The 115,343-nt window shown below is 39.5% G+C and carries 103 protein-coding genes (1 of these 103 running past the window's edge); 53 read left to right on the plus strand and 50 right to left on the minus strand.

Translation table 11 applies throughout. From position 1 onward, the window contains the following. Positions 1–232 precede the first annotated feature (232 nt). The gene (locus QOL76_RS00005) at positions 233–1,540 is read right to left on the minus strand and encodes a serine hydrolase domain-containing protein (protein WP_283410960.1); all 1,308 of its coding nucleotides are present in this window, start codon (positions 1,538–1,540) and stop codon (positions 233–235) included. Positions 1,541–1,858: 318 nt separating this feature from the next. Continuing rightward, positions 1,859–2,296, minus strand: a complete 438-nt coding sequence (locus QOL76_RS00010) for a transposase (RefSeq protein ID WP_283410961.1) — start codon at positions 2,294–2,296, stop codon at positions 1,859–1,861. 1,310 nt (positions 2,297–3,606) lie between these two features. Between QOL76_RS00010 and QOL76_RS00015 the strand changes: the two genes are divergently transcribed. Beyond that, positions 3,607–3,801 carry a hypothetical protein gene (locus QOL76_RS00015; protein WP_283410962.1) on the plus strand — a complete coding sequence of 65 codons (195 nt, stop codon included), beginning with the start codon at positions 3,607–3,609 and terminating at the stop codon, positions 3,799–3,801. Positions 3,802–3,878: 77 nt separating this feature from the next. Here the strand turns inward: QOL76_RS00015 and QOL76_RS00020 are convergent, their stop codons facing one another. From QOL76_RS00020 to sbnA, 3 genes are all read right to left on the minus strand, one after another. Further along, a complete protein-coding gene (locus QOL76_RS00020; RefSeq protein WP_283410963.1) occupies positions 3,879–5,306 on the minus strand; it encodes a type III PLP-dependent enzyme domain-containing protein in 1,428 nt (475 codons plus the stop codon). After that, a complete protein-coding gene (locus tag QOL76_RS00025) occupies positions 5,306–7,114 on the minus strand; it encodes an FAD/NAD(P)-binding protein (RefSeq protein WP_283410964.1) in 1,809 nt (602 codons plus the stop codon). Before QOL76_RS00025 ends, QOL76_RS00020 begins: the two co-directional genes overlap by 1 nt. Before the next feature lie 169 nt (positions 7,115–7,283). Further along, the gene (gene sbnA, locus QOL76_RS00030) at positions 7,284–8,267 is read right to left on the minus strand and encodes a 2,3-diaminopropionate biosynthesis protein SbnA (RefSeq protein WP_283410965.1); all 984 of its coding nucleotides are present in this window, start codon (positions 8,265–8,267) and stop codon (positions 7,284–7,286) included. 618 nt (positions 8,268–8,885) lie between these two features. On the opposite strand from sbnA, the gene QOL76_RS00035 reads away from it, so the two are divergent. Beyond that, the gene (locus tag QOL76_RS00035; protein WP_283410966.1) at positions 8,886–10,070 is read left to right on the plus strand and encodes an AI-2E family transporter; all 1,185 of its coding nucleotides are present in this window, start codon (positions 8,886–8,888) and stop codon (positions 10,068–10,070) included. Between the two features lie 193 nt (positions 10,071–10,263). Here QOL76_RS00035 and QOL76_RS00040 read toward each other — a convergent pair whose 3' ends face one another. Continuing rightward, complete coding sequence (locus QOL76_RS00040; RefSeq protein WP_283410967.1) at positions 10,264–10,728, minus strand: heme-binding domain-containing protein; 465 nt, start codon at positions 10,726–10,728, stop codon at positions 10,264–10,266. Beyond that, on the minus strand, positions 10,729–11,124 hold the full coding sequence (locus tag QOL76_RS00045; protein WP_283410968.1) for a heme-binding domain-containing protein: 396 nt from the start codon (positions 11,122–11,124) through the stop codon (positions 10,729–10,731). It abuts the gene before it with no gap. A 383-nt stretch (positions 11,125–11,507) separates the two neighbouring features. Here QOL76_RS00045 and QOL76_RS00050 point away from each other — a divergent pair, with 383 nt between their 5' ends. Then, positions 11,508–12,011, plus strand: a complete 504-nt coding sequence (locus tag QOL76_RS00050) for a DinB family protein (protein WP_283410969.1) — start codon at positions 11,508–11,510, stop codon at positions 12,009–12,011. A gap of 122 nt (positions 12,012–12,133) precedes the next feature. Here QOL76_RS00050 and QOL76_RS00055 read toward each other — a convergent pair whose 3' ends face one another. Then, positions 12,134–12,412: a hypothetical protein gene (locus tag QOL76_RS00055; protein WP_283410970.1), complete on the minus strand. Its 279-nt coding sequence runs from the start codon at positions 12,410–12,412 to the stop codon at positions 12,134–12,136. A 181-nt stretch (positions 12,413–12,593) separates the two neighbouring features. Further along, positions 12,594–12,791: a hypothetical protein gene (locus QOL76_RS00060; RefSeq protein WP_283410971.1), complete on the minus strand. Its 198-nt coding sequence runs from the start codon at positions 12,789–12,791 to the stop codon at positions 12,594–12,596. 345 nt (positions 12,792–13,136) lie between these two features. Between QOL76_RS00060 and QOL76_RS00065 the strand changes: the two genes are divergently transcribed. Together QOL76_RS00065 and QOL76_RS00070 are read left to right on the plus strand one after the other, a co-directional pair. Beyond that, positions 13,137–15,830: a DUF7133 domain-containing protein gene (locus QOL76_RS00065; protein ID WP_283410972.1), complete on the plus strand. Its 2,694-nt coding sequence runs from the start codon at positions 13,137–13,139 to the stop codon at positions 15,828–15,830. A 334-nt stretch (positions 15,831–16,164) separates the two neighbouring features. After that, a complete protein-coding gene (locus tag QOL76_RS00070) occupies positions 16,165–16,779 on the plus strand; it encodes a DUF4230 domain-containing protein (RefSeq protein WP_283410973.1) in 615 nt (204 codons plus the stop codon). 9 nt (positions 16,780–16,788) lie between these two features. On the opposite strand, the gene QOL76_RS00075 is transcribed toward QOL76_RS00070, so the two are convergent. From QOL76_RS00075 to QOL76_RS00090, 4 genes are all read right to left on the minus strand, one after another. Further along, positions 16,789–17,190: a hypothetical protein gene (locus QOL76_RS00075; RefSeq protein WP_283410974.1), complete on the minus strand. Its 402-nt coding sequence runs from the start codon at positions 17,188–17,190 to the stop codon at positions 16,789–16,791. 4 nt (positions 17,191–17,194) lie between these two features. Beyond that, the gene (locus QOL76_RS00080) at positions 17,195–18,055 is read right to left on the minus strand and encodes a hypothetical protein (RefSeq protein WP_283410975.1); all 861 of its coding nucleotides are present in this window, start codon (positions 18,053–18,055) and stop codon (positions 17,195–17,197) included. Positions 18,056–18,435: 380 nt separating this feature from the next. Then, positions 18,436–19,455 carry an aldo/keto reductase gene (locus QOL76_RS00085; RefSeq protein WP_283410976.1) on the minus strand — a complete coding sequence of 340 codons (1,020 nt, stop codon included), beginning with the start codon at positions 19,453–19,455 and terminating at the stop codon, positions 18,436–18,438. 124 nt (positions 19,456–19,579) lie between these two features. Beyond that, positions 19,580–20,158, minus strand: a complete 579-nt coding sequence (locus QOL76_RS00090; RefSeq protein WP_283410977.1) for a methyltransferase domain-containing protein — start codon at positions 20,156–20,158, stop codon at positions 19,580–19,582. A gap of 205 nt (positions 20,159–20,363) precedes the next feature. Here QOL76_RS00090 and QOL76_RS00095 point away from each other — a divergent pair, with 205 nt between their 5' ends. Both QOL76_RS00095 and QOL76_RS00100 read left to right on the plus strand, forming a co-directional pair. Next, a complete protein-coding gene (locus QOL76_RS00095; RefSeq protein ID WP_283410978.1) occupies positions 20,364–21,662 on the plus strand; it encodes a DUF3472 domain-containing protein in 1,299 nt (432 codons plus the stop codon). A 61-nt stretch (positions 21,663–21,723) separates the two neighbouring features. Further along, positions 21,724–22,602: an aldose 1-epimerase family protein gene (locus QOL76_RS00100; RefSeq protein ID WP_283410979.1), complete on the plus strand. Its 879-nt coding sequence runs from the start codon at positions 21,724–21,726 to the stop codon at positions 22,600–22,602. 76 nt (positions 22,603–22,678) lie between these two features. On the opposite strand, the gene QOL76_RS00105 is transcribed toward QOL76_RS00100, so the two are convergent. The 3 genes from QOL76_RS00105 to QOL76_RS00115 all read right to left on the minus strand — a co-directional run bounded on the left by QOL76_RS00105 (position 22,679) and on the right by QOL76_RS00115 (position 26,114). Then, positions 22,679–23,758: a DUF6807 domain-containing protein gene (locus tag QOL76_RS00105; RefSeq protein ID WP_283410980.1), complete on the minus strand. Its 1,080-nt coding sequence runs from the start codon at positions 23,756–23,758 to the stop codon at positions 22,679–22,681. Between the two features lie 66 nt (positions 23,759–23,824). Further along, positions 23,825–24,676 carry a sugar phosphate isomerase/epimerase family protein gene (locus QOL76_RS00110; RefSeq protein ID WP_346771391.1) on the minus strand — a complete coding sequence of 284 codons (852 nt, stop codon included), beginning with the start codon at positions 24,674–24,676 and terminating at the stop codon, positions 23,825–23,827. Positions 24,677–24,743: 67 nt separating this feature from the next. Continuing rightward, complete coding sequence (locus QOL76_RS00115; RefSeq protein ID WP_283410982.1) at positions 24,744–26,114, minus strand: Gfo/Idh/MocA family protein; 1,371 nt, start codon at positions 26,112–26,114, stop codon at positions 24,744–24,746. 288 nt (positions 26,115–26,402) lie between these two features. Here QOL76_RS00115 and QOL76_RS00120 point away from each other — a divergent pair, with 288 nt between their 5' ends. The 9 genes from QOL76_RS00120 (at position 26,403) to QOL76_RS00160 (ending at position 34,664) form a co-directional block, all read left to right on the plus strand. Next, on the plus strand, positions 26,403–27,044 hold the full coding sequence (locus tag QOL76_RS00120; protein WP_283410983.1) for a hypothetical protein: 642 nt from the start codon (positions 26,403–26,405) through the stop codon (positions 27,042–27,044). Beyond that, on the plus strand, positions 27,044–27,754 hold the full coding sequence (locus QOL76_RS00125) for a DUF3307 domain-containing protein (RefSeq protein ID WP_283410984.1): 711 nt from the start codon (positions 27,044–27,046) through the stop codon (positions 27,752–27,754). The genes QOL76_RS00120 and QOL76_RS00125 overlap by 1 nt, the downstream gene beginning before the upstream one ends. Beyond that, positions 27,755–28,657, plus strand: coding sequence for a bile acid:sodium symporter family protein (locus tag QOL76_RS00130; protein WP_283410985.1), 903 nt, complete (start codon positions 27,755–27,757; stop codon positions 28,655–28,657). It abuts the gene before it with no gap. Between the two features lie 29 nt (positions 28,658–28,686). Beyond that, a complete protein-coding gene (locus QOL76_RS00135; RefSeq protein WP_283410986.1) occupies positions 28,687–29,688 on the plus strand; it encodes a 1-acyl-sn-glycerol-3-phosphate acyltransferase in 1,002 nt (333 codons plus the stop codon). 75 nt (positions 29,689–29,763) lie between these two features. Next, positions 29,764–30,858 (plus strand): 4-hydroxyphenylpyruvate dioxygenase, encoded by a 1,095-nt coding sequence (gene hppD / locus QOL76_RS00140; RefSeq protein WP_283410987.1) that lies wholly within the window; start codon positions 29,764–29,766, stop codon positions 30,856–30,858. A 96-nt stretch (positions 30,859–30,954) separates the two neighbouring features. Further along, positions 30,955–31,536, plus strand: coding sequence for a DUF502 domain-containing protein (locus QOL76_RS00145; protein WP_283410988.1), 582 nt, complete (start codon positions 30,955–30,957; stop codon positions 31,534–31,536). Between the two features lie 62 nt (positions 31,537–31,598). Further along, complete coding sequence (locus QOL76_RS00150; RefSeq protein WP_283410989.1) at positions 31,599–32,621, plus strand: DNA topoisomerase IB; 1,023 nt, start codon at positions 31,599–31,601, stop codon at positions 32,619–32,621. 61 nt (positions 32,622–32,682) lie between these two features. After that, the gene (locus QOL76_RS00155; RefSeq protein ID WP_283410990.1) at positions 32,683–33,642 is read left to right on the plus strand and encodes a mechanosensitive ion channel family protein; all 960 of its coding nucleotides are present in this window, start codon (positions 32,683–32,685) and stop codon (positions 33,640–33,642) included. Next, positions 33,642–34,664 (plus strand): YihY/virulence factor BrkB family protein, encoded by a 1,023-nt coding sequence (locus tag QOL76_RS00160; protein WP_283410991.1) that lies wholly within the window; start codon positions 33,642–33,644, stop codon positions 34,662–34,664. The genes QOL76_RS00155 and QOL76_RS00160 overlap by 1 nt, the downstream gene beginning before the upstream one ends. A 119-nt stretch (positions 34,665–34,783) precedes the next feature. On the opposite strand, the gene QOL76_RS00165 is transcribed toward QOL76_RS00160, so the two are convergent. Further along, on the minus strand, positions 34,784–36,028 hold the full coding sequence (locus tag QOL76_RS00165) for a hypothetical protein (protein ID WP_283410992.1): 1,245 nt from the start codon (positions 36,026–36,028) through the stop codon (positions 34,784–34,786). A 185-nt stretch (positions 36,029–36,213) separates the two neighbouring features. Between QOL76_RS00165 and QOL76_RS00170 the strand changes: the two genes are divergently transcribed. Continuing rightward, complete coding sequence (locus tag QOL76_RS00170; protein WP_283410993.1) at positions 36,214–37,944, plus strand: phospho-sugar mutase; 1,731 nt, start codon at positions 36,214–36,216, stop codon at positions 37,942–37,944. A 142-nt stretch (positions 37,945–38,086) separates the two neighbouring features. Beyond that, positions 38,087–39,157 carry a DUF4934 domain-containing protein gene (locus QOL76_RS00175; RefSeq protein WP_283410994.1) on the plus strand — a complete coding sequence of 357 codons (1,071 nt, stop codon included), beginning with the start codon at positions 38,087–38,089 and terminating at the stop codon, positions 39,155–39,157. Between the two features lie 35 nt (positions 39,158–39,192). Here the strand turns inward: QOL76_RS00175 and QOL76_RS00180 are convergent, their stop codons facing one another. The 3 genes from QOL76_RS00180 to QOL76_RS00190 are packed head-to-tail and all read right to left on the minus strand — an operon-like array spanning position 39,193 to position 42,294. Beyond that, positions 39,193–40,158 carry an L-histidine N(alpha)-methyltransferase gene (locus tag QOL76_RS00180; RefSeq protein WP_283410995.1) on the minus strand — a complete coding sequence of 322 codons (966 nt, stop codon included), beginning with the start codon at positions 40,156–40,158 and terminating at the stop codon, positions 39,193–39,195. A gap of 3 nt (positions 40,159–40,161) precedes the next feature. Beyond that, a complete protein-coding gene (gene egtB / locus QOL76_RS00185; protein ID WP_283410996.1) occupies positions 40,162–41,307 on the minus strand; it encodes an ergothioneine biosynthesis protein EgtB in 1,146 nt (381 codons plus the stop codon). Between the two features lie 42 nt (positions 41,308–41,349). Continuing rightward, positions 41,350–42,294, minus strand: a complete 945-nt coding sequence (locus QOL76_RS00190; protein ID WP_283410997.1) for a succinylglutamate desuccinylase/aspartoacylase family protein — start codon at positions 42,292–42,294, stop codon at positions 41,350–41,352. A 146-nt stretch (positions 42,295–42,440) separates the two neighbouring features. Between QOL76_RS00190 and murB the strand changes: the two genes are divergently transcribed. Next, positions 42,441–43,454: a UDP-N-acetylmuramate dehydrogenase gene (gene murB / locus QOL76_RS00195; RefSeq protein WP_283410998.1), complete on the plus strand. Its 1,014-nt coding sequence runs from the start codon at positions 42,441–42,443 to the stop codon at positions 43,452–43,454. Here the strand turns inward: murB and QOL76_RS00200 are convergent. Continuing rightward, positions 43,451–43,933 (minus strand): deoxycytidylate deaminase, encoded by a 483-nt coding sequence (locus QOL76_RS00200; protein ID WP_283410999.1) that lies wholly within the window; start codon positions 43,931–43,933, stop codon positions 43,451–43,453. The two genes, murB and QOL76_RS00200, sit on opposite strands and share 4 nt — an antisense overlap. Before the next feature lie 295 nt (positions 43,934–44,228). Between QOL76_RS00200 and QOL76_RS00205 the strand changes: the two genes are divergently transcribed. The 5 genes from QOL76_RS00205 (at position 44,229) to QOL76_RS00225 (ending at position 46,543) form a co-directional block, all read left to right on the plus strand. Further along, entirely contained in the window at positions 44,229–44,819 is a 591-nt protein-coding gene (locus QOL76_RS00205) for a DUF4136 domain-containing protein (protein ID WP_283411000.1), read from the plus strand. A 217-nt stretch (positions 44,820–45,036) separates the two neighbouring features. Then, on the plus strand, positions 45,037–45,393 hold the full coding sequence (locus QOL76_RS00210; protein ID WP_283411001.1) for a response regulator: 357 nt from the start codon (positions 45,037–45,039) through the stop codon (positions 45,391–45,393). A 263-nt stretch (positions 45,394–45,656) separates the two neighbouring features. Further along, positions 45,657–45,836: a hypothetical protein gene (locus QOL76_RS00215; protein WP_283411002.1), complete on the plus strand. Its 180-nt coding sequence runs from the start codon at positions 45,657–45,659 to the stop codon at positions 45,834–45,836. Between the two features lie 61 nt (positions 45,837–45,897). After that, the gene (locus tag QOL76_RS00220; RefSeq protein ID WP_283411818.1) at positions 45,898–46,047 is read left to right on the plus strand and encodes a hypothetical protein; all 150 of its coding nucleotides are present in this window, start codon (positions 45,898–45,900) and stop codon (positions 46,045–46,047) included. A 55-nt stretch (positions 46,048–46,102) separates the two neighbouring features. Continuing rightward, positions 46,103–46,543 carry a DUF6526 family protein gene (locus tag QOL76_RS00225; protein WP_283411003.1) on the plus strand — a complete coding sequence of 147 codons (441 nt, stop codon included), beginning with the start codon at positions 46,103–46,105 and terminating at the stop codon, positions 46,541–46,543. 10 nt (positions 46,544–46,553) lie between these two features. On the opposite strand, the gene QOL76_RS00230 is transcribed toward QOL76_RS00225, so the two are convergent. The 3 genes from QOL76_RS00230 to QOL76_RS00240 form a co-directional block, all read right to left on the minus strand. Beyond that, the gene (locus QOL76_RS00230) at positions 46,554–47,657 is read right to left on the minus strand and encodes a glycerate kinase (protein WP_283411004.1); all 1,104 of its coding nucleotides are present in this window, start codon (positions 47,655–47,657) and stop codon (positions 46,554–46,556) included. A gap of 3 nt (positions 47,658–47,660) precedes the next feature. Next, positions 47,661–49,010: an alanine/glycine:cation symporter family protein gene (locus tag QOL76_RS00235; protein ID WP_283411005.1), complete on the minus strand. Its 1,350-nt coding sequence runs from the start codon at positions 49,008–49,010 to the stop codon at positions 47,661–47,663. A gap of 150 nt (positions 49,011–49,160) precedes the next feature. Beyond that, on the minus strand, positions 49,161–50,759 hold the full coding sequence (locus tag QOL76_RS00240; protein ID WP_283411006.1) for a beta-N-acetylhexosaminidase: 1,599 nt from the start codon (positions 50,757–50,759) through the stop codon (positions 49,161–49,163). A 255-nt stretch (positions 50,760–51,014) separates the two neighbouring features. Between QOL76_RS00240 and QOL76_RS00245 the strand changes: the two genes are divergently transcribed. After that, positions 51,015–52,472: a Gfo/Idh/MocA family protein gene (locus QOL76_RS00245; protein ID WP_283411007.1), complete on the plus strand. Its 1,458-nt coding sequence runs from the start codon at positions 51,015–51,017 to the stop codon at positions 52,470–52,472. A gap of 121 nt (positions 52,473–52,593) precedes the next feature. Here the strand turns inward: QOL76_RS00245 and QOL76_RS00250 are convergent, their stop codons facing one another. The 6 genes from QOL76_RS00250 to QOL76_RS00275 all read right to left on the minus strand — a co-directional run bounded on the left by QOL76_RS00250 (position 52,594) and on the right by QOL76_RS00275 (position 58,228). Continuing rightward, positions 52,594–54,219 carry an OmpA family protein gene (locus QOL76_RS00250; RefSeq protein WP_283411008.1) on the minus strand — a complete coding sequence of 542 codons (1,626 nt, stop codon included), beginning with the start codon at positions 54,217–54,219 and terminating at the stop codon, positions 52,594–52,596. Between the two features lie 3 nt (positions 54,220–54,222). Then, positions 54,223–55,194, minus strand: coding sequence for a deoxyhypusine synthase family protein (locus QOL76_RS00255; protein WP_283411009.1), 972 nt, complete (start codon positions 55,192–55,194; stop codon positions 54,223–54,225). A gap of 99 nt (positions 55,195–55,293) precedes the next feature. Beyond that, the gene (locus QOL76_RS00260) at positions 55,294–55,893 is read right to left on the minus strand and encodes an OmpH/Skp family outer membrane protein (RefSeq protein WP_283411010.1); all 600 of its coding nucleotides are present in this window, start codon (positions 55,891–55,893) and stop codon (positions 55,294–55,296) included. Positions 55,894–55,991: 98 nt separating this feature from the next. Beyond that, positions 55,992–56,894, minus strand: coding sequence for a histone deacetylase family protein (locus QOL76_RS00265; RefSeq protein ID WP_283411011.1), 903 nt, complete (start codon positions 56,892–56,894; stop codon positions 55,992–55,994). A 53-nt stretch (positions 56,895–56,947) separates the two neighbouring features. Beyond that, positions 56,948–57,511, minus strand: a complete 564-nt coding sequence (locus tag QOL76_RS00270) for a hypothetical protein (RefSeq protein WP_283411012.1) — start codon at positions 57,509–57,511, stop codon at positions 56,948–56,950. A 351-nt stretch (positions 57,512–57,862) separates the two neighbouring features. Further along, positions 57,863–58,228: a phage holin family protein gene (locus QOL76_RS00275; protein WP_283411013.1), complete on the minus strand. Its 366-nt coding sequence runs from the start codon at positions 58,226–58,228 to the stop codon at positions 57,863–57,865. 142 nt (positions 58,229–58,370) lie between these two features. On the opposite strand from QOL76_RS00275, the gene QOL76_RS00280 reads away from it, so the two are divergent. Both QOL76_RS00280 and QOL76_RS00285 read left to right on the plus strand, forming a co-directional pair. After that, on the plus strand, positions 58,371–59,120 hold the full coding sequence (locus tag QOL76_RS00280; RefSeq protein ID WP_283411014.1) for an acyl-CoA desaturase: 750 nt from the start codon (positions 58,371–58,373) through the stop codon (positions 59,118–59,120). A gap of 162 nt (positions 59,121–59,282) precedes the next feature. Beyond that, entirely contained in the window at positions 59,283–59,612 is a 330-nt protein-coding gene (locus QOL76_RS00285; RefSeq protein ID WP_111610246.1) for a BlaI/MecI/CopY family transcriptional regulator, read from the plus strand. Between the two features lie 64 nt (positions 59,613–59,676). Here QOL76_RS00285 and QOL76_RS00290 read toward each other — a convergent pair whose 3' ends face one another. Next, a complete protein-coding gene (locus tag QOL76_RS00290; protein ID WP_283411015.1) occupies positions 59,677–62,910 on the minus strand; it encodes a S41 family peptidase in 3,234 nt (1,077 codons plus the stop codon). A 173-nt stretch (positions 62,911–63,083) separates the two neighbouring features. Here QOL76_RS00290 and tyrS point away from each other — a divergent pair, with 173 nt between their 5' ends. From tyrS to QOL76_RS00305, 3 genes are all read left to right on the plus strand, one after another. Beyond that, the gene (gene tyrS / locus QOL76_RS00295; protein WP_283411016.1) at positions 63,084–64,376 is read left to right on the plus strand and encodes a tyrosine--tRNA ligase; all 1,293 of its coding nucleotides are present in this window, start codon (positions 63,084–63,086) and stop codon (positions 64,374–64,376) included. Between the two features lie 147 nt (positions 64,377–64,523). Beyond that, positions 64,524–65,219 carry a TetR/AcrR family transcriptional regulator gene (locus QOL76_RS00300; RefSeq protein ID WP_283411017.1) on the plus strand — a complete coding sequence of 232 codons (696 nt, stop codon included), beginning with the start codon at positions 64,524–64,526 and terminating at the stop codon, positions 65,217–65,219. A 2-nt stretch (positions 65,220–65,221) separates the two neighbouring features. Beyond that, entirely contained in the window at positions 65,222–66,643 is a 1,422-nt protein-coding gene (locus QOL76_RS00305; protein WP_283411018.1) for an amidohydrolase family protein, read from the plus strand. A 99-nt stretch (positions 66,644–66,742) separates the two neighbouring features. Here the strand turns inward: QOL76_RS00305 and QOL76_RS00310 are convergent, their stop codons facing one another. After that, a complete protein-coding gene (locus QOL76_RS00310) occupies positions 66,743–68,281 on the minus strand; it encodes a peptide MFS transporter (RefSeq protein WP_283411019.1) in 1,539 nt (512 codons plus the stop codon). A 283-nt stretch (positions 68,282–68,564) separates the two neighbouring features. Here QOL76_RS00310 and pckA point away from each other — a divergent pair, with 283 nt between their 5' ends. The 4 genes from pckA to QOL76_RS00330 all read left to right on the plus strand — a co-directional run bounded on the left by pckA (position 68,565) and on the right by QOL76_RS00330 (position 72,124). After that, positions 68,565–70,166: a phosphoenolpyruvate carboxykinase (ATP) gene (pckA, locus tag QOL76_RS00315; protein WP_283411020.1), complete on the plus strand. Its 1,602-nt coding sequence runs from the start codon at positions 68,565–68,567 to the stop codon at positions 70,164–70,166. A gap of 135 nt (positions 70,167–70,301) precedes the next feature. After that, positions 70,302–70,835 (plus strand): outer membrane beta-barrel protein, encoded by a 534-nt coding sequence (locus QOL76_RS00320; RefSeq protein ID WP_283411021.1) that lies wholly within the window; start codon positions 70,302–70,304, stop codon positions 70,833–70,835. A 113-nt stretch (positions 70,836–70,948) separates the two neighbouring features. Next, complete coding sequence (locus QOL76_RS00325; protein WP_283411022.1) at positions 70,949–71,386, plus strand: peptidylprolyl isomerase; 438 nt, start codon at positions 70,949–70,951, stop codon at positions 71,384–71,386. Between the two features lie 132 nt (positions 71,387–71,518). Then, positions 71,519–72,124, plus strand: a complete 606-nt coding sequence (locus QOL76_RS00330; protein WP_283411023.1) for a hypothetical protein — start codon at positions 71,519–71,521, stop codon at positions 72,122–72,124. On the opposite strand, the gene QOL76_RS00335 is transcribed toward QOL76_RS00330, so the two are convergent. The 4 genes from QOL76_RS00335 to QOL76_RS00350 all read right to left on the minus strand — a co-directional run bounded on the left by QOL76_RS00335 (position 72,121) and on the right by QOL76_RS00350 (position 77,970). Next, positions 72,121–72,825: a TrmH family RNA methyltransferase gene (locus tag QOL76_RS00335; protein ID WP_283411024.1), complete on the minus strand. Its 705-nt coding sequence runs from the start codon at positions 72,823–72,825 to the stop codon at positions 72,121–72,123. The two genes, QOL76_RS00330 and QOL76_RS00335, sit on opposite strands and share 4 nt — an antisense overlap. 13 nt (positions 72,826–72,838) lie before the next feature. Next, positions 72,839–75,463 carry a DNA gyrase/topoisomerase IV subunit A gene (locus QOL76_RS00340; protein ID WP_283411025.1) on the minus strand — a complete coding sequence of 875 codons (2,625 nt, stop codon included), beginning with the start codon at positions 75,461–75,463 and terminating at the stop codon, positions 72,839–72,841. An 87-nt stretch (positions 75,464–75,550) separates the two neighbouring features. After that, positions 75,551–77,452, minus strand: a complete 1,902-nt coding sequence (locus QOL76_RS00345; RefSeq protein WP_283411026.1) for a DNA topoisomerase IV subunit B — start codon at positions 77,450–77,452, stop codon at positions 75,551–75,553. A gap of 23 nt (positions 77,453–77,475) precedes the next feature. Beyond that, positions 77,476–77,970 carry a DNA topoisomerase IV gene (locus tag QOL76_RS00350; RefSeq protein WP_283411027.1) on the minus strand — a complete coding sequence of 165 codons (495 nt, stop codon included), beginning with the start codon at positions 77,968–77,970 and terminating at the stop codon, positions 77,476–77,478. Positions 77,971–78,085: 115 nt separating this feature from the next. On the opposite strand from QOL76_RS00350, the gene QOL76_RS00355 reads away from it, so the two are divergent. Together QOL76_RS00355 and QOL76_RS00360 are read left to right on the plus strand one after the other, a co-directional pair. Continuing rightward, entirely contained in the window at positions 78,086–79,318 is a 1,233-nt protein-coding gene (locus QOL76_RS00355) for a sterol desaturase family protein (RefSeq protein WP_283411028.1), read from the plus strand. Between the two features lie 2 nt (positions 79,319–79,320). After that, on the plus strand, positions 79,321–79,707 hold the full coding sequence (locus QOL76_RS00360; RefSeq protein ID WP_283411029.1) for a hypothetical protein: 387 nt from the start codon (positions 79,321–79,323) through the stop codon (positions 79,705–79,707). Here QOL76_RS00360 and QOL76_RS00365 read toward each other — a convergent pair. Both QOL76_RS00365 and QOL76_RS00370 read right to left on the minus strand, forming a co-directional pair. Continuing rightward, positions 79,688–80,620 (minus strand): ROK family protein, encoded by a 933-nt coding sequence (locus QOL76_RS00365; RefSeq protein WP_283411030.1) that lies wholly within the window; start codon positions 80,618–80,620, stop codon positions 79,688–79,690. The two genes, QOL76_RS00360 and QOL76_RS00365, sit on opposite strands and share 20 nt — an antisense overlap. Positions 80,621–80,666: 46 nt before the next feature. Beyond that, on the minus strand, positions 80,667–81,161 hold the full coding sequence (locus QOL76_RS00370) for a YkgJ family cysteine cluster protein (RefSeq protein ID WP_377918791.1): 495 nt from the start codon (positions 81,159–81,161) through the stop codon (positions 80,667–80,669). A gap of 104 nt (positions 81,162–81,265) precedes the next feature. Here QOL76_RS00370 and QOL76_RS00375 point away from each other — a divergent pair, with 104 nt between their 5' ends. Continuing rightward, positions 81,266–81,640, plus strand: a complete 375-nt coding sequence (locus tag QOL76_RS00375) for an arsenate reductase family protein (protein WP_283411031.1) — start codon at positions 81,266–81,268, stop codon at positions 81,638–81,640. Here the strand turns inward: QOL76_RS00375 and QOL76_RS00380 are convergent. Then, positions 81,618–82,454, minus strand: a complete 837-nt coding sequence (locus tag QOL76_RS00380; RefSeq protein WP_283411032.1) for a CvfB family protein — start codon at positions 82,452–82,454, stop codon at positions 81,618–81,620. The genes QOL76_RS00375 and QOL76_RS00380 overlap by 23 nt on opposite strands. 177 nt (positions 82,455–82,631) lie before the next feature. Between QOL76_RS00380 and QOL76_RS00385 the strand changes: the two genes are divergently transcribed. Together QOL76_RS00385 and QOL76_RS00390 are read left to right on the plus strand one after the other, a co-directional pair. Then, positions 82,632–83,522: a 3-hydroxybutyryl-CoA dehydrogenase gene (locus QOL76_RS00385; protein WP_283411033.1), complete on the plus strand. Its 891-nt coding sequence runs from the start codon at positions 82,632–82,634 to the stop codon at positions 83,520–83,522. A 6-nt stretch (positions 83,523–83,528) separates the two neighbouring features. Continuing rightward, positions 83,529–84,146 (plus strand): deoxynucleoside kinase, encoded by a 618-nt coding sequence (locus tag QOL76_RS00390; RefSeq protein ID WP_283411034.1) that lies wholly within the window; start codon positions 83,529–83,531, stop codon positions 84,144–84,146. Between the two features lie 54 nt (positions 84,147–84,200). Here the strand turns inward: QOL76_RS00390 and QOL76_RS00395 are convergent, their stop codons facing one another. Then, entirely contained in the window at positions 84,201–84,848 is a 648-nt protein-coding gene (locus QOL76_RS00395; RefSeq protein ID WP_283411035.1) for a DUF7255 family protein, read from the minus strand. Between the two features lie 353 nt (positions 84,849–85,201). On the opposite strand from QOL76_RS00395, the gene QOL76_RS00400 reads away from it, so the two are divergent. The 3 genes from QOL76_RS00400 (at position 85,202) to QOL76_RS00410 (ending at position 89,418) form a co-directional block, all read left to right on the plus strand. Beyond that, the gene (locus QOL76_RS00400) at positions 85,202–85,591 is read left to right on the plus strand and encodes an Hpt domain-containing protein (RefSeq protein WP_283411036.1); all 390 of its coding nucleotides are present in this window, start codon (positions 85,202–85,204) and stop codon (positions 85,589–85,591) included. A 20-nt stretch (positions 85,592–85,611) separates the two neighbouring features. After that, positions 85,612–87,987 carry a S9 family peptidase gene (locus QOL76_RS00405; RefSeq protein WP_283411037.1) on the plus strand — a complete coding sequence of 792 codons (2,376 nt, stop codon included), beginning with the start codon at positions 85,612–85,614 and terminating at the stop codon, positions 87,985–87,987. A 189-nt stretch (positions 87,988–88,176) separates the two neighbouring features. Next, positions 88,177–89,418: a hypothetical protein gene (locus QOL76_RS00410; protein ID WP_283411038.1), complete on the plus strand. Its 1,242-nt coding sequence runs from the start codon at positions 88,177–88,179 to the stop codon at positions 89,416–89,418. Between the two features lie 113 nt (positions 89,419–89,531). Here QOL76_RS00410 and QOL76_RS00415 read toward each other — a convergent pair whose 3' ends face one another. From QOL76_RS00415 to QOL76_RS00440, 6 genes are all read right to left on the minus strand, one after another. After that, a complete protein-coding gene (locus QOL76_RS00415; protein WP_283411039.1) occupies positions 89,532–89,762 on the minus strand; it encodes an acyl carrier protein in 231 nt (76 codons plus the stop codon). Positions 89,763–89,938: 176 nt separating this feature from the next. Next, positions 89,939–93,097: an efflux RND transporter permease subunit gene (locus tag QOL76_RS00420; RefSeq protein ID WP_283411040.1), complete on the minus strand. Its 3,159-nt coding sequence runs from the start codon at positions 93,095–93,097 to the stop codon at positions 89,939–89,941. Positions 93,098–93,100: 3 nt separating this feature from the next. Then, positions 93,101–94,153 carry an efflux RND transporter periplasmic adaptor subunit gene (locus QOL76_RS00425; RefSeq protein ID WP_283411041.1) on the minus strand — a complete coding sequence of 351 codons (1,053 nt, stop codon included), beginning with the start codon at positions 94,151–94,153 and terminating at the stop codon, positions 93,101–93,103. Positions 94,154–94,177: 24 nt separating this feature from the next. Beyond that, a complete protein-coding gene (locus tag QOL76_RS00430; protein WP_283411042.1) occupies positions 94,178–95,545 on the minus strand; it encodes a TolC family protein in 1,368 nt (455 codons plus the stop codon). 72 nt (positions 95,546–95,617) lie between these two features. Further along, positions 95,618–96,079 (minus strand): GbsR/MarR family transcriptional regulator, encoded by a 462-nt coding sequence (locus QOL76_RS00435; protein ID WP_283411043.1) that lies wholly within the window; start codon positions 96,077–96,079, stop codon positions 95,618–95,620. Between the two features lie 128 nt (positions 96,080–96,207). After that, positions 96,208–96,600, minus strand: a complete 393-nt coding sequence (locus tag QOL76_RS00440; RefSeq protein WP_283411044.1) for a winged helix-turn-helix transcriptional regulator — start codon at positions 96,598–96,600, stop codon at positions 96,208–96,210. 117 nt (positions 96,601–96,717) lie between these two features. On the opposite strand from QOL76_RS00440, the gene QOL76_RS00445 reads away from it, so the two are divergent. From QOL76_RS00445 to QOL76_RS00475, 7 genes are all read left to right on the plus strand, one after another. Beyond that, positions 96,718–97,074 (plus strand): DoxX family protein, encoded by a 357-nt coding sequence (locus tag QOL76_RS00445; RefSeq protein ID WP_283411045.1) that lies wholly within the window; start codon positions 96,718–96,720, stop codon positions 97,072–97,074. A gap of 126 nt (positions 97,075–97,200) precedes the next feature. Continuing rightward, complete coding sequence (locus QOL76_RS00450) at positions 97,201–97,764, plus strand: helix-turn-helix domain-containing protein (protein ID WP_283411046.1); 564 nt, start codon at positions 97,201–97,203, stop codon at positions 97,762–97,764. Between the two features lie 200 nt (positions 97,765–97,964). Then, the gene (locus QOL76_RS00455) at positions 97,965–99,752 is read left to right on the plus strand and encodes a 3-keto-disaccharide hydrolase (protein ID WP_283411047.1); all 1,788 of its coding nucleotides are present in this window, start codon (positions 97,965–97,967) and stop codon (positions 99,750–99,752) included. 11 nt (positions 99,753–99,763) lie between these two features. Then, on the plus strand, positions 99,764–101,692 hold the full coding sequence (locus QOL76_RS00460; RefSeq protein ID WP_283411048.1) for a c-type cytochrome: 1,929 nt from the start codon (positions 99,764–99,766) through the stop codon (positions 101,690–101,692). Between the two features lie 237 nt (positions 101,693–101,929). Next, positions 101,930–104,158 carry a heavy metal translocating P-type ATPase gene (locus tag QOL76_RS00465; protein ID WP_283411049.1) on the plus strand — a complete coding sequence of 743 codons (2,229 nt, stop codon included), beginning with the start codon at positions 101,930–101,932 and terminating at the stop codon, positions 104,156–104,158. A gap of 136 nt (positions 104,159–104,294) precedes the next feature. Beyond that, the gene (locus tag QOL76_RS00470) at positions 104,295–104,504 is read left to right on the plus strand and encodes a heavy-metal-associated domain-containing protein (protein WP_283411050.1); all 210 of its coding nucleotides are present in this window, start codon (positions 104,295–104,297) and stop codon (positions 104,502–104,504) included. Positions 104,505–104,615: 111 nt separating this feature from the next. Further along, positions 104,616–105,401 (plus strand): AAA family ATPase, encoded by a 786-nt coding sequence (locus QOL76_RS00475; protein ID WP_283411051.1) that lies wholly within the window; start codon positions 104,616–104,618, stop codon positions 105,399–105,401. Between the two features lie 74 nt (positions 105,402–105,475). Here the strand turns inward: QOL76_RS00475 and QOL76_RS00480 are convergent, their stop codons facing one another. Continuing rightward, the gene (locus QOL76_RS00480) at positions 105,476–106,678 is read right to left on the minus strand and encodes a DUF2254 domain-containing protein (RefSeq protein ID WP_283411052.1); all 1,203 of its coding nucleotides are present in this window, start codon (positions 106,676–106,678) and stop codon (positions 105,476–105,478) included. A gap of 278 nt (positions 106,679–106,956) precedes the next feature. Between QOL76_RS00480 and QOL76_RS00485 the strand changes: the two genes are divergently transcribed. Continuing rightward, positions 106,957–107,331, plus strand: coding sequence for a CHY zinc finger protein (locus QOL76_RS00485; RefSeq protein WP_283411053.1), 375 nt, complete (start codon positions 106,957–106,959; stop codon positions 107,329–107,331). Positions 107,332–107,442: 111 nt separating this feature from the next. Here the strand turns inward: QOL76_RS00485 and QOL76_RS00490 are convergent, their stop codons facing one another. Beyond that, positions 107,443–109,725 (minus strand): TonB-dependent receptor, encoded by a 2,283-nt coding sequence (locus QOL76_RS00490; RefSeq protein ID WP_283411054.1) that lies wholly within the window; start codon positions 109,723–109,725, stop codon positions 107,443–107,445. A gap of 111 nt (positions 109,726–109,836) precedes the next feature. On the opposite strand from QOL76_RS00490, the gene QOL76_RS00495 reads away from it, so the two are divergent. Both QOL76_RS00495 and QOL76_RS00500 read left to right on the plus strand, forming a co-directional pair. Next, positions 109,837–110,496: a metal-dependent transcriptional regulator gene (locus tag QOL76_RS00495; protein ID WP_283411055.1), complete on the plus strand. Its 660-nt coding sequence runs from the start codon at positions 109,837–109,839 to the stop codon at positions 110,494–110,496. Positions 110,497–110,591: 95 nt separating this feature from the next. Continuing rightward, positions 110,592–111,404 carry an amidohydrolase family protein gene (locus QOL76_RS00500; protein ID WP_283411056.1) on the plus strand — a complete coding sequence of 271 codons (813 nt, stop codon included), beginning with the start codon at positions 110,592–110,594 and terminating at the stop codon, positions 111,402–111,404. Positions 111,405–111,413: 9 nt separating this feature from the next. On the opposite strand, the gene QOL76_RS00505 is transcribed toward QOL76_RS00500, so the two are convergent. Together QOL76_RS00505 and QOL76_RS00510 are read right to left on the minus strand one after the other, a co-directional pair. Continuing rightward, on the minus strand, positions 111,414–112,640 hold the full coding sequence (locus QOL76_RS00505) for a hypothetical protein (protein WP_283411057.1): 1,227 nt from the start codon (positions 112,638–112,640) through the stop codon (positions 111,414–111,416). Between the two features lie 222 nt (positions 112,641–112,862). Then, positions 112,863–114,941, minus strand: coding sequence for a S9 family peptidase (locus QOL76_RS00510; RefSeq protein WP_283411058.1), 2,079 nt, complete (start codon positions 114,939–114,941; stop codon positions 112,863–112,865). Positions 114,942–115,148: 207 nt separating this feature from the next. Between QOL76_RS00510 and QOL76_RS00515 the strand changes: the two genes are divergently transcribed. Then, a protein-coding gene (locus QOL76_RS00515; RefSeq protein WP_283411059.1) for a serine hydrolase domain-containing protein crosses the window boundary here: on the plus strand, positions 115,149–115,343 show its 5' end (the start). The gene runs 888 nt beyond the window's last position; only the first 195 of its 1,083 coding nucleotides appear in the window; its start codon is at positions 115,149–115,151; its stop codon lies off the right edge, out of view.

The raw sequence follows: 115,343 nt of genomic DNA on the forward strand, positions 1-115,343 counted from the left end.
TAGTGGGATAATGATATTAGGAATGAATAAAAGCCGCATTCCTAGTGATGGGGATTTTGGAATAATGTTATTAATGAATTAAAACCGCCCTCCTAGTGATGGGATAGTAATTCAGGAATTGCCTAAAACCCTAATTCTATCTCAATGGAGAACTCATGAAATCGAATCCCATCACTTCCCTCCTGCTTCAGCTGGAGGTAGATGAAGACCGCCAGATCGGAAAAGAATCGAATCAATTCACACCTTCTTTAGATGGTGGTCTATAAAAAACATCTTGTAATGCTTCCCTAATTCCCAAACTGTACAATTTCTGATGATCTCTGGATGGGTACACCCGGTTGGATAGAAAGATATATGTAAGCTTGTTTTCGGGATCTGCCCATACAAAAGTCCCTGTAAAACCGGAGTGGCCAAAACTTGCTGGGCTTGCTAAAGGAGATGGATACGCATCTGCCAAAGACAGCTCGGAATTGTTTAGGAGTGGTTTATCAAATCCCAATCCTCGACGGTTATCGTTTTCAGGAAATTGCACATCGGCAAACTCCTTGACGGTTTCAGCTGAAATAAGCTGTTGCCCATCTACATTGCCGTAATTCTGATATAAGAGCATCAGTTTTGCCAAGTCGTCGGCTGTGGCGAACAGGCCTGCATTACCTGAAATACCACCTTTCAGCGCCGCATTCTCATCGTGTACCCATCCGTTGACCAAGGTCTTTCTAAAGAGGGAATCCACTTCGGTTGGGACAATGGTATTTGGGTAATTTTTCACTTCGGGTAAATATCCTAAAGTATAGGCACCTATGGGTTTGTAGAAGTTCTCCTCCAAATAAGTCTGATAGTCCTTTCCAGTGAGTTGCTCGATCAAACTCGGGAAAATCAAAAAAGTAAGTCCCGAATACAGGTATTTCTTTTCCGCTGAAACTTCGGATCGATCGATGATCCGGTTCATCTTCCTTTCAAAACGATTGTTGATATAAATCCCCTCATATGCTTGCCCTAGGTAACGCTTATTGGATGAATCATGCACAAATCTTCTTTTGATTTTGCCATTTTTCTTTATCACTTCATTCAAAAAAACGATGTAGGGGATTAACCCTGCCTGGTGAGCCAAAATTTCCCGAAGTGTGAGGTCTTTTTTATCTTTTTGCTTTCTCCACGGCTCCCAATAGGTACTAAACGGTTTGTCCAAATCAAGTTTTCCCTCGTCCACCAACTTCATCAAGGCAGGTAAAGGCCCTGCAATTTTGGTCACCGAAGCCAAATCATATAAGTCGTCCAATGCGACAGGCTGAATGCTGTCGTAGGTATGATACCCGTAAGCTTTGTGAAAAATAACCGTATCATTCTTGGCTACTAATACTTGTGCACCTGGAAAAGCCAAACTGTCGATGCCCATTTTCATCAGGGAATCAACTTTATGTTCGATGTAAGCTTTATCAAATCCCATTTGAGATGGGCTGGCATGAATCAATTCCCGCTGGGCAAATCCAAGTTGAATCAGGGTGATAATTAAGAAAAATGATATCGAGATTTTTTTCATTCTGGAAGAGTTTGCTTTAAAATTATTGAAAAATAAGCAATAGGAATGGTGTGAAGGCGAATTCGTTTTCATTTGGCTAAAGCCGGGGTTGGGTGGGGAATCGAAAATAGGAATGGGCTAAAGCCGCATTCCTATTGATGGGATTTTGGAATGAATTAAAGATGGGAAGCGATCTTTCGTTTTAGTTAGGAATGGGCTAAAGCCACATTCCTATTGATGAGATTGTAGAATGAATAAAAGATGGGAAGCGATCTTTCGTTTTTATTAGAATCGGCTAAGGCCCCATTCCTAGTGATGTGTTGGTTTTTGGGCTTTATGCTAATCATTGAATTTCTGGAACCCGTGTTTTAAGATGAAATCCTCATATTCTTCCTGAAATGATTTCTTTCTATGATGTTGCTCTTGATTCTCGATGTACTTTCTAACTTTCGGAAGAATTGATTCTGATACTGAGACACCATAATATTCATCTTGCCATTCAAATTTCTCTGCAGTCAGTTGATTTTTATTTATCCAAAAAGATGATTCGCCTTTAACTAACTGCATTATTCTTTGAATAGTTTGATCTGTTCCCAAGGAGATCAGGCAATGACAATGGTCTGAATACCCACTCACAAAGTCGACAAATATTCCTTTCTCCTTGGCATTTTGACGGATGTGGTCCCACACTTTCATTCTTAATTCTCGAGTATTTAGATAAGAAAATCGGTTTTTAGTACTCCATATGAAGTGGATGTAGACTTTGATAAATGACATGGCTGAATAATTTAAAAAACTCAATTAATTTAATCTTTGTCGAGAACAAATACTATAGATCTTTGAATTTGGCTAAAGCCGGGGTTAGGGGGTGAATTGGCTATAGGAATGGGCTAAAGCCGCATTCCTATTGATGGGATTTTGGAATGAATAAAAGGAATGGGCTAAAGCCACATTCCTATTGATAGGAAGCAATCTTTCGTTTTTGGAATAGGAATAAGAATCCGTGGATTTTGGCTAAAGCCGGGTTGGGGGAGAATCGAAAATAGGAATGGGCTAAAGCCGCATTCCTATTGATGGGATAGTGGGAATGATTTTAGGAATGAATAAAAGCCAAATGTCTAATGATGGGATTGTAGAATCATATGAACAATGAAATAAAATGCATTCCTAGTGGTGGGATCTTAGGGTAATTATATTAATGAATTAAAACCGCCCTCCTTGTGATTGAAGCAATCTTTCGTTTTTGGAATAGGAATAAGAGTCCGTGGATTTTGGCTAAAGCCGGGTTGGGGGGAGAATCGAAAATAGGAATGGGCTAAAGCCGCATTCCTATTGATGGGATGGTGGGAATGATTTTAGGAATGAATAAAAGCCAAATGTCTAATGATGGGATTGTGGAATCATATGAGCAATGAAATAAAGCCGCATTTCTAGTGATGGGATTGTGGAATCATATGAGCAATGAAATAAAATGCATTCCTAGTGGTGTGATCTTAGGGTAATTATATTAATGAATTAAAACCGCCCTCCTTGTGATTGAAGCAATCTTTCGTTTTTGGAATAGGAATAAGAGTCCGTGGATTTTGGCTAAAGCCGGGGTTGGGGGGAGGATCGAAAATAGGAATGGGCTAAAGCCGCATTCCTATTGATGGGATAGTGGGAATGATTTTAGGAATGAATAAAAGCCAAATGTCTAATGATGGGGGATTGTGGAATCATATGAACAATGAAATAAAGCCACATTCCTAGTAATGGAAGCAATCTTTCGTTTGGATTCTTAGGAATGGAAATACCAGAACTTCAAGGGGGTTGATTGGGGCCCAGGCTTTTTGGTTATTTTTTGGTCGCTAAAAAGTGACAAAGATAAAACCTACAAAAAATGGAGGGTGGTGTATGGAATAGTGGCTCACCGAAAAAATATGAAGCAATCATAAATAGACGGTATACTTTCTTTAAGAAAAATGAGTTTTAATCCGACATGCTTTACCATTCAATTCGGGGTAAGCTCCTGAATATTATCACCCTATCTTCTTCTCTCATTCTTATCCTTTTTGATCTTTATTATTCTTCTACGGAAAATTAGGTAGATGATAAGAATCACTGCCGGAATCACCAGAAAAATAACCAAGTCGCTTGTATCTGATAAGTCCACCGGCCCGGTTGGTTTGGGTATATCCTTTGGCACTTGGGAATATGAAATGCTTGGTATTAGGAATAGTACCAATAGTAACGTTATTGTCGAGGAGATGTATTTTAAGAAGTTGTTCATCATGATAACTTAGTTTCTATTGTTAAAAGCAGCTCGTAAAAACTTTATGAAATGTTGATTTAGGTTAAACCCAAGAGTTTAGATAGCCTATCATTCAGCATAAAATTCTGCTATGCTAATTTCTCCACCGTTGGATGATCGATTCCAGATCAGATTTTCAGCCAAAGGAAAGAGATGTGCACTTGACTCGAAGAAGTGCATCATATATCCTGCAGTATTCACGAAGATCACCACATCTCCTACCTCAGGAAGCTTTCTCAGAGCTATTTTTCGCTTGAGTAGAACGTCTCTTTCCAGACAATAAGCCCCAGTAAAGTACACTTCCGCGCTTTGCTCCTCCCCTTCTTCATTCTGGTATATTACAAAAGGATCTAACATAAAATCAGCACTTCCACTGAGCATTTGGGTCATGTTCATTTCCAGACCGACCAACCAATCCCCTCTAGAATCCTTCTTTCTGAAAGCAACTTTGGCCGCAGTGAGTCCCACCTGATCTAACATGGACCTTCCAGGCTCCATTCTGACTTCAATACCTAGACTCTTCGTCTGTTCCGCCAGAGTATCCCCAGAAGACGTCTTATATGCTAATATTTTTCTAAGAAAATCACCTTTAGATAGGTAGTTCCAAAATGGATATGTTTTAAGCTCCCCCTGCAGCGCACCCCCAAAAACCTGCAATCCCAATCCTTGATTTTCGAAAGTAATCGGGTCAATCTTATTATTGATTGCCCGTCGAAGTTGCAAGCTGAAATTATCCCATTCTGTTTCGTATTTGAGGTAATTCATCAGGATCCCTCCACCTATATCTATAAATTCAGTTTTAAAACCTTTTTGGGACAAACGCTCGGATAACGCAAGACACTGACTCAACGCTATACTTCGCTCTTCTACGGAATAGCCATTTAGGTGAAAATGTAGCCCTTTGTAGCTCAGTTGATCAAATCGCGTAGACTCTGCAAAATTGTCTTTCACAAATGTGTTGAGGGTTTCAATATCAAAACCAAATCTGCTGTAAAGCTTTGAATCCCGAACTGTAAAACCACTTACTCGAAAAGCGATGTTTGCATTTTTACCTGCCTCTTTTGCAATTTCTTGTACCTGAATACATTCATCTTCATTATCAAGAACAAGTAGACTCCCCTTTCTAACTGCCTTATCAATCAGGCCCTTGTTTTTGACTGCTGCTGTTACAATCAAGTCCGACCCGGGAATCCCCATTTCCAGACATTGACTGTATTCCTGATAGCTGGCAGTGTCTATCCCCATCCCCAGGGAATGAGCCTTTTGAACCACAGCTTTGGTTTTGTTGGCTTTTCTGGCGAAAAAGATTCTATTCTTCAAACCTGCCTCTTCAAATACCCGATGGTAGGATTCATAATTCTCATCCATTGCATCCGTTTGATGAATGTTTATAGGTGAGCCGTGCTTTTCCAGCAGTTGATTCAATATGCCTTTTGCATTCATCAACTCATGCATCCAGGCAGATGTAATTGGAGTAAGTGTTGGTAAGTGAGCCATTAGATAGAATTTAATCGAAGTTGAGTTTCAGGTTCATTTAGAAGTAATTTTTGCTTTAGGTTTTTAGCCCAATCACTGACAAAATCATTCCGCTTCCTGGAAAGAGAATCATTGTCATAAGTGAGTCCTTCTGTAGGTGTGCCGGTAAAAGTTATTGCTTTATTTGCCCAGCCAGTCTCATCTACGGGGTGTCCTTTTTCGTTGATAGCCAAACATCCAGGTCTGAAATCCAGACAGCCCTCCAAGCGATTCACATAAGGAATGATTAAATTCTGCTCAAGTAAGTTTTCATAGAGTGGGCCTGCACAGCGATGCAATTGGATTTTGGGAATCCGTGCATCGATAAGAAAGTCCACTGAAACCTGCTCCTCCTTATTCATTGATAGTGTATAATTTGATGCTTTGGAAATTTCCGGATTTTTGGAAAAAGAGAAATCTATTACCCCTGCTTTTGCTATAGCTTGTATTTTCTTCATGTTTTCAATTGGAGGACCATAAGTGATTCTATTCAGATGTCCGGCATATTTTTCCAGAAATGTCTTTTGGGATTGTGGTTTCAAACCACCATAACTGTAAAGCTCATTGAAGAAATCGCTGAGATGTCGCCAGACATCAGCAGTTGCCGCGAAGGCACTTTTCTCTATTCCTGTCTCCGCTTCCCGAATACTCATTTCTATGAATTCAAGGGTACTTTTATCCAATTCACTTTCTGGAAGAGTGCCTTCTAGGAAACTGTGAAAATCAAACCTCGGAAGTTCAGGAAACTGCTCATGAAAGTTTTCAATTTGAAACTCCACCTCTGCATAGTCTTTTAAAACTTCCAATTCCAGACCTTTACTTGAAAACAATTTGGAGTAATAAACAGCTGTAAAGTCCTGCTCAATAAGAGGTAAAAGCTGGCGTTCGAAGTCATATTTTCCTTCTAGGGTTGAAATAAATTCAACTGACTCCTGCGTGAAATAAAAGGGAGCCAATGATGATTTCCCATAGGTATTGCCCCTTGGAATCATCGGTAATCCTGACTTCGAGAATGGAAAAAGCAGCTCAGGTTCTAACCCAGACTTGGTGTAGACCAGACGGCCATTTTCCTCCTCATGAAATTTGCCTCCTCTACCTTCAGTCAGTGCTAACACTGTATCGATAAAGGTCAATCCCATACCTTTGATAGCTACCTTGCTACCAGCTGAGACTTCCTTTAGACGTAGATCTACTGGGTAAATAAAGTCTATATGACTTGCCTGCGGCAGTAAATCAGCGTCATTGATACATGCATGTCCAGTGGCTATGAGCATGTTATCCACTTTATTTATTTCAACCTCGGTGCCAATAGCAGGGGTTTTGTAACAAACGGAATAATTCTCTTCTCCTCTTTCTATCCTAATGACATCACCTACATGCTTGAAAATAGAGATATGGTCTGGACAGTTTTCAACTAACTCATTGAATCCTTCAGCTAGGTATCTTCCCACTGTGGCCCTGGATGAAAATGTCGTTTCAGTAGCAGTTGGAAACTCATCTGCGTGCAGCTTCAACCATTCTACATAAGACCTGGGATGAGGAACTGCTGGTTTGGGATCTTGATCAGGCCACATATTGATGTAGGCATTGACATAATTCATCTTCAAGTAAGGCGGCTGGGCAGGATTATAAACTTCTCCAGCGCCAAAGGAATCTGACTTGTTGAACAGGTGAATTTCTATTGGAATAGGATGATCTACTTGCGCTAGATTAGCAAGAAGGCGCTCTAGGCCGTAGAGTCCTTTTGGACCTAATCCTACAATAGCTATTCTTTTTTTCTCTTGATTCATTGATGATATATTTTGACAATGTTAATCCGCAGGTAAGCCAGTCTCTTATATTTGCTCAGTTGGCTGGAAGACTGCAGTCCAAAACGCTAGTTTTAACTATCTCTTTTAAAAGCTTCTTCCTTTAACTTCAAAAGGAGCCACTAGTCTAGTGGATTGAACGTTTAAGAAATCAAACGAGCACAGCTTCCCTAGTATTGATATTCTCTTCCACCCAATCCTCATTATAAATCGTATCTAAATACCTTTCTCCCCGATCACATAAAATCATTGCTACAGAAGCTCCAGTCGGCATCTTTGAAGCGTATTTTTGCACTGCTGAAGTGACAGCTCCTGAAGATCCACCGCATAGAATAGCTTCGGTATTTATCAACTTATGACAGCCTGCTACACATTCTTCGTCAGTTACATGCACCACATCAAAAATTGATTCTATGTCCAAGAATTGGGATTTTCTGCCCGCCCCATGACCAGGGATTTTACGTTCACCAGCAGGAGTTCCGAAAATCACACTCCCCACTGCATCCACAGCAATTACCTTGGTTTTGAGCTTATTGCTAATGATGTATTCCGCACAGCCCATCAAAGTCCCACAGGTACTAGTAGCCGCAAAGAGGTAATCTGGCGCAGTTCCCAGATCTTTGACGATCTCATGCATGGTCTGTTTGTGAGCTACGGGATTTTGTGGATTTCCGTATTGATTAGTCCAAAAACTTCTGGGATTGTTTTTTAAAATTTCCTGCACCCTATCTAACCTAGCCTGCAAATAGCCTCCTACTTGGGCAGGCTTGCTTACGAAATTCACTTTGCCTCCGTATGCTTTAATGATTTTTATATTTTGCTTATTAACCATTGGATCCACCACTACTTCCAGGTTAAGTCCAAAATACTTGCACGTTTGGGCGAGGCCTATGGCCATATTTCCCGAACTGGATTCTACCACCGTATCACCTTTTCTTAACTTTCCAGTTTCCATTGCGTCGGTAATCAGTTGTAAGGCGGTGCGATCTTTAATACTACCTCCGGGATTGAAAGCTTCCATTTTTGCAACAATTCTTAGCTGCTTTTCAGGAAATAATCGATTAAGGCGAACTAGTGGGGTATGCCCTACAGTATCCAATATTCTGGAGAAACAAGGTTGAGATGGGTTGTTCATTTTCCGACTTGGTTAAGCTTTGAGATTATAGTTGGTTTAGTTTTACTTTAGTTTTACAAGCTATTCCTAACTAAAACTGAACCTTTCAACTCTCTAGTGCTGAGAAGTACCCCTATTATTCCAAATACTAGCCGAGAACCTTCGTGAAAGGCATTCCCATTTTCACCTAAATATTACCATAATCCCCCTTGAATATGATTTAAAAGGGATTTGAGAATTTACATGATAAAAAGCCAATAAAAATTACTTTAGATTATTATGCACTAGTCTCAACTAATTTTTTATAAAAGAATGTAGAAATCATACCGAGATGTAGGAAAAATTCACCCCAATCTATCTTTTGGTTTTATTCTGGGGAAGGACGAAGACTAGTTGGGTAAATAGTCCCGAGGACGTAAGCCAGAAACTTCCTGTAGAAAAACTTTGCGTCCCTATATCGGTCCCATATCGGGAATCTTTTTTCACATCAACACCCTACTTATTGCAGATTCTACCACTATAATCCCTGGTAGGCCACTTATTTTTTTGGCTGAAAGATTGATTTCTATTCCAGTTGGAAATCAATTCTCGAGGGAATTTGAGGTTAAAATAGCATTTACAGGGTTTTAGAAAAGCAATATGAAATCAAAAGAAATACTACTTTCTCTTACGCTATTAGTCGTAGGAATCTATTTTTTTATCGTTGGAATCATAGAAGCCTCTGGCTTTCTAAAACCTCTGTCTATCGCAGTACTTTTGACATTGATTTGTATTCCTTTCTGTAGAAAACTAGAAAGCTGGAAGCTTTCTCGGGGTCTTTCTGCCTTAGTAAGTGTGGTTTTAAGCTTACTGGTATTTATCTCCTTTTTTACAATTATTACCGCTCAAATAGCCAATATATCCGAACGCTGGCCAGAAATTCAGCGAAAAATGCAACCCAAATTAGAAGAGGTACAAGAGACCATAGCCGAAAAAACAGGAGTCAATTTCCAAAAGGAATTTCAGATGCTTTATCCACCCAGTGAAGCAGAAAGTTCTACCAATTCGGAAAACGATAAGCAATCAAGTTCCTCAGCATCCAAAGCATCTTCTCCAAAAGAAATGGTCTCCAATGCCTCCGAAGAGATAGGCATGATTGTGATGAATTTTTTCAACTTTATGTCAGGTGCCGTACTTACTTTGGTTTACTTATTTTTCCTCCTGTTGTATAGAAATAAAGTAAAGCTTTCCGTATTAAAGTTTTTCAGCAAAGCAAACCGGAAAGAAGCCGAAGAAGTGATGAATCATTCCATAGAGCTGGCATTGAATTTTATCGTAGGAAGAGTGATTTTAATAGCTTTTCTAGCGGTGATTTATAGCATTGGCCTATCACTTTCAGGAATCGAAAATGCCATACTCATCTCTGTCATTGCTGCTATTTTGTCTCTGGTGCCTTTTATAGGGAATATCATAGGATATGGATTGTCCCTAGTAATGGCAGTTTTTGCAGGAGCCGAGCTTTGGGGGATTATTGGAGTCAGTATCACCTTTGGACTTGCGCAATTTATAGAAAGCTATATACTAGAACCTTATGTCGTTGGAAGCAAAGTAGAAGTTAATCCTCTAGTCACCATAGTGGTGGTAATCCTGGGAGGTTCGATATGGGGAATCGTTGGAATGATTTTGAGTATCCCAATTGCTGGGATTTGTAAGATAATCTTTGATTCTATTCCTGCCCTACAGCCGATTGGCTATGCCTTAGGAGAAAAAGATGTAGAAGGTGCTGATGAAGAAAACTTCCTTAGTAAATGGGGCAAAAACCTGTGGGAAAAAGTTAGTAACTAAGATTTAGAATTGATGGTAAATCAAGCTCTATGGGTCCTTTAAATAAATGTTGAATATCCAATCCGCATTTCTCCGAATTTGGCTTAAACTAAAGTAGTTTAAGCTTCCTAATCTGTTTCGGATGAATCAACGGCGGTATTCCGCAAAAAAGGCTGGCGATTATCCAGACCTTTTGATTAGTTCACAACTCATTTCAATATTCTTCGGCCAAAATATCCATAGCAGCCTCAGCCCATTCGATTATTTTTTGTCGCTGAGTATCATCCAAATCAGCCTCTGCGTGCATAGTGATGTAAATCGGCAAGGGCATGTGTTTCTCTTCTACGGTGGAATAAATATCATCCAAAATAGCCAGCTGATCCATCAGCTCATATTCTGACCATATTGAAAAGTTTACCTCTTCCCTAGCCATTTTCACGTCTTTGGCAACAAGCCAAGAAACAGGTGCCACGTGAGAATACCACGGGTATTGAGTTACGTTACTATGGCAATTATAGCAGGCAGTTTGAAGTAAATCAGCTACTTCTCCATCTACAATTCTAGAACCGATTAAATCCCCAGGATTATCCTGAGTCACTTCAGGAAGTTCGGTGGGAACTAGTTGTATTCCAAGGATGATCAGGGCTACTACTAGCCCTGAATAGTGCCAAACCTTCATTTACTCTCCTTTTTTCTTCTTTCCAGCACTCCATTCTTTTAGAATTGCCATCTCCTCTTCAGATAGCTTTCCCTCAGGTTTATTTTCCAAAAACCTAGCTGGGGGCATATCGCCTTCAGTCAACACTTCGTTGATTTTTGACATAGTTGCTAATTGCTTGGATTTCTTTTCCGCTTCGAAAAAATCCCAATCCAACTTCTTCTTGCCCTTTTCATTTTTAGATTCGGCATTGTGGCAACCGTAGCATTTTTGATCTACTATCGCTTTCACATTAGCAGGCATTTTAGCATCGAATAGAAGGAAATCTGGGTGTTTTTCAGCTTCCGGTTTTTGGGAAGCCTGAAAAAACAAGAGGCCTACAATCGCGGCCGCAGGGAGCAAAGCAATTCTTTTCATAGTCATAGGGGTTAGTGAAATATTCTATTGAATTTAATACGTCTAGCAGATACAATATGATTTTTTTTCTAATTTTTTAATATAAGAAAATGTATATCCGCTTTTCTACCAGTAAAGGGGGAAAAGCAATCTAGAATTTGTTCAAAATTATATTTGAGGTCACTTCAGCCTGTCCCGCCAATGTGGGAGTCTTCGGTCATCGGTCTTCCGACCAGATAAGCAAAGAATCTAAGGCACTGGCATCATTGCGGATAATCACATATAAGAATTTGACAAATGGCTAAACCAACAACTATTCTACCGTTCTTATTATACATTTACTAGTCTTAATTGTCTATAAATTAACTTTGTGACTAGTAATCCTAAACCATGAAATAACTCACATGTCCAAGAAACCCGAAGTATGGCTAAGAGGACCGATTGAAGGCTATCCCCTGCTTTTGCAACCTGTAGTACATGCGGTTTTACAAGCGCAGGAAGAAATTCATGCATTGATGAGGGATTTCTCATTAGAATTACTTTGGGAAAGACCCGCAGGAATGGCTAGCCCAGCATTTCATTTGCAGCATATCGCCGGAGTACTGGATAGAATGGTGACTTATGCTAAGGGTGAATCTCTTACTACAGAGCAGTTTGCTTACTTGAAAAAAGAAGGAGTGGTAGAAAAGAAACTGACAACTGAAGAGCTATTGAATTTTCTTGATCTGCAGATTCAGGCCTTTTTGAAATTTGTAGAAAAAACCAATACGGATAAACTGATTGAATTCCGCGGTGTTGGTAGAGCTCAACTCCCCTCTTCTGTGGGAGGTTTACTTTTCCATGCAGCAGAACATATGACAAGGCATTTGGGACAGTTGCTTGTCACAGTGAAAATTTTGCAGGAATAAGTCCAGTGCTGGCAAATCAGGAGAGCGAACAACTTTATGCTCTAAAAAACAATTGGTGACAAAACAGAAAAATCCCTGTTGTTAACAAGGATTTTATCATTTGTAACTATTTAGAATAAAGCTTAGCCCGCTTCGTCCTGCAAAGCCTTAATATTATTGTCTGTGTAGAATTTGTCCCTGAGCTCTTGGAATTCTTCTTCTAGGGAAGTGACTAGGGCAAGATTGCTATCAACATTTGACCACATATCAGGCAGTTTCTTCTCCAGAAGACTTACACCTAGATTGATATTATCTGCTTCAATTTTCGATATTTTCTTCAATACAGAAGTTTGACTATTCTTCAAATCATCAAATTCCCTCAGGATTTTATCCATCATTTCAAGTTTTTCTAACTTATCCATAGTTCTAATTTTTAGTTAACTGAATTTTCCTGCCTTTTTAATATACTAATTATCTTCCACTTAGTAATTTAAACGGCGTTCAACTTTCTTGGTAAACACACTCACAATGAAGCTAATACCTCTAATTTCTTTTCAGCAGGATAGAAAAAAGGAAATCTCAACTCATACCTCCGACGTGCTATTATAGTTTGTCTTCAAAGGTGAAATGATCAGAATTTAGCTTTCCTCCACTTCTTAAAATCAGGTATGCACCGGCTACACCAAACGCCACTTTCAAGGCTATATTTTTTTTGGACAAAGCCAGCGAGAGTACATAGGTCCCAGCGATTAGAGATGTCAGTCCCTCTGAATAATTGGTAATTTTTCTTAAGCTATTCATAGCTTTATGGTCTTTATTTGTCAGGATAATTTCACTCATTGGAACTAGAGGTTCAAATAACATGCTAGATGAATTTTCCATGCTCAGCAGCTATAAATGCCATGGTTCGTTCTAAAAAGGATTAAAATCAAGTAGTATGTGCCCCAAATTGAGGAGAAGGAAAAAGTAGTTGGCAGGGCTTAGGATTGGTTATGACTCACTCAATAATGACTTCAACTCCTATTTTTCAAGCAGGTTTAAACGCACAATTATTTCTTCGGTATCCCCATTTCCACAAGAATCTTATATTTTGCAAACCCTTCATTAACTGAAGGAAATCAATGCTAAACCTAGTTATCTCACTTAATGCGCAATTCCAATACTCTCATACTTTCCTGTAGTATATCACTGGCTATTTTCTCCAGTTGCACTCCAGAAAAATCACCTTTTGATGTTTCACCTGCGGATTCTATGGACCCTAAACGATTGGAACAACCCTACCCTGCCATCAGCATTCCTGAAGATGCAGACATGGAATCTCCAGTTTGGAAAGGCATAGATCTTAGCCCTCAAGCACCTTTGGTGCCTGTATCGGCCAATGAAGAATTGAAATCCTTTAAACTTCAGCCTGGATACAAGCTTGAGCCGATTTTGTCTGAACCTCAAATCCGCGAACCTGCGGCGATTCAGTTTGACGGAAATGGACGAATGTATGTACTCGAACTCAGAACTTACATGCAAGACATCGATGCTACTGGAGAATTGATGCCTACGTCGAGAATATCCAGATGGGAGGACAAAGACAACGATGGGGTATATGAAACAAGTGTAATCTTCTTGGACAGCCTGGTATTTCCACGTTATGTAGTTCCTTTTGGCAAAAACACCATTTTATCCATGGAGTCAAATGAGGACAATGTTTACAAATACACGGATACTGATGGGGATGGAAAGGCCGATAAGAAGGAACTTTTCGCCTCTGGATTGGGAAGATCCGGTAACGTGGAGCATCAGACTAGTTTCCTGACTTGGACCATGGACAACTGGATGTACAGTACTTACAATTCCCGAAGAATCCGCTGGACACCTGATGGAGTGATTCAAGAACCTGCAGGAAATCCTTGGGGGCAATGGGGAGTAACTCAGGATAATTATGGACAGACATGGTTCCAGGACGGTGCAGGAGGAGTTCCTCAAGGATTCCAGTTCCCACTAGTCTATGGTAATTTCGGGGTCAAAGGCCAATATAAAGATGGATTCAGAGAGCCTTTTAGTTTGGTAAAATTGGCTGATTTCCAACCTGGAATGCGGGAAGCAAAAGCAGATGGCTCACTTAATAATGTGACAGGTGCAGCTGGAAATGATGTATTTCGCGGAGACAGACTTCCAGCAGAGATACAAAACAAATACTTTTATGGTGAGCCGGTAGGCCGTATAGTTCGTCAGGTAAACACTGAGAAAATAGAAGGTCTATCGTATATACAAAACCCATACAGAGATGCTCAATCTGAGTTTATTCAATCCACAGACCCTTTGTTCAGACCAGTAGATATAGCCACTGCTCCGGATGGCACCATGTATATCGTCGATATGTATCGAGGTATAATTCAGCAAGGAAACTGGACTCAAGATGGAAGCTACCTTCGTACCAAAATCCAGCAATATCAAATGGATGATATTGCCGGAAATGGGCGAATCTGGAGACTGACCTATGAGGGGATGGAAAGAAACAAGGAGAAGCCAAAAATGCTAGATGAGACTTCAGCTCAACTTGTACGTCACCTAAGCAATCCAAATGGATGGTGGAGAGATAAAGCTCAGCAGCTAATTATCTTGAATCAGGATAAATCAGTGGCCGGTGACTTAGAAAAAATTGTAAATACATCTGACAATGAGTTGGCCAGGATTCACGCCTTATGGACCATGGAAGGTTTAAATTCTCTTAAACTCCAAATGGTTAAAAAGTTGCTCAAGGATGAAAGTCCTCAAATGCGAATTCAGGCACTCCGTGCAAGTGAAAGTCTTTATAAATATGGGGAAAAGAGTTTGGCTGCCGACTATAGGGAAATGATCAACGATTCCTCACGAGATGTGGCTTTACAAGCTTTGTTAAGTGCATTTGTTCTTAAAATAGATCAGAATGAAGAGTTGATTAAATCAACCTTGGCAGTAAATCAATCTGAGGGAATGCAGCTTGTTGGGACGCAGCTATTGGAGCGTATCGCAAAGGAAAAGGAATTAGCCGCTACTCAGTTTGAGCCTCAACAACTTGCTCTTTACAACAAAGGCAAAACCATCTTCGACAGTTACTGTTCTACTTGTCATGGGCCTAAAGGATTGGGGACACCAACTGGCAGCGGGGAACTAATTGCACCTGCATTCTCCGGTTCTCAGAGACTAATGGGTCATCCTGAATACGCAGTTAAAACGTTGCTGCACGGATTGAATGGAGCTTTGGATGGAAAGGAATACGAGGGAGTAATGATTGCGATGGATAGCAATGACGATGAATATATCGCTTCTGTAGTATCCTATATCCGAAATGATTTTGGGAATTCCGGAAGCTTCGTAAGTCCTGAATATGTAGCACAACTTAGAAAAGAAACAGCTGATAAAGAGGGAACTTACCAGTTTGACGAACTTGTCTCAGAAATCCCAAAAGCACTTCCATTACAGGATAACTGGAAAGTTTCGGCAAGCAGCACAGCATTGCAAGGCGTAGGTTCAACTAAGGACCCTTCTTATGCTTTTACATACAAAGGATGGAAAACAGAAAGCCCTCAAGAGCCAGGCATGTGGTTCCAGATAGAACTTCCTACCGCTAAGCATATCACAGAAATTCAGTTTGATGCTGGAGGTAAAGAGTATCCTCTTGCGTATTCCGTTTCGACTTCTACAGATGGTAAGACCTGGACTAAAGTAGCAGAGTCTGCTGGAAATCAGGGAGAAAACACGATTCAATGGAAAGCCGAGGGAAATGCAAGATTCCTTAAATTAGAAAGCACGAAAAGTGGGGAGCAGCCTTGGGCGATGAAATCATTGACGCTTTTTGCCAGATGATTGAACCTTAAAAATTAACAAACATAGTGGTGTGTTATAATTAAGCGATGAGGTAGCTCATCGCTTTTTTTAGTTACTCATAAATTACCATTTATGATTATCTGGCATTTACCTTGGATTCTTTGCTTATCTGGTCGGAAGATTACCGCACTGGAGAGACAGGCTGAAGCCGCCTCAATTCTTAAGTTTAACGTATCCTTTTTTTGCTTTTGACTCCCTACTGGAACAAAAACTGATATACATATTACCATGTATGAATTCTAGTTACTACAATTTAATATATCCTTTCTAATCAATTCACGTACTTTTAACCTATTCCTAAAGCTAAATTCTAATGAACAGGTTTATAATCGGATTTTTCGCAGCTATTCTACTTTTAGGAGGGATTTGGCTTTTTGTGAATGATAAAGCCAAAGAAGCTGAGCTTCAAGCCAACTCAAGTTTGATCCAACAGCAGATTCAGCAAGTGGGAAAGTTGGTGGTTACAGAAGCATATTATTCTCAGGTTTTCACCTACAAAAACTCCCAGAAACTTTTTCTAAATATGGTTAGTGCCGATAAAAAGGCATTGATAGTAGCGAAGGCGAAAGCGACGGTAGAATATGATTTACGGCAAATGGAAACGGAAATTGACCCCAACAAAAAGACGGTCACTATTGTGAAAATCCCTGAACCAGTAGTAAATGTATATCCTGAATTTGAGTATTACGATGTAACTCAGGATTATCTGAACCAATTCGAAGGCAAGGACTATAACACGATCAAAACCAGCATAACTGCTCAGTTTCGTAAGAAAATCGATGAATCAGGTCTAAAAGATGATGCTCAGGACCGTTTAATGAGTGAACTTCTAAACATCTACATTCTCACCAATTCCCTGGAGTGGACCCTAGTTTATAATGAAGAGGTAATCGAAAATCAAGAGCAATTGATCTCTCCCAAAAAGTAATTTTTTATGCTAGCGTATTGGAGCTTTCCAAGTATCATAAACTCCTTTGATTGAGTCACCGATTCCTTTGGTATCACGATTAACTATTGCCACACCTAGAATCAAAATTGCGGCAGCTACATTAAGGCCTTTCTGAATATTACTGAGCTTCTTGATGGTCCCCTGAATCTCACTGGCAATTGAATTTATTTTGGCTAAAGAATCCACTGCTTCATCCATAATTAAGGTGGTAGAAAAAGCCAGAATATCCTCCCCTGTTTGAAGCAACATATTTTGAGTTTCGCTTAGCTCTTTATTCTCTTCTAAAGAGAGCTTATCCCAGTTTTCATACCTAAAGTCACCAATTGCCATTCCCAAATAGTAAAAATTATCAGACAATTGCTTTGCTTGATCAGAAGTCAGATTGGCCATAGTTTTAGTGATTAAGTTTTTTGAATTCAGAAATTAGAGCTTTAATGTTACTAGAATATCCTTTGGCTAAGTTTTGTAGACTTTTGACTGATAGTTCATTTCTATTTTCATACAACACTTGGTGCCCTTTTGCTATTTCATTCAGACTTTTTCCAAAAACCTCCAGCTCCATCTCTTTCCTTTTAATTTCCTCTAGCGCGTGATAATAATCTGCCGTTGCTTGGCCTTTTTCATAGTCGGAAAGTACAGTTCTACTCATTTTCATATCCATGTAATAAGCGTATAGTCTTTCTCGTCTAAACCTCAATTCACCTTTGAGGTTGGTGCTAATGATCACTTCAAACTTGTCCAGCAGGATCTGGATGGGCTCATTGGCATCTTCAATATATTTTGCCAATTTCTTTCTCCGGTAAAAATCAGTTGAAGCCCTCAGGAGTGTATTCGAAAGGCTTGAAAAAGCTGAAGCAGTACGCTCATCGATTTGAAGAGGGCCTACTTCTTCGGTAGTTAGCACACCTAGTAAAGCTTCGCTGCTGTAGGTGGTAAGTTCATTGTTTGGCAATTCTCCCAATCCTACAAAATATCCTTCTATCGTATTATAAAACACCTGAGCTACACTGTCAGCATCTTCATAAAGCGCACAGCTACATTCTTGGGCTCGTTTTATTTCATACAATCTGATTGCCTCATCAGCACATCTATCAAGGCAATGCTGCAAAAAGGAATAATCTATTAGCTCATAATTTTTTATGCTTTCTATAGAAGATACCGAAAAATCACCGACTGATTTGAGATTGACACAACTAACCAAATTCAAAGCAAAGAGAATGAGAATTAGCTTACTTTTTAGACGATATTTATTCATAATGCACTACTTAAAAATGGTCGATTGAATCAACGCCTGCCTCGCTTCAAAAACTCACATAGCATTTAGCCTCAATAAGATAGTAAGAATTTATTTCACTTTGGCCGCTGCCTATAATCAGAAAAAAAGACACAGAAAACTGGAGGGCCACCCCACTCTTCTGTCTCTAGCTTATTTCAGTTTATGCTTATCCGCAAAGATGCCAGTTACCTTAGATACTTTGCTTATCTGCTCGGAAAACTCCCGCACTGTCGGGACAGGCTGAAGCAGCCTCAATTTTTAAGTTAATCATACCCTATTTTGCTTTTGACTCCATACTGGCACAAAAGCGGATATCATATTCAGATTTTAGCGATAATTATTCTGGACTAACCGAAAACTTATTTCCTATAATTCGATTGTCTTTCCACCATCCAGCCAGGATATTGAAGCGGAAGTGGACTGATTTCATCAATTTTCCTTAGATCATCTTCAGTTAGAAGCAATTGAGTAGAGTCTACATTGTCTTTTAATTGAGTCAATGTTTTGGCGCCTATAATCGTACTGGTGATCCCTTTCTGCTGTCTAACCCAAGCTAAGGCAACCTGCGCGATGCTAGAATCATGGATTTTGGCTAGGTCTGACATTACATCTACCAAGTCATAGGCCTTTTCCTTGTCAATAGGTGGAAAATCAAAGTTGGCACGTCTAGAATCAGCATCTGCCTCTTTACGTGTAAACTTGCCTGTTAAAAACCCTCCTGCCAAAGGGCTCCATGGGAAAATAGCAATATTATGATCCACCGCCATAGGCACTAACTCATGCTCAATATCCCGGCTTACGGCTGAATAATAATACTGAAGCCCCATGAATTTGTGCCAGCCACGATAGTGTGCAATAGCCTGAGCTTTTGCTACCATCCATGCCGGCCAATTGCAAATTGCGATGTAACGAACTTTACCTGATTCTACAATATCGTTGAGCGAGCGGACTATTTCTTCTAGGGAAGTCAAGGGATCTACTCCGTGAACATATAGTATATCGACGTAATCCATTTGAAGTCTTTTCAGACTTGCTTCTACCGAATTGAAGATATTATATCTGGATAGTCCGGCACTATTGGGCTTGTCCTTCATTTTTGCCAGAAGCTTGGTGGCAATCACGATCTCATCTCTTGGTATTCTAAGATCCGATAAACCCTGACCAAGTAGTTCCTCGGATTGCCCAAAGGAATACACATTGGCAGTATCGATAAAGTTGATTCCGGAATCTACCACAGCCGCAAGCATTTCATTCACTTCCTTTTGCTGGAGCTTTCCGATTTTGGCCCACATGTCTTCTTGCTGTCCTCCAAAAGTCATGGTTCCGAAGCAGAGTTCAGATACCACTAAGCCGGTATTCCCGACAGTATTGTACTTCATAGTGTTGTTATTAGGTGCTTAAAAAAAGAGTTGTGCCTAGTAAACAGGAGAGTACTATAAACAGTTTCTTCCAAACTTTGGTAAAAGGCAAAATCCAAGGAATTTTCTAACCTTCAGAAATAGCCTAAATCCTTTTTTCCCAATAGTTCAATTTTCCTTTACTCTCGGATTTAACTAATCTATAGCTTCCCGGAATCTCGGAGCATTCTCCACAATAGGTAACGACCCGACTTCCTGCCGGAGCCTGATCAAACTTTTCACGTAACAATAAAACGTACTCCTGATGAGCTTTCTCGTCTAATTCCTGATCCTTATCTAGCTTATCATGTGAATTAATAAGTTCTTCAAAGGAATTGAAAAAATAGAAAGAATCATATAAACTAAAATCCATGTCAATTAAATCGGCATGGATAAAATTGAGATTTTCCAGAGCAAGATTTTTGGAGATTTTTCTAGAAAGCTGTACTAAATTTTCCCTTCGCTCCACCCCAACAATTTTAGCACTGCAAGATAAAGCTGCCACTAGGCAGAATTTTCCTGAGCCAGAGCCAAGATCCAAGACCTTGTTTCTTCCGTCTTCAGTTAAAAATTTACTGGCTTTTAAAGCAATTTCCACTGGAGTCCAATGGGTCCTGGCAAGCTTCTGCATTTTTATTGGATAAAATGCATTTATATTCTCTTCCGTCATTATTAATACTTCCATTGTTAATGAAAAATTCTTCTTGCTCCTACTTGCTTTGAAATGACGATCAATTGCATTATCACCTAAGTAAATGTCTTTTTCAGGACAAGTCCTTTATGAACAGCCAACTATTTAAACATACATAAAAGGTATTACAATTCACATCAAGGCAGTTCCCCAAATTGATTTTTGAAACCTATCTTTATAAAAAAATCAAAAAGCCTTAATGAAATACTTTCTACCTATTGCCTTCTTTTTTGCATCAAATGTATTCTTTGATTTCACTGCAGTTGATCTGAAAAAACATGAAAATCACGCTAATTCCATCTCCATTCCCTTGGGTGGAAACACATATCAAACTGCAGGAGGTACTCAAGAGAAAATTGGAGAAACTGGAATACTAACCTGGTCAAATGCAGCTAGTGAATTCAGTGTTTATGTGAATTCAACTGTAGAAAAAGAAGTAGTAATTTATTTAGATATTATAACACAGGAAGCTGATTCTGAAATAAGTATATCACTAAATAACACTCAAGATATTTCCTTAAAAAAAGGACAAACCGGAAGCATAGAAGTGGGTCAATTCAAACTTGCTACGGGTTATAACGAAATCAAATTAAGGGGTATACAAAAATCGGGTCATCACTTTGCCCAACTCAAAAATCTGACTTTATCCTATGAAGGTGAGCTGAATCTAGCTTTTGTGAAAGACAATGAATCTAACCGCTTTTATTGGGGCCGAAGAGGACCATCCGTGCACTTATCCTATACCCTGCCTGATAGCAAAAATTTCAAATGGTTTTATAGCGAAGTCACCGTTCCTGTCGGCTTAGATCCCATAGGATCCTATTTTATGGCTAACGGATTTGCAGAAGGATACTTTGGAATTCAAGTCAATTCTGAGTCAGAGCGAAGAATTCTATTCTCGGTTTGGAGCCCATACAAAACAGATAATCCTGGAGAAATCCCTGCTGAGGAAAAAATCGGCTTGTTGGCAAAAGGTGAAGATGTTTATACTGGTGAATTTGGAAATGAAGGATCTGGAGGGCAAAGTTACCTCAAATACAACTGGAAGGCTGGGAAAACTTACCGCTTTCTTAATTCTGTGGAGCCTGATGGTAAAGGAAACACGATTTACTCTGCCTATTTCATGGATCCGGATGTAGAAGAATGGATGCTAATTGCTTCTTTTTTAAGGCCTAAAACAGATACATGGTATAAGAGACCCCATTCATTTCTGGAGAATTTTGTGCCACAATCAGGTCATCTAGAGCGCACAGCTAACTATGGAAATCAATGGGCTGCAGATGAAAATGGGAATTGGATAGAGTTAACTGAAGCAAGGTTCACGGGAGATGATATAGCTAGACGGGGTTTCAGAATGGATTATGCTGGAGGAGAAAAATCGGGAGAATTTTACCTTAGAAATGGAGGTTTTTTTGATATGCCTGAGGTATTAAATAGCATGCATCAGCGTGAGCCAACCGGGCATAAACCTGAAATCGAGTTCCATAAACTACCCTAACCACTCTCCTAAAATTTAATCAATAAACCTATGGAGCCAATTGTGGCTTCAGAGAATTACTATGAATTACACAATTGAATCAGGCAACCTACTTGTAAAAGTAAATCCGCTAGGAATAGAACTCAGTTCGATTAAAAATAAAGCAACAGGGCTAGAATACCTTTGGCAAGGAGATCCAAACTTCTGGAAAGGTCAAGCACCTGTGCTTTTCCCTATAATTGGAGCATTAAAAGATGGGTTTACGGTCATCAATGGTCAAAAATATGAAATGCCTAAGCATGGCATAGTACGTAATTCCAGCAAACCCGAGCTAGTGGAGCAAACAGATTCTACGCTAAGATTTCGTCTTTCTGGCGATCAGGAATCAATGCTAAATTACCCTTATAACTTCCAGTTAGACATACTTTTTACACTAAAAGGGAAATCACTAAGTGTTGAACATCACATCTCAAACTTGGGAGATTCGGCTATGTTTTACTCCCTTGGAGCTCACCCTGCTTTTAACTGTCCCTTGAAAGATGGAGAAGAATATGAAGACTACTTTTTAGAATTTGAGCAACTAGAAACAGATTCAACTTGGCTAGTGGAGAAAAATGGCCTCATAGGGTTGGATCAAAAGCTAGTGCTTAATCATACAGACAAGCTTCACCTGAACAAGCATTTATTTGATGAAGATGCCTTGATATTCAAAAATCTAAAGTCCCGAAAAGTTAGTCTTACCCATCACAGCAGAGGCCCAATACTATCTGTGAAATTCGAAGATTTCAACTACTTAGGAATTTGGGCAAAACCCTTTGCTCCTTTTGTTTGCATTGAGCCTTGGCTAGGCATAGGAGATAGCGTAGATTCTAATCAAGACTTTGAAGAAAAGGAAGGTATACTAAAATTGGAACCTCATAAAAGCCACACTAAAGTCTATGAAATCACAATTCTAGAATAGGTGGCTTTAGGGGTAAAATGAAATAGGCTGATCCAAATTATGGATCAGCCTATTTTTTGATAAAGAATTGATCAAATTACTTGGCCCATTCCATATAGTCTTGATTGACTTTGCCTTCAACTACATTTTCATTGGAGTAAATGATAATTCTATATTTAAAAGTGGCTGATTCCCCTTTTCCAAGTTTAAAATTCAACTCATCCTTACCATCACTTAGGGCTTTTTGTCCCAAAGGATTTGCAGCAAAAAGACCATAGCCTCTAGCATGCCAATAGGTAGGAAAACCTGGGTTTGATGGGTAATCAAGAATTGCTACAGAAATAGCTTCGCTATTGATTTTGCCTGTAAGACTTACCCAGTCACCTCGAGTTCCCCAGACATCATCACCTTTAATTCCCTCACTGCTTAGATACATTCCTGTGATTCCCTCATTGTTCATCGTAGGTACATCTGTTGCTTTCCCTGAGGCATCAGTGAAGATCTCTGGCTTATTTGAAGGATGTTCCAATTGCCTAGCGGTACGAAGACCCAGCATACCTTCCTTATTGTCAGTAAGTTTCACCTCTCCATTTGGAGCAGTTAAAGTAGCTATTCTGTCAATCGTTCTTTGATTCTCTTTACCACTAAATATAAATGTGGTATTTTCTGTCAACAGAACCTCGCCTTGGTCATTCATCCAATCTAAACTTACTTCTAAAACCCCTTCTTCGTTACCACTCTTCACTGAATTGATGGATTTATGGACGATGTGGCCATACTTAGACTTGTCGGTAATAGCGGAGGAATTATTCCAAAAGTCAAGGCCATTTACATCACCGTAGTTGAACCAAAGTCCCAAATGATGGGGATGATCCACTCGTTCTCCAGGTCTTGGAGTGACGGGCCAGCCTCTGGTGATTGCTGTTCCGTTTGCAGTATTGATTGGATAAAGAACAGGCTTCTCCAAGGAATCCGGATAGATGTATGAAGTGAAAAATTCACCATCAATGATTACATCTACTTTTTTAGCTACCTCATCCTGTATCAGTTGTATTCTATCTTCCATCTGTTCTGGTTCTGATTGTTCTGCTTTTTCCTGAGCACCACCACATGCATAAGACATTGCTGATAAGGCTAATACAGCGGAATATTTAAAGAGTTTGTGTTGATTATTCATCGTATTTAAATTCTGGATTTAGTGTTTTTGAGTTTTAGTAATGAGCGTATAAATCTAATTTTCAGATCATTTTGATTTTTTCAGCGTATTAAATAAAGCCAGTTGTTCTTTAAGAGCAGCTACTCTATCGGCAGGCTCAGTCCGGGCTTCCATCAGGATCCAACCGTCATACTTGATATCATTGAAGAGTTTGAAAAGCTCTGGGTAAGGATAATCCCCTTCATTGAATTCGCGCACGTGAACGGTATCTCCGAACCACTTTTTCACTGAATTGAAGTTTGCTTCCAAGCCAGGAGGCAATAAATCTTCGGCATTGCAGTTCCAACAGATTTTCACTGCTGGTTCAGTTACCTGATCAAAAATCGCCTTCATGATAGGAAGCTCCTGAGTCAAATGCCCATGTACTTCCACTCTAACTAATTGCCCATAATCAGCGGCAAACTTTCCAACTTCATTGAAAGATTCAGCGATCTGGGCTATTGTTTTTTCTTTAGGAACATCAGCTGGTAGGTTATTTGGTTTAACCTTAATTCCTGTAGCACCAATATCCTTGCAGAGCTTGATGTATTCCTTGGTTCCCTCTATATTTTTGCGGAGCACTGCAGGATCAGGACTATGGTATTCGTAATTACTTCCGTATCCCAAGCAAGTCACCTTACTATCCTTAAAACGTTTTTTCACTTCTGCACGCTCGGCCGCATTAAGGCTTGTTTCCACGCCATGTGCATGCTCGGTGCGAAGTTCCACTCCTAGCACCCCTGCTTTTTCACAGTTTGCAATTAGCGTTGGTAGATCCCAATCTTTCCCCCATTGGTAAGTTACTAAGCCAAACTTCATCCCTGATTTTGCCCTTGCAAGGGCATCTATAGGAAATTGCATTGCTGCTAAACTTAAGCCGGCAGCCATACTCTTTTGCATAAAATCTCGTCTTGAATTGCTCATTGATTCTATATAGTGTGAATTATTAAGTAGTAGAAAGTTGGAATTAGACCTTATTAGGAACTGTGTAAGGGTCACGATAATCTCTGGTCAACATCTTGTTTGCTTCTTTGTCTTTGACAAATTTTTCTTCACTACCATCAAATCGAAGTTCACGACCAGTCAGGTAAGATACATTTGCAATCAATGGAAGTACAGACGACTTGAAGCCTTCTTCTATATCGCAATGCAGGGTCTCATTATTTCCTGCTCTGATTGCATCGAGGAAGTTGGCGTAATGCTCAGCACCACCCGGGGCAGCCAATACTTGGTTACTTGGTGCTGGAGCAGCTCCTTTTTTGGATTGGGCAAAAGGCTCCGCTTCTTTCTCACGAAATGCTTTCCAAGTGCCACCATCCAATTCTAAATACCCTTTGGTGCCATAAAAAACATTTCCGATATGGATATCTAAGCTAGATTCACCATTGGTATATCTACCTCGGGTCTCAAATTCGAGCATAGTTCCGTCAGCATATTTGAATGTTGATGTTTGCGTATTTGGAGTTTCCTGAGAGCATTCGTTTGGATCTATACCATAAATTCCTCCAGCGGAATAAACTGAAACTGGGTGCTCATTCTTATTCATTCCCCAGCGAGCTACGTCAAACTGGTGCGGTCCTTGGTTGCCCGTATCCCCATTTCCTGTGGCCCAGTGCCAATGCCAGTTGTAGTGCACTTTCTTTTCATTATAAGGAATCATCTCTGCTGGTCCTCTCCAATAGTCGTAATGAAGTGAAGCCGGCGGCGTACTATCTGCCACTTTTCCAAATGAATCACGTGGTTTGAAGCAAGTCCCTCGTGCCATGTAAACGTCTCCAATTCCTCCTCCGTGGAGGAATTCCATCGCTTCCATCACATTGGCAATTGATCGGTTTTGGAAGCCTACCTGAACTCGTCTATCATACTTACGGGCTGCTTCCACCATTTTTCTGCCTTCCCAGACGTTATGACTGGCAGGTTTTTCTATGTAGACATGCTTTCCAGCCTGACATGCCCAGATCGTAGCCAGCGCATGCCAGTGATTTGGAATTGCCATAGAAAGGGCATCTAATTCCTTATCTTCCAGTACCTTTCTTACATCCCACTCTGTCGTTGGCGTAATGCCTGTCTTTTCTATAACCACTTTCGATTTCTCTGAGAAATATTGCTCATCAGCATCGCAAAGTGTTTTCAACCTTACGTTTCGATTATCCTTCAATGCACACCATTGATTGATATGATTGCTGCCTTGGCCTCGAATTCCCACCACTGCAATATTAATTCGTTCATTTGCTCCAATGATAGAAGCGTATGATTTGGCACTCATGCCCATGCCAGCGATAGCTATTCCGGCGGTACCTAAGAGACTTTTCTTTATGAATTCTCTTCTTTTTTCCATTTAAATTCAGGTTATAGGGTTTATTGTAGTTACTAAATAGTGTTATAGATTATTTGTTTTACCATTAGATAAACAGTATTTCAGCTATGAATTTTTAATCTAAACAATCTCTTTCTAGCAATCAATAGGAATTATTTGTACACCTGAAATACTTGTGCAAACGATTGCTTTTTCTCTATCACTATTTACGGTGATAATCTGATATATCACCATTTACGGTGATATTTTTATTTATCACCATTTACGGTGATATTTTGATTTATCACCATTTACGGTGATATTAGTACTATGATAGCATTGATCACAGGAGATATAATCAATTCCAGAGAGCTGAAAAACCAGAATCTGTGGATAGATCCCTTCAAGAAACTACTTGGAACATGGGGGCAAACACCTAAGCAATGGGAAATCTTCCGAGGAGACAGTTTCCAACTGGAAATACCAAATGCAGAGGAAAGTCTGCTTGCAGCTTTGCAGATCAAAGCTCTAATCAAAAGTCTGCCCTACCCTGATGAGAGTAAAAGAAGCTCTCCGGTGGATGTGCGAATGGCGATAGGGATTGGTACTAAGTCCTATGATGCAGATAGAATATCCGAAAGCAACGGAGAGGCATTTGTAAGATCAGGTGAGAAGTTTGAGCAACTGAAAAGCGAAATGATCACACTAGCCATCAACTCGCCTTGGTCTGAATGGAACGATGAAATGAATCTTTACCTGAAACTGGCAGGTATACAAATGGACAGCTGGTCGATTTCTTCAGGCGAATTGATGTCCGAAATGCTCACCAACCCAGACCGTAAGCAGGCAGAAATAGGAGAAGTCCTTCACATCAACCAAAACTCAGTGAGTAAGCGATACAAAGCTGCACGGGGAGAGGATATTCTAGCACTCGAGAAATTGTTCAGAAAGAAACTCAAGCAACTGCTCTAATGCTCATCCTGATCAAACTCATACTTGCTCATCTCATTGGAGACTTTCTACTGCAACCCACTTCTTGGGTGAAAGAAAAAGAAAAGCGAAAAGCCTCTTCCGGTAAACTGTATATCCATGTATTAATCCATGGCGCTCTTGTGTTGCTACTTCTTTGGGATCTGAATCGATGGTGCTTCGCAGTATCGCTCATGCTGGTACATTTGCTGATCGATCTAATCAAACTCTACGCTCAGAAGCCAAAGACCAAAACAAGCTGGTTTATCGCAGATCAAGCTTTACATCTACTTAGTGTCTTCATTATCTGGGGGATATTGACTGAGGTTTCTGTGGACTGGCAATCGGTATTCCAAAACCCAAACCTGCTTGGACTGATCACGCTAGTACTTTTCCTCACACAGCCAACTTCGATCATCTTGGCCCATTTGCTCAAAAAATGGTCTGACTCTATCCCTTCCCAGCCGGATCAATCCCTTCAAGATGCAGGCAAATACATAGGAATCCTTGAACGACTCTTTGTCTTTTCCTTTATAGCCACGGGACATTGGGAGGCTGTAGGTTTCCTTCTTGCCGCCAAATCGGTCTTTAGATTTGGAGATCTTCGAAAATCAAAAGAGCGAAAACTCACTGAATACATATTAATCGGAACTTTATTAAGCTTCGGCACAGCTATGTTGTGCGGACTAATCTTTTTATCTATTACCAATTAAATGGCCCAAACTAACGAACTGGATTCCATCCAACTCAATTTTTCCTCAAGTGACTTACTGCTGCTTAATCTGGCACTTGCCCTCATTATGTATGGAGTAGCGCTGGATCTGAGATTTGAGGATTTTAAATACTTGGCAAAAAACCCAAAAGGATTCTTTTTGGGTGTATTCTCACAATTTATTCTCTTGCCATTTCTCACGTGGTGTCTAGTCCTAATCATGAAACCACCACCCTCAGTCGCCTTAGGCATGTTCCTCGTAGCAGCTTGCCCTGGCGGAAATGTCTCCAATTTCCTCTCTAGCCTAGCAAAAGGTAATACAGCCCTTTCGGTAAGTCTGACTGGATTTTCAAGCATACTTTCTATCATCAGCACACCTTTGAATTTCGCGTTATGGGCAGGTTTTTATACTCCTACCAAGCTATTGCTAAAGGAAATCAGCTTAGACTATGCAGATACTTTCATTACAGTAGCCTTGATCCTAGGCGTCCCTTTAATTCTAGGAATAATCACCCATAAGTACGCATCTACTTTTGCAGAGAAAGCTTCCAAAATTCTTAAACCTCTGAGCATTCTAATTTTTGCAGCATTTGTGGTTATCGCATTCGCCGGCAATTTCAATCTCTTTACCAAGTACATTTCCCTGATTTTTATTTGGGTACTGGCTCATAATATTGTGGCATTAGGCTCAGGCTTTTTTACCGGCAAAATATTCAGATTGCCACTGGCAGATGTGAAAACAATGACGATAGAAACAGGCATTCAAAATTCAGGTTTGGGGCTGGTTTTGATCTTTACATATTTTGATGGCCTAGGTGGAATGGCTATTATTACGGCTTGGTGGGGCATCTGGCATTTAATATCAGGCATGACCATCGCAAGTCTTTGGAAATCAAAAGCCTGAAAAACTTACCAAGAAACGCTAAAAAATCAATGCAATATTTAATTAATGAATTCCTTCGCATCCTGGTAAAGATTTCTTTGAAGGGATATTTCAATAAAATAGTTATAGAAGGGAAGGAAAATATACCAAAAAACACGCCCATCCTACTCGTTGCGAACCACCAAAATGCATTGATTGACCCCCTCCTTTTAGCTACTCACACTGGTCTTAAGCCTTCTTTTTTGACTCGGGCGTCCGTCTTTAAAAAATCCTTTGTTGCTAAATTGCTCAATTTCATCCATATGCTACCTGTTTACCGGGTGCGTGATGGTTTTTCAACTATACAGCAAAATCAAACTACTTTTGATCAAACCTATGAGGTACTTCGCGGCAACGGAACTGTAATAATTTTTGCCGAAGGTAGCCATAGCCTCATCCGTAATCTACGCCCATTGAGTAAGGGTTTTACCAGAATTGCTTTTGGCCTGAAAGAAAAATACCCTGAAGTAACACCTGTGATCTTGCCTGTGGCATTGGACTATAGTGCGCATAAGCGATCAGGAAGCATCGCCAGAGTGACTATTGGAAAAGTCATTCCAGTAGATATGCCATCTGCGAAGTCAGGTTTGCTCACCAAATCCGTTCAGGTGGCATTGAAAAATCTGGTAGTAGAGATACCTAATGAAGATTATGATCAACAACTGGAAAACCTGATTGCGCATCAAGTTGATGTAAGTTCTAGAGAAGACGTGGAGTTGTTTTTGAAAACTGGTCAGGTTCCAAACCCCGTGAAAGAAGCATCGGGATTCACGAATAAATTGATGAAGATTTTCAATTTTCCTTTGTATTGGCTTTGGCTCATGAAAAAGCCAGGAGTCAAAGATCCTGTGTTCTCATCTACTTGGAAATTTCTGATTGGCTTTGCGCTAGCACCAGCCTATTATTTAGTTCTTCTTTGGCTTGCTATAAGCAGCCCGCTTGGTTCTTGGGCACTCGCATTTTTGATAATGGCATTAGTTACCGTAATCGTAAATAAGAATCCCCAGGAATAAAGACAGCATTGACCAAATATTCTTTGGGATATTTTATAACTTTGAACGAAGAGTTAAACCCAAAAAATAACAGACATGAGTCAAGACTTTCTTCCTTTGAATGGGACTGATTATGTAGAATTGTACGTTGGCAATGCCAAACAATCTGCACTCTACTATCAATATGCCTTTGGCTACGAGCTTATCGCCTATGCCGGTCCAGAAACCGGCATAAAGGATAGAGCATCCTATGTCCTCAAACAAGACAAAATTAGATTGGTACTTACTTCTCCACTTCACCCTGAAGGTCCAATCGCAGATCACATCCGCAAACATGGTGATGGTGTGAAGGTTCTGGCACTTTGGGTGGATGATGCAGCACAGTCATGGAAGGAAACTACTTCCAGAGGCGCAGAATCAGCTTCGGAACCTAAAACTATCAGTGATGAATACGGCCAGGTGGTGGTAGCTTCCATCAAAACCTACGGGGAAACCATCCACACCTTTGTAGAACGAAAAGAATATAAGGGCATATTCCTTCCGGGATATCAGCCAAAGTCAAGCACTTATGCTGCCCAGCCGATTGGGCTGAAATACATCGACCACTGCGTAGGAAACGTGGAGTTGGGTGAGATGAATCGCTGGGTGGAATTCTACGAAAATGTCATGGGATTCAAACTACTCATCACCTTTGATGATGAGGATATCTCCACCGAATACTCTGCGCTGATGTCCAAGGTAGTTTCCAATGGCAACGGCTATGTCAAATTTCCGATCAATGAACCTGCCGCCGGCAAGAAAAAATCGCAAATAGAAGAATACCTTGACTTCTACCGGGGCCCAGGGGTGCAGCATATGGCGATTGCCACAGATGATATCATTGAGACGGTAACGGAATTACGAAAAAGAGGTGTGGAATTCTTGGTTGTTCCTTCCTCCTACTACGATGACTTACTGGATCGTGTGGGCGAAATAGATGAGGATTTGGAACCTCTAAAAGAACTGAACATACTGGTGGATCGGGATGATGAAGGATACTTATTGCAGATTTTCACCAAACCTGTGCAAGATAGACCTACCCTGTTTTTTGAAATAATCCAACGAAAAGGAGCCAAATCCTTTGGGAAAGGGAATTTCAAAGCCCTATTCGAAGCCATAGAGCGAGAACAAGGTCTGAGAGGGAATTTATAATAATACTGGAATAGCCGACTAGAGAATTTAGTCGGCTAGTTTTTTACTTTTTATTAGAAAAGAACTAATTTCTCTAAATTTTTAACTCTAGAAAAAATGCTATCCGTCATCAGCAACACCATCAAGGGAGGGATATTTTTCCTTTTCCCTATCGTATTAATCCTGATCTTTTTTGAGAAAATTGTCCATATCCTCCAACCACTGGCCACTAAAATCAGTGCCGCGCTGGGATTGGCAAGTTCAGACTTCGATTTTCCCTACCTCATAGCGATTCTCATCATTTTGGTGTTTTGCTTTTTGGCTGGTACCGTCGCCAAATTAGGGGCAGGCAAGTGGTTAGTGAATTGGATTGAAGAGCATGTACTTACGCTTTTCCCTGGATACCAGCTCATGAAAAACACCATGCAATCCACTGCAGGACTGGAATCTGACAAGGACTTCCCGGTGGTTTTGGTACCCATTGATGGCTGGATGATCGCCTTCCAAGTGGATACCTTAGCTACAGGAGAAGTGGTGGTTTTTGTGCCTTCAGCCCCTAGTAATTGGGAAGGAAATGTGGTAGTTTTCGAAAAAGATCAAGTAAAGGCTTGCACGCTAACCCAGAAAGATGCTACACAGATTATGCGCAGACTTGGGGTAGGTTCTGCAGAAATACTGGCAAATCACCTGAAAACATAACTTCCGATAAACTTGCATGAGACTTGTATTGAAAGTGGTTATACAGCTACTAACGTAATACTATGGTCACTGCAGCCGAACTCCCAAAAGGTCTGGTCTATATCCGAGACACACAGCCTGGCATCATTAGAAAGAAGAAAGGCCGAGGCTTTATTTTTCTGGATAAGGATAAACAAAAACTTTCCGATGAATCACATTTAGGACGAATTCAGGATCTGGTGATTCCGCCTGCATGGAAAAATGTGTGGATCAGCCCCAAAAAGAACAGCTACCTACAGGCCACCGGAATAGACGAAAAAGGGAGAAAGCAATACCTCTATCATACAAAATGGTCTGAATATTCTCAAAAAATTAAATATGATGACCTGCTCAAATTTGGGTTTTATTTACCCAAACTGCGAGAACGCTATCAGAAAGATCTTCGTCAAAAAAGCTGGAGTAAAAATAAAGTGTTGGCTCTGGCTACAGCTCTTCTGGATGAATTGCACCTAAGAGTAGGCAATAAGCACTACACAGAGACAAATAAAACACATGGGCTTACCACGCTGAGGAGAAAGCATCTCAAAGAGGATGGAAACAAAATTTCTATTAATTACACTGCTAAAAGTGGAAAAGAACGCTCGGTCTCGCTCACTAACAAAAGGCTGGTCCGGCTCCTAAAAGACTGTTCCCAGCTTCCAGGTTATGAGTTGTTCAGATATCAGGATGAAGGGAAATGGCATACAGTAGATTCCAGTGATTTGAATGAATACATCAGCCTTGAAGCTACTGAACCTGATTATTATACAGCGAAATACTTTAGAACCTGGGGAGCAAATTGTATCTGTATCAAACAGAGGGAGCTGTTGGACAAGATCTGTGAGGGAACGCGTAAGAAACCTGAAACTACGCTTATCCGAATGGTAGCTGATCAAATGGGCCATACCGTGGCAGTATGCAAGAGTTCGTATCTCCATCCCGAGATTTTGACCCATTGCCTGAAGCCCCAAAAATTAAAGGATTGTCTTCCAAGGGATTTTTCCGAAAAAGGCTATAAACCCGAAGAGGTACTCCTTCTCCAAATTCTTTGCACTAAACTTAACTGACGCCTAATCTTTTGGATTGGCATGTTTTTATTACTCCAATGAATAAAAAAACATAAAGTTCATGAGTATAGCACAAGTTTTAGGATACGATACAGAGAAAATATTTGATAAAATCACTGAGAAACTGAGCGGATGGATAGACATTTTGATAGAGAACCTTCCAAATTTTGTCTTAGCCATCCTTCTGATTTTATGTACAATTTTCATTGCTAAAACCATTAAGAGATTTTCTGGCAAGTACATCAGTAAATTAGGGACAAACGAAACCATTTCGCGCTTCCTTAGTCAATTGATTTTCCTGGCTATTTTAGTTTTCGGGGTTATGCTTGCGCTTTCGGTGATGGATCTTTCCAAGACCGTATCATCTATTCTAGCAGGTCTGGGTATCATTGGTTTGGCACTGGGTTTTGCCTTTCAGGATACCGCAGCCAATTTCATATCAGGTGTATACATTACCTTCAATCAACCCTACAAAATAGGAGACATCATTGAAACTCACGACGGACACGAAGGTTCTGTAATTGATATCAATCTAAGGGTAACCAAAATCAGAACCTATAATGGCCCTATAGTTTACGTTCCTAATAGATACCTGTTCCAGGAATGCTTTACTAATTTCACTGAATTTGAAAAACGTAGAGTTCAAATAGAATGTGGGGTGAGCTATGGTGAAGATCTGGAGCAAGTGGAAAGAATTGCTCTAGAAGCTGCAAAGAATGTGTCTAGTCGACTTGAATCGGAGGAACCTACACTTTTTTGGACTGGGTTCGGCGATAGTTCTATCAACTTCACTTTGAATATTTGGTGCAAGTTCAATGAGGTTAGCAAGGATTTTATACCTGTAAGAAATGAAGCTATTATTTCCCTCAAGAAAGCATTCGACAAAAATGATATTATGATTCCATTCCCAATACGTACGTTGGACTTTGGAATCAAAGGTGGTGTGCAGTTAGATAAACAACTGGAGTCACTCTCTAGTACCCAAAAAAATGGCTTTTCATCTAACCAAAGTGAGAGCTAATGAAGACCGAAAAAACTATGGGAAACTTGACCCCTACCCGATTTAAAATCACTCACATCCCCAGCTTGGTGGTAGAGAGTTTCAAACAATGGAACGCCGCAGATCCATGGAGACTTAGCGCTGTGGTAGCATATTACGCTGTACTGTCCCTACCTGCCCTGATGGTGATCGTGATAAATACCGTAGGATCGATCTGGGGAGTTGATCTGGTGACAGGACAACTCAACGATGAGCTTTCTTCTGCCATGGGTCCTGAAACAGCAGAGTTTCTGATAAGTATGGTAGAGGAAACCCAAAGCAGTGGTAAATCTGTAGTCGCTTCGATCATTGGTATAGGCGTATTGATTTTTGGAGCTTCGGGAGTTTTCTTTCATCTGAAAATTTCGATTAACGACATTTGGGGTCTGAAACAATCAGACGAAGTAAAATGGTATTATGTGTTATGGGAGCGTGCAGTCAGTTTTAGCTTTGTACTAGTATTAGGTTTTTTGCTATTTATCAGTTTCGTACTCACCGCTTTGCTCTCCTTTTTCAGTGATTTTATAAAAAGCATATTGCCTGAATTCGTTGTTGTTTTCGCATTTGTGGTTGATTTTGCTATTTCCTATGGAGTCATTGCTTTACTCTTTGCTTTGATATTCAAGTATTTACCTGATGCAATTATCAAATGGAAATCTGTTTGGGTAGGTGCCTTTCTTACCTCTTTCCTCTTTTCCATTTCCAAATTCCTTTTAGGTATTTACTTTGGTGCAGCTGAACCTGGATCCACTTATGGAGCTGCGGGATCAATTATATTGGTTCTACTTTGGGTTTCATATTCTTGTTTAATCTTCTTTTATGGAGCAGAATTTACCAAAGTGTTTTCAATAAGGTACGGCTACGGAATTATTCCTAGAAAACATTATTCTAGGGTAAAAAAAAAAGAAGTAGTACTCAAGGGTGATTTCGTTCCTGCCCCAAAAGATCCATTGCCCGAAGGAGAGGAAGAAGATATTACTCAGGATATGTCTAAGGAAAAATAGTGATTGATGCTATGCTTGCATAGCAAAACCTCTTACCTAATTTCAGTTGGACTACAAAAAAATAGGTGAACATGAAATTGAAGTATCGTAAAATAATCCGTTTACAGTAGGATAAGTGATTAATTGAACCTCAGCAACAACACCATATGAGGAGGGGTCTCTTCTGCATCCTTTTTGTTGAGGGGAATTACAGACTCAGATATGGAATAATACTGCGGATAGTCATTTTGAATAGTGAAGTGAAAATTTATCGCGGAAGCTGAATCTAACAATGAACCATTTCCCATCGTCATATCTTTTTCTTCAACTCGATCAAGGCTCAAGTTAATATTAGGAGTTTCACTCCTTACCTCAATTGAGCCCTCATCAGTATCCAGCAGGAAAGCGTGTATATCAGCCGCAACTTTTAACCGGGAGTCAATTGGTGATTGCGCTAATAGGTCTTGAGGGTTTTGTATCCAAAGCCCAAAAGTACCCACTTCACTTAACTCATGTCTCCCCTCTCCGATCCATTGAGTTTTTTCTACTTTTTCTTCAGGAAAGGAAAATTCTATTCCCTCCAAATCAGCAATTGACTCGGGAGAAGATATTTCCATTTTTAATTCTGAATTGGGAAAAACAGTCCAAGTAAGGATATTTGAATTACCCTGGTAAGCCGACCTAATTTGAATTGCCCCATCTTTTAATCGCTTCCAAGTCAATTTCTGAACCTTTGCGGAAAAGTGACCAGCCTCTATGTTTTGGCTGAAATTGATAAATCTCGTCCCAATCTTTACCAGCTGCAAGTTCCCATTTTCTTTGCCAAAAATATACAAGGTCTCACCCACTATGACCTGGAAATCAAGGGTAGATTCCCGAACACGGATCTTCTGATTATCTAGCACCGACCGTTGCTTAAAATAGCTTTGATTTCCTTCTTTTGGTTTACGAATAGGTTCAGATAGTGAGTATAAAACTACCGAACTAGTATCCATCAATGATAAATTAAGTAAATCTCCGTCGGTCCAATTAGCGGGAAGGCCAAGCGATACCGTGTTATTCCGCTCAGTAATATATTTCCCTAATGCGATCTGATTGGTAAAAAGCGATTGTTTGCCGTTCCATGAATCAATTTTTTCAATGGACCATTTAAGAGTATATCCACTTAGATCAAAATTGGGCTGGTGCGTGACAAGCTGGACTAAACCATCAAATGATTCCGTGAGTTCAAAAGGCTGTATATAAACGGGAGTGTTTAATGAAATAGGTTCAAAAGCAGGTTGGACATTCTGGCCTGCTTGGGCATGTGAATAGAGAATTGTGATAAAATATAGACCCAATAGGCCTATCAATTGGCCACCACCATGCTTCATTTTATATTCCATTGAATTTGTATCCGGTCTAAAAGTAAATGAATCTATTTGCTAAAAAAAATAGAATTAGAAGGCTGGCGAATACGAAAATCCTATTCATTCTAAAATTTAAGATGCACATCTTCAACACCTAACGATTTAACAGGTGGCATTTTTTATGATTTTCTATATCTTAGAAGTTAAACAATTTTTAAAACATGACTACCATAGACCCTAGCATCCTAGCCAAGGCTGATTCTTGGCTTAGCGGCACTATCGATGAAGATTCGAAAGCCCAAATCCGTACTCTAATTGATCAAAACCCAACTGAGTTAACAGATTCATTCTACCAAGATCTCGAGTTTGGTACCGGTGGATTACGTGGTCTTATGGGCGTTGGAACCAATAGGATGAACGTTTACACGATTGGAATGGCTACCCAAGGTCTTGCCAATTACCTGCTTAAATGTTTTCCTGGTGAAACGATCCGGGTAGCAATCACACATGACAGTAGAATCAACAATACACTGTTCGCTATGACCACAGCGAATGTCCTGACAGCGAACGGCATCCACGTATTGTACTTCAAGGAGATGCGCCCTACTCCTATGTTGTCATTTGCCGTAAGGCATTTTGATTGCAAAAGCGGTGTAATGATTACAGCTTCTCACAACCCAAAAGAATACAATGGTTACAAAGCTTATTGGGAGGATGGCGCGCAAGTAGTCGCTCCACATGATAAAAATATAATCGATGAAGTGAAGAAGATCACTTCCTTTGATGATGTAAACTGGGATAAAAATGATGCTCTTTTTCAGTACATCGAAGAGGATTTTGATGAGATCTACCTGAAGCTGGTCAAGGGGCTAAGTTTAGCTCCAGATGCTGTTGCTGCGCAAAAAAACATGCCGATAGTATTCTCTCCCATTCATGGTGCTTCTGGAAAAATGGTTCCTGCGGCATTGAAAGCTTTTGGCTTTGAAAATGTAAATATTGTAAAAGAGCAAGCTGAGCCAGATGGAAATTTCCCTACGGTCATTTACCCAAATCCTGAAGAAGCTGAGGCTCTAACGCTCTCTCTTAAGCTGGGAAAAGAAGTAGGTGCTGAGTTGGTATTGGCTTGTGATCCGGACGGTGATCGCTATGCCGCAGCAGTTCCAAATGCTTCGGGAGAATTTGAATTATTGAACGGAAATCAAACGGGTGCTTTACTTACCTATTACCTGTTGAGCCAGTGGAAAAAAGCGGGTAAACTCGACGGTAATCAATTCATGGTGAATACCATAGTGACCACTGAATTAATAGATAAAATCTGTGAAGGGTTTGGTGTAAAATGCTTCTCCGTTTTGACAGGATTTAAAAACATTGCGGCAATCATCAAAGATCTAGAGGGCAAGGAAACCTTCATCGGTGGCGGTGAGGAGTCTTATGGGTATTTGGTTGGCGATTTTGTGCGTGATAAAGACGGGGTAAGTGCCTGCGCTATGGTTGCTGAAGCAATCGCGTATTACAAAACTCAGGGTAAGTCAGTTTTTGATGTACTTGCTGAGATTTATAATCAATTCGGCTTCTATAAGGAATCTCTTATTTCTGTTACCAAAAAAGGAAAAGACGGTGCGGAGCAAATCCAGGCTTTGATGACTGATTTCCGTCACCATCCACCAGCTGAGATGAATGGAATTGCTGTAGCAAAAATCGTCGATGTGAAAGAAAGCACGGTAAAAGATGTAAAATCCGGTAAGACAGAAAAGCTGGATATGGATAAGTCCAATGTGATGCAGTTCTACCTCGCTGATGGAAGTAAGATCTCTGCTAGACCATCTGGTACTGAACCAAAGATCAAGTACTATTTCTCGGTGAATGCGCCGTTGGCAAATAAATCTGATTACAGAAATGTGGAATCTGAATTAGTAGAAAGGCTGGAAGGATTGAAGCGATACTTCAGCTAAAAAATGAAATTTGAGAAATTAAAAGCACTGAGAAATCAGTGCTTTTTTATTTAAAACTTGCCAAATCTGCGATAAGTACTTAGCAAGCAATGGTGTAATAAATAACTATATTTATAGAGTTGTTTATTACACCCAATTGACCATGGACTATTCTAAAGTTATTTTTCCATTGCTTTGCATTTTACTTTTTCAATTTTGTAACACTAAAAATGAGGTTGAAGTAGTAGAGGACATTCATAAAATTGAAATCAGCAAGGATTTTTTACTTGATGGAGAAAATGGATTTCAATTTCAACCATTGGATACCATTGATCTGGAAAGGTCCGGAAATCCGCCTCTTACTTTCATTCACGATATAGCCTTCGGCAAAGATTATATTTTTCTTATCGATAATAGAAAGGGCTTGTTGAAGTATGATTACGATGGGAATTACATTCAGAATATAGGTAAAAAAGGCGAAGGGCCTGATGAATATCTAGTACTCACAGCAATTTACCTGGATGAAAAAGAAAATATAGTTTTAGTATCTGATTGGCAAAAAATGGTGGTGAATTCCTATGACTTGGAAGGAAACTTTATTGCTTCAAGTAAAAAATTAGCAGGCCAACCAATCTCATTCTATAAGGAAGACAGCACTATTTTGGTGATACAAGAGGACCTAAATTCTAGTGAAAAAGATGGTAAATCAATTATGATAAGTTCTATAGAACCAACTACTTTAGAATTCAAAACACAAGAAAATCCTTTGTATAGCTTCACTTCTAAATTCAACCGTTTTTACAATTTCCTAAATGTATTTGGAAAGATGAATCATGAGCGTCTCTTTTATATGCCCCGGAGTCAGTTTGCAGGTTTGATTGGTCAGAAGGATACTATTTACAGAATGAAAGAGGATCACTTGATTCCTGAATATCAACTTGACTTCAAGGATTTTGAAAAGTCAGACACCTTACGGATTGAGTTTACAGAAATAAATGAGGGTAATGCAAGTATGCTTTTAACCTACAAAAAAGATTCATATCATCTCATACTTGATTTAGGAAGTAACACGCCAAAATTTAGCTATAAACTTCCTTTCAAAGGTGTCTCATTAGAAGAATTCCCAAAACATTTAAATGCGGATACCTACTACAATATCATCAGAAATAAAGACGCACAGGAAGAGGAAAATCCAAAAATAATAGTGTCTAGTTTAACAACAGGAACTAATTAATTATAGATGAAAAACATTTGCTTCCTTGATTGTGGTCACTTCTTTTCCCACAGCACATCTGCAAAGTAACCTTCGGAATCCATAAAATTTTCCTTCACTTCAAAACCGCCCAAAGAGGCTAAATTACTGATTTCAGATAAACTGTACTTTTTGGATATTTCAGTGAAAATCGACTCAAAAGCCTCAAATACAACGTGTTGATTTAATGCACCAATGGTTACTGCCTGGGACTTTTGAGAAACTAAATAGCTTCGACATTCTCCGCTAACAGGATCATAAGTAGGCCAATGAACAAATGAATCTCGGTCAAAATCAGCATCCAATTCTCTATTTATTCTATCAAGCAAATTCATATTAAACTCACGAGTGACGCCTTGCTCATCGTGATAGGCGTTGAGAATGGTTTGAGGATTCTTTTTTAGGTCAAAACCAAGCAAAACAAGATCTCCCCTTTTAGTCCCCACTCGTAGATGGTCAATGATATTTTTGGCTTCATCTACTCCAAAATTCCCCAAATTCGCTCCCATAAACAGTATAAGATTAGGTCTGCCATCTTCCCAAACTTGTTTTTTCAGAGACTCTCTATACGTATCTTGAATAGAATTGACGGTCAGTTGAGGCAATTCCTTTGCAAGGCTTTGTTCTAATTCTTCAAGAACTGACCCGGAAAAATCTACAGGGTAGTAGGTGAACTCAGCTTTTTTTTCGGTTAGGTATCTGAGCAAGATTTTAGTTTTCATGCCGTCACCAGCTCCCAGTTCTACCAAGTTGAATGGTTGATTTGACGCTAAAATTTGCTCTAAAATTTGCTCGTGTTGAAGCTCAAGAATCTCATATTCCTTGCGTGTAAGATAGTATTCTGGCAATGCCATAATCTGCTGAAACAGCTTATCTCCCTTGGCATCATAGAAGTATTTTGAAGGTAAAGTTTTCGGAGTTGAATTTAGACCAAGCATGACATCTTGGGCAAAGGTTCCGAAATCCGTGTTTTTTGCGTTCATAAATTAAAGGGATTTGGCTAAGCGAATGCCCATAAATTGCCATCTGTATTTTGGATGAAAAAAGTTTCTATAAGTTGGTCTGGAATGTCCTTCAGAAGTTGCTACTGAAGCGCCACGTAACACCATTTGGTTTATCATAAATTTCCCATTGTACTCTCCTATTGCTCCTGGAGCCACCTTAAAGCCCGGATAAGGCAAATAAGCAGAATTTGTCCATTCCCATCGTTTCCCCCATTCAACTTGATTTTGGGCTACTTCCCACTCAAATTCCGTGGGCAGTCTCATGCCTCTCCAAGATGCATAAGCTGAGGCTTCATAGAAATTCACATGAGCGACAGGTGCGTCAAGATCAATTGGTTTTAATCCATTCAATGTGTAATAATACCAAGCTCCATCTTGAAGCTCCCAATACAAAGGCGCTTTTACTTGGAGTTCCTTACTCCATGCCCAGCCCTCGTCATGCCAATAGGTTGGGTTTTCATAACCACCAGCATTCATAAATTCCAAATACTCCTGATTTGTAACCAGCGCTGTAGAAATCGCAAAGTCATTGATGTAAACTTTATGCGGATTCAATTCATTATCGTAGCAAAAACCATTGTCTGTATAGCCAATTTCATAAACTCCAGCATCTACAGACACCCACTTTGACTTAGGTTCAGTGCGATACTCCCCAATATCCATCACGCTTGGATTCAGTGGGTTAAACCACAAACTGTATTTTAAATCTGTAATTAATAATTCCTGATGTTGCTGTTCGTGATTCAATCCTAGAGTAACCAGTTCATTTATCTCAGAATTATTTCCGTGAATCAACCTCAAAATTGCCTCATCTACATAAGCACGGTAGGTTTTAACCTCTTCCACTGAGGGGCGAGACATAAGTCCGCGTTGATTTCGTGCTGTTCTTGCACCAAGGGAATTGTAATAAGAATTAAAAAGAAAATTAAATTGGGGATGTTTCACCACATAGCTGGGGTCATTTGGCACCAAAATAAACTGTTCAAAAAACCAAGTTGTGTGGGCTAAGTGCCATTTAGGAGGGCTTACCTCCTCAGAAGCCTGCAAGCTAAAATCCTCGGTGATCAAATTGCTACATAGATGAAGAGAGTGGTTTCTTACACGTTGGAAGGTTTCTGATAAATTCATATACGTCTGATAACTAAGCTTCAAGATAAAAGTTTATGAATACTATTCCTTGCCGATATGCACTAATGCATCTCCCGCATTGATGACAGGCATATTATTCATTCCTATAATGTGACCATTAGTTGGGGCTTTTACAGGGATTTTCACATGTCCATATGGATCCGAAATCCGTGCCAATATTTGGCCTTTTTTGACGGACTCCCCTACTTTTACACTTGAGTTAAAAATTCCAGAAGCTTTCGCTCTTACCCAACTACTTTCTTTTAAGAAAACACTCTCCTGAGGGGCTGGCGCATCTGCGAGCATACCTAGGCTTGCCAACATACGCTTAGTACCATTCACCCCTTCTTCAATGCCATATTCATCCAATCTCATAGATTCCCCTCCCTCAAATACCAAAATATGTTTTCTGGCTTTAAAGGCCTCTTTTCTGAATGACTTCTCTATGTACTTTGAATTCACCACATAATGAGTTCCAAAAGCTCTAGCAAGTTCCACTGCCACTTTATCCTTATAATCTACTCTTACTTGGGGGAAGTTGGTGAGCATTCTCCCACCCGTATGAAAATCTATTCCAAAATCTATCTGAGGTATGATTTCACTACTTAATATGTAAGCAATACTACCTGCTAAAGAGCCTTTTTTACTTCCAGGGAAGCTGCGATTTAGATCTCTTCCGTCTGGGAATGTTCTGCTATTTGACAGAAAACCATAAATATTAACCAGAGGAATAAAAATTAAGGTTCCTTTGATCAACTCGAGACCTTCATCTACTTCCTCAAGAAGCCTCTTAGCAGTTACTACACCATTAATTTCATCGCCATGAACTCCCCCGCTAATTAATACAACAGGACCGTCTTCTTTTGAAGAGCGGATAAATATAGGAAGATCAATTAGAGTATGGGTTGGAAGTTTAGCGATGGCAATTTCTATATTCATCGACTGGCCGGGTCTGATCCGTACACCATTTATGACCAATTCTTTCATTGATATGTTATTTGATTTTCAATACCCACGTCGAAAAATACTACTAGTACATTCTCCAGTAAGATTGCAAGTCTTAAAATTCAATTGGGTGATTACATTTCATATTCGAGTAAAATCTTACTTATTTCGCAAGTCAGTCTCCACATATGAATATACTAGAAAACATCTCCCTCAGGCCATATAATACCTTTGGAATTGATAAAACGGCTCGTTTTTTTGTTGCTGTAACTTCAATTGCACAGCTAAAGGAAGCATTAGCATGGGCTAAATCTCAGAATATCAAACCTTTGATTTTAGGAGGAGGAAGCAATATACTTCTTACAAAAAATCAGGATAAACTGATAATCAAAAATGAAATTGCGGGAGTAAAAGTAATTAAGGAAGAAGCTGATTTTTTTTTAATTGAAGCGGGCGCTGGTGTGAATTGGCATCAATTTGTGCTCACCGCAATCAAAAACAATTGGGCTGGAATAGAGAATTTATCCTTAATCCCAGGGACAGTTGGGGCTTCTCCAATGCAGAATATCGGCGCTTATGGAGTGGAAATAAAAGATGTATTTTCTAGCTTGAAGGCTCTGAACAGAGAAACATTGGAAATTGAAGAATTCAATGCTGCGCAGTGTCAATTTGGGTATAGAGAAAGTATTTTCAAACATGAATTAAAAGGCAAATATGTGATTTGCTCTGTCGTCTTTAAGTTAACAAAAGAGCCTATCTACCACACAGAATATGGCGCAATCCAAGAAACCTTGGAGGCAAATGGAATTAATGAGCTGAGTATTAAAGCAATCTCTGATGCAGTAATTCAAATCCGTCAATCTAAACTGCCTGACCCAAAAGAAATAGGAAATTCTGGTTCTTTCTTCAAGAACCCTACTATTTCCACTGAGCATTATGAAGGGCTTAAAAGCCTGCACCCTACCATCCCTGGCTATCTAAACGATGAGGGAATTAAAGTCCCTGCAGCTTGGCTGATCGAACAATGCGGGTGGAAGGGGCAGCGGTTTGGCGAAATTGGTGTACACAGTAAACAACCACTAGTCCTTGTAAATTATGGTGAAGGAGATGGAAATGAAATCAAAAACCTTTCAGAAAAGATTCAGAAGTCAGTTTTCGAAAAGTTCAATATTAACATACATCCTGAAGTAAATTTTCTTTAGACCAGGTGGTCATTAACTTCAAGAGTCTTTTGATATTTATCTACTTGAACACCAAATTTCCTCAAGAAATCAACCCCTTCATCTGAACCTATACCTTTATATTCTGCATAAGAAAATAAATAAATAACTCTAGAGATTCCCATAGAAAAAATAATCCTAGAACACGCAAGGCAGGGTGACAAGGTGACAAAAAGCGTAGATCCTTCTACAGTGGTATTGTTTTTCACTGCATATAAAATTGCATTTTGTTCTGCATGAAGCGCTAATGAGCAACTACCCTTACTATCCCTGGCGCAGCCACCTTCAGGAAATTCGACATCGCAATTATGAGTACCTGCAGGCGGTCCATTATACCCTATTGAAATGATACGTGTATCTTTTGTGAGCACTGCTCCTACATGCTTTTTAATACAATGAGAACGTTTAGCCAAATTGACTGCCAGCTCCATAAAAATATCATCAAAATCAGGTCTCTTCATGTCTTAAACTTTCGCTAAAATTAGCACTAGATCGTAAAGGCTTGCAAACATAATTGAATAATATGACTATCCGCTATGTTGCCAGTCACCTTTGCTTATCAGATTGGAAGGGCTATACTTCGGCTAAGCTATTTAAATGTGACCAAAGTGGCCACAATTCTTAAATTTAATGTTTGTGCCACCTTACTGGCAGAAAAGCGGATATACCTATTGAATAACAACTTCCTTTTATTCGTTAATTAGTAATACCTAACTTTCTTTTCTCTTGCCCGTTTTTAAACAAAAAGCCCTTTCGATGAAGCGAATTCACTCAAGAAACATATTTCTTTTCACGATTTTCCTAGCTATTCTTAGCTCATGTAATGCTATTGAGATATTCAAGGAAAATACTGAAGTACCTGTGCGAAGGCCTTACAGATCATTCGTAATCATAAACCAGGAAGTAGGAATTCGAGGTTTTTCTTCTCAATTCATCGATGAACAAGTCCAGACACATCTCCAAGATGCACTGGAAGCCAAAGGTCTAGTATATGACAAAAATGAGCCTGAGTTAATTATTCGTTATACCTCAAATGAAGACCAGAGAAAACGAGACACCTATTCAAGTAATAATTACTATCCATACTGGGGTTCCAGAGTAATGGGACCATGGATTTATAATCCATACGACCCCTACTTCAACAATCGAAACAATAGTCAAACTACAAGCAACTATGAGTTAGTTCAGGTAATTGTAGATTTTATCGATCAGAAAGAAGATAAACTCCTCATGACATTAACTGGTGTAACCGAGGTGAGTAGCCCAAAAACGAAAAGTAAAAAAGTGCTAAAAACAACAGACAAGATTATAGATTATTTTCTATACGAACTAAAAGACTCGGAGTAAAGACCTAATCAATCACTCCAATTAATTTTAGGCGTTGATTTTTTTGTAAGTATAGCTTATTATAAATTTGCAGTGCGATTGCCCTAATTGCATCGCATTTTTACACAAAAATATAAATTCTTTTCGGCTCTTATTTGGCAAAATATTTGTAAAAGTACAATTAACTACTAATTTTGTACTAGCAATATTGTATTTCAGCCACGAATTTTTGCACTTAATGCTTACAATAGTCCTTATAGATGACGATCCGATCAGTACATTTGTTACTGAAAAACTCATTTCAAGAAATGTGAAAGAGCCATGTCAATTTTATAAGTATCAGAGTGCCCGAGTGGCACTAGAGGAAATCTATTCCATTAAAGCCAATTATCTTTTTTTAGATCTAAATATGCCAGAAATGACTGGCTGGGATTTCCTGGACTTATTTAATTCAGATAAAAACGAAGCTCAAATCTACATCTTGAGCAGTTCAGTAGATGAAAGAGATATTAATAAGGCTAGCAGGTATAGCATTGTTAAAGATTATCTATCAAAACCATTGATTAAAAAATACATCAAATCAATTTTCAACTGACCCTCAATTGGGTCATTTTTTTTGCTGTTTTTGCCAATGTGCATGGGACCTTCTTATAATTTCAACCAGATTATAGAGTTCCCTCATTTAGTGCTCGGTAGATTATTGAATTCATTGGAATGAAGATCATGTGAAATTGCAAACTAGCAAATAGAACTGGCCTGAAAAAAGTTTAAAAAAAAATATCCCAACTGTATGGTGCGAAATGATTTTTTACTTTAATTCGTGACGTTCAACTATTAAAAACCCCTATCTAAACTACTATGGAGGATTTTGACGACGATTTCGAAGATGATGACAACTTCAATGATGATGATGATTTCGGTAATGATTTCGAAGACGAATATGATCTAGACGAAGACAATGAGTTTGCCGATGATACCATCATAGACTTCGACGAAGAAGAAGATGATGAAGATTTCGATGATGATCAATTCGATTAACTTGATTATTTGGAGTTAAGAAATTATCTTCGGGCATCTTTAGAAATTCAAAAAATTGATCATGATACTATTAGACGTATTCACTTCTCCACTTGCTGGAGGGGCTCAAACTTTCCTAGTGATTGTATGTGTATTAATCGGTCTTGGAGCCGGAATCACTGCAATTGATACTAGAAGCACCTTCACTAAGAAGAAAAAGGCTGATCATTAATATCTTATAACTTATTTAAAGGAGGTTCGCACCTCCTTTTTTTATGCCCAAAATCATGTCAAAAACTCAGAATTTCCAGAATCACGCTAAATATTACCCATTACATCACTTTATAATTATGCCCATGGGGCTTTTATTCCTGGGCTGGACGATATTTAGAATAGACTTCAATAGTCATCAATCTGCATCAGACAGCCTCTATTTTATTTTATTGGGCCTTATCATTTTTTTAATTTCCTACCTCCCACGAATCTATGCTATTAAAAACCAGAATCGAATTATTAGAATGGAAATGAGACAACGCTACTTCCAATTAACTGGTAAAGCATTTTATGAAAAGGAAAACAAACTATCTCCTAGCCAAATCATTGCATTGAGATTCGCAGGAGATGATGAACTATTAGCATTGATTGATAAAACTATACAGGAAAATACGACACCTAAAGAGATTAAGAAAAGTGTTAGTAATTGGCAGGCCGATCATCATCGAGTGTAATCCGAATGATTTAAAAGTTCACAGTAAATCCCTTGTCAAGTATATGCCTAAGGTTTTCTCTCGACTTTTTTCTATAATCTATTTGGGAAAAATCCAAATCAGGCAATGTGAGTACTAAATCGAATTTCTTCGCTCCAGGATCCGTCCCTGATGTGATCAAAGCTATTTTTTTATTCCTGTGACGGGCTAGTTTCATTAATTCATAGCATGCTTTTCCTTCAGCAGATTGATCATCATATCTCCCCTCACCTGTAATAATTCTATCTGCCCAATTAACTTTAGATTCCAAATCTACTTTTTCAAAAAAATAATCTGATCCAAACTTAACCTCTGTTTCGAAAAAAACAGATAACCCTAAGGCAATGCCCCCAGCTGCACCAAAACCTGGCTTATCTTCAAAAACTTTTCTTTGTTTGGTGAAAAGCCGGCTAACTACGGATTCACAGATTAATTCATAGGATTCAATTTGCTCAGGTAAAAGTCCCTTTTGCGGGCCAAAAACAGGAACAGCCCCCCTTTGTCCAAAAAAGGTATTCTTCACATCGCAAAGACAAGTGAATTTAACTTTTGGAATCCTGGTGGATTTCTGGATATGATTGATTTTAGATAAAAATTGAGGTGAATACTTAGTTAATTCTCTCCCATTTTTATCCAAAAATCCAATTCCCAATTCAGACAATATCCCAATTCCAAGATCAATAGTGGCGCTACCTCCCAAACCTAATATGATCTCTTCAGCTCCAAGATTAATGGCATCACGTACTAGTAGCCCCGTACCATAGCTTGAAGATACATATGGATCCAATTCCTCACTCTGCAAAGAAGCAACTCCTGAAGCCATTGAAACGTCTATATAGGCCTTTTTTAACGAGTCATCCCATCCATACGAACAAGGAATCGGTCTACCAAAAGCATCCAGAGACCATATCGTCTTTTTCTCTAACTGAAGTATTTCTGTAAGTAATTCGCAAGTACCGTCACCTCCATCTGCAATAGGAAGTAACGTAGTCGAGATATTAGGATATTCACTCTCAATATATTCTCTTATAACTTCTCCAGCTTCGCGGGCAGTCATAGTGCCTTTAAATGCATTTGGAGAAATTAAGACATTCATATATTACGCTTTTTTCATTCTGAGAAAATAATCCTTCATTGCAATCCTTACTTTGGGAGCAAGGTAAATTGTCGAAATCATCGTTGGTACGGCCATAATTGCATACATACCATCTACCAAACTGATGACCACATCGAGCGATGCTACTGCACCAGCCACTATAGTAATCAAATAGAAGTAATTGTAATAATCTGCTCTTTTTGCTCCAAATAGATAACCAAAGCATTTGTGACCATAATAAGAATAGGTAAACATGGTAGATAAAGCAAAAACTAACACTGCAATCATGAGGAGGTATCTACCATAATAAGGAAGTGCCAAGTCAAATGCTGCCAATGTTAAACGCACCCCATCTTTCTCTGTTGATTCCCAAACTCCTGTCAGCATAATCACCAAAGCAGTAAGTGTACATACTACAATTGTGTCAATAAATGGCCCGAGCATGGCAATCAAACCTTCTCGAATAGGCTCGTTATTTTTGGAAGCACCATGAACCATAGGAGCTGTTCCTATACCGGCTTCATTAGAAAAAGCTGCCCTACGGGCTCCAATAATAATTACAGCTCCAACTGCACCTCCGGCAATCGCTTCTCCAGTAAATGCATCAGTAACAATTTTCAACAACATTTCAGGCACATCACCAATGTATTTGAATACAATAATGATCACTGTGACAAAATAAAGTCCAACCATAAAAGGCACCATCTTAGAAGCTACTCCAGCAATTCTTTTGATACCTCCTAGAATTACAATAGCAACTAATACCATCATCGTAATTCCTATGATCCAACGCGTTTTATCCCCTTCATCTAAGCCGGCAGGCTCTAAAATGACTGTTCGAAGTACTGCTGTTAATTGATTAGCTTGGAAAATAGCGAGCAAACCAAAGACTCCAGCTGTACAAAAGATAATAGAAAGGAATTTCCACTTTTTACCCATCCCCTCTTCAATTACATACATGGGACCACCTTGGAGTTGCCCTTCGGAATCTTTCCCCCGGTACATGATTGCAAGGCTACAGGTGTAAAATTTGGTTGCCATACCTACAAATGCGGAAACCCACATCCAAAAAATTGCACCTGGACCGCCCATATTGATTGCAATAGCAACACCACTGATATTCCCCAATCCTACCGTTGCAGCAATTGCTGACGATAATGCCTGAAATGAGGATATCTGTCCAGGCATTAAACTATCATCATATTTTCCTCTCAGCAAACTTATGGCATGTCCAATCTTCCGAAAAGGCACAAACCCTGAATGCACCAGAAGAATAAGTCCACCTCCCATTAAAATAACAAGCATTGGTGTACCCCAAATCCAGTCAGCAAAGGATATAATATAATCGCCCATAAAAATATTCTAGTTAAAGCAATCTAATTGATTGTGTGATTTTAAAATTAAGGTCCATATTAGGTTCATTTTAATGAAAATCAAAGAATATAGACAGCTTAGCAAACAAAAACCCGACAGAAGCCGGGTTTCAAAATTCGCTAGTAATGATTACCAATCGACTTTTGGAGAACGATAGAAATCTATCCCACTGATATCCCAACGTTTACCTTGCATTGCAATTCTTTTTTTGAAATCATCCCAATTTCTCCGTTCAGTACTTGACCAAGACACTTCAGCCAAAGCTGCCAATCTAGGAAATGCCATGTATTCGATATCCGCACGGTTAGTAATCGTTTCGGTCCATAGTGGAGCTTCTACTCCAAGAATGTCAGACTTATTTATCCCATCTGCATAGGTAGCCGGATCCCAATTATAGGAATCATCAAGCTCTATATATGCTGCCCAGTGAAGACCAATTCTTGAAGTGGAATCGTACTGCATATCTAAATAAGCCCGCTTTGCTGGTGACATCAGGATTTGATTTCCTTGTTCTTTGGCCAACATGGCATTTTCCTCCAACGCCCAAAATTGAGCCACTGAACCAGGAACTAATTTAGCTGTGGCTATTTCATCCCACCCTATGCTAGTCTTACCATATTTGGTAACAATCTCCTGAACTCGCTCTACGAAATAGATGTAATCATCTTTTTCAGTCACATGCGATTCATCACCACCAATGTGAATGTAGGGTCCAGGTGTAAGTTCCACAAGTTCTTTAATCACATCTTCTACAAAGGTATAAGTAACCTCTTTATTGGTCGCAAATGTACTGAAGCCCACTTCAATGCCCGTATAAAGCTCTGCTGGTTGAGGGTTCTTATCAAGGATATCAAAGTCAATTTGCCCTTCCTTCAGGGTAGCAAAATCTCCATCTGGCAAATTCACTCCTGGGTTTAATTCCGCATAAGATGCCAATGCAGCATTTGTATGGCCTGGCATATCAATTTCAGGTACAACAGTAATAAATCGATCTGCTGCGTATTTTACAATCTCTTTGTAATCCTCTTGAGAGTAAAAACCTCCCTCGGTACCGCCAACTTCAGTTTTGCCTCCAATCTCAGTCAATTTCGGCCATGATTTAATTTCTATTCTCCATCCTTGATCATCTGAAAGATGCAAATGAAGGTAATTCAACTTCAAACTTCCCATCTGGTCGATGTAATGCTTTACATCTTCCAAACTTATAAAGTGTCTGGCTACATCTAGCATTGAACCCCTGTAAGAAAATTCAGGCTGATCTTCAATCTTACCATTCCCTATCGTCCAATCTATATCTACTACAGAAGTATTTTCAATTTCAACAGGTAACGCCTTAATTAATGTTTGCATGCCATAATAAAGGCCAGCTGCAGAGGTTGATGAAATCTTCACATGTTCATCCGAGATTTCAATAGTATATTTCTCAGAAGCCGCTCCAGGAGTCAATTCTAAAATCAAATCACCATTATCAGCTGAAACCGGAAGTTCATAACCAGTTGCAGGACGTAATCTATCAGCCAAATAACCTCCAACTCTCGCTAAATCTTCACCACTGCCAATCAATTGAATCGAGGAATTAGAAGTGATTTCAAAACCACCTGATGATGGAGCTATTGAAGTTGGAATAGGAATGATGCCAGTTTCATCCAGTTTTACAGCTATTGGTGATTGGCAGGAACTGATAGAAAATGCTGCAAGTACAGCAAATGTCCAAATAGAGTATTTCATAAAGTTAAGATTTGAGTAAACTTAATTTATTTTTTTCAATAAGCCCTCAGTAGCTAATTGAAATTATAATAAAACGGAATAATTGCAGTTCATTAAAAGTAAACTCAGTATTACCAGCAGTATTTTTATAAATGGGTTCAGTAATATGCTGAGTTTTTAATAATTTCAAATTTCACTTAGTCAAATGAATTATTCATTTTAGAAAGTAATCACTAAAAAATTTCAAAAACCCTCTTTAACATAACTAGTAAACTAATGAAAAATAATAGCTCAGGTTCTGGGAGCTCTCGGAGAAAATTCCTTAAGGGTGCTGCCTTGACTGCTGCCGGATTTTACATTGTCCCAAGAAATGTCCTAGGTGGACCAGGTTTTATTGCGCCAAGTGACAAACTTCGAGTAGCAAGTATTGGAGTTGGTGGCATGGGTGGTGGAGATGTCCGCGGAATTACCCGAACTGAAAAGGCTGATTTTATTGCCCTTTGTGATGTGGATGACTCTAGAGCAAAAGGTAGCAGGGAACTACATCCTAAAGCGAAATACTACAAAGACTTCAGAGAGATGCTGGAGAAGGAACAAAATAATATTGACGCAGTCACAGTTTCTACTCCTGATCACACCCACGCTGTAGCGGCTATGGCAGCCATGAAGATGGGAAAACATGTCTATGTACAAAAACCCCTTGCTCACGATATCTATGAGGCTAGAATGCTTACACAGGCTGCTGAGAAATACAAGGTCGTCACTCAAATGGGAAACCAAGGTTCTTCAGGAGATGGGGTTCGTAAAATGGTTGAATGGTATGAAGCTGGACTAATAGGTGAAGCGACTAAGGTTTACTCTTGGACAAATAGACCTGTTTGGCCACAAGGTATCCAATGGCCAAAAGAGCCAGTAACTCCTCCATCCGATTTGGATTGGGATCTTTGGCTAGGAACTGCTCCTTATAAAGATTATGTAGGAAACTTGGTGCCGTTTAATTGGAGAGGTTGGTGGGATTATGGAACTGGTGCTCTTGGTGATATGGCTTGTCATATAATGGAACCACCTTTCCGTGTTCTTGGATTGGGCTATCCGAAATCAGCTGAATGCTCAGTTGGATCTGTGTATGTTGGAGAATTCCAGAGAGGATATTTTCCTGATAGCTGCCCTCCATCTTCTCACATTACTTTGAGATTTGACAGACCAGGCAAGGAAGATCTTGAATTCCACTGGATGGATGGTGGTATTCAGCCAAACAGACCTGAAGAATTAGCTCCTAATGAACAAATGGGTGATGGTGGAAATGGAGTAATCATAGAAGGCACAAAAGGAAAAATGATGTGCTCTACCTATGGGATCAATCCACAACTTCTTCCAACTTCCAAGACAAAAGATATAAATGTACCAGAGACGCTTTATAGAGTTCCGGGTGGAGATAATGGTCACTACAATAACTGGGTTGAAGCTTGTATTGCTGGACATGGATCAAAAGAGTATAAGAACCTGAGTTCGCCATTTTCAATTGCAGGACCATTGACAGAATCAGTTTTGATGGGTAATCTTGCTATTAGAAGCTATGACTACAGAACTCCTACTCCTGGAAAGCCTGATCAATACGATTACCCTGGAAGAGGTATCAAACTCGTATGGGATGGACCAAATATGAAGGTCACTAATTTCGAGCCTGCCAATCAATTTGTAAAGAGAGATTACAGAGGAGACTTTTCTCTATAAATCGAAAAGGGCTTTGAAAATTAATTTCAAAGCCCTTTTTTAAAAACTATCAATACTGCTAATATTTTTCCTATCAAACTGAGACTGAAAACTGAAACTGAAAACTGACACTGGCAACTCCCTATCGTTCAACCTCCAGTTCCACCCTTCTATTCTTAGACCTACCCGATTCAGTCGCATTTGAGGCAGTCGGTCTCGTTCCTCCCCAGCCTGAAATCCTCAAACTTTCAAAAGGCACTCCTTGCTCTATCAAAAAATCTCGTACACTTCCTGCTCTGTCCAGTGAAAGTGCCTTATTCAGTCCCGGATCTCCAGCACTATCAGTATGTCCATGAATTCTGAGTTTCATTGCAGGGTTTTCCAATAGGAACCCTGCTAGTTCAGTCAAAGAGGCTTTGGTGTCGCTTCCTTCCAATTCTGCTGTTCCTCGTTTAAAACTTACTTTGTCAAGTAAAAGCATGCTTCCTGACTCAGCTTTAGTCATTAGTACCACTGTCGGTTCTGCAGTTTTGATTTCACTGACTAAAACTGACTTAGGGAAATATCCTTCAGCACTGATCTTCACTTCTTTTTGCTGTGTTACTTTCAAATCTGATAATTTAAGAGAATCAGAAGCATTCTTTGAAATTGTTGTTTCGCCTACTTTCCAACTGATAGAAAAAGGAACTAGAGTTTTATTTTTAGCATCTACCACAAACCAAGAAATCGGCATTTCTACCTGCTCAACTTCCTGTTCCGTCACTTTTACTTCTGGAAAACCTACAGCTGAGGAAGGGTAAATTGGAACAATTGACACAGTTTTAGATTTAACCGGATTTTCAATTGGTGCTGAAGGTTCAGGAACAGCTGCGACAAATTCATCTGGAATCTCAAGTGGAATAATTGTCTCGAAAGTCAATAAATCTGCGAATCCATCACTATTCTGAGTACTTGTCCAAACCACCTCTTTCTCATTTATGAAGGTGACAGAAACTTCTGATCCAGGAGAGCTTACTTGCTCCCATAGAACAGGCTGGCTCCAGTTATTCCATCCTTCCCCCAACCTTTTGGCTATAAAAATATCTTTACCTTCTGCACCTTCATGCATGTTGGAGGAGAAATACAATTCACCTGATTTATTGTCGTAATAAGGACTCATTTCCTGTCCAATCGTATTTACTGCAGACCCTATATTTACTGGCTTAGACCACTCTATAGGACTAATTTTTTCACTCACATAGATATCCTCATTCCCTTTTGAGTCTTTTGCTTTTCCAGAAAGAAAAATCACTTTCCCACCAGACCCTACTCTACCAGTGACTTGACCGGTTAGACCAGCTAGCCCCTCCATAGATACCTGACGGAGGAAATTCCAATCTTTTCCAAATTTCGAATATTGATATATCCCGAATCTTTCTCCGCCTGTATGATAAACCAGAAGCGTAAGAAAATCTTCTAAACCCAAAGAAAAATCATAGCCATCAGTGCTTAAATCAGCTCGGTGAACAGCCTCTTGCCATTCGCCAGATTCTGATTTTTTGGTCATCCAGATATCTCCCGGATCGGTGATTCCGCCGATATTATCAGGGTGAAAAGCTCGGGTAAAAAGTAAGGTATTATCTCCAATCCAAACAGGATTCATATCATCCTGCGGACTATTAGCGCCAGAAAGTGAAATGACTTGCTGAGCTTGAAGATTAAATGAAAAGCAAAAAGCAAGTAGCATTGCGCCACTTGCTTTTTGAAATACGTTATTGAATTTTCTCATAATTTATTGATCCAGCACAATGGCAAATACCAAAGGTGCTACGATCGTTGCATCAGACTCGATAATGAACTTCGGAGTATCGATACCAAGTTTGCCCCATGTGATTTTTTCATTTGGCACAGCACCAGAATACGAACCATAAGAAGTGGTCGAATCAGAAATCTGGCAGAAATAACCCCACAGAGGCACATTTTCCCGTTGAAGATCCTGATGCAACATCGGCACCACACATATAGGGAAGTCTCCTGCAATTCCCCCGCCAATTTGGAAAAATCCGATAGTACTTTCGTCAGTAGCTGTATTTGTATACCATTCTGCGAGGTACATCATGTATTCAATTCCAGTACGAACTGTATGCACATTCTTCACATCACCAGAGATCACATGTCCTGCAAACATATTTCCCAAAGTGGAATCTTCCCACCCCGGAACAATAATTGGAATGTTCTTTTTGGCTGCTTCAAGTAACCAACTGTCTTTTGGATCGATTTGATACGAGTCTTCAAGCTTGCCTGAAAGTAAGATCTTGTAGAAAAATTCATGTGGAAAATAGGCTTCTCCCGCTTGATCTGCTTTCACCCACTCTTCCAAAATCACATCTTCAATTCTCCGCATAGCTTCCATTTCCGGAATACAAGTATCAGTGACACGATTCATATGCCTTTCTACCAAATCCTGCTCCTGAGCTGGAGTAAGCTCACGGTAATTTGGAATTCGCTCATAATAATCATGAGCTACCAAATTGAAAACATCCTCTTCCAAGTTTGCGCCTGTACAGGTAATGATTTGGATTTTGTCCTGACGGATCATCTCAGCTAGGGAAATACCCAGCTCAGCGGTGGACATAGCACCTGCTAAAGTTACCATCATCTTACCACCATTGTCTAAATGGCTTTTATAACCTTCAGCCGCATCGATTAAGGCAGCTGCATTGAAGTGTCTATAATTGTGCTTTAAAAATTCAGTGATTTTCATTCTATAAATTTTCGTTGGAAGATCAAAATTACCCAATTTTTCCCCACAAAAAAACCCAGCCAAAGCCGGGTTTTAATAATTAGGGAAATGTATGTCAGCTTATTTTGCTGAATCTGCAGGAGCTGCAGTATAATCTTTATTTAAACCTTCAATAACAGACTCAGTGATATCCAAAGCATCATTACCATACCATACCGCACCACCTCTGGTGTAGCTTAGAATCATGGTAAGCTCATTTGTTTCAGCGTACTTTTTAAGGTAATTCTGAACCCTATCATAAACTTCACTATAAAGGGCTGCTTCGTCAGCAGATAATTCCTGCATCAAATTATCACGGTAAGTCATTAGATTTTGCTCTTTTTTAGCCAACTCTTCCTGCTTTGCTCGCTGTTGGTTTACAGTCATGTTTCCGCCAGTTTGTTGGAATGTTTGAACTTCTTGCTGAAAACCTGTAGCTCTACCTTGAAGATCTCCTTCAAATTTCTTTCCTTTTTCAGTTAGCTCTTCTGATTTAGTTTTGAAGTAATCATATTTATTGATCACACTATCTGTATAAACAAAAGCAACCTTAAGATCGCCTTGTTTTACTTCAGTTGAAGTGGTTCCTTCAGACGGAGTAGAAGTTCCTGCAGTTTCGCAGCCGTATAAAAGCACTGTAGCTAGGCTCAATGCACCGATTAAATTTAGTCCTCTTTTCACTTTGTTGATGTTATTGATTACAAGGGCGCAAATATAAAGAAAGTATTGATTTTACAAGAATTGTGAGTTGATCTATGGATAAAATAAAGATTTGCTGACTAAAAAAAGATATCCTGAGCTAGCCTATAAACTTGAGTATGCGCCTCTACTATTTGGGATACTTTCGAAGAATATCCGCCTCCCATGCAACACATAATTGGCGAATCGAGTGATTTAGCAAGATTTAGAACCATAGCATCCCTCCTTTTTACTCCATCTAACGTCATAGACAACCTGCCCAATTTATCGGTGGCCAATACATCTACTCCCGATTGATAAATAATAAAGTCAGGTGTAAAATTCTTCAGAATAACTTCAAGTTGAAATTCAAGAATCTTTAGGTATTCTTCATCTTTTGTCCCATCCGGAATAGCACAATCCAAGTCAGAAACTTCCTTTCGCATTGGATAATTCTTTTCTCCATGCATACTGAATGTAAAAACGTTGGGGTTTTCAGCAAATAAACTTGCTGTGCCATTTCCTTGGTGGACATCAAGATCAACAACTAGGACATTTTTAGATAATTGATTATCAATCAAATAATTAGCCGTGACTCCAATATCATTTAGCAAACAAAAACCTTCGCCGCGATTTGCATAGGCATGGTGAGTCCCGCCAGCAATATTCATAGCTATGCCGTATTTCAATGCAAATTCAGCAGCTTGGACAGATCCATTTAATATGGTAATTTCTCTATCTACCAGTTCTTTGGACAGAGGAAAACCTGTGGCTCTAACTTCAGATTTTGTTAAGGTCAGGTTTTTAAGTTTGTTCCAATATTCTTCGGTGTGGGTATTCAAAATCCATTTATCCTCAATGGGTTTTGGTTTAAAAAAATTCTCCTCCTTTACTACACCTTCGTGGAGCAATTGTCCTGGAAGCAACTCATATTTCTCCATTGGAAACCTATGGCCCTCAGGCAAAGGATGCTTGTAAATAGGTGAAAATGCAATTTTTAGCATAAAAAAACGCTTGGGTTTAGCAAGCGTAGTAACTTAATTCTGTTTGAAATGGATCAATCTTCGATGTCTTCTTCTTCAGATTGAAATGCATACATAGTGTCGTCTAATTCCAGGGTATCATCATTGAATTCTCTGATAAAGTTAGAAATCACTTTCTCATCGATATGGTCAATATTCAAAGCTGCATCTAGGCCAATTCCAAAATCGTGATGCGTATCTATATCCACGAATTCCTGAACTTTCACACTTTCTTCCTCCTCTATTTCCATGATGATCTCTGTGATAAACCAACCAATCTCTTCCTCTTCACTGGTCAATGGTTTTAAATTCCCATTTTCATCTTCTTCATAGGATATTCCTTTGAAATTCGGGAATTTCTGAGCGGCTTTATGTTCTGCCAATTCATATACCTCACTTGAGTGGTGCAACCTGAGCGTATACAAGGCAGCATCATAAATCACTTCTTTGCCTTGATACATTCCTATGAAATAGAAATTTACAAATTCATCAGTATTTTCTTCGTCGGGAATAATTTTAAACGTTTTATCGAGCTTCCCCAGCTCTTCCTTCAACGCAGCTATGCGAGTCGGTTCAAAACCTGGATTTGATATTGACATGGGGCAAATATTTAAAGAATATAAAATAGTAAGTGATTAGAAATTCAATAGTAATAAATGAAATAGTAATATAATACCAAAATCTAATTGAATTTCACCAATTGATCAAAGGCTTAACCCAAATTGAGTATTTTAAGCGATTACATTATTGAAAACGAGGTGTTTTTATTTTTGAACCTCAGCAATTAGGAGAAATTTTATCAAATTCCACTCTTTTTATCAATACGCACTCTTCTAACAAAAGAAAGGATAAAAGAGTTAACCTTGAAGAGATTATTTTCTATTTGATTAAAAATCTCCCTTAAACATAAATATTAATCACTGTTAATCAAATATTTACACTAAGCAGGTTTAATCTGTAGCATTCAAATTATTCCCAAAAAGCGAATTGATGATACTTAAGACAATGGCAAATAAAATTGCCCACCAAAAGCCATCAACTTGAAAGCCTGGAATAATTCGATCTGCAAGCATGATCATCAAGGCATTGATCACCAATAAAAACAAGCCTAGAGTCACTAGGGTAATAGGAAAAGTCAAAATGATCAATAGAGGTTTAATCGTGATATTGATTAAAATTATGACTGCAGCTAAAATGAATCCAGTTATAAAGGTGTCAATGTGAATACCTGATAAGAAGTATTCTGCAATCAAAACTGAAATACCTCCCAAAAGGATTTTAACTAAAAAATTCAAAGGTTTATTTGTGCTTTCCATAAGACTAAAAATACTGATTTACATGAATAATTGGTAAAACCTGACAAATATCATCTGCCAAAATGGAATGGAACCTGATCATAATTCGTTCATTGGAATACGATACACTATATTTGTAGCTTTAACATAAAACCTAGACTGAGTGATAATCATCATTTTCTTCCTTCTGCATTGGTATTTCTCTTTGTTTTGCCAAAGCTTCTTTCTACACAGATACGCTGCCCATCAGATGTTCTATATGAACAAGTATTGGGAGAAATTCTTCTACTTCTTTACTTGGATGTGGCAAGGCAGTTCTTACCTATCACCAAGAGCTTATGCTATCCTTCACAGAATGCATCATGCCTATAGCGATACACCTAAGGATCCGCATAGCCCACATCACACCGAAAATTTATTCACTATGATGTGGAAGACTAAAAATATTTATAACGAATATTTTTCATTCCGCCTGAAGCCAGAAGAGCGATTTTCAAAGGATATTCCTGATTGGAATAGGTTTGATAAGTTTGCAGATACGATGCTGGTAAGAGTTGGCTGGGGCTTATTATATGTCTCCATCTACGTTCTTTGTATCTCAGTTTTCGATTTGCCGGGAACGCACTGGTGGATGTATTTTCTGCTACCAATACATTTTTTAATGGGCCCAGTGCATGGAGCCATTGTCAATTGGAGTGGGCATAAGTATGGGTATTCAAATTTTGATAATAATGACCATTCAAAAAACAGTCTATTATTAGACGTGCTGATGCTTGGTGAATTATTCCAAAACAATCACCATAAGCTTCCTAACCGTCCAAATTTTGCCGTGAAATGGTACGAGTTCGATCCTACTTACCCTATTGTCAAACTACTCCACCTAACACGAATAATTAAATTAAGATCTGCATAAATTGATGTCCACAAATGAGGCCATTTTTATGTGAAATGTTTAGATCAATATGCAAACTCCAAATCTAGTTGCATAAAAAAAATTAAAAGTAAAGGTGGTTTTTTTTGCAATTGTGAAACTAAACGAATAATTTTCTTTCAATTAAAACTTAACGCCTTATTTATGAAACCATTAACAAGAGCCGAAGAGGAGATCATGCAGATCCTCTGGCAAATCGAAAGAGGATTCGTCAAAGACATCCTCGCTCCAATGACTGAACCTAAGCCTGCATATAACACTGTTTCAACCATTGTGAGGATATTAGAACGCAAAGGTTTTGTTAGTCACAAGTCTTACGGTAAAAGTCACGAATACTTTCCTATAGTATCAAAAGATGAGTATCGTTCTTTCATTATTAAAAAGATGTTGGATGGCTACTTCGAAAATTCTTTTGGAAAGCTTACTGATTTCTTCAAAAATGACGAAACGTTGAACACTAAGTCTTATCAATAAATTTTATTGATAGCAATGAAAAAAACCTGGTATCGCTACCAGGTTTTTTTTGTGCTTAAAATTTTCAGTTTATCACTTTAAGCAATTCTTCAATTGCCTTTTCCAATTGTTGATCCACTCCTTGATCAATTTTTCCAGGCATATTTTTCACTATAAACTGCGGCCTAGTTTCGTTGTTTTCCAACCACTCTCCTGCTTTATTTTTGGCAGAAATAGGTACTGCTCCCCACCGGGATCCATCCGGTAATCCTTCCCATCCGGCAAATGAACAAGTACCCGGTGTAGGCATTCCGACCGTTTTACCAATATTCAAATCAGTATATCCACAAGCAAAACAATGACCGTCCGAATAATTGGCTTCATTGAACATAGCAAGTGTTGGCTTAGTCCAACGAGCAGTCGGCTCATACCCTACCGCCCTAGCTTCGGTAGCATAGGTTAAAAACTTTTCACCAGTAAAGAACATAGCCAAATCTGCTACCAAATCTCCGCCACCGTTAAATCTGGTATCTACTACTACTGCTTCTCTATCGTGATACTTTCCCATCATTTCTTCATACACATTTCTATACGGGCCATCACTCATCCCTGGAATATGTACATACCCAAGCTTGCCTCCAGATAAGCTATCCACCTCTGCTTGATTCATTTTGACCCAACGCTTATACAGCAACTGATTTTCTGCTCTAAGAGAGATTGGTTTGATGGTGAATTGTGTTCTTGCATTAGTGGTAGGATTGAGAAGTTCAATCAATGTAAAAGTGTCAGCTTTTCGATTTAAATGCTTAGCAAGGTCAGTTTCCGCAGTTAAAGCAATCCCATCGATTTTCTCGATGATCATCCCTTTTTTGATATCCAAATCGGCTTTATCCAAAGGTCCTCCAGCAATTACCTCTGTGATTTTGATGCCATTTCCATCGAAACCATAGTCCCAAAAGACACCTAAAGATGCTGTGGCATCAGCCATATCTATGGAGCGAGAATATCTAGAGCCGGCATGTGATACATTTAACTCACCAATCATCTCGGAAATCATTTCGGAAAATTCGTAGCTGTTACCAATCGAAGGAAGGTATTTTTCATAATTAACTTTTGCTGCGTCCCAATCTACTCCATGCATGTCTGGCGTATAGAATATCCCTTTGGTACGCAACCACACGTGCTCAAACATATAGGCCATTTCTGCTTTCTTGTCATAGGTCATCTCCCCAGATATCTTAATAGCCTCTTTCTTCATTCCCTCTGGATTGATCTTGGAAATCGTTCCATTACTAAGTAGGTATAAGTTTTTCTGCTCCTTATCCCAAATTAAGCTAGCAGAATTGGCATCAAGACTAATCTCCTGCTTTGTTTCTTTTGTCCTGAGATTGGTACTCCATAGGTTCATTCCTTTCTCGAATGCTGCCAAGTAATACAGTTTTTCTCCATCCTTTGACAAGACAGCGTCTCCCAAAGAAGAAGAATGTATGGTCAATTTAGCTTTGCGTTCCTCGATCCCATCCCAATCAAACTTCAGGTCCTCAACCTTCTTTACTTTTTCCTTCTCGTCCTTAGCTTTATCGTCCTTTTCCTCTTTCTTATTCACCTTTTCAATTTCCTTCATCAAGTCAAAATCCTCTTTGGACATGCTGAATTTATCCCAGGCAGCCTCATCGAAAAATAATGTGTAAACATCATTTTGGCTTTGCCCACTTGTAGCATAGCTTTTCAATCCGTCTCTGTTGGAGAACCAAAGCATTTGCTTGCCCTCGTTCACCCATATCGCATTATCATCACCGTAGCCACTATTCGTTAGATTTCTCTTTTTTTGCTTTCCAGTTGCATCCAATAAGACAACTTCTGAGTTTGCCATCGTAGGTCTATACGTAGCCAAAAGCCATTTACTATCAGGCGCCCAAGTAAAGTATTGATCACCATCCCGCATATGAAATAGTTCATCAGGAGTCATCAATGTCACACTAGTATTCGTAGCCAAATCAAGAACTTTCAAAGTCCTTCTTCCTTCCACATAAGCCAATTTTTTACCATCAGGCGAATACTTAGGTAGATATGCATCAGACTCCACACTCACCAGAGGCTTCTCCTCAAGCAAAGTAGAGGCAAAAAAGAATGGCTCCTCTGCTCTTACTTTTGAAGATTGGTAAATTTGCCATTTCCCATTTCTTTCACTGGCATAAACCAGGGATTTACCATCAGGAGCAAATTCCACGAATCTCTCTTGCTCAGGGGTATTAGTTATTCTCTTCGTCAAAGAACCATCTACAGAAGTCACAAAAACCTCTCCTCTGGCTACAAAAGCTATTTCTTTCCCATCAGGCGAAATAGACATTTCGCGTACTCCACCATTGATTGAGATATAATTATCAGAATTAGAAATCGCCTGAGTCTGGATAGATACTGCGACTTTCTTTGGAGATTCACCTTTGCGCAGCGTATAAAGTTCTCCATCGTATCCAAAACTCATCAATCCATCATCTGAAATACTTAGAAAGCGAACAGGAAAATCCGCAAGAGAAGTTAAGGCTTCAGTTTGAGTTGGATTGGAAGCATTCATGGAAAAAACATTGAAGCTCCCATTTGTTTCACTCAAGTAATAAATCTCTGATTCGTCAGGAGAGAAAACTGGATTTCTGTCTTCTCCATAGAAAGTGGTAAGCATCTCATGCGTATTGTTTTTGGCATCATACAACCATATATCCCGTGCAATTCCGGATTGATGATGCTTTCTCCATTCATTTTCGCCTCCTTTTTTATCGTGATAAAGCATTTTGCTCCCATCCTTACTTACAGTTACATATTCGGCAGGAATAGTAAAAACCTGATCAACTCTACCACCCTTTTTGGGGACAGAATATAACTCAGGCTGGGATCCAGTGGGATATTGCCTGTGTTCTGCGATATCCATTCGTTGACTTCCAAAAATAACCGATTGATCATCCGCTGAGAATTCAAAAGGTTGTTCATCATTGGAGTGAAAAGTAAGTCTGGTGGCTGGACCACCTTCGGGGCTCATCGCAAATATGTCAAAGTTACCATAGCGATCCGAAGCGAAAGCCAAGGTTTTCCCATCTCTACTCCATACAGCTTGGTAATCATGGGCCTCATGAAAAGTAATCTGTCGAGCTGCCCCGCCAGCGCTAGGAACTATGTACAAGTCACCTTTGAACGTAAACACAATCTGGCTACCATCAGGAGAAATAGCCGGATATCTCATCCATTGGGGTGAATTCTGAGCCAAAGTGCAGTGGCCAAATAAGCAACTCAAAAGAATTGCAAAAATCTTAAGTCTAGTAGTCATACGGTTGGGATTTGGCTATTAAAGTAATCAAAATCACAAATTTTATTAGAGGACATTTTTTGATCGGTACTTTTCACGGCCCTAGCCATTAAAATACTTCAAAGGATTACAGGTTTGCTTCATTCCTTAGGCTGACAAGACTATATTTGCACCTCGAAAAATCAACTCATTAGATGAATTCATTCATAGAAGAATTACGCTGGAGAGGCATGCTCCAGGACATGACTCCCGATATTGAAGAACACCTTACTAAAGGAATGACTTCTGCCTATCTAGGATTTGATCCGACCGCAGATTCTCTACATATAGGTCACCTGGTCGGAGTGATGACCCTACTACACTTCCAGCGAGCTGGTCACAAGCCATTTGCTTTAGTTGGCGGTGCAACTGGGATGATTGGTGATCCTTCTTTCAAGTCGGCAGAACGTAATCTTTTAGACAAAGCCACTCTGGATCACAATATCTCTTGTATTCAGGATCAATTAGCCAAATTTCTTGATTTTGCTGGTACTACTTCAAATAAAGCCGAGCTGGTCAATAACTACGATTGGATGTCCAAATTTAGCTTTTTGGACTTTATCAGGGATATCGGCAAGCACATCACAGTGAACTACATGATGTCCAAAGACTCTGTTAAAAGACGTCTGGAAGATGGAAATGGACTTTCTTTTACCGAATTCACCTATCAGCTGATTCAGGGATACGATTTTTATCATTTGTGGAAAAATGAAAATTGCTCTATTCAGCTGGGTGGTTCTGACCAATGGGGAAATATCGTAACAGGTACGGAATTGATCAGAAGAATGGGCGGAGGTTCTGCCTATGCACTGACTGTTCCTTTGATCACCAAAGCTGACGGAGCGAAATTCGGTAAAACTGAGGGCGGTTCTGTTTGGCTGGATCCAGAAAAGACTTCTCCATATGCATTCTACCAGTTTTGGCTAAATGTATCTGATGCAGACGCTTCCAAATACATTAGGATTTTCACCATTTTGGATCAGGAAACCATTGTAAAACTTGAAGCTGAGCATGCAGAAGCTCCTCACCTCCGTATATTACAAAAGGAGATCGCTAAGCAAATCACAACGATGGTTCACGGCGAATCTGAATTAGAAATGGCTGTGAAAGCTTCTGATATCCTCTTTGGTAAATCATCTACTGAAGACCTAGCAGCTTTGAATGAACGTACTTTCTTGCAAGTTTTTGATGGAGTGCCGCAAGTTCAGGTTAGCAAATCTGACTATTCCGAATTAACGTCGATTTTAGATCTTTTCGGAGAAATTACTCAAGGTGTTGTTTTCTCGTCCAAAGGTGAAGCTAGAAAGATGATTCAGGGAGGAGGAGTTAGTATTAACAAAGAAAAGCTGTCGGATCCTAATGCCTCCATAAATTTGACTCTTCTTCAAAACAAATACCTTTTGGTACAAAAAGGTAAGAAGAATTATTACATCGTAGAAGTGAAGTAAGTCTATGATAATCACTATAGAAAAGGCCTTAGGATTATCCTAAAGCCTTTTTTTGTGAAATTATTCCAAACTAAAAAACATTAAAACCCGGTTTTTGACCCAAGTTTAATATCTTTGAATTTGATTTTTAGAAAATGAATATACCCCATGGCAGGAGATAAAAATAAAGAAAAACTCATTTTAGATTCGGCAGTTTCACTTTTCACTTCCAAAGGCTATTTGGCTACTCGAATGGAAGATGTAGCTAAAACAGCTGGAATAAGTAAAGGCCTTACCTACTTCTATTACAAAAACAAGGAGGATCTTTTTATGGCACTGACCAAAAAAGCCTTTGACCAATTCAAGGATGAATTTCGCGATGTGTATAGATCCAAAGGAAAGTCGGGCTTGGAAATGCTGAGTGATCTTTTGGTGAAAATCGTTGTCTTTGCCAAAGCAAATCAGGTCTATTACGATGCCATTCTTAATTTCTTGGATCTTCTGAAGAAGTACAATAATCCAGAAACCCGAAAGCTGATTGATCCCAAAACACTGGAATCTTCACACTTTCAAAAGCTTTTGGAAATTCATCATGAGCCAGCCAAAATCGGAATCATGATGGTGAGCCAAGGTATCAAAGACGGTAGTATTCGTGCAGAATTGCAGCCTGAAATCACCTTCTATACTGTTTGGAGTATGATTATAGGCTATGAAAAAATGCTGGGACCTATAGAGTATGAAGGCAAAGATCTTAAAATTCATTCTGAGAATTGGGAGCCTGGATTTCTGCGATTGATGCAGGAAATGCTCAAAGGAACAATTCAAGCAACGAAAAAGACAACTGTCCAAGGAAGCCTTTTCTGATCATGAAAATAAAAAACATTCTAGTGGCTGGACTGATTGTCTCAGGATGCCATTCAAAAACGAACGTAGATCTTGTTATCAAGAATGCAACCGTGTTAAATATCGAAGCAGGTTCTCAAGTTGGGAACCGCTTTGTTTTTATAAGCTCCGACAGCATTGTTGAGGTAGGTGATGAGTCCCTTCTGGAGAAATATAAGGCAATCAAAGAAGTCGATGCAGCAGGTAGATTTCTAATGCCAGGATTATGGGACAACCATGTACACTTTGGCGGGGCAGACTATATTGACGAAAATGAGCAGCTCTTGCCATTATACCTAGCATTTGGGGTGACCACTGTTCGAGATGCCGCAGGAGATATAAGTATGGAAGTGCTCAAATGGCGGGATGAGATAAATAATGGTCAGCGAATTGGACCTAAAATCCTGACTTCGGGGCCTAAGCTGGAAGGGATAGAATCTATTTGGCCAGGTGATCTGGAAGTAGGGACTGAAGAAGAACTCGATGCCGCGCTTGACTCTCTGGATAAATTGAATATTGACTTTGTCAAAATCACAGACAACACGCTAAAACCAGCACTTTTCCTTAAAGCAGTAGAAAAGGCTACAGCTAGAGGATATAGCGTTTCCGGGCATATTCCAGCAGTATTGACACTGGATCAGGTTTCCAAGGCTGGGCAAAAAACCGTAGAGCATTTGTCCTATATGATGAGAGCTACTACGCCTTTGGAAGCCGAAATATCCAACGGAAGGGCAAGTGGAAAACTCTCGGGATCGGAAGCAGCAGCACTTCAGGCTGATACATATAGCGATTCCGTTGCCTTTGCCAATTTCCAGCAACTTGCAAAGCAAGGTACAGGTGTTGTCCCTACTATTTTGATCAGTTATAATATCGCCTACCTGGATGAAAATGAGTTTGCTAGTGATACTATTCTCAATTATTTAGGACCAAAACTGAAAGAAAGTTACCAGTGGAGAATTGAAAGAATGGCCGGTGAATCTCCTGAAGTTACCCAATCTAGAAAAGAGAATTTCAAAAAAGTCTCATCCCTCCTGCCTATGATCCAAAAATCAGGGATGAAAATCATCGCAGGAACAGACGCCGGATATTTGAATACCTATGATTTTCCAGGGCTAGCCATTCATCTAGAATTACAAAAGTTCGTGGAGTTTGGACTGACTCCTCAGGAAGCATTAGTCGCCTCAGTTATCAATGGTCCAGGTTACTTCGGAATAACGGACTTTGAAACAGTAGAAGCTGGAAAGAAGGCAAACCTGATTTTATTGAATAAAAACCCTCTGGAAGATATTTCTGCTACCTTAAGTATCGAGAATGTAATTAAGGACGGGAAACATTTTACAAGATCTGATTTGGACAAAATGCTATCCGAGATCAAGGCATGGGTAGCCAAAAAGGAGGGCAAGTAATAAACGTCGATGTTCTGATTTTTAGTAAAATCCATCACAATAAAAAGAGGCAATTGAATATCAATTGCCTCTTTTTAGTATAAGTAAGTCCTTTTATATCTAGTGTATGTCCCCCATTAATTTTTTAATAAAGGGAGAAGCAATCAGTATTAAAAGCCCTGCTCCTACCGAATACATTGCGATTAGTAAAAAACCATCAGTATAAACTTCTAGAGTTTCAAAACCTCCGATGTTTTTATCTGTACTTTCAATAGCTAGTTGTTTACCAATAAACCCTACTACTTGAAAAGCAAAGGCAGAGGATAAAAACCAGACACCCATCATAAAAGCTACAATTCGCTTAGGAGACAGATCGGTTATTTTAGATAGACCAACAGGAGACATAAAGAGTTCTCCAATAGAGATCAAAAAGTACATCAAGAGTAAGTAAGCAAACGGTACCAAACCAGCTTCATTTGCACTATTCTTACTAATATGTAAAATATAGAAGCTGAGGCCAGCAAATAAAAGTCCCATTCCAAATTTGAAAGGAGTTCTTGGATTCAGGTTCTTTTTGGATAAAAAAGTCCAAAGTAGTGAAATCGGAATTGCCAGAATTATAATCCACATTGAGTTTAATGAATTAGTCTGGGAAGCCGTCATAATCCCTCCCAAATCAATATTTCTAGCTGCAAAAAGTGTAATCACACTGCCCGAAAGCTCATGAAAGCCCCAGAAAATCGTCATAAAAACAGTAATAAGAACTGCCACTATTAACTTGCCTCTTTCCTCTTTAGTGGATTGGAAAATGATATATGCCAGATATCCCAAAATACTCACTCCAATAATTTTAAAGATTATGTTTACGATATTCTGGTCGCCAAAGAATCCCCCTTCGCTTCCAAAGGGCTTATAGGATGACAATAAGTACGCAACAACTGGCACAGTCAATACAGATAGCAGCGGAATTAGATACCTGTTTTTAATACCTAATACTTTTTGATCAATCTCTCCGCTTACTGGAGGCATTCCCCTATCGCCAAATACACCATTTCGAATCCCCGTCCAGAAGAAAATAAGACCTGAAAGCATGCCAAAACCTGCTAACGCAAATCCATAATGCCAGCCATAGGACACTGCAAGCCATCCACACAATAAGGGAGCAATCCATCCGCCGATATTTATACCCATATAGAAAATAGTAAATCCAGAATCCTTACGTGGATCACCATCTTGATACAATGTGCCGACAAAAGTTGAAATGTTTGGTTTGAAAAAACCATTTCCTACGATTATGAGAGATAGAGCAAGAAAAAAAGCTATGTTATGTTCTATTGCCAAAACAAAATGGCCAAGTGACATCAATATTCCACCTAGAAAAATAGAATTTCGCATGCCAAGAATCTTATCGGAAATCCTCCCTCCAATGACTGTAGAGGCATAAACTAATGATCCATAAGAAGCATATACAGCTGCCGTTGCATAATCCCTATCACTCAAAGCTTCAAAAATAACCTCAACCATGTACAAGGTGAGTAAAGCTCGCATACCGTAGAAACTAAATCGTTCCCACATTTCTGCAAAGAATAAGTAAAATAAGCCTTTAGGATGGCCAAACATCGTTGGCTCTTTCAATTCTGTGTTAAGGTCTTTTTCCAAGGAGAGTTTTATTTGGGTGAAATCAATTTTACAATGATAAAGCTTTTTAGCGCTTGTTTCCAAAGTTAAAGATGCTGAATTATAGCCTCATGATTAAAAATTACACTTTTGGAATGAAGGCTTATCTCGACTTGACCACTACCCTAACCAGTAAACAAAATAAACATCTGTTTTTTCTACGCAACCGATTGTATTTAAAAATAAAGCACTTTTTATTGGTTTATTTAGTGTGTATTTGAGTAATTTTGTGAAGACAATTTTCAGATTGTAAACCCAAATACTTATGCAGGAACTAGATCTGGCTACCCAGACTTCTCCCCTGGCTTTTCTTCAATCTACCCCAGAAAGAAAAGTTCATATCAACCTTCCACCAGCAGCACTGGTTGAATTTGCTTTGAAGCGAAAGGAAGGAAAACTCACATCCACTGGCGCTCTAATGGCTGACACTGGCAAATTCACTGGCAGATCACCAAAGGACCGATACATTGTCCAGGATGACAAGACCAAAGATGCAGTTTGGTGGGGTGATGTTAATATCCCTTTTGATCCGAAGAAATTTCAATCGCTACTAGGGAAGATGCAATCATTTCTTGCAGACAAAGAGCTATTTGTAAGAGATGCATATGCAGGAGCTGATGAAAATCATCGACTCAAAATAAAGGTGATAAATACCAAAGCTTGGCACAATCTATTCTGCCACAATATGTTCCTTAGACCTTCTGAGGATGAATTAAAGAGCTTCGAGCATGACTTTACCATTATATGCGCTCCCGAATTCGAAGCTAATCCTGAGACTGATGGCACCAAAAATTCAAATTTTGCTATTCTAAATTTAACAGAACGCATCATCCTAATCGGAGGTACCGGGTATGCCGGAGAAATGAAAAAAGGAATTTTCTCTGTTCTAAACTTCATTCTTCCCCACGACAAGCATATTCTTTCGATGCACTGCTCCGCAAATGTGGGTTCTAATGGTGATACAGCGATCTTCTTTGGGCTATCAGGCACAGGCAAAACCACCCTTTCTGCAGATCCAAAAAGAAACCTGATTGGGGATGATGAACATGGCTGGACAGAAAATGGAGTTTTTAACTTTGAGGGTGGTTGCTATGCAAAAGTAATTGACTTGAGTAGAGAAAAAGAGCCTGAAATCTGGGATGCAATTAGATTTGGGTCTATTGTGGAAAACACTAGATTCAAAGAAAATTCCCGAGAGGTAGATTTTGCAAACAAATCTGTAACAGAAAATACCAGAACTGCTTACCCAATTGATTTTATTCCAAATGCTCAAAACCCATCAGTGGGAGGTATTCCTAAGAATATTTTCTTTCTAACGGCAGATGCATTTGGAGTGATCCCTCCTATTTCTAAACTAAATAAAAGCCAGGCGATGTATCATTTCATTTCTGGTTACACAGCTAAAGTTGCTGGAACCGAAATGGGTGTTACTGAACCAAAATTGACATTTTCGGCCTGTTTCGGAGCTGCATTTCTGCCTCTTCACCCTGCCAAGTATGCTACCTTATTTGGTGAAAAAATGGAGAAATATGATACGAATGTTTGGCTGATCAATACTGGCTGGACTGGTGGACCATATGGAGTTGGCTCCAGAATGAAATTAGCTTACACTCGCGCCATGATATCTGCGGCATTGGAAGGGAAATTAGACCAAGTGGAATATAAAAAGCATCAGGTTTTCGGATTCGAAGTCCCTCAAGATTGTCCAAATGTCCCTTCGCAAATTCTTAATCCACGAAAAACGTGGACAGATACCGAAGGATATGACAAGCAAGCAAAAATTCTCGCAGAGGCCTTCAATTCAAATTTTGAAAAATTCAAAGAGTTTGCAACAGTTGAAATTCTAGACGGAGCTCCTCTACTATAATATTTATAAACCCTAATAACACCTGAGTCTGCATTTGGAATGCAGACTCTTTTTTTTATAGGGCATTTAACGTATTGAGAGGCAATATCTAGAACTCTACTTTTGGATAGTATTATCTCTAACTATTTAAAAACTATGAAAAAAATTATTTTATCAACCATTGCATTTCTTTTTGCAGTCACAGTAATTAATGAGGTTCAGGCACAGCAATTTCAGCAAGGACAAATGGATCTAAATATTGGAGTTGGGTTAGTCCCTACTTTTGGTACAGGAGATGTAGGGATTCCACTCAGCGCTTCTCTTGACTATGGCATAACTGACCAAATATCAATCGGAGGATATTTGGGTTACGCAGGTTCCAATGACAACATACCCTTCCTAGGCAAGATATCTTACACTTATTTGATTTTTGGGGCTAGAGGTGCTTATCATTTTGAATTAACAGAAAAACTCGACACTTACGCTGGCCTACTGCTGGGGTATAATGTAGCTTCAGTAAGTATAGAAAACTCTTCCCCTGGAATGCCGGAACCTGATGCTGCCGGTGGATTCACTTATAGTGTTTTTGGTGGAGCACGATATCATTTTAATGAAAAAATAGGTGCATTTGGAGAGATTGGCTATGGCATTTCAGTTTTAAACTTAGGATTAACAGTTAAATTGAAATAGCTATCTGCACAACAGATGCTTTTAAATAGGATTTTAAAAACATTTTTCTGCACAATAAATTCAAAGTAAGAGTTATTTTTGCTTCCATAAATTTTTATCAAAAACCTGAAAAAATGAAGACAGCGGAATTAATTACAGAGAAGGGAACAATGAAAGTTGAGTTTTACGAAAAGGACGCGCCAATTGCAGTTCAAAATTTCGTTGACCTTGCTAATAAAGGATTTTACGATGGATTGACTTTCCATCGAGTTATCCCAAATTTTGTAATTCAAGGTGGCTGTCCTAAAGGAAACGGAACTGGTGGGCCTGGTTACCACATTAAATGTGAACTAGACGGAGAAAATCAGTATCACGACCGAGGAGTTCTTTCGATGGCACACGCAGGTAGAAATACCGGCGGATCTCAGTTCTTCATTTGCCACAGCCGAGACAATACTGCTCACTTGGATAGAAACCACACTTGTTTTGGGAAAGTCGTTGAAGGGCTGGATGTGATCGATGAGATAAGAGCTGGAGACAAAATCGAAAAGATTGTCGTGTCAGAATCTTAATTCAACATAGACTATAATTACAAATGCCCTCATTAGCAATTAGCTTTTGAGGGCATTTTTTATAGGTATTGCAGAGAAAATCAAAGGTTGGAATAGTTATTGAACATGGGTCATTCCTTTTTGAAATCACTTATGAATAAACGTTTAGCTCTCCTCATACTTGTTATTTTCTTTAGCATCTCTTTAGCTAAGGCCCAGCGATATGGAACTGCAGTTGGGCTGAGATTCGGAAATAGCAACCAGTATAGAACCGTAGGATTCACAGCTCAGCAGCGAATTAGCAAGCGGCTTTCTATTGAGGGGATTATCCAATCCGATTTCAAGTTGAACACCACCCTTTCGGCGTTGATGGAAAAACACCATCCAATCATCTCGAAGAGATTCAATTATTATTATGGAATTGGGCCTTCCATCGGTGTAGAAGAAAGCTTTGTAAAAGATCCAGAGACCATGCAGATTTTGCATACTTATGGAAATTCCACTGTTGGACTAGACTTAATTGGTGGGTTGGAACTTACTGTCTTAAATACGGTAATCTCTTTAGACTACAAACCCAATATTAATTTGATGGGACGAGAAGAGTTTTATAGAGGTCAAGTCGGTATCTCTGCCCGGATGGTATTAGTGAAAAGTAAGGAACAAAAGAAAAAGCAACGGCAGCGTCAAAGAGCGAAAAACAAAGCTCAAAAAGTGCCTTTAAATGAACAGATCAACACGCTATTCACGAAGAAGAATTAACGATTTTTAGACTGTAAGTAGGCTTTTTCATGCAAATCAGCTCGTTTCACAACTGATTTGTACCACTTCATCCGGAGGAGTTGCTTTTCATCATCTGTTAAGAAAAAATCAGGATGATTATACTTCTCAACTTTTTTGACCAACTCGTAAAGAGAGATGGAAGCTGCCACGGAAATATTAAAACTCTCAGTGAAACCAAGCATAGGAATATGAACTAATCCGTCAACATTTTCCCGAACCTCTTCGCTTATCCCTTCATGTTCATTTCCAAACACAAGAGCAATCTTCTCATCAGGCTCTAAATCATGAATGGAAATTGACCCAGGTAATGGACTAGTTCCATAGATTTTATAACCATTTGCTTTTAGACTGGAAAAGCAATCCTGCACGGCTGACCCTTCTTTATTGTAATATTTATGCAAATCAATCCATTGGGATGCTCCTCTGGTCACAAAGGGGTTCACTTTATATTGATTTACCTTTTCAATGACATGCACATCTTGAATCCCAAAACAATCGCAGGTTCGAAGAACTGCACTTGCATTATGAGGCTTAAAAATATCTTCTAGAACAACCGTCAGGAAACGGGTTCTTTGCGCTAGAACCTTTTCCATTACCGATTTCTTATGGTCAGTAATGTATTGGCTCAAATAATCCAGCCAACCTTGATCGATAGTTTCTAATTGATTTAGGGTTTCCATTTAAAAAGTGGGACTAAAATAGTCCCAGTTGTTCTTCATCATCTTTTTTCACAGATAAATCTATAGTAGAGCCTACTTCAAGATCGTCCTCCGAATCGCGGTCACCTTCATTTTCTTCGGATTCGGAATCCTTCCCTTTATCTGATTTTTTAGATTCGATTAAGCTGACAGATTTAATCTCATATGTACTCAACTTATTACCTAAGGCTTTCCATCCCTTCACATCGATGAGCATATCCAAATCGTATTCCATCTCCTCTTCTTCTTTTCCCTTAATCAGAGTAACCCGAGCCTGGGGCTGTTTTTCAGTGGAAATAAGTTTGAGATATGAGTTTTTGTGATCAGAAATAAAATTAAAATTCTTGTTTAGCGTAGTTGTTTCTATCTGAAAACGCTTTATATAAAAGGTTTTACTACCACCATCAAAGTATATGGCAGACAAGACTTTATCAGGATCAAATTTCTCAATCAATACAACATTTGGAGCGTCATATCTATTTGTGGTTTCAAAGCTGGTTAATTCATAATCACCACTTTTGTAACATACTAATATCCGGTCTTCTCCCAAGAAATTACCTATTAATTTACCACGTTCATCCGTGTTCAAACGGCCAACTGTAGGATCGTAATAGATATTTAATCCGCCCAAAGTCGATACACCTTCCATTTTCAATTGGATCTTTCGGATTGGGTGTCGAGTTAAAATATTACCGCCTGCTCCTCTTCCTTTGATATCTATTGAGGCAAAGTCGAAGTCAAAAACCTTCACTCTGGCTTTCGCACCCTGAGTCAAATACACTGTAATGATTTCAGCTTCACCATTTGAATTGGCAGTCAGGTAAAGTGTCTTACTTCCTTTACTACCCTTGGTGAGCATATATTCTTTGTCTCGCGTAACAGCCAGCACCTGGAATCGCTTAACCATGGCACGGCCGGTTCCTCCATCCAAATAGATGAAGTTATAAACCATACGTTCATCACCCTTTCGGAATACCGCAACATGCAGAATATCCTTTCCCATGAAATTCTTCTCCTGGATCTTGGATACTACACAAACGCCATCCTTCCGGATCACAATGATATCATCCAGATCAGAGCAGTCGCAAACAAACTCATCTTTCTTCAAGCCATATCCGACGAAACCATCTGCTCGATTCACGTATAGTTTTGCATTGTTTGCGGCTACTACATTGGCCTGGATGGCATCAAAAGTTCTAATTTCTGTCTTGCGCTCTCTTCCTTTACCGTATTTTGTTAGGAGGTTTTCATAATATGCTATCGCAAAATCGGTCAAGTGTCTTAAGTGATGATTTACTTCCTTCAATTCATCCTGAAGGCGCTTCATAAGCTCATCTGCCTTGAAGGTATCAAATTTGGAAATTCGCTTGATCTTGATCTCAGTTAATCGAACCAAATCATCTGTTGTGATCTCTCTATAAAAATCTGGCTTATAAGGCTCCAAACCATCATCTATCGCCTTCAACACATCATCCCAAGTAGTACACTCTTCGATGTCACGATAGATTCTATTTTCTATGAATATTTTTTCCAAAGAGGAGAAAAGAAGCTTCTCCATTAATTCACCTTTGCGGATTTCTAACTCCCGTTTAAGAAGTGATTTGGTTTGCTTGGTATTGTATTCCAGGATTTCATTGACTGTTAGAAAAACAGGAGTATCCTTAATAATCACACAAGCATTTGGTGAAATAGAAACCTCACAATCAGTGAAGGCATACAGCGCATCAATAGTAACATCCGGCGAAACTCCAGGTGCTAATTGAATAGCGATCTCTACGTCCTTGGCCGTATTATCGACCACTTTTTTGATCTTAATCTTACCCTTATCGTTCGCTTTCAGGATAGAATCGATCAATGTATCCGTAGTCACGCCAAATGGTATATCCTTAATTAATAGCGTCTTACTATCTTCTTCTTCAATTCTTGCTCTAACCTTAACTTTACCTCCTCGGAGGCCTTCGTTGTACTCAGAAAAGTCAGCATAACCACCAGTGATAAAATCAGGCAGCACATTGGTTTTGTTGCCTTTCAGAATCTCTATAGATGCAAGAATTAACTCGCAAAAGTTGTGAGGAAGTATTTTAGTCGAAAGCCCTACTGCAATTCCTTCTACACCTTGAGCCAGTAAAAGTGGAAATTTGACAGGTAGCGTGACTGGCTCTCTCTTTCTACCATCGTAGGAAAGTTGCCACTCCGTAGTCTGGGCATTAAACAATACTTCAAGCGCGAATTTTGAAAGTCTCGCCTCAATGTATCTGGCAGCTGCAGCGCGGTCACCCGTTCTTACATCCCCCCAGTTTCCTTGGGTTTCAATGAGAAGGTCTTTTTGCCCGATATTTACAATGGCATCGCCAATAGAAGCGTCTCCATGTGGGTGAAATTGCATGGATTGACCGATGATATTGGCGACTTTATTAAATCGACCATCATCCATTTCCTTCATTGCGTGCAAAATTCTTCTCTGCACAGGTTTCAATCCATCCTCGATAGCCGGAACAGCTCTTTCTAGAATTACATAAGATGCATAATCCAGAAACCATTCCTTGTACATTCCAGTCACTGGGACTGAAGTGTGCAGGGATTCATCTCCGTTCGTAGGTAAATTGTTTTCTTCACTCATATTGTCGTACAGTATCTACAAAGTTGAAAGGTTCACACCCTTCAAATCAAAATCATTTCTTGTGATCCCACTTTAGCTGATTGTTAGCTAAGCTGCTTCATTATCTTCTTCCGGCTCATCTGCTTTTTTAGGATCTTCAAGCGCCAAATCCTTCTCAATCTTTAAGTTTTTGATAATGAAGTTCTGGCGGTTAGGGGTGTTTTTACCCATGTAGAAAGTAAGCAAATCAACAATCTTGGTCTCCTTATTCAAAATGATTGGTTCCAAGCGAATGTCTTCACCTATAAAACCTCCAAATTCCTCTGGAGAAATCTCTCCCAACCCTTTAAATCGAGTGATTTCAGGCTTATTTCCAAGTTTATGAATCGCGCGTTGTCTTTCTTCGTCAGTATAGCAATAGATGGTTTCCTTCTTATTTCTCACTCGGAAAAGCGGCGTTTCCAAAATGAATAAATGTCCATTTTTCACCAAATCAGGGAAAAATTGCAAGAAATAAGTCATGATCAGCAAGCGAATATGCATACCATCGACATCGGCATCTGTTGCTATTACAATCTTTCTATATCGAAGGTTTTCAATTCCATCTTCTATATTCAAAGCATGTTGTAGAAGGTTGAATTCCTCATTCTCATACACCACTTTCTTAGTCATCCCAAAACAATTCAAAGGCTTTCCTCGCAGGGAAAAAACTGCCTGAGTCTGCACATCACGGGATTTGGTAATAGATCCTGAAGCAGAGTCACCTTCCGTAAGGAAAAGCATAGTATTCGCCTTCACATCATCATTTGCCTTAGGATCGTCGTAGTGCACTCGGCAATCCCTTAGTTTTTTATTATGAAGATTGGCCTTTTTAGCACGCTCATTTGCTAATTTTTTAATTCCGGAAATCTCCTTACGCTCCCGCTCTGACTGTAAAATTCTCTTCAAAAGAGCATCCGCAACAGCAGGATTTTTATGAAGGTAATTATCCAGTTCGGTTTTTAAGAAATCGTTGATAAACGTTCGCACAGTTGGTCCATCTGGTCCTACCGATTGAGATCCTAGTTTGGTTTTAGTCTGGGATTCGAAAACAGGCTCCTGAACTCGAATAGAAATTGCAGCTACGACACTTTGGCGAATGTCAGAAGCATCGTAATCTTTCTTAAAGAATTCTCTTACAGTCTTTACAACCGCCTCTCTGAATGCTGCCAAGTGAGTTCCACCTTGAGTTGTATATTGCCCATTTACGAAGGAATAGTACTCCTCCCCATACTGATTAGAGTGCGTGAGTGCCATTTCTATGTCATTCCCTTTCAGGTGAATGATTGGATAGCGCTGGCTTTCCTCGTCTATTTTATTAGAAAGAAGATCGAAAAGTCCTCGATCTGAAAAGTACTTCTTACCATTATAATTGATCGTGAGACCGGCATTTAGATAAGCATAATTCCAGATTTGGTTTTCCAAGTATTCAGGAATGAAATGATAGTTTTTAAAAATCCCTCCATCAGGAGAAAAAACCACCTTGGTACCATTTCGATCTGAGGACTTAATTATTGGTGCATCATTGACCAAAATTCCCTTTTCGAATTCAGCAACTTTTGTTTCTCCTTCGCGGTAAGCCTGTACTTTGAAAAAATCGGAAAGTGCGTTCACAGCTTTTGTACCCACCCCATTAAGTCCTACCGATTTTTGAAAGGCACCAGAATCATATTTACCACCTGTATTTATTTTGGACACACAATCGATGACTTTACCAAGAGGAATCCCACGGCCATAATCACGGACTTCCACTTTATGGTCAGAGATTTTGACATCAATAGTTCTTCCGTAGCCCATCATGTGTTCATCGATGGAATTATCCAAAACTTCTTTTACCAATACATAGATCCCATCATCCTGAGCGCTTCCGTCTCCCAATTTACCGATATACATACCCGGTCTTAGTCGGATATGTTCCCTCCAATCCAGGGATTTTATACTGTCTTCTGTGTATTTTACTTCTCCAGCCATAGTTTAATTGATGCTTATTCTGCTCAAGAATTATTTTTAACCTGATTGAATTTCCCTACTAGAATACCAAACAAACCTAACACCCATAGCACAAAAAGGCCTGGAATGAGGTAGAAAAAGAAATTAAATTGACTTGCTGCTATTACTTCCTGATTATTGATGGCATGGGTATAAAATATCAACATTGCTAAGCTCATATTTAGAATTCCACCAAAGGAATAAAACCAAGCCAAATAGTAATCCCGAAACTTATCACCAATAGGAAAAATACGTATCAATCCTTTGTGGTTTTTGGTTTCAAGCAGTTTTGGGGGCAACAGGACAAACACATTCATAATAATAAATATGGCAATCATTCCATAGAAAAATGTGCCCTTACTTAGCTTTTCCGGCGATAATCCATTTTCATCGTAATTATAGCTGACATTTTCTGGTAACGCAGAATAGAAATAAAGCAAGAAGAAAATGAAGAGGGTAACACTAAGGAAATAAAAGGCTTTTCCGAATCGGTAATACATAATTGAGGGGAATTGAATGTGCTAATATAAAGGATTTGAGCAAACAGAAACCGACTTCTCGATGTTCCTTTTATCATTATCTTTGACAAGTAGCTTCAGAAAAACACCCAAAATAATGAACCTCAGTCCAGTAGTGATCGCGATCCCGATGTATTTCATCTTGATGGCAATAGAAATGATTGCGCTTAGATTTCAAAAACATCCCGGATATAGACTCAATGATGCCGTGACAAATATCAATTGTGGAGTAATTTCACAAGTCACTGGCGTATTCATCAAAATCCTTTCAATCGGGATTTATACCTTGATTTATCAGCATCTCGCCTTTTTTCAAATCCCTAATAACATCTGGACATTTCTCCTACTCTTCTTCCTTTATGACTTTTGCTATTATTGGGCCCACAGGATGAGCCATGAGATCAATTTATTCTGGGGAGGACATGTGGTGCATCACTCTAGCGAAGAGTACAATCTCTCTGTTGCACTTCGTCAAAGTAGCACACAAACGATATGGACTTTCTTCTTTTACTTTCCACTGGCTCTCTTAGGTTTTGATCCGGTGATGTTGGTTTTGGCATCTGGAATTAATCTATTGTATCAATTCTGGATTCACACTGAAGCAATTGATAGAATGGGGTTCTTGGAAAAATTCATGAATACGCCTTCCCACCACCGGGTCCATCACGGAAGAAACCCAAAGTACATTGATAAAAATCATGCGGGTACATTCATCATATTCGATAAATGGTTTGGCACTTTTCAAGAAGAAGAAGAAAAGCCTACCTATGGCATCACTACTCCGGTAAAAAGTTGGAACCCTGTTTGGGTAAATGTAGCTCATTATTCCACTATGAAGGATGAGCTGAAAATGATTCCCTACTGGTCAGATCGAGTGAAATATCTTTTCAATAAACCAGGCTGGTTGCCCGATTACTTAGGTGGCTACCGAGCCCCGAAAGAGGTGGAATCAGATTATCAAAAATTTGACACCGTTGTCCCGCCCTCATTTAACTGGTATGTTTTAACTCAATATATCTTCGTGTTGTTACTGACAGGTTTCTTTCTCTTCAAAGTCGAATCATTCACTTGGATGCCGAAAGTATTGGTAAGTGCTATCATCATTTGGACGACGGTAAGCTTTTCGGGAGTTTTTGAAAAGAGAGGTTGGTATTTGCCTCAAGAGCTGATAAGAATTTTAGCTTTTGTGGGAGTTGTCTTTTTCCTAATTCAATCTCTCCTACCTTTGCCGATTCTAATTGTAGTTCTAAGTACATACACGCTGACTTCCTTCTTTTGGCTCTGGAAAAATCAACAGCTAAAATCTCAAATCCCTTCTATTTCCTTATAGACATGAATAAATCTCTTTTACTTTTCTCTGCCCTTATTCTTTCCGCATCTCTTTCTTGCAGCTCCAAAAGAGATACAGGAAGCATGAATATGGAAAACTGGAAAGCTGACCATTACGGATGTAAGGGATTAAGAATGCAGGATTTAGAAGAGCTAGAGCGACTCAAAAACACATTTCTAGGAGTTGACAATCAAGCTTTGATCAAGACATTTGGACGCCCTGACCGAGTGGAATTGGTGGACAAAAGCCAGACTTTTTTCTTCTACTTCCTTGAGCCAAGCAATGCCTGTGAAGGGGTAGAAATAGAAAAAGAACCCCTAAGAGTTCTTTTTCGCTTGAATGCTATAAGTAAAGTTTCGGAAGTTACTATTACAACCCTGAACCCATAAAACAAAGCGCAGCGGCTCCCAAAGTTCCTGCATTGTTTTCCAAAGTGGCTTTTTTCAGGACCAAATCCTTACCGTAATATTGCGTTAAATATTGCTTGATCGTTCGGTCAAGTGTAGGCATCATAAACTCCAGACCTGCTGAAATCCCACCACCGAAGAAAACATCCGTAACATCTAAAATCCTGATTGCGGATACTATGGCTTCTCCAAGTATTCGAGCTACTTCTTCAAAAACCATTATAGAGACTAGGTTTCCGGCCTTTGCAGTATCCACGAGAAGGTGAGTGCCCAGCTCTGCTCCAACCAATACGCCTGCTTTTTCAGGGTAAGCATCGATCAGACGAGCCATAATATTCAATATCCCTTGTCTACCTATAAGAGTTTCAAGTCTTGCTGCTCCTTTTGATAGCATATGGCCCATTTCCATGGCGTTGCCTCTTGATCCTTTGAACACTTGTCCATCTAGAACCAAGGCACTTCCTATCCCTGTTCCCATAGTGATAAAAAGGAAATTTTGAGGAGGATCATCTTTGCCAAAATAAAACTCTCCGATAGCCGCAGCAGCAGCGTCGTTCTCTAAAGCAAAAGAATGTTTCGGGTATTTTGATTCCAAATTCCCCTTCAAGTCAAAACCATTTAAACTTGGGATTGCTGGAATTTCCAAAGGAGTAGTTCTGTCTTTCGAGATCATTCCAGGCAAGCCAATTCCTACTTCCTTAACTTGCGGATACTTTTCGATATACTTGCCCAAACCTGCAATAAATGCAGGCCCAAAACCTTCAGGATGGTCACGATATGAAGTGGTATCTTCCTTAACAAAGTCTAAAATATTGCCTTCTCTGTCAACAAGGCCAATTTTCAAGTGAGTTCCCCCCACGTCCACTCCAAGGAAATGCGCTTCCTGATTTTGCATAGTATTGTTAATAGGTTTACGGTTTCAAAAAAGCAAAAGAAAAGTATTACTTCCTATAATCCTTCCCAATCTGCTGGAAAATTTTGAAAACTGCAGGACAAACGAGGGTATTTTTAAGTGAAAGCTCCAAAATACCATGCATTTTTTTACGATCGGTATGTGGATATTCTCTGCAAGCCTTTGGACGATCCTCATAGACCAGGCATTTATTATCTGCTCCCAAAAAAGTACAAGGAGAAGAATTAAGCACAAAATCTCCTTCTTCATCTCGATGTAAATATGCATCGATGAATGCACTGCTTCTCATTCTAAAAACCTTAGCCAATCGATCTATATCAGTATTCAGAAAAATTGGACTCGTAGTTTTACAACAGTTTGCACAGTCCAAACAATCTATTTCTCGAAAGGCTTCCTTATGCAGTTCTTCGAATTTTTCATCTAAAACCTTGGGCTTTACTTTTTTGAGCCTAGCCTTCAATTTTTGATTAGAAGAATATTCTGATTTACTCTCTTTATTGAAATTTTTAAGGTCTATTTCCAAAATACATAAAAGTTAATTAATGAAAATATTCATTTAGAGAAAATAAATTCTTTTATAAAAGATAGATTTTCAGTACCTTATACAGGCAACAAACTCTAAAAGCCATGAGAACTCATCCTTCAGAATTATACTTCTATCATAGCCCAGCACAACCTGTAGACAAACAAACCCTCGCATATGCGAAGTCAATAGCTCAATTTGTCAATTCCATTGATATCAGCAAGGAAAAACTAACAGCTACACAATGGAATACCCTCTTGATCAAATTAAACTTAAGAGCTAAAGACTTGCTAAACCGTGCCCATCCAGACTACCAACGATTCATTGCTGGTAAAAACTGGGATGAAGAAAGCTGGCTGAACATCCTGATCAAATCTCCCAATCTGATCAAAGCTCCCATCGCTACTTTGCGTAATAGGGCGATTATGTGTAGTACACCAACTGATATTTTAAAGCTTAATTCGATGCATTTAGTCTAATACCATCCGATTCTATTTGAATCATTCTGGCTTTATATAACTGTCCTATGCATTGTTTGAAATGCTTTTTGCTCATGCCTAAGTGTTGCTGAATTTCTTCAGGAGCAGACTTATCATGCAAGGGCATAAAACCTTTAGCTTCTAATATTGCTAGTATTTTTTCTGACCCTTCATCATATTTTATCCGACCAGGAGGCAATAGCTGCAAATCCAGTTTTCCGTCCTCGCGATTTTTTTTGATGTAAACCTTCCTTTTTTCGCCAAGCTCCAGAGGCTGGAAAACTTCATTTTTAAAAAGTAAGCCTTCGTACTCATTATCGATTAGGACTTTGAATCCCAGATCAGTTTCTTCGAAAATTACTCCTTCGAGCTCCTTTCCTTCTTCCCAATCCATTGGAGCCAAGCGCAGAAAATCTCTATACTTATTGACTCCAATTAATCTATTGGTCTTAAAGTCCACACAAACTTTAACTAAGTATTTCTGGCCAACTTCCATATTTTTACCCATTTCTGATTTGGGAACAAATAGATCTTTTGGCAATCCCCAGTCAACAAAAGCTCCAAAAGAGGTGATTTCTTTGGCCTCCAAAACAGCAAACTCGTCCAGAAGTGCAAGAGGTTTTTGCGTCACCGCAACTGGCCGATCCTCGCTATCTGTATATACAAACACTTCGATTTCGTCACCTTCTTTTTCTTCGCCTTTGAGGTATCCTTTTGGGAGTAAAAGTTCTTCGCCAGAGCTCAAGGCTAAGTAAGCCCCGAAATCCGTGAATCTATTGATGGGTAATTTTGAAATTAAACCTAGTTCTTTCATGTGGCAAAGGTAGCTAATAATCGCAGTTTGAAACTGAACTTTTGTGACAAACAAAGTCGAAGATCGAAAGTTAAAAAATTGGATTTGCTACAAGTCGGGAGTAGCTTTGAGGTCTTCAACTGATACAAACCGGTGGATCTAAACCCAAATTCTAACTATAATTTTTAATCATTTATTATGAAAAACATCTCAGTCATTGGTTCTGGTACTATGGGAAACGGCATAGCACACGTATTTGCGCAGCATGGCTATGACGTAAGCCTTATTGATATCAAGCAGGAATTCTTAGATAAAGCCTTAACAACTATCACCAAAAATTTAGATAGACAAGTGGGTAAAGGTTTGGTTAGTGAAGAAGACAAAATCGCAGCTTTAGGTAGAATTCAAACTTTCACAGCTTTAGATCAAGGAGTGAAATCTGCCGATTTGGTAGTGGAAGCTGCTACTGAAAATATGGAGATTAAACTGGATCTTTTTCGCCAAATCGACCAATACAGTCCTGATTCAGCTATTCTAGCTAGCAATACTTCTTCTATTTCTATTACAAAAATAGCCGCTGCTACAAAACGTCCTGAGCAAGTGATAGGGATGCATTTCATGAATCCTGTACCAGTAATGAAGCTCGTAGAAGTTATTCGTGGGTACGCAACTTCAGATGAGGTCACTGCAAAGATCATGACTTTGTCCGGTAAACTTTCCAAAGATCCTGTGGAAGTTAATGACTATCCAGGCTTTGTCGCCAATAGAATACTGATGCCAATGATTAATGAGGCGATCTATTCTTTGTTTGAAGGTGTGGCAGGCGTAAGTGAAATTGACACTGTAATGAAACTTGGGATGGCTCACCCTATGGGTCCGTTGCAATTGGCAGATTTTATCGGTTTGGACGTCTGCCTTTCTATTCTTAGAGTCCTTCATGAAGGTTTTGGCAACCCAAAATACGCTCCTTGTCCCCTATTGGTAAATATGGTTCAGGCAGGCTATAAAGGGGTGAAATCCGGAGAGGGTTTTTATAAATACACGGCTGGAAGCAAAGATTCAATCGTGTCTCCTCGCTTTTCAAAATAAGAACTCATGCACATCGCAGTATCTGGAAATATAGGCAGCGGAAAAACTACGCTCACCGAAAAATTGGCCAAACACTATGGCTGGAAAGCTGAATTTGAAGCTGTAGACAACAACCCTTATCTTCCTGATTTCTATGAGGATATGAAAAGATGGGCTTTTCATCTACAGGTCTATTTTCTCAATTCCCGCTTCAATCAAATTAAGAAGATCCAAGAAAGTGACACCCCTACTATACAGGATAGAACAATTTATGAAGACTCATACATTTTCGCGGCTAATCTATATAAAAGTCAGCTTTTGACAGAGCGGGATTATGAAAACTATCAAAGCTTGTTTTCGAGTATGATTTCTCATGTGAAAGCTCCAGATCTTTTAATCTATCTAAAAGCGGATATCCCCAAATTGGTAGGTCAAATAGAAAAAAGAGGGAGATCCTATGAGACTACAATGCGAATAGATTACCTGAAAAATCTTAATACGCACTACGAAGAATGGATTGCAAATTATACTGAGGGTAAGCTTCTGATAATTGACGTCAATAACCTTGACTTTGTCGAGAATCCTGGAGATTTCTCATTCGTAGTGGAAAAAGTAGAACGGGAAATTTTCGGATTGTTTTCCTAATTTGATTTCATATCAAGAAAAAAAGAGTCCCGCATGTTCGGGACTCTTTTTTGTTTAGGACTGATATTTCCGATTAAACCAATTCAAAAGCATAACACGTTGTTCTTCTTTTGGGTTAATAAGTAATTGGTCCAAGCGCTTCAAAGATCCTCCGGTCATCAGGGTTTCGAAAGGTGTAATTCTAAAAAGTTTGTACCCATGAATCCTAGTCTGCAAGTCAAATTGAGCATCATTATACGCTGTAAGCTTCCATCCTATTGCCCCATTTCCTGAGAAATCTCCTGGCTCACTAGGCTCGCCGAAACAATACTTTGCAACGGGAGGACCATTCCATATTCTTTGTTGCATTCCTACCTTCAGGCATTCCTTCTCATAAGTTCGGCAAAGTCTTTTTTGCGTTTCCGTGAACGGAAAGTTTAACTCAGCATATAGATCCGACCTAAAAGTTACTTGTCTGTACCTGTTAAAATGCAATTCTTCATCATAAACGAAAAGGTTTCTGCCAATTTTAAAATCAAACTTTAGCTTTTGCAACAAAGGAATTTCACCTATGCCTGCAAGGTCAGAATAGATCTCTGAAAGCCAGTTTCTACCTTTTGTGTCTAAATATTTTGGTTCTAATTCCAATTCAAAATCCCGCTCAAAATCTACCTCTCCCTCACGTAAAATAAGGTCGAGTTGGCGAGTCATTAAGTTATCCATTGGGTTGGTTTTATAAAAACAGGATTGCGCTGTTAGTCTATGCAATTGAAAGCAAAGGGGGAAATTATCTACTTTTCATCCTTGTCAAGGTCGTCACCTATGCGTTGTTCCAGGTTTCCTTTTGACCCTGGGAATGTAGTTCTCTGGGAAATATCATATCCGATCCAAAACATGATTAACATGAATATCACAAACAGGACCAAAAAGATCTTTTTATTCCGCTGCATTTGCATTAATATTTAATTCTATGACACGCAAAATTAACCAATCATAAGAATTCTCAGACCATTGTTCATGAAATGTTGAATGAACCTGCCATAAAATTATACTTTTTCAAAATTGTGTTTAATTTTATGAAGACAGGACCAAACGTACTTTTTACTTCCAATACCCTTTTTCATCCGATCATGTATCAATCAATAAGCGAGCAATCAATTTATCAGTACTTTGGCGAAGATGAGCCAGAGATGATTAAAGAGATGATTGAGATAATTCTAGAAACCAACATCAAAGATTTAAGTGAATTAGATAAATTTCACAACCAGAATGATTTCCCAACAATTAAAAAACGATGCCACAAAGCTAAACCTAGCATGAGCTACATAGGAGCTCAAAAAACTCGTAAATTATTGGAAGAAATGGAGAACAATCCTAATGATTTCCTAGTACTCAATAATGACCTACAGACTCAACTATCTACTATAGAAAAGGAACTTAAACTGTTTCTGGAGGATCTAAACTAAATCACAGAATAAAAACCCTAATGAAAATTCAGCGAAAACTACTGTCTTTGGCTTTGCTTTGCATTGTCTTTTTGCAAGCTCATGCGCAGTCAACTTTAAGCGTAGATTACATCATGCGAGATCCTAAGTGGATGGGAACTTTCCCTTCTTCTGCATCTTGGAGTGATGATTCTCAGACGATTTACTTCAGATACAATCAAGCAAATGATCCTGCCGATTCCCTGTACAAACTTACATTAGCCAATAAAGCAGCAATATCAAAAGTGAGCTGGACTGAAATGAGAGCCAATGAGCGAAATGGAGAAGAATTCAATGCAGACAAATCGCTCCGAATATTTCAGGAAGGCAAAAAACTGAAGCTTGAGACGATGGCTACTGGCGTGTCAACATTACTATTAGAGTGGCCTGAAAACTTTTCTAATGCTAAGTTCATGGCTAATGAAAACGAAATCTCATTCGCATCTAAGAACAATCTTTATGTGTTCAACAGATCCACCAAAACTGTTAAAAAAGTCACCAACATTTCTACCGAATCTAAGCCAAAAGAAAAATCTAAATCAGGAGAGGAAAAAGTGGCTTGGCTTGAATCTGAAAACCTGGAACTACTAACTGTAGTGAAAGAACGTAAAGAAAAGGATAAAATGCGTCGCGAATATCGTGATGCTTTTCGCGATTCAGAAGAAGAAGAATTCACTTACTATACGGAAGGTAAAAGCCCAGTGAACCTTCAATTATCACCTGACGGCAATTACGCTACCTTTTCTATCTATACTTCTTCAAGTAACAAGAATACGATAGTTCCTGATTATGTGGACGCATCAGGCTATACCACTGATCTTAATACGCGATCTAAAGTAGGAACAACCCCTACAAAAATGGAAGTTGGGATTTATGATTTGACTCGTGATACAGTTTATTTTATCAGTACGTCGGACCTTCCTGGAATCAAAGATTTGCCGGATTACGTGACAGATTATCCAGATAAAACTTGGGAGGAGAAAGAAAGAGAGGTATCCTTATCGAGTCCATATTTTTCTCCTGATGGAAAAAATGCAATTGTCAATATTGGATCGGCAGACAACAAAGATCGTTGGATCGCTGCAGTTGATCTCCACACAGGAAAATTGAATACACTTGATAGACAGCGTGATGAAGCTTGGATTGCAGGTCCTGGGATTGGAAGATCCTTCTATGGTGGCACGCTAGGGTGGCTCCCAGACAATAAGCACATATACTTCCAGTCAGAAGAAAGTGGATATTCACATCTCTATGTGCTAGACATAACTACTGGAGATAAGAAAGCTTTAACTTCAGGGACTTATGAGGTTTTTGACCCCTTTCTCTCTAAGGATAAAAAGTCTTGGTACCTGACTACTTCTGAGGTAGATCCGGGGGAGCGTCATTTTTATAAAATGCCTTTGATGGGGGGAAAAATGCAAAAACTCACTTCCATGACTGGAAATAATGACGTAACTCTTTCTCCTGATGAAAAAAAGCTTGCCATAATCTACTCCTACAGTAATAAGCCCGCTGAGCTTTATCTTCAAGACAATAAAGTAGGAGCAAAAGCTGAGCAACTGACTTCAGGTCAAAGCGATGAATTCAAAGCATACAACTGGAGAGATCCCGAAATCGTACGATTCCCAGCAGAAGATGGAGCGCAAGTTCCGGCTAGATTGTATACTCCTGACCCTGCCAAAAGCAATGGAGCAGCAGTAGTTTTTGTCCACGGTGCAGGCTATTTGCAAAACGTCCACAAATGGTGGAGTAGCTACTTTAGAGAGTATATGTTCCACAACTTACTCACTGATCTAGGTTATACAGTTTTGGATATTGATTACCGTGGATCTGCTGGTTACGGCCGTGATTGGAGAACAGGAATTTATCGTCACATGGGTGGGAAAGATCTATCTGATCAAGTTGACGGGGTAAAATACCTAGTTGCTAATCATGGAGTAGACCCAGAGCGAGTTGGCTTATATGGAGGTAGCTATGGTGGATTTATTACCTTGATGGCACTATTCAATGCTTCTGAAACTTTCAAATCCGGAGCTGCCCTGCGCTCGGTAACTGACTGGGCACATTACAATCACGGCTATACCGCCAACATTCTGAATACTCCAGAAGAAGATCCGATTGCCTACCGTCGTTCCTCTCCTATTTACTTTGCAGAAGGCTTGAAGGGAAATCTACTTATGGCTCACGGAATGGTGGATGTCAATGTTCACTTCCAAGACGTGGTTCGCCTTTCTCAGCGTTTTATTGAGTTAGGAAAAGATAATTGGGAAATGGCAATCTATCCAGTGGAAGATCACGGGTTCGTAGAGCCTAGTTCTTGGACAGACGAATACAAGCGTATTCTAAAGTTGTTTAATAGCACCTTATTGGAAGAGTAAAAATTCAATTCTCAGAAAAAAATAGTGGCTGGTCTATCGATCAGCCATTTTTTTTCCTTGTACAGATCAATTCTTAAGATAAATTAATCTGATTAATTGGACTAGTAGTTTTGCAATAATAGTTTAATACTATTTTATTAGCAGAACTAAAAAAAAATCTATTGCTACTAATCCTACTCTCTTAAATTCATGCGAAAAATCCTCTCAGTTCTATTTGTCACGTTAACATTGCTTTCCTGTACAAGTGAAGAAAATCCTGTAATACCACCCACCGAAGAGTTTTCAATTTATGTGGAGAAAGAATATAAAGCAGATAATCAAACAAAATATGCTGTCTTACACAATGGTGATGGAAGTGTCCTTGATTTTAAAGAAGTAATCAATGACGATACATTAAAATTTACATTGCCTGAATCCACAGTCTATCATCTAACCATCTATAGTAGTGACGTCTATAATGGTGCCAAACATAGTATATTAAGCACCTATTTGAATATCACAGCAAACGGGAGCATAACTTTGGGTTTGCCAACTGAGTCTACATTAATTAGTGGAGAAAAGAGTAACAATTTTGAGGTGAAGGTCAATCATTCAGGAAATATAAAAATTATCGGCATTAGCAATGCAATAGGAAATAAATCCACTAGCTCCACTGTTTCCAGTAATTACGCAAGTGCAGAAATGACCAGTGATAAAGATTTAGATGAACATCTAATCTCATTAATGGATATGAACGGAAGATCCTACTATAAGCTCTTCTTTATTGAGGAAGGAAAGATCAACTACACCTTCGATTTCGAAGAGTTTAAAACTTATGAGCATGAAATTCAAATCGAAAACCAAGAATTAAACTTTTCAAGTTTACAGGTTCATGAAATGGTAATTAGGAACAATGCATTAAAAAGAGCATTTTCAAGAATGGTATTCCCCGCAGGATTTTTTGGAGATCAACCCGAAAACTACACTCTGGGCTTCATGGATGGGTTTTCAATTTACGAGACCAGCATTAGCGCCCGTGTTAGAAGTAATTCAAATCTATCGCTATTCATTCGAGCAAGATTTTCAGCTCTTCCAACACTTGATTTGGCTACCCCTCAAACATTACAAATTAAATCTGAAAATTTGTCAAATTTCGGTTTGATTCTACCTGCTTCCTTCGAAAGATGGAGTGCCCGCTGGCGGTACCAAGAAAATAATACAATTTCCATGGCATGGAGTATATATGGTAATACTACCGAAATACCTGAATTTAAAATGCCCGCAGAACTCGTGGAGCAAAACGATCACCTTCAGAAGATTTCTGACCTAAAACTTGAGACTGTTACGGCTATTAAAGGGAAGTACACCTATGAGGAATGGTTATTAAATGAGTTTGTTGAACGGAATGATCCCTTAGAATTTCAGGAAGTCACATGGACTGAATTATATTAAGCGAATAAAAAATTGTTGTTAATCAATCGTTGAGAAGCCATAAAAAAAGAGTCCCGGACACCCGGGACTCTTTTTGGTAAATACGGACGAAAGATTTTTCGCCTGTACATTAATTAACTCATCAACAATTCAATAATCTGGGCGGGTGCTTGCACACCTTCAACTTTATCATCCTCAATCTGTTTTCTCAATTCATATTCCAGTTCGAAGATCAAACCGGATACAAAGACCTTGTCCATTCTCAAATCGCTTTCAAACGAAGCGTATTTTCTTTTTCCTGTCAGGTCGATTCCATATTGATGGAAGACCTTGGAGATTTTTCGTAAATCAGTATAATTTTTCATGTGCTTAAATTTTTTCAAAGGCCACCTAGCCTGTCCCGAGTTTAATTCAGGGGAATCTCACCTAGCATGCTCATCTCGATAAAATTCGAAAAAAGAATTACTCGATTTCAGTGGGTATATAGTTTAAACCCTTGCTAATCTTGCCGACTAGCAAGGGTAATTAATTCAATTTTTGCTTAAACGTATGCGGCAGCTTCTGACTCAAACTCTTCCACATTAGTATCTTCGAGTTCGATGTGCTTCTTCTCACCTTTCCCGATTTTCACCATAAATCTGTCAAACAAGTAATAGATTACCGGCACCACGACCAAAGTCAGGAACATGGAAGAAAGCAAACCACCGATGATCACCCAGGCCAAGCTGTTTTTCCATTCAGCACCTGCACCAGTTGCCAAAGCAATCGGCATCATACCTATCACCATCGCAATCGTAGTCATCAAAATCGGTCGGAATCGGATCTTCACAGCTTTTTCTAATGCTGCTTTCACCTCTACTCCTTCTTCTTTCAGCTGATTAGTGAAATCGACCAAAAGGATCGCATTCTTCGCTACCAGCCCCATCAGCATGATCAGACCCATGATGGAGAAAATACTTAGCGTTCCTTTCGTAAGTGCCAGAGCAAGCAAGGAACCGATCAATGCCATAGGAAGTGAGAACATCACTACTAGTGGATAGATATATGAATCGTACAATGCAACCATGATCAAATAGATCAAGATGATGGATGCCAATAGCGCGACTCCCAAGGATCCGAAACCTTCACTTTGGTTTTTCATGTCACCGTCATAGTTGATCTGAACTTGTTGTGGAAGTGTCATGGCATCTATCGCTGCAGTCAATTCAGCACCGACTGTACCCGAAGGCACACCTGCTACCTGAGAAGTGATTTTCACGGAAGAAACACGGTCTCTTCGCTCCAACTTAGTCGGACCTTCTGACTGATTCACTTTTGCAAACTGCTCTAGCTTCACCAGTTTTCCGCTTCTATTCAAGAACGTAAGGTTCTGAACATCCGAGATTGATTTTCTGTCAAACTCATTCAGTTTCACCAAAATGTCATATTCGTAATCACCGTCCGTGAATTTGGAATCATCATTTCCATTGAAAGCTACCTGAAGTGCTCCACCCACCATATCCATGGAAAGACCAAGCTCATTCATTTTGTAGCGATCTACTTCTACTCTAATCTCTGGATTACCATCTTCAAGAGAACTCTCGATTTTACGGGTTCCTTTAAGACCAGTAAGAATCGCTTCTATTTTCTCAGAAACTACTCGAATGGAATCCTTATCCGGTCCAGATACAATCACTTGAATCGGTGCATCGTTCGCAGTACCCATGATGGAAATCGGAACACCTGTGTACTCTGCTCCTGTGATATTTTCCTCCAAGTAATTCTCTAGTGTTCGTGCATAATCAGGACCTGTCATCGATCTGTGTTCCGGATCCACCAATTTCACCAATATCTCAGAGGTAAAAGGAGAAGACTGAGAACCTGTAAATTGACCAGAAGCTACACCAACAGTCGTAAATACCTCGGTCACTTCCGGTAGGGTTCTTAAGTAATCTTCCACCTCACGAGTCTTAAAGTTGGTTTGCTCCAAGGTTGCATCTTTTGGAAGCTCCAGTCTAAGTAGGAATTCTCCTCTATCACCTTCGGAAACGAATTCCGAACCAATAAAGCCTTTGATCACCAAGAAGAAAGAAGAAATAAAGAGGACGAAAGTGATTGCGAGCAAAGCGACTTTATGCGCAAATCCCCATCTTAAAATTCCAACTAACCAATCCACAAATGAATCCAATCCAGACTCGAACCCATAGACGATTTTTCCAAAGAAGGAATTCTTATCCAAATGCTCCAGCTTCGAGAATCTTGAGGTGAGTAGCGGAATCAACGTAAATGCAACAAGCAATGAAATCAAAGTAGCTGTCGCAACTGTAATACTGAACTGAGCCAAAATACCTCCAATCAAACCTCCGGTCATTGCTAATGGCACGAATACCACGATAATCACCAAGGTGATAGAAACTACTGTTGCCCCGATTTCACGAATACCATCGTAGGAAGCCTGAGCGATAGTTTTACCCATTTCCAGGTGACGGTAGATATTTTCTATCACCACAATGGCATCATCCACTAGGATACCAACCACGAGTGAAAGTGCTAGCAATGACATGAGGTTCAGGGTAAATCCTGCCAAGAACATGACCGTGAATGTCGCCACAATGGAAGCCGGCACAGCTACCATCACGATAACTGCATTACGGATACTGTGTAAGAACAACAGCATGATCAAAGCCACCAGTACAACTGCAATAATCAAATCAGTAATTACATGATTGGCTGCTTCCAAAGTAAACTCAGAAGTATTTTGGGAGATCTGGAAAGAAACACCTTCAGCAGTATAGGTCTGCTCCAAGATTTGGAGTTCTTGCACTAATACTTCAGAAACTTCCACTGCATTGGCATCGGATTGCTTTTGAACAGTCAAACCAATAGCCGATTTACCGTTAAGTCTGGTAAGAATATCTTCGTCTTTGTAAGAATCGGCTACTTCCGCCACTTCTTTCAGCTGAATCGGTGATTCATCTGATCGATAAGCGATCACCAGATTTTCAATGTCCTGAATGTTCTGGAATTTTCCAGCAAGGCGGATCAACACCTGACCTTCGTTGTCTTTCAATCGTCCGGTAGGAAAATCAAGATTACTGGAATTGATAGTCTGAGCTACAGTAATCGGCGAAATACCATATGCATCCAGCTTGTTTCTATCCAAGTTTACTTTGATCTCACGTTCAGTACCGCCCAGCATATTCACTTGGGCCACACCTTTGATCTGTGCCAAAGAAGGCTGGATTTTATTTTTCACCAAATCATAAAACTCAGAAGGCTTCAAATCTGAATAAATAGCCAATTGCATAATTGGCAAATCATCCAGATCAAACTTGCCCAAGCTCGGCGGATCAGCGTCTTCAGGGAGATCACCCAAGATCGCGTTGATCTTGCGCTGTGCATCCTGCATGGAATAATCGACGTCTTCTCCAGCTTCCAGCTCTATCGTGATAATAGAAATACTCTCCTGAGAAATGGAATTCATGGATTTGATACCTTCCAATGAAGCCACCGCATCCTCGATTTTCTTCGTTACAGAAGTTTCCACTTCAGATGGTGCAGCACCGGGATAGATGGTAGAAATGGTCACCACATTGGTTTCCATTTTTGGCAAAAGCTCGTAGGACAATTGCGTGTAGGAAAAAATCCCCAGCAAAGTCAGTACGGTAAACAGTACGACCACCATGGTCGACCGTTGTATTGATATTTTAGTGATTTGCATAGTTTACTGAACTTTCACTTTAGTACCTTCTTTCACATTAATCAAACCTGAAGCAATCACTTCGTCACCAGCTTTCAAACCATCCAAAATCTCTACAGTTCCGTCATCCAATGGGTTGATTTTCACAGGGCGATATACAGCAACACCGTCTTTGATCAAGTAAACTCCCGGGTCTTTTAAGCTTCCAGAAATTGATTTTCTATCGATTTTCAACACTTTCTCTTCTTCGGAGAATTTGAATTGAGCCGTTCCAAACATACCTGGCTTGATTTCATCCTGGTTTTTGCTGTTCATGATCAACTCCACTTGGTATTTGAAAGAGGCATCCGCTTTGTCAGAAATGAAGTGAACCTTGCCAGTGAAATCCTGATTGGCCATTGCGTTGACACGCACTGCGATCTCATCACCTTTATTTACTTTGGAAATTTCAGTTTCAGTGACGTTCACGGAAAGTTTCAATGGATTTTTGTTGATAATGTCTACCAAAGGCATTCCTGGGCTCACCAATGTTCCCATTTCGTAGTAATCTTCATTGATAAAACCTGCAATAGGAGCAGTCACCTGCGTGTCGTCCAATCTCTTTTTCAAAGCTGAAAGTTGGGCATCGGCTATTTTGAAAGCGTTTTCATTTTCTTCCAATTGCTTTTTAGTGATCGCATCCGTAGCGGCTAGATTTTCAAAACGCTTCAAATCTTTCTCAGCTTGATCTCGCCTTAGTTTAGCAATGGTGTATTCAGAACGTATCAATCGATCATCGATTTGTACAATCAAATCGCCTTTACGCACGTAATCCCCTTTTCTTCTTTGGATCTTCACGATCGCACCAGAAGTCTCAGCCATCAATTTCAATTCCTGCGATGGTTCGAAAATCCCGTTCGCTTCAAAATTTCTATTGACGGTCTTCTCCTCCACTTTTTCCACAGTCACTGAGATATACTCACTTGACTTCATGGCAAGGGTGGCCGCTTCGTTCATTTCTTGCTTGTTGTTGTAAAGCGTGAAGGCAACCGCTCCTACACCTACCAGGAGAAGTACTATGATTATTAATTTTTTCATCGTTTCGTTGGTATGAGTTTTCTATTAGAGTAAAAGATTTTTGATTTTTCCAGATGAGTTCAGAATCTCTAATTGAGCGATTCGAACCTGTATGATTTGATTGTTGTAATTGGCTTGCGCTTCACGCTGAGTAGTCTCCGCATCCAGCAAATCAGTCAATGGGCTTAGCCCTTCCTTGTATAGCAAGGTGGTCTCGCTAAGTACATCATTTGCCAAATCCAGGTTACTATCCAGAGATTCCAGTGTACTTAAGGAATTGTAGTATTTGTTCAGTGCATTTTTGTATTCCAAATCTGCAGCATCTTCAGCCTGAAGACGATCGAGGCTTAACTGCTGGGCAGCAACCTTTGACTGGGCGGCTTTGTATTTAGTCTGCATTCCGTCAAAAATCGGAATCTGAAGTTTCACACCAATCAAAAATCCTTGGTACCAAACTTTGTTTTGACTTAGGAAATCGAAACTGTCAGAGAAGGCATTCTTATTGAAATCTGCAAAACCAACCAATTGTGGCTGATGAGCCGCTTTGATATTTTTGTATTCGTATTCGTACAATTTCTCCTGTACTCCCAACACCTGGATATCTTTTCTATCAAAAATGTTAAAATCATTGATTTGAAAATCCTTCACTTTCTGGTTCATGTCCGCAACTGAGTGATCCAAAGTGATCTCCGTATCAACAGGAATTCCCATCAATAACTTCAAGTAACCTTCCTGTTGGTAGATAGCGATATCAAGATTTTCCTGCTCACTTTTGATGGAAGTAAGGTTTACCTTCACACGATTGAGATCCACTTTTCTAGCCAAATCATTCTCATATTGAGATTGAAGGATTTTTTCCAAACTTTCCAACTGATCTATATTTGCCCGTAAATTTTCTTTCTGAAGCTCCAATTGAATCACTCCCAAGTAATTCATTGAGATCTCATGAATCACGTCTTCTTCAGACTTCTCAGCCAAAATTCGATAAAACTCTTCTCCAGTTTTCGCGGCTTTCAAACCAATCAAATAGGAATTGCTGAAGATCAACTGGTTCAATTCAAAACCAGCCTTTAAGGACTGAGGAACGCCAAGAGAAATTACCTGAATGTCATTTGGGTCTCCACCAAAAATCCCGCCTGGCACTGCCTGAGGAAATACGTCCAAGAAATTATTGTACTGACCGTAGGCAGAGAACTGCGGAAGACCTGCCCCTCGGATCTCATTTCGCTGATACTTAGCTTTTTCCTCATCCAGAATCGCCTTTTTCAGCGTTCTGTTGTTTTCCAAACCGATCTCAATACTCTCTTTCAAAGTGAGGGTATCCGGTAGGTTAAATTCTTGCACCATCTCTTGCCCCATTGCCATTGCAGGAGCAATCAAGAAAAATGCATACGTTAAATACTTCTTTAACATGTCGCTGAATAATAGTTAGTTATAAAATATATAGTTGGTTCTGTTTTTTATGAACTTACTGTTCAAATTTTTTTAAGCCTGTTGTCTTTTGAAGCGCTCAAACAAAGCTGGAATCTCCTTTTTGAAGAAGCCTAAAAAATTAGAAAAGTCTTTCATATTGCAGTTGAATTCTGGATTCTTATCCGTTCTAATTTCTAGTACTTCATCTATGAATTTCTGGATCTCAGAAATGTTTTCTAAATCTTTTTGGAAGTCCTCTCTCCAATCGCTCACCTTCAGAGCAAAATATCTTTTACGATCACCTGGACGTGTAGAATAAACACATCTTCCTTTAGCCTGAAGGAAAGTAAGCGCATTACTCACCGCACTTTTACTTACGCTGAGCTGCTCCACTATTTCGTCAAATGAAACCTCACCTTCTTCATGAACCAATAGAAGACCTATAATTCTACCTACCAATGGCTGCATTCCTTTATGCTCGTGAAATACACCAATTCGTTCGATTAATTCTTTATGTCTTTCAGTTAATACCATCTTCTTTCTATTTGGGTTATGGGCTAGTAACGGGACAAAGGTAAACAAAGTTCAGTTAGTTCTGCAAATACAGAACAAAGTTTTATGAAATATTTTTGACAATGACTTTCTGCCCGGTTTTGAGAAGATCAACCTAAGTGATCTTTATTTACGGGTTGTTTCAGTAAGTCGTCTCCGAAAATTCTTTTCCGGTGATTCTCTCCCCATACGTGAAGTGCAGCTATTACATCTTTGAGCGTCTCACCGTACTTGGTCATGGTGTATTCTACTGTCACAGGAAAAGTATCATACACCGACCGTTTCACAAGCTGGTTCAATTCCAGATCACGAAGCTCTTTCGAAAGCATTCGGTCTGTTATCCCTGGGACTTGCTTAGAAATTTCCGAAAATCGCTTATATCCATGCAGTAAAGCTACGATAATTGGCAGCTTCCATTTTCCATTCAATACATCCAGCGCATCCTGAACTGGGCGGATAATCCCTGTGCATTGCGTATGATTTGACTTATCTAACTTTTCCATAACATCCTTTTAAATAGAATTAGGCTATACTATACCGAAGTATAGTACTATATCTTAGTATAGCACTTACAAATGTATAGCTAATTACCATAGGTTTGCAAAAAATATTTCAATCTTATGACGAACAAAATAATTTATTGGACATCCACCTCACTGGTTTCATTGATGATGCTTTTCAGCGCTTATGCTTATTTCACCGATCCAAATGTATCGGCTGGATTTACCGCAATGGGATTTAAGGACTTCTTCCGAATAGAATTGGGAGTTGCAAAAACACTAGGCGCACTTGTATTACTGCTTCCTTTTTCCCCAAAACTCGTAAAAGAATGGGCTTATGCAGGATTTGGTATCACTTTCATCTCAGCGTTCATTGCTCATTCAGCAAATGGAGATCCCGTTTCCGCTATGATTATGCCTTTGGTAGCCCTTGCGTTATTGGCAGTTTCGAGAGTATTCTTAGCAAAAATCAGCTAATAAAAATATCTTGTCATGAAAAGCATCCTAGGAGAAGTCCAGGATGCTTTTTTAATTTAAAAATTGGAAGGCACAAGAACTTTAAACGGGTTGAATACATTTATTAAACCACAAACCTTAAAAACTATGCCGCTGATCTACGTCAAAAATATGGTTTGCCCTAGGTGCATTGCTTCGGTTAGTAAGACCTTGGATACCTTGGGCCTCTCCTATTCTTCTGTTGATTTAGGGAAAATCAGGTTAGATTCTTCTCCCAATAATCAACAAAAAATAGCTTTGGCTGAGTCACTGCAGGCAGATGGTTTTGAATTACTGGAGGATGGCAAGTCCTCTTTGATTTCCCAGATCAAAAGCATTTTGATTGAGCAGATACAGCATTCTACAAATGATTTGTCTCAAAACTATTCCAGCTTTATTTCAGAAAAGTTAAATCATGAATACACATATCTGAGTAAACTCTTTTCCCAAGTGGAAGGCATCACTATTGAGAAGTACATTACCAAAGTGAAGATTGAGCGGGTAAAGGAATTAATATTTTACAATGAAAAAAGTCTTTCAGAAATCGCCGATCTTCTCAATTATAGTAGCGTAGCCTACCTTTCTTCCCAGTTTAAAAAAGAGACTGGAATGACACCCACAGATTTTAAAAATCAAGTAAATAGAAATCGTAAAAGTCTAGACAAAATATAAACTCATTTCAATTCAGATTTTTCCGTTCTGAAATGAAACAAAACCACCAATTTCTTTAAGCTTTTGATCCCTAATTGGTAATTACTTGCAGATAGTCCTGTAGCGTTTATCTTTGAGCCTGAAAGAAAAATCAACGGCAAATTTAACATTTCGATTTTTTCTATTAAACCTCGTATTATCAATTAATCCCTCAAATTCACATGATTTTGAACAAACATGTTTGCTTGCTTACAGCTGCTCTGGCGATTCAGATCGGTTCTCTGCAAGCACAGCAAAAGCCTGTTAAGCTTGACCTAAATGCCTTTGAAGGCAATAAAGGCAGCTGGACAGAAGTAGGAAAAGTCTGGGCAAATCCAGGTATTCCTAATGAACTACAATCTACCAGCGGGTCTGGCATTATGGCAAATCTTCCTACCAAGAAAAACCATGGAGCAGACATCACAACTACTGAGGAATACGGAGACGTAGATCTTTCTTTAGAGTACATGGTCGCTCCTGGTTCTAATTCAGGAGTGTACCTTCAAGGTAATTATGAAATCCAAATCTTGGATAGCTGGGCCAATACCAACACCAAACCTGGTGATAATGGTGGAATCTATCAGCGCTGGGACGAGAGCAAGCCTGACGGCCAAAAAGGTTACCAAGGTTATGCTCCCCGCCAAAACGTAAGCAAAGCCCCTGGGGTGTGGCAAAAATTGGAAGTTTCTTTCCAAGCTGCCAAATTCGATGCTTCCGGAAAGAAAACTGAAAATGCACGTTTCCTTTCTGTGAAATTAAATGGTGTAACTATCCACGAAAACCTGGAAGTCTTCGGCCCTACCCGCGGGTCAATGACTGGGGAAGATGTAGCTTTAGGACCTCTAAGAATCCAAGGAGATCATGGAGCTGTAGCTTTCAGAAACATTGAAATCACTCCGTTCGATGCCAAGACTCCTACCGTCTCTGGGGTAAGCTATGAAACTTACCAGGGTTCTTTTAATAATCTGGAAGAGCTAGCCGGAAAAACTGCTGTAGCAAAAGGTAGTGTAGCATCCCTGGATGAAGTACCTGCCTCTGTCTCTGATGTCAATCTGACAAAATATTCAGCAAACCTAAATGTAGCTGAAGCTGGTGAATACCAAATCACGATGCAAGTTCCTGGTGGACTTGCTGGTTTTGCTGTAGGAAATGAAAGCATTTCTAACCTTTCCGATAGAGGAGTGAGAGTTAGAAAGCAATTACAAGCAGGAGCTAATCCTATTCAAATTATCGCTTCCAAAAATAGAAATTGGTCTGTTGATGGATTCAACTTGGCAATTTCTGGACCTGGACTTAGAAGTACAGACCTGCTGGTTTCCGTAGCTGGAGCAAATCAAGCTACCGATCCTATTTTGGTGGATGCTGATGAAACTCCTGTTTTGCGCAGCTTCCGGGATGTACCTAATACTCCGAGATTGAGTCATGTGGTATCTGTAGCCAGCAAAGCTCAAGTGAATTATGCCTACGACTTAGAAACAGGCACGCTCATCCAAGTTTGGAGGGGTGAATTTCTGGATGCTACTCCTATGTGGAATAGTCGAGGCAATGGGGTTTCTGTACCACTTGGTGCCGTGATCAACTTAGCCGCTCCTGCAATTAATGCCGTAAGCAGTGATTACTCAGCACTTGAGGAGTTCAGAACTAAAGGTTACCAGTTGATCAATGGTTCCGAAGATGTTATATTCTCTTACCTTCTTTCTGGTCAATCTGTGAAAGATGAGATCAAAGTATTAGAATCAGGAAAAGGAATCAGCAGAACTGTTTCCGGTATTGGCAACGGTTTTTACAAAATAGCAGCTGGCACTGAGATTCAAAAAATCAACAAAGGCTATTATCTATTGCCTGAAACTGGTGTTTATCTAGAATATGATGAGTCTTCTTATGGACCTCCAGTGACTCATACTACTGAGGGAAATGCCGGAATTTACTTGCCTGCAAAGGGAAATATCGTTTATAATCTTCTCTTTTAATCCAGCGCGAAATGAACACATTACTAAAAAATAAATTCACAAAAATCGCCTTTGGACTAGCAGCTGTATTTCAGCTGATGCCTGGGCAGGTCGATGCACAGGAATCTCCCAAAGAAGAGGATTTCTTTAAAATCATGCGAGTAACAGCTCCAGAAGGTACACTTTTGGAAGTTGGTGGTTTGACCGTTTTGCCAAATGGCGATCTAGGGGTAGCTACTCGTAGAGGCGACGTATTTATTGTAGAAAATCCTACTAGCTCTAAGCCTTTCTTCAGAAAATTTGCTTCAGGTCTTCACGAAATCCTAGGACTCCACTACGAAGACGGAGCCTTTTATATGGCCCAAAGAGGAGAATTGACCAAATTAGTTGATACAGACCAGGATGGAACAGCTGACTTATATGAAACCGTGTATGCTTGGCCTATTTCTACACATTACCATGAATATAGCTTTGGCCCTAAAGTAGGTCCTGACGGTTCTTTCTTCGTTTCTGCAAACGTCGCTTTTGGCGATCAGGAATGGTGGAGAGGCGAAAGCCGCGTGCCAATGAGAGGCTGGATCATGAAGATCAACCGTGACGGAAGCATGGAACCTTATGCTACAGGTATGAGATCTCCTGCTGGGCTGGGAATGCTTGGAGACAAGTTAGTTTACACCGAAAATCAAGGTGATTACATGGGTTCTGGTGGACTTTGGTTCGTCGAGAAAGGTGATTTCACTGGTCACCCGGCAGGCTTAGCTTGGACTGGACTTCCTGATTCCCCTTTGAAATTGACTACTGAGGAATTCAATAAAGTAGTTGATCCACAAAAAATACCGAATGGAAATGGAGGTTTTCTCAAACCAGAAAACGTGATTGATGCTCCTTATATTACGATGGCACAGGCGAAGGAAAAACTTCCGGACTTGAAGCTTCCAGCAGTTTGGTTACCCCATGGTATACAAGGTATTTCCAACTCCGAACCAATTGTAATTCCTGAAGGAAACTTCGGTCCTTTTGGTGGTCAGGTTTTGGTAGGTGACCAAGGTCAAAGTAAGATCATGCGAGTAGTTCTTGAAGAAGTAGATGGCGTGATGCAAGGAGCTTCTATAGATTTCAGATCTGGTTTCCAGTCTGGTATTTTGAGAATGGCTTGGGCGCCGGATAAGTCTTTGTTTATCGGTGAGACCAACCGCGGTTGGGGTTCTGCCGGTGAGGCAAATGAAGGTCTTCAGCGTTTAGTATGGAATCACAACATTCCTTTCGAAATGAGAACTGTTAAGGCTCAGCCTGATGGTTTCTTGATTGAATTTACCAAGCCGGTGAACAAAGCAACTGCTGAAGATTTGACTTCTTATGCAGTAGAAAGTTTTACTTACAAATACTATCCAGTGTATGGAAGTCCACCTGTAGATAACAAAACACTAAAAATTCTAGGTGTAGAAGTAGCTGCAGATGGCATGTCTGCAAGAATTGCAGTGGAAGGTTTGAGAGAGAGTTACGTACACAAGCTTAGCCTAAACGGAGTTAGAGCTGCTGATGGAAGCTTCTCTCTTGTACACCCTGATGCTTACTATACGCTTCACAATATTCCTGCTGGCACCAAAATGGTAATCAAAACACCAGTGGCTCCGGAGCCTAAGAAAGAAGTTGCAGCAGCTGCGAAGCCTGCACCGGTTAAGGCAACTTCAGTTGCTTCTGCGATACCTTCAGATGCTGAGATCAAGACTTTATTAGCAAAAAATACCTGCTCAGCATGTCACATGAAAGACAAGAAAGTAATTGGACCAGCTTATACAGATGTAGCAAAGAGAAGATATTCTGACGAGAGAATAGTTGAGTTGATTTATAATCCAGAGCCTCAAAACTGGCCAGATTATGCTACACCTATGCCTCCAATGGCTCAGGTATCAAAAGAAGATGCGATGAAAATCGCGAAATGGATTAATTCATTGAGATAATTTTAGTCCACAGTAGACATCCAACTGTCCACAGTAGTTTAGATTTAAAGGCTTAGCGATTTATTTCGCTAAGCTTTTTTTTGATTTTCTAGCACCCGCGTATCCCCCCTAGACGGCTATGGTCTATGGTATTTTGACTTTTAACTACACAAAATCTTATAACTTCTTCACATAATTCCATAACACTTACCTCCCTAAGTCTCGCTAAGTTTGTATTGTCAATCAAAGGCAAAACCTATGGAAGAATCAAATCAAGTAATACATAAGGAGACTTTCCCGGTAACTGGCATAACCTGCGCAGCCTGCGCTTCTAGCGTAGAAACAATTCTTTCCTATACCGATGGAGTTAAATCCGCTCAGGTAAACTTTGCTTCGAGTACTGTCTTAGTAGAATACACAGACGAAATCAGCGCTGCAGGTTTAAATGATGCGCTTGAAGCAGTTGGATACGGACTAATCACCGAGAAAGAAAATGTAGAAGAAACTGTTTCGACTAATCAAAGAGAACATTATCAAGAGCTCAAAAAACACACAATTGGAGCGGCTATTCTAACCCTTCCAATTTTTATCCTTGGAATGTTTTATATGCATTGGAAGCCCGGAACATGGATTTCCTTAGCATTGGCTATTCCAGTTCTTTCTGTTTTTGGAAGAAGATTTTTTATCAGTGCTTGGAAGCAAGCCAAACATAAAAGTGTCAATATGGACACGCTGGTTGCGCTTAGTACTGCGATCGCTTTCATATTCAGTTTATTCAATACCATTTTTCCTGAGTTTTGGATCAGTCGAGGCTTTGAGCCACATGTGTATTATGAAGCGGCTACGGTGATTATCACTTTCATTCTTTTTGGAAAATTGCTGGAAGAGAAAGCGAAGTCAAGAACTTCTACAGCACTCAAAAACCTAATGGGACTTCAACCCAAGACGTTGAAAGCCTTGATCAATGGAGAGGAGAAAGAAATTCCGATTTCTGAAGTTCAAAAAGGCTATGAAATCATCGTTCGGCCAGGAGAAAAAATTCCTGTTGATGGAAAAGTGATCTCGGGAAATTCCTTTGTGGATGAAAGCATGATTAGTGGGGAAGCTTTGGCTGTGGAGAAGTCTGAAAATGATAAGGTTTTTGCGGGCACTATCAATCAAAAGGGAAGTTTTCATTTCACAGCTGAGAAAGTTGGGAGTGAGACATTGCTTTCGCAGATCATAACACGAGTGCAAGAAGCCCAGGGATCTAAGGCTCCAGTTCAGAAACTGGTCGATAAAATCGCTTCCATTTTTGTCCCCACTGTCATAGCGATAGCAGTTTTGACCTTTGCTGTCTGGATGATTATCGGCGGAGAAGATGCACTTTCTCATGCTATTCTAAACTCAGTCGCAGTTTTGGTTATTGCCTGCCCCTGTGCACTTGGTTTGGCAACTCCGACTGCCATCATGGTTGGAATCGGAAAAGGAGCTGAAAATAACATCCTTATCAAGGATGCAGAAAGTTTGGAAATCGCTCATAAGGTAAATGCTATCATCCTCGACAAAACCGGTACAATCACGGCCGGGAAACCAACTGTCTCCAATATTCATTGGGAAACAGAAGAGTTGAAAACCAAGTTTGCTCCTATCCTACTTGCCATTGAATCAAAGTCAGAACATCCTTTAGCAGATGCAGTCAGTAAAAAATTGAGTGAAGAAGGTTTCAAATCTGCGGAGATTAAAGACTTCCAAAGCTTAACCGGTAAAGGCGTAGCAGCTAAAAACCAATCTAGTGAAGCATTATATGTAGGAAATTTAAGCCTGATCAAGGAACAGGGAATTTCATTGAATTCAGAAATTCAAGACAAAGTTAAAGTCTGGAGTAAGGAAGCCAAAACAGTTGTTTTCTTCGCAAATGAAGAATCAGTTCTTGCAGTCATTGCAATTTCTGATCAAATTAAACCAAGCTCGAAATCTGCTATAGAGAAGCTTAAAGAAAAAGGAATTGATGTTTACATGCTTACTGGCGACAATCAACAAACAGCTGAAGCGGTGGCTCAGGAAGTTGGGTTGACAGATTTCAAAGCTGAAGTGATGCCTTCTGACAAATCTGACTTTGTCAAAGACCTTCAGGCGAAAGGTAAAGTAGTTGCGATGGTAGGTGATGGAATCAATGACTCAGAAGCTTTGGCACAAGCCGATGTTAGTATTGCGATGGGCCACGGATCAGATATCGCAATGGATGTAGCAAAGATGACGATCATTTCCTCGGATCTTGAAGCCATTCCAAAAGCTCTAAATTTATCACACATGACCGTAAGAGGAATCAAAGAAAACCTGTTTTGGGCCTTTATTTACAATTTGATCGGAATTCCAATTGCTGCAGGCCTGTTGTATCCAATCAATGGATTTCTGCTCGATCCCATGATCGCAGGAGCTGCGATGGCGTTTAGTTCTGTTTCTGTTGTGTTGAATAGCTTACGATTGAAGGGAAAAAGAATTTAGTGTTTGTGTATTAAGTACCATTTCCAAAGTACCAAGTATCAAAAATCATGGACAGAAACTATTACTGCTTTACCACATTAAAACCTTCGAACTAATTTTCCAATATTTTAAATTTCCAATCTTCCAATAAGTAAAAATGAAAACTCAAAAATTCAAAACCAACATCAACTGTGGCAATTGCTTGGCAAAGGTCACTCCTATTTTAAACGCAGAAGCTAAAATCGAATCCTGGTCTGTAGATTTACAAAGTGATGACAGAACTCTCACCGTAGAATCTGAAGATATCACAGCTGATGAAGTCTTTAAAACAGTACTCAAAGCTGGATTCATCGCAAAACCAGAGTAGTTTAACAGAACGGCAAACTTACTTAGAGACATAATTTCCTAATTCTATTCACCAATCTCTAGAGTCTAAAGTCTAACATCTTATGTCTTAAGTCTTAAGTCTAATAAAATCATGTACTACCTCCGTCAAGTTCATCTTCCTTCTGGCTCTGATCGTCAGTTTCCTTTTTCGCTAAAAGCGCTGAAGGAACTGGGCACCATGTCCTTTGAAAGTCCGATTACAGTTTTTGTCGGAGAAAATGGCTCTGGAAAATCAACGCTTCTTAAGGCCCTGGCTATCAAGCTGAATTTACCGGCCATAGGAAGTACAGATTTAGAAAGTGATGAGACCCTCGATGGAGTCAAAACCTATGGTGAGCAAATTATCACCCAATGGAAAGACAGGGCTTTTCGTGGCTTCTTTTTCCAGGCTGAGGATTACTTTGGCTTCGTCAAGCGTCTCCAAAACATGGATTCTGAGATGAAGGGCGATATTGTAGATTTTGAGAAACGGTTGAGCGGAACAGGTCTAAAACTAGCTGTAGGATCAATTTTAGGCCAAAAGGAAGCACTACTTAGGAAATACGGAAATCTTACCGAAGTTTCGCACGGAGAAGGTTTCCTGAAAGTTCTGAAAGGAAGACTGCAAAATGAAGGTATCTATCTAATTGACGAACCTGAAGCAGCTTTATCTCCGCAGCGTCAATTGGCGCTTTTTTCCCTGATCAAAAATCTAGCGGAGAATCATGGGTGCCAATTTATCATCGCTACCCACTCTCCTATTTTGATGACCTTACCAAACGCTACGATTTTCCAGTTTGGAGAGAAAATCCAGAGAGTGAATTATGAAGATACAGAGCATTTCACCACTCTAAAAAACTTCCTAAATAATCCGGACGCTTTTTTAAGGCATTTGTAAAAGCGATAAAGCAGGTCAACTTTCTCATTGGCTGGAGAAACTTAAATAAAACCAGGTAATGCTAGACGAGATTTCTAATTTTTTCGCTCTACCTCCTTCAAAAGTGCTGTGAGAGGCTTGGAAGAAACTACTTCAGAAAGCTGCAGAAGTACATTTTTGAATTCAAGTCTAAGCATTCTGTCCTCCTTACCATAATCCCAAATCGGATAAATTGCTTGCGTAAAAAGCGTATCAAAACTTAATTCATTACGGTAGATTTTATACGGTAAATCCTCACAGTAAAGCGCAGAAGGTGGGGAATTGAAAGCTCTGAAACCTAACAAATCCACTAAAGCACGAAGACTGAGAATGGCAGTCCCAGGATCATTTATCCCCGGACTTAGTGCTTTGAGGGCGATTTCGGATAGTTGCCTATATCCATATTCATAATTGAGTACTACCGATTCCTGCTTGCTGATGATCACTCCCAGCAATGCCTGCTGCTCTTGTTCAACATCCAAATTTCTGCTGCATTTCATAATCGCCTGACCACGAAGCACGTAAGTTCCCATAGGATAAATAGCCATCATACTGCACTTACTTTTTGATAAAAATCCTTTCATTTCTTTATCATCAAACCCTTCGAAAACCCCTGATCTATGAGCTCGAACAATAGATTTTGCAGCAAATTCAGGCACCTCTTTCTTCTCTTCTTTTTCCTTACAAAATGCGCTCATCCCATCGAAGGTGGAAGATTTGATTCGATCAATAATGACATTGTATTTAACTGATTGGGTGATATAATGAAGAAAATAAATGAAAAGAAAAATATCGAAAACAGTGATCACGGTCAAAAGAAAAATGCTCAGAGACGGAATCTGAAAAGAATCCCCTGTTTCGCGAATGGTGCTGAAAAGAAAAAAAGTGTAAATGATGGTCCCAATATAAATCCCTAAAACTGTTTGCTGAAAGCGGTTTCCAATAAGTTTATCCAGCACTCTGTTACTCATCTGAGATGCTGCTTGACTCAGGACAATCATCACCATGGAAAAGCTGAAAACGGTCAGAGAAATAATTCCTCCCGCAATAGCACCGAGAATACTACGAGCCGTGGAAGGATCTTTGATCGTGAGCCAAGGAATATCGGTTTTGACTTCTTGGCCGACATTGGAAAGATCAAATGAAAAAACTAAAGCGGCAATGAACAAAAATACGATGCTTATGCAACCGGGTATAAAGGCTATACTGGAAATAATGTTTTGATACCTGGCAATCAGCCAAATCCTAATTTTATCCATTTTTTTTGAGGTCGTTTTATCAAATCGAATATTACCTATAAATCGAATTTGAGGTAAAAAAGTGAATTTACAATCCAATCAGTACTATTTATACAGGTCATTCAAAATTGAATCACTGTTGCGGTTGACAAAGTAAACCATCGAAATTTCAATGATTTTCTTGAGTTCAGCCCCTATCTTTGCCTACATATTGAATCACAAGTTACCTGATGCAACTCCTTCAAAACAAACAGAGAACCCTCCTTATTCTCTTCATTTTACTATTTTCAAACCAGGTTTTGGCACAACAAAACGTAGCTTTACCCCTTGTAAAGTCAACAATCAAAGGAATAAATATTTACGGAAAAACAGTTGACAACCAGACCCGTTGCCAGCACTGGCATTCTGATTTGGATGTAATCGCGATCAAATTCAAATGCTGTGAAAAGTACTATCCATGTTTTTCCTGTCATGAAGAAGAAGCTGATCACGAACCTCAAGTATGGCCAAAGACAGAATTTGATGCTAAAGCGATCCTTTGCGGAGTGTGCGGCACAGAACTCACCATCAGTGAATACCAAAAAAGTGGTAATACTTGTCCGAAATGTACAGCGGCTTTTAATCCGGGATGTAGTAAGCATTATCACTTATATTTTGAGACGGAAGATAAATGATCAATTTTCAATGGTCAAATTCAACGTTCTAGTCCATTTATAAAGAATAAAAGTTTAAAATAGAATTGCGATCTCCGCGTAACCCTCAGTGACCTCGGAGCTTAATATCGTTTACTCTGTTAAAGTAAACCTCAATCCCAAAAATCCTCTTATCCCCTGATTTGGAGCATAGACATACGTTGGGTCAAAAGTCAAAGCATTCGGATTTTCTGGAGTAGGAATAACCGTTCCATTAGGACCAAAAACAACGTTTTTATCAAATGGATCAAACGCTCTGGCAATGGAATTTGCTGCTGGAGTGAAATTCAGGATATTTTTTACTCCTCCATACACTTCCCATTTTTCTCCCAATTTCTTGGTCAATTGGATATTCTGCAAACTATACCAAGGAGAATATGCTGGCCTATCATCCAAAGGACCCAACAAGGGTAAGCGCATAGGACTATAAACATTTCCGGTATAGTCCATCGTCAAACCCAATCTGAAAAACTCATAGCCAACAGACCAAACTCCTGAAAATCGCTCGGTGAGCAATTGACGGATTTTAACCCCTTCCTCTTCAATACTTACATCCATGAGTGTTCCTCCAGCTGTAATTGCAAATCCATTCGCCCAAGCAATATCCGCATTCAAAGAAATCCCTTTTGATACAGCTGAGCCGTCGAGGTTGGCATAAATAATCTGATTTGGATTCGTCTCATAATCTGGAATAATCCGATTGGTGAAATAGGTGTAAAATGCTGATCCGTCCAATCCTATGAAAGTTCCCTTATCAGTATAGAATTTCTTCACCAGATTCGCATTTACATTACAGCTTTGCTCCGGTTTCAATTCCTCTGTGAAAATCACATCCCTAGCACCAGTCAACGCTGCATGATCTTCTGTAAATACATTTGCCACTCTAAACCCATTACCAGCAGACAGCCTAAATACCGTACTCTTGTCTTCAGAAGCCAATTTGTAATTCACCCGCGGAGAAAAAATTGACCCGTGAATGGAATTGTAATCGTATCGAGCTCCTAATAGTAAACTCTGGTTGGGAGTAAATTTAATTTCGTCCTGAACAAAAAACCCTGGTAAATGAATGACTGAAGGTGTATTTTGTTCCGAAGCCAAGGAAGAAGTAGCCGAAGTATTGTCATCGTAAAATGTATATCGATAAGCAACTCCAAGCAATAAACCATGTTTTTGAGCAGTTTTCGCCCAAGTCAACTGACCAAAACCAATGTATTGATCAGCTTTAAAAATGGTCGTGCCATAAACCGAATTTTGGTTATGCCCGTTTACAGAAAATTGAAAGTTCATCGTCTCTGAAGTTGGCAATTGCCAGGTACCAAAAGTTTCCCATCGGCTGGTATAAATACTCTCGCCATATACCCGATCCCCACCTCTTTCTTCATTTGTCCAATTCATCTCTCCTCCCCAACGATCTTCATAGACGTATCTTCCAGCAACCGTAAAAAGTCTATTTTCTGGTCGGCTTACATTGATTTTCTGGAAAAATGAAAGACGTTTTGAAAGGGTCACGTCAGTAAAACCATCTCCATTATTATCTATTGGATTATCGTAGTAAAAAGCATTCACACCAGTCAGAGATTGAACTTTTTCACCCCAATCAGACCGCAAACCTAAATCCAGATTCATCTCTCCCCAGCCAGTTGAAAAGAAATCTGTAGAAACTAATGGTGCAAAATCCGGTTTTTTAGTGATCACATTAATCAAACCACCTACAGCTTCCGAGCCATAAAGCGTGGACGCTGGACCCTTCACTACTTCCACTCTATCTATCAACGCCTGAGGAATCCCTGTCAATCCATAAACTGTTGCCAAGCCACTCACTATCGGCATCCCATCGATCAGTACCATGGTGTATGGCCCTTCCAAACCATTGATATGAATATCGCCCGTGTTGCAAACATTGCAATTGATCTGAGGTCGGACACCGTTTACATTTTGTAGGGATTCAAAAATTGAAGGCGTAGGATTTGCCCGGAAAAAATTGGCGCTGTAAACCTCTACTGGCACTGGACTATCCAATTTGGAAACTTCCTGCATTGTGCCACTGACTACTACCTCATCCAAGCCTCCATCCATTTCCCTCAAGATAAAAAGCAGTGCGGTGGTGTCTGCTCCTGGGATTTTAACCACCTGCTGAAAAGTTTGAAATCCTACCATGGAAACCTGAACAGTAAAAGTCCCTGACTCAGAAATTGGTATAGAAAAGGCTCCTGATTCATCTGTCACTGCCCCAATCGCTAATCCTTTCACATAAACATTAGCAAATTCCACCGGTTCATCTCCATGCAAAACCCTGCCTTTCAGCACATAGCTTTGACCATATGCATCAAAGGAGAATAGTAATATATATACTAGAAAGAGGTAATTGTATCTCATAGACTTGGAGTAATTCTAAAATTAGATACTGCAAATTTACATTGTTAGATTAGTCTAACAAAATTGTTTTAAAAAATAATTCAGCATATTTGAATACTAAAGCAATAGAGCATGGCATCACAAACCGAGGAAAACTACCTGAAATCTCTTTTTAACCTTGCAAACGAAAACAATGAGGTGAATATCTCAGAATTAGCTACCCAGATGCAAGTCAGCATGCCCACAGTGAATAGTATGGTGAAGACTCTCCAAAAAAATGGTTGGTTGAATTATGAAAAGTATAAACCTGTCACCCTGACGCCAAAAGGAAAAAAAGAAGCAGCATTAATTATTCGAAAGCATCGATTGACCGAAATGTTTTTGGTGAATAAAATGGGTTTTGGCTGGGAGGAAGTTCATGAAATTGCCGAGCAGGTTGAACATATTCATGCCCCAAAATTCTTTGAGCGCATGGATGAAATGATGGGATTCCCGACTATAGATCCACATGGCTCACCGATTCCAGATAAGCAAGGTCGAATCCAGGAGATTAACTACCTTACACTATCGAAGTGTAAGGCCGGTCAAACTGTGATACTTGCTGCACTTACTAACTCCTCTACTGAGTTTCTGGAATTTCTCAATGGCAGGAATTTGAGTTTAGGGACAGAACTGAAAATCCTATCAAAAGAGGCTTATGATCAAAGTATAGTAGTCTCCTACCCGAATCACTCGAGCGAAACATTGTCTGAAAAAGTCTGTGAGAAGCTGCTGGTTAAAGTAGTAGAATAAGCTTTTCCAAAACCACATATCTTTTCAAACTACCTCCTAGTTTTTCCTCTTTGGTTAAATATTTGGTACATTTTACTCAAACCTATTTAATAAACATGATCATCGACGTACACACCCATATTAATAATTACCATGAAGAACGTGTTGTTTCCTTGGAGGACTGTCTAAATAAGCTAACTGAAACCATGGAGGAGAATGAAGTCGATTATTCTCTTGTACTTACTTCATACAAAGTCAACGAACACCGGCCAAGCACCAAAAAAGTGGTTGAAGCTATTGCTGATAGGAAAAATCTAGGGGTAGTTGCTGGTATCAGTTACCTGAATTACAATCACCATGATCTCCGGGAAATCGCAGAATACCTAGAAGCTGGCCTGATTAAAGGATTGAAACTTTATCCTGGCTACGAACCATTTTACCCCAGTGATGCACGCCTTAAAGTAGTTTATGATATGGCAATCGAGTATGACGTGCCTGTCATGTTTCACTCCGGGGACACCTATGCACCCACAGGACGGGTAAAATATTCCCATCCTATTCATCATGATGATCTCGCTGTGGATTATCCTGATTTGAAAATTGTAATCTGTCATGTAGGAAATCCATGGATCAAAGACTGCATGGAGGTCACCTACAAAAACAAGAATGTTCATGCCGACTTTTCCGGATTGGTTCTTGGAGATTTCTCGGAGAAATTTGAGCGATGGATGAAAAATGAACTGGAGCAAATGATCACTTATGCAGGAAATCCCAAGTATCTCCTTTACGGAACGGATTGGCCAATTTCTTCTATGAAATCTTATTTAAACTTCATGAAAAACTTAGAGCTGCCTGAGGAAAAGAAAGAAATGATCTTATGGAAAAATGCGGCTGAATTATTCAAGCTTGATGTCAGCAGTTTTAAATAAGTTTCTAAACTATCGATTGTAAGGGTATTCATTAATCCAATGAAACCCTCTTGCGACAAGTGGATATTCTGACACCAGTTTTCGAGTACCATTTACTTTGCTGATATTCTCGCCTATCCTCAACTCAAGTTCATATTCCTGATCAGAGAGTTCTCTTATGGATAGCTCATCCGGCTCTTCTTCATTCTCACGGTTTTTAATGCTGATTTTACCATCAGGATTGATTTCTTGAATAGATAGAAACTCCCTTTCTCCATCTTTTCTTATTAACATTAAGTAGTTAGATTCCACCACTACTTTGTCCCAAGCTATAGCCTCATCAGCCTCGAATCCACTATAGATTCCCTCCCACTCATTTTGGTGTACCCGAAATTTTTGCCCTTGATAATGACCAACCATTCTCGTAATTGGAATAACACCAACATAGTAGATATTGATTAAAAGCCAGATAATTTGGTATTTCCTTTTCGTGAAATACGGCTTTAGCTCTCCCAAACTGGTAGTCTTTTGAAGAAGAAAAAAATCAAAAATTGCTTTCAAACTAGGTAATAATACCAGAATGGAGAAAACGAGAAGATGCGATGAAAATAGCTTTACGGGTACGTCGAAAGAGAAATTCACTAAAACTATATTGGTACAAACGGCAATTGACATTAAAGCGCCTAATACAACGGTACGTCGGAAAAGCAATAAAAATCCAGCAAGGATTTCAGATACACCCATGAATATTTTATAGGTATCAGAATAACCAAAAAACCTCCATGCTAAGCCCATAGGAGACATTTCCCCGTAAAGTACGTCCATACTATATAGACTTGGTCCAGGGAATTGACCAACCAGAAATTTGGCTACTCCATAGGAAATGAGCGTTAGCCCAACAAAATAACGTGCATACACCAATGACCATTTGTAGAAACCACTGGCATTTTCCCGCACTTTCTTTATGAAAATCATGATCAAACTAATGACGAATGACACGATGATCATAGCTGGAATCATTACATAATCAAAAGTAGTATCACCACTTCCAGTCATCTCAATTTTTTCAAGAGTTTCAATTCCAAGAAGAGATTTGCCGAAAAAAAGTATAAAACTGGTCTTTAACTGAATAAAATACTTGCTGAATAATTCGTAAGTAAAAGGGATGTTATCCAGAGGAAAAGGAAATCCATAAATAAAAATATAGAGACCTACCCAGATCATCAAAAAGCCCTTTAAAACAGTTATTTTCTTCATAGTTTAGATAAATTACCTTGTCAAAATAGGTGAAAATCTAAAATTAAGGAAACGAAAATCAGGCTCTTAACTAATTTTATGAGTGCTTCTGAATAGAACTTTTTCAAATATTTCAAAATGAAAGTCACTTACCTCATTTCCTGAAACACAAGACGCCTAAAAAGCAAAAAACCACCTGCCGATCTCTCAGAAGGTGGTTTTTCTATGAAAATCTAAATAAGGCTAGCGAACTACTTTTTTGTAATCGGTCACCAAATGCTTGATGAAAAACTCCATCATTCTGTCTCTGTTCAAGGCAGTATGACCTCCATCTGGAGCGATCTGAACTTCAATGCTTTTGCCTGCATCCTGAAACGCTTTGATCAGCATCAAAGAATTGGAAGGGTGTACGTTGTTATCTGCAGTTCCAAAGAAAATCAACAATTCGCCTTGTAATTGGTCTGCTTTGTTCATCAGGCTAAATCTATTGTAACCTTCCTCATTATTATCCAACGTACTCATGAAACGCTCTGTATAGATATTATCATACAATCTCCAGTCCGTTACTGAAGAGTTTGCAACAGCCGCGTGAACCAACTCTGGGAATCTAAGCAACATGGAAGCTGCGGTAGTTCCACCATAAGACGTCCCGTAAACACCTACTCTATCCTTATCGAAATAAGGTCTGTCATGAAGTGATTTGATGCCTTCGGCAAAATCATCCATCTCAACCAAACCGAGATTTCCGTATAACTGATCTAGTAATTTCTTACCTCTACCTTTTACATTTCTACCATCGATATTCAATACCAGAAAGCCATATTCTGTCAATGGATCCGGAAGTGTAAAGTTCTCGCGAAATGCATTTGTAGCTGGTCCACCGTAGTTACTTAAGATAACAGGATACTTTTTGCTAGGATCAAAATCAGATGGGAAGTGAATCATTCCATGTAATTCCGTCACACCGTCTTTAGAAGTAAAGGTGAATACCTCAACTTTTTTCAAGCCAAGCTCCTCAAATTTGCTCATGTCACTTTTCGCCAACTCAGCTACTACTTTGCCTTTGGCATCAACCAAATTCGTAAATGGGGCTACATCATGGGTTTGAGCAATATCAACAAAGTATTTTCCATCAGGAGAAATAGTCACTGAATGCAGGTATGCCGGATCAGTCAGTCTTGTATCTTTGGTCCCATCCAAATTAACTCGGTGCAGCTGCATCAACATGTGATTGTCTCCGCTACGAGCCATGTAATAAAGTAACTCAGCATCCTCATCCACTTTGACGATATTAGAAACCTCAAAAGGATGAGTGGTAATAGCATTGACCAATGTTCCATCAAAATTATACAAGTAGTAATTATTGAAACCTGATCTCTCGGAAGCCCATATAAAGTGCTCACCATCTTCCAAAACTTTCATTTCAGGAGAATTCTCCACAAAACTTGGAAGCCACTCTTCACGGATCACTGTTCTACTTTTACCTGTTTCCGGGTTGGCAGCGCGAAGCTCAAGGATATTCTGACGTCTGTTAGTGCTGTGGAAAAGCAATTCTTTGCCATCAGGAGTCCAAGACAGATCATAAATGTAAGTTCCTAAATCACCGTCACTGTAAGGCTTACCATCTCTGATGTCCAATTCGGTCATCTTTTTCGTAGCCAAGTCATAGACCATCAAATCAACTGGAAGATTTGGCTCACCAACTTTTGGGTAGGCCTCTACTTCTAAGGAATCATATAATTCCAACTGATTCAATAGCACATAATATTTTTTTACATCCTTTTCATCAAATCTATAGAAAGCGATTTTGCTACCATCAGGAGACCACCACATGGCAGTGTTTTGGCTTAATTCCTCACCATAAACCCAAGTAGCAATCCCGTATTTAATCTGATTTTCTTCGTTGCCATCCGTGGTGATAGCTATTACATTGCTACCATCAGCATTGCTGAGGAACATATTTCTATCCTTGGTGAATGCTTTGTATTTGCCATCGGGAGACTCTGCTGAATCAAACTGACGCCCTCTGGCTGGTCGGTTCCAAGCTCTTCGCTCAGGCTTAGGGATTTCACCAGCTTCCGTCGCTTTTTTTGTTTTTACAGAAAAAGACTGAAGTTTGCCACTTTCGACATATTCAAAAGATTTGCTGTCTTCAGCCCAAGTTACATTTAGGCTTCCAGGTTTTACTGCAGACCTCAATTGAGGGGCTATTTTTTGATATTGCTCATAGCCAGGCATACTCTTCAGCTTGTCCTGTGCCTGTGAAACTGAAATGGTTGTTGCTAAAGCCGCAGCCATTGTAAGGAAGAACTTATTCTTCATATACTATTCGGGTTAAGTTTATTCTAGTTGCGATGATACTATTTTTAGCTGTAAAAAGCAGGGATAAATACACGATAGGTTGCTGGGACTCATTAAATATTACTTTTCACGCTAATGTCATTCAGGTAAAATCTGATTACCCGGCATTCAAATTTGTAACCAATAAGGAACATTATGCATCCTAAGGATAATCAACTGACTTTCATTATGAAGCCCTTTAATTCAGCATTTAAGCTATTCTTAGGAATATTTTCCCTCTTACAACTCAATTCTCCATTTGCTTTTTCTCAATCACTAGAAGTTAAGATTGACTCTTTGCTGGAAACCACTTTTACACCAGTTGGTCCAGGAGCAGTTTTCTTGGTGGCAAAAGCTGGTGAACCTATTTATAGAAAAGCATTT

The organism is Algoriphagus winogradskyi (assembly GCF_900182815.1).
In the GTDB taxonomy this organism is placed as follows: Bacteria; Bacteroidota; Bacteroidia; order Cytophagales; family Cyclobacteriaceae; genus Algoriphagus; species Algoriphagus winogradskyi.

What these genes read in the sequence shown, in the direction of transcription:
- QOL76_RS00210 (WP_283411001.1), top strand. Translation starts at nt 45,037, where the DNA reads ATGCTTACAATAGTCCTTATAGATGACGATCCGATCAGTACATTTGTT.
- QOL76_RS00165 (WP_283410992.1), bottom strand. Translation starts at nt 36,028, where the DNA reads ATGGAATATAAAATGAAGCATGGTGGTGGCCAATTGATAGGCCTATTG.
- QOL76_RS00330 (WP_283411023.1), top strand. Translation starts at nt 71,519, where the DNA reads ATGAATAAACGTTTAGCTCTCCTCATACTTGTTATTTTCTTTAGCATC.
- QOL76_RS00415 (WP_283411039.1), bottom strand. Translation starts at nt 89,762, where the DNA reads ATGAAAAATTATACTGATTTACGAAAAATCTCCAAGGTCTTCCATCAA.
- QOL76_RS00155 (WP_283410990.1), top strand. Translation starts at nt 32,683, where the DNA reads ATGAGTATAGCACAAGTTTTAGGATACGATACAGAGAAAATATTTGAT.
- QOL76_RS00235 (WP_283411005.1), bottom strand. Translation starts at nt 49,010, where the DNA reads ATGGGCGATTATATTATATCCTTTGCTGACTGGATTTGGGGTACACCA.
- QOL76_RS00075 (WP_283410974.1), bottom strand. Translation starts at nt 17,190, where the DNA reads ATGGCCAATCTGACTTCTGATCAAGCAAAGCAATTGTCTGATAATTTT.
- QOL76_RS00250 (WP_283411008.1), bottom strand. Translation starts at nt 54,219, where the DNA reads ATGAGAAAATTCAATAACGTATTTCAAAAAGCAAGTGGCGCAATGCTA.
- QOL76_RS00150 (WP_283410989.1), top strand. Translation starts at nt 31,599, where the DNA reads ATGGTCACTGCAGCCGAACTCCCAAAAGGTCTGGTCTATATCCGAGAC.
- QOL76_RS00455 (WP_283411047.1), top strand. Translation starts at nt 97,965, where the DNA reads ATGATTTTGAACAAACATGTTTGCTTGCTTACAGCTGCTCTGGCGATT.
- QOL76_RS00505 (WP_283411057.1), bottom strand. Translation starts at nt 112,640, where the DNA reads ATGAAGAAAATAACTGTTTTAAAGGGCTTTTTGATGATCTGGGTAGGT.
- QOL76_RS00470 (WP_283411050.1), top strand. Translation starts at nt 104,295, where the DNA reads ATGAAAACTCAAAAATTCAAAACCAACATCAACTGTGGCAATTGCTTG.
- QOL76_RS00180 (WP_283410995.1), bottom strand. Translation starts at nt 40,158, where the DNA reads ATGAACGCAAAAAACACGGATTTCGGAACCTTTGCCCAAGATGTCATG.
- QOL76_RS00240 (WP_283411006.1), bottom strand. Translation starts at nt 50,759, where the DNA reads ATGAAATACTCTATTTGGACATTTGCTGTACTTGCAGCATTTTCTATC.
- QOL76_RS00475 (WP_283411051.1), top strand. Translation starts at nt 104,616, where the DNA reads ATGTACTACCTCCGTCAAGTTCATCTTCCTTCTGGCTCTGATCGTCAG.
- QOL76_RS00350 (WP_283411027.1), bottom strand. Translation starts at nt 77,970, where the DNA reads ATGTATTACCGATTCGGAAAAGCCTTTTATTTCCTTAGTGTTACCCTC.
- QOL76_RS00365 (WP_283411030.1), bottom strand. Translation starts at nt 80,620, where the DNA reads ATGCAAAATCAGGAAGCGCATTTCCTTGGAGTGGACGTGGGGGGAACT.
- sbnA (WP_283410965.1), bottom strand. Translation starts at nt 8,267, where the DNA reads ATGAACAACCCATCTCAACCTTGTTTCTCCAGAATATTGGATACTGTA.
- pckA (WP_283411020.1), top strand. Translation starts at nt 68,565, where the DNA reads ATGCAGGAACTAGATCTGGCTACCCAGACTTCTCCCCTGGCTTTTCTT.
- QOL76_RS00135 (WP_283410986.1), top strand. Translation starts at nt 28,687, where the DNA reads ATGCAATATTTAATTAATGAATTCCTTCGCATCCTGGTAAAGATTTCT.
- QOL76_RS00160 (WP_283410991.1), top strand. Translation starts at nt 33,642, where the DNA reads ATGAAGACCGAAAAAACTATGGGAAACTTGACCCCTACCCGATTTAAA.
- QOL76_RS00435 (WP_283411043.1), bottom strand. Translation starts at nt 96,079, where the DNA reads ATGGTATTAACTGAAAGACATAAAGAATTAATCGAACGAATTGGTGTA.
- QOL76_RS00440 (WP_283411044.1), bottom strand. Translation starts at nt 96,600, where the DNA reads ATGGAAAAGTTAGATAAGTCAAATCATACGCAATGCACAGGGATTATC.
- QOL76_RS00335 (WP_283411024.1), bottom strand. Translation starts at nt 72,825, where the DNA reads ATGGAAACCCTAAATCAATTAGAAACTATCGATCAAGGTTGGCTGGAT.
- QOL76_RS00085 (WP_283410976.1), bottom strand. Translation starts at nt 19,455, where the DNA reads ATGAAGTACAATACTGTCGGGAATACCGGCTTAGTGGTATCTGAACTC.
- QOL76_RS00130 (WP_283410985.1), top strand. Translation starts at nt 27,755, where the DNA reads ATGGCCCAAACTAACGAACTGGATTCCATCCAACTCAATTTTTCCTCA.
- QOL76_RS00355 (WP_283411028.1), top strand. Translation starts at nt 78,086, where the DNA reads ATGAACCTCAGTCCAGTAGTGATCGCGATCCCGATGTATTTCATCTTG.
- QOL76_RS00390 (WP_283411034.1), top strand. Translation starts at nt 83,529, where the DNA reads ATGCACATCGCAGTATCTGGAAATATAGGCAGCGGAAAAACTACGCTC.
- QOL76_RS00100 (WP_283410979.1), top strand. Translation starts at nt 21,724, where the DNA reads ATGAATTACACAATTGAATCAGGCAACCTACTTGTAAAAGTAAATCCG.
- QOL76_RS00480 (WP_283411052.1), bottom strand. Translation starts at nt 106,678, where the DNA reads ATGGATAAAATTAGGATTTGGCTGATTGCCAGGTATCAAAACATTATT.
- QOL76_RS00430 (WP_283411042.1), bottom strand. Translation starts at nt 95,545, where the DNA reads ATGTTAAAGAAGTATTTAACGTATGCATTTTTCTTGATTGCTCCTGCA.
- QOL76_RS00255 (WP_283411009.1), bottom strand. Translation starts at nt 55,194, where the DNA reads ATGAAAATCACTGAATTTTTAAAGCACAATTATAGACACTTCAATGCA.
- QOL76_RS00290 (WP_283411015.1), bottom strand. Translation starts at nt 62,910, where the DNA reads ATGACTACTAGACTTAAGATTTTTGCAATTCTTTTGAGTTGCTTATTT.
- QOL76_RS00070 (WP_283410973.1), top strand. Translation starts at nt 16,165, where the DNA reads ATGAACAGGTTTATAATCGGATTTTTCGCAGCTATTCTACTTTTAGGA.
- QOL76_RS00020 (WP_283410963.1), bottom strand. Translation starts at nt 5,306, where the DNA reads ATGGCTCACTTACCAACACTTACTCCAATTACATCTGCCTGGATGCAT.
- QOL76_RS00300 (WP_283411017.1), top strand. Translation starts at nt 64,524, where the DNA reads ATGGCAGGAGATAAAAATAAAGAAAAACTCATTTTAGATTCGGCAGTT.
- QOL76_RS00375 (WP_283411031.1), top strand. Translation starts at nt 81,266, where the DNA reads ATGAGAACTCATCCTTCAGAATTATACTTCTATCATAGCCCAGCACAA.
- QOL76_RS00045 (WP_283410968.1), bottom strand. Translation starts at nt 11,124, where the DNA reads ATGAAAAGAATTGCTTTGCTCCCTGCGGCCGCGATTGTAGGCCTCTTG.
- QOL76_RS00400 (WP_283411036.1), top strand. Translation starts at nt 85,202, where the DNA reads ATGAAGACAGGACCAAACGTACTTTTTACTTCCAATACCCTTTTTCAT.
- QOL76_RS00105 (WP_283410980.1), bottom strand. Translation starts at nt 23,758, where the DNA reads ATGAATAATCAACACAAACTCTTTAAATATTCCGCTGTATTAGCCTTA.
- QOL76_RS00005 (WP_283410960.1), bottom strand. Translation starts at nt 1,540, where the DNA reads ATGAAAAAAATCTCGATATCATTTTTCTTAATTATCACCCTGATTCAA.
- QOL76_RS00325 (WP_283411022.1), top strand. Translation starts at nt 70,949, where the DNA reads ATGAAGACAGCGGAATTAATTACAGAGAAGGGAACAATGAAAGTTGAG.
- QOL76_RS00445 (WP_283411045.1), top strand. Translation starts at nt 96,718, where the DNA reads ATGACGAACAAAATAATTTATTGGACATCCACCTCACTGGTTTCATTG.
- QOL76_RS00385 (WP_283411033.1), top strand. Translation starts at nt 82,632, where the DNA reads ATGAAAAACATCTCAGTCATTGGTTCTGGTACTATGGGAAACGGCATA.
- QOL76_RS00175 (WP_283410994.1), top strand. Translation starts at nt 38,087, where the DNA reads ATGGACTATTCTAAAGTTATTTTTCCATTGCTTTGCATTTTACTTTTT.
- QOL76_RS00420 (WP_283411040.1), bottom strand. Translation starts at nt 93,097, where the DNA reads ATGCAAATCACTAAAATATCAATACAACGGTCGACCATGGTGGTCGTA.
- QOL76_RS00380 (WP_283411032.1), bottom strand. Translation starts at nt 82,454, where the DNA reads ATGAAAGAACTAGGTTTAATTTCAAAATTACCCATCAATAGATTCACG.
- QOL76_RS00285 (WP_111610246.1), top strand. Translation starts at nt 59,283, where the DNA reads ATGAAACCATTAACAAGAGCCGAAGAGGAGATCATGCAGATCCTCTGG.
- QOL76_RS00410 (WP_283411038.1), top strand. Translation starts at nt 88,177, where the DNA reads ATGCGAAAAATCCTCTCAGTTCTATTTGTCACGTTAACATTGCTTTCC.
- QOL76_RS00275 (WP_283411013.1), bottom strand. Translation starts at nt 58,228, where the DNA reads ATGGAAAGCACAAATAAACCTTTGAATTTTTTAGTTAAAATCCTTTTG.
- QOL76_RS00510 (WP_283411058.1), bottom strand. Translation starts at nt 114,941, where the DNA reads ATGAAGAATAAGTTCTTCCTTACAATGGCTGCGGCTTTAGCAACAACC.
- QOL76_RS00395 (WP_283411035.1), bottom strand. Translation starts at nt 84,848, where the DNA reads ATGGATAACTTAATGACTCGCCAACTCGACCTTATTTTACGTGAGGGA.
- QOL76_RS00015 (WP_283410962.1), top strand. Translation starts at nt 3,607, where the DNA reads ATGATAAGAATCACTGCCGGAATCACCAGAAAAATAACCAAGTCGCTT.
- QOL76_RS00215 (WP_283411002.1), top strand. Translation starts at nt 45,657, where the DNA reads ATGGAGGATTTTGACGACGATTTCGAAGATGATGACAACTTCAATGAT.
- tyrS (WP_283411016.1), top strand. Translation starts at nt 63,084, where the DNA reads ATGAATTCATTCATAGAAGAATTACGCTGGAGAGGCATGCTCCAGGAC.
- QOL76_RS00095 (WP_283410978.1), top strand. Translation starts at nt 20,364, where the DNA reads ATGAAATACTTTCTACCTATTGCCTTCTTTTTTGCATCAAATGTATTC.
- QOL76_RS00060 (WP_283410971.1), bottom strand. Translation starts at nt 12,791, where the DNA reads ATGAATAGCTTAAGAAAAATTACCAATTATTCAGAGGGACTGACATCT.
- QOL76_RS00115 (WP_283410982.1), bottom strand. Translation starts at nt 26,114, where the DNA reads ATGGAAAAAAGAAGAGAATTCATAAAGAAAAGTCTCTTAGGTACCGCC.
- QOL76_RS00170 (WP_283410993.1), top strand. Translation starts at nt 36,214, where the DNA reads ATGACTACCATAGACCCTAGCATCCTAGCCAAGGCTGATTCTTGGCTT.
- QOL76_RS00320 (WP_283411021.1), top strand. Translation starts at nt 70,302, where the DNA reads ATGAAAAAAATTATTTTATCAACCATTGCATTTCTTTTTGCAGTCACA.
- QOL76_RS00340 (WP_283411025.1), bottom strand. Translation starts at nt 75,463, where the DNA reads ATGAGTGAAGAAAACAATTTACCTACGAACGGAGATGAATCCCTGCAC.
- QOL76_RS00265 (WP_283411011.1), bottom strand. Translation starts at nt 56,894, where the DNA reads ATGCTAAAAATTGCATTTTCACCTATTTACAAGCATCCTTTGCCTGAG.
- QOL76_RS00465 (WP_283411049.1), top strand. Translation starts at nt 101,930, where the DNA reads ATGGAAGAATCAAATCAAGTAATACATAAGGAGACTTTCCCGGTAACT.
- QOL76_RS00125 (WP_283410984.1), top strand. Translation starts at nt 27,044, where the DNA reads ATGCTCATCCTGATCAAACTCATACTTGCTCATCTCATTGGAGACTTT.
- QOL76_RS00205 (WP_283411000.1), top strand. Translation starts at nt 44,229, where the DNA reads ATGAAGCGAATTCACTCAAGAAACATATTTCTTTTCACGATTTTCCTA.
- QOL76_RS00190 (WP_283410997.1), bottom strand. Translation starts at nt 42,294, where the DNA reads ATGAAAGAATTGGTCATAAATGGTGTACGGATCAGACCCGGCCAGTCG.
- QOL76_RS00090 (WP_283410977.1), bottom strand. Translation starts at nt 20,158, where the DNA reads ATGGAAGTATTAATAATGACGGAAGAGAATATAAATGCATTTTATCCA.
- QOL76_RS00025 (WP_283410964.1), bottom strand. Translation starts at nt 7,114, where the DNA reads ATGAATCAAGAGAAAAAAAGAATAGCTATTGTAGGATTAGGTCCAAAA.
- QOL76_RS00245 (WP_283411007.1), top strand. Translation starts at nt 51,015, where the DNA reads ATGAAAAATAATAGCTCAGGTTCTGGGAGCTCTCGGAGAAAATTCCTT.
- murB (WP_283410998.1), top strand. Translation starts at nt 42,441, where the DNA reads ATGAATATACTAGAAAACATCTCCCTCAGGCCATATAATACCTTTGGA.
- hppD (WP_283410987.1), top strand. Translation starts at nt 29,764, where the DNA reads ATGAGTCAAGACTTTCTTCCTTTGAATGGGACTGATTATGTAGAATTG.
- QOL76_RS00080 (WP_283410975.1), bottom strand. Translation starts at nt 18,055, where the DNA reads ATGAATAAATATCGTCTAAAAAGTAAGCTAATTCTCATTCTCTTTGCT.
- QOL76_RS00065 (WP_283410972.1), top strand. Translation starts at nt 13,137, where the DNA reads ATGCGCAATTCCAATACTCTCATACTTTCCTGTAGTATATCACTGGCT.
- QOL76_RS00010 (WP_283410961.1), bottom strand. Translation starts at nt 2,296, where the DNA reads ATGTCATTTATCAAAGTCTACATCCACTTCATATGGAGTACTAAAAAC.
- QOL76_RS00460 (WP_283411048.1), top strand. Translation starts at nt 99,764, where the DNA reads ATGAACACATTACTAAAAAATAAATTCACAAAAATCGCCTTTGGACTA.
- QOL76_RS00200 (WP_283410999.1), bottom strand. Translation starts at nt 43,933, where the DNA reads ATGAAGAGACCTGATTTTGATGATATTTTTATGGAGCTGGCAGTCAAT.
- QOL76_RS00035 (WP_283410966.1), top strand. Translation starts at nt 8,886, where the DNA reads ATGAAATCAAAAGAAATACTACTTTCTCTTACGCTATTAGTCGTAGGA.
- QOL76_RS00110 (WP_346771391.1), bottom strand. Translation starts at nt 24,676, where the DNA reads ATGCAAAAGAGTATGGCTGCCGGCTTAAGTTTAGCAGCAATGCAATTT.
- QOL76_RS00405 (WP_283411037.1), top strand. Translation starts at nt 85,612, where the DNA reads ATGAAAATTCAGCGAAAACTACTGTCTTTGGCTTTGCTTTGCATTGTC.
- QOL76_RS00220 (WP_283411818.1), top strand. Translation starts at nt 45,898, where the DNA reads ATGATACTATTAGACGTATTCACTTCTCCACTTGCTGGAGGGGCTCAA.
- QOL76_RS00120 (WP_283410983.1), top strand. Translation starts at nt 26,403, where the DNA reads ATGATAGCATTGATCACAGGAGATATAATCAATTCCAGAGAGCTGAAA.
- QOL76_RS00495 (WP_283411055.1), top strand. Translation starts at nt 109,837, where the DNA reads ATGGCATCACAAACCGAGGAAAACTACCTGAAATCTCTTTTTAACCTT.
- QOL76_RS00055 (WP_283410970.1), bottom strand. Translation starts at nt 12,412, where the DNA reads ATGGATAAGTTAGAAAAACTTGAAATGATGGATAAAATCCTGAGGGAA.
- QOL76_RS00050 (WP_283410969.1), top strand. Translation starts at nt 11,508, where the DNA reads ATGTCCAAGAAACCCGAAGTATGGCTAAGAGGACCGATTGAAGGCTAT.
- QOL76_RS00425 (WP_283411041.1), bottom strand. Translation starts at nt 94,153, where the DNA reads ATGAAAAAATTAATAATCATAGTACTTCTCCTGGTAGGTGTAGGAGCG.
- QOL76_RS00360 (WP_283411029.1), top strand. Translation starts at nt 79,321, where the DNA reads ATGAATAAATCTCTTTTACTTTTCTCTGCCCTTATTCTTTCCGCATCT.
- QOL76_RS00145 (WP_283410988.1), top strand. Translation starts at nt 30,955, where the DNA reads ATGCTATCCGTCATCAGCAACACCATCAAGGGAGGGATATTTTTCCTT.
- QOL76_RS00490 (WP_283411054.1), bottom strand. Translation starts at nt 109,725, where the DNA reads ATGAGATACAATTACCTCTTTCTAGTATATATATTACTATTCTCCTTT.
- QOL76_RS00270 (WP_283411012.1), bottom strand. Translation starts at nt 57,511, where the DNA reads ATGTCAATATCAAATCCAGGTTTTGAACCGACTCGCATAGCTGCGTTG.
- QOL76_RS00040 (WP_283410967.1), bottom strand. Translation starts at nt 10,728, where the DNA reads ATGAAGGTTTGGCACTATTCAGGGCTAGTAGTAGCCCTGATCATCCTT.
- QOL76_RS00345 (WP_283411026.1), bottom strand. Translation starts at nt 77,452, where the DNA reads ATGGCTGGAGAAGTAAAATACACAGAAGACAGTATAAAATCCCTGGAT.
- QOL76_RS00305 (WP_283411018.1), top strand. Translation starts at nt 65,222, where the DNA reads ATGAAAATAAAAAACATTCTAGTGGCTGGACTGATTGTCTCAGGATGC.
- QOL76_RS00500 (WP_283411056.1), top strand. Translation starts at nt 110,592, where the DNA reads ATGATCATCGACGTACACACCCATATTAATAATTACCATGAAGAACGT.
- QOL76_RS00225 (WP_283411003.1), top strand. Translation starts at nt 46,103, where the DNA reads ATGTCAAAAACTCAGAATTTCCAGAATCACGCTAAATATTACCCATTA.
- egtB (WP_283410996.1), bottom strand. Translation starts at nt 41,307, where the DNA reads ATGAATTTATCAGAAACCTTCCAACGTGTAAGAAACCACTCTCTTCAT.
- QOL76_RS00230 (WP_283411004.1), bottom strand. Translation starts at nt 47,657, where the DNA reads ATGAATGTCTTAATTTCTCCAAATGCATTTAAAGGCACTATGACTGCC.
- QOL76_RS00450 (WP_283411046.1), top strand. Translation starts at nt 97,201, where the DNA reads ATGCCGCTGATCTACGTCAAAAATATGGTTTGCCCTAGGTGCATTGCT.